Below are 114,122 nucleotides of genomic sequence, written 5' to 3'. Positions count from 1 at the left end.
CGAATGTTCTCCCTGGTAAAAAGAAGTGAATTGTATGTGGAAAACTATAAAAGAGCGGCATAGAAAACGGCTTTTTTAAAATAAATTTGGAAATGTATTAATCCTAGAATACAGGGCCAGGAAAAGAAACCAAGTTCTGAAAGAACAAAATAAATTAACGCAGGGCGTTGCCCTGTGTTAATTTATTTTACCAATCTTCTAAGCCACTAAATTACCTTCAGCGCCAAAAGCATGGTCCACTATGATTTTCCAGGTGCCGTTGGCTTGCTGCTTCATCACTTCAATACCTTTGGCGCTTATTTTTACTTCGTCGCCATCGGTAATGCTCCATTCCGATCGCCCAACGGCAATATCCCCGGTCTGCAGGCAATAAACCGTTTTAATTTCCATTTTTCCTTTAATGGATAGAATGGCCTTTATTGATTCTTCAAATTTTTCTTTGCCCGATACGGGTTTCCCCGGCTCAGGTACAATAATTCCCGTAACGTCATACATATTCATTACGGTGGCAACATCGCCGGTGTTAAAGGCTGCTGCAAGCGTTGCGTGGGCATCTTCTGCCCTTTTTGGTAAGTTCATTTTTTTTTGTCGGTTTTATTTATAAATAGAAAATTATCACAGAATTGATGAGAAGTTTTTATCGTTCATAACTGCTTTTGCCAGCGTTCCGGCATGGTCATAAACTTTACTAAACATGAACGGCCCCATGCTGATCCTTTTTACCCCCAGCGAACCAAGTTCCTCAAAATCAGGCAGACCGGGCATGCACATCACATTGATGGGAAGCTTAGTAGCATCTACCACCGCTTTAATGTCATCCCGGTTGGTAATACAAGGCACAAAAATACTGTTGGCACCGGAGCCTTCATAGCTTTTAATGCGGTTAAGGGTTTCGGCGAGCGCTGTTGGCATGCCAAGCAGAAAACCGTCGGTACGGATGTTTAAAAACAAGTGCAAATTATTCCGGCTGATATGATCTGCGACAGCAGAAAGCGTTTTCTGAAAATCCGCCACTGGTTGAAATTGGCGGGTAGCGCCTGCAATGGTATCTTCCAGGTTTATGCCGGCAACACCTGCATCATGCAGTTTATTTATATTTTCAACGATGCCGTCAATGGTACGGCTGTAGCCACCTTCCAGATCAACTGAAAAAGGGATGTTAACTACCTCAACCACCCGTTTGGCTAGCCGGAGCAGGAGGTCAAACGGCAGGTTTTCCCCATCCTCATACCCAAAAGCATTTGATAATGCCTGGCTGGATACGCCAATTGCTTTATAACCATTGGCTTCAAATACCTTTGCGCTATTTACATCCCAGATGTTCCCCAGCAAAAAGGGCGCTGAATTTTGGTGGAGCTGCGAAAATGTTTCAAATAAATTCATACAATAACTTTGTTTAGTAATTAATAAAACAAAGGTATCGCAGCAGTAAATCTTAAAATTGTATAAACCGGAACCGTTTGGCGATTTATTGAAGTAACAGTTGGTTAACAGGGGTTATGTTTTCCATGTAGGTCGAAGGTGTAAGGCCGGTAAACGATTTAAAATCCCTTATAAAATGCGACTGGTCAAAATAACCGCAATCGTACGCGATAGCAGTAAAAGGCTGATCATTTTTGGCGATCAGCTTCAGGCTGAACTGGAAACGGTTTATTTTATTGAATGATGTTGGCGAGAGGCCGGTATGCTGATAAATTAATTTGTGCAGGTAACGGGGTGTGATGCCATGCCTGGTTGCAATATTACCAAGATTACTTTCTGCCGGATTTCTTTTTATACTTGTTAAAATGTGGGCCACTTTGTCAATCCGGAAGGCTTTTTTTTCATTGCTGATCAATCTTTTCAATAAAAAGGTTTCTATCAGCTCAATTCTTTTAGCCGGGTCTTTTGTTTCCAGGAGCTGTGCATGTAAAACCTTTACCGGGCTTCCGATTATATCATAAAGGTCTGAGATCTGGTCATTAAAAATACCGATCCCGTCATTAAAAAAATAAGCTGCCGAGTGGGTGAAAAATTTAATGCCGAGCATAGTGTGCCTGCCCTTTGATCTTATGGCCAGCGGCTTCGTGATCTGCCCCCATAATTCTATTTTCGGGGTTTTGATGAATTTATTATCAACCACCGACTCCCAGGTACCCTCACCCAAATTAAAGATCACTTCCATATCGCCGCTGGGGAACACGGTATCGTCAAACTCAGTATCCGAATCAGATTCAAAGATATAATAGTGCCTCACGTATGGCTTTAAGATGTCCGACGGTGAAAAGTGCTTAAATTCCATAGTATAAAGTTATCATTAAACATTCAATTTCATACGGGCGCACTGTTATTGATACCAATTAATTGCCAAAAACCTGTTCCCGTAGCTTAAATTTAAGCTGCAAAGCTAATATTCCTCCAAACCTCAAAATTGTACAAACCGGAACAGTTGCCCCCATTCTTCAACGTACAAGTTCCTATCTGCTGGCTAAAGACTCCGCCTATGGTGACAACACCAATAAGGGCAAAAAGGGTATTGACTATTAAATTGAGACCCATGCCCCGGCGCTCAGTAGTTAACATTAAATTAACACAAAGACAACCATGTGTTAATTTACGGTTGTTAATTTTGAATACTTATCTAATATCGTTTTACCAGTTCAATAATTGTACCCTTAAAATTATCAACTATGGAAACTAACGTAAAAAATAAAAACCAAAACAGGGAAATTTCTCAGATGAAAGCAAATTCAGAAGATGAATATTGGTCAAAAAAATACGACGTTTCTACTGAGCAGCTTAAAGAAACGGGTAACACCATTGGCATTTCCGAAAAAATTTTAAAGCTTACCGCCAAAAACAAAAGCTTTAGCATTTAAGGCATTCCGAAGCTTTTATCAGGCAATCATCCCAAATTACAACCAGCCGCTTATATTTAAACAGGCAATGCATTTGCTATGCACTTTCCGGAAGGCAGGGTCTTTGTGGCGTGCCTTTCGGCTTACCCGGCTCTGCCTTTGTCCCACCTGTGTTGATTTTGTCGGCAACATACCGCGATGTTCATGATATATACGTGGTCGTCAATGCATCTTTTGCGATGTAAACAACCGGCTTCATCCGTCTTATTGGTGACAACATCAACGAGGGCGAAAATAAGTTTAGGAGCAAGCATAAGCAAGTCCCGCGAAAATCTTCTTATATATCAGTTAAATACAGGGCTTTGATAACTGGAATATTAATTATAAATTAGTCCGAACTTAACTAGCTATTACAATGAATAAAAACACATTTCAAGCTTACAATGTATTGATAACAGAAATAATGGAAAAATATCTGCAATATTTTGAAACCAGTTGTAAATCGTTATTTGAATATTTTGAAGAGCCCAGAGACTTGCCAATAAGCTTAATTTTAATTGATTATAGTTTACATTTGGATATACTTAAAGAAGTTGAGAAGCATTATGAAGTAATTAAATAATATTGCTGTGCTCCCCCTGCGGCCGTAAGCCCAATGTCATTAGTTAAAAATATTATTCCCCACCTCTTTACGCGCAGCGAAGAGAGTCGACGGGCGTAGCCTCGCCGGGTGAGTAAACTCTGCGCCATGCGTTTACGCAAATGTATTTGCGTTGATGCATTTACGTTAATATCGCCTGCAGATTTACCCACGCGATCGACTCCGCTAGCCGGCGGATGGACCTGCCCTCCCTTTGCGCTGCGCACAAGGAGGGCTAAAAATGCTTAACTTTAACTTAATGACATTGGCCGCAAATTTTCCGGCTTGTTACCCCCCATACTAAATAGCCAACTTTACAGTAGCACAACCAACAAGCTTTATTTAACCAAAATGCCCGCATTAGCGATAGGAACGGATACCGGCTTTTTTTAAGTTGGCAGTTAATAGTTTGCAGTGGGCGGTGATTTTGCAGCGGGTTACTGGTTTGCAAAATTGCGCCTAAGTCCGCCAACTGGCGGAGTATTAGTGTAAAGCGCGACCGCTTCTATCAGCGGGAATGCCACTATTATTATTAAAATTGCGGACAGTAGCTTATGCAATTTTTGTAAGCATATATGTGCTGTTACTATAAATATCCCCATTATACAGCCGGCTAAATTTATCGCACCGTAAACACTAATCCATCCTTAAACCCTGAAAAATCCGGCTTAAGCTGCCGGGATACCAGCTGTAATGAATCATGGCTGCGCATTACCGCCAAATAATGAAACATGGGTTTATAGGTGGCAGAAAGGTCGTGGGTTAGTTCGTTTGCTGCACGTAAAGGCTGGTGAAGCCCGCCTCCGCCGCCTATCACCAGGAAATATTTTCCCTGCATGTTAAAACGCTCGAAGTTATGCGAGTGCCCGGAAAGAAAAAGCACGCATTTTTTTGAATTGATAAAAACCGGCACAAAGTTCTGCCGTACTTCCATTGAAGGTTTTACAATTTTGCTGTTTGTGTAAGGCGAGTGATGACAACCAACTATGATAAACTTAATGGCCTCGTCGGCATCCAGTTTTTTAATTATGCTGCTATACCAATTGTCCTGCGCCAGGATCGCGGCGGTTGTCATTTTACTGAAATTTGAATTCAGCAGAACTACCGCCACAGAATCTATTATCTCTGTATAGCCGGCCGGATTATACATCGGGAACCTGGTTTGAAAGTTTTTGGTCCCCTTATGGGCATTAAACATCAGTTCATGGTTCCCAAGCGTGGCATAAATCGGTATGGAGTTCTGTGTGCACTGCTTAATATACCTGTCGATCATGGTCCACTTTTTAGTTTTGTAACCCAATGACACCACGTCACCAAGGATAAACAAAGCGGCAGGATGGATAACATTAACATCCTTAAAGATCATTTCGGTAGCTTTTTGGTTATGGTTTGATTTAAGAAGCAGTTTTTCAACCCACATGGGTTCCTGCGTATCGCTGGTAAATGCAATGATTGGCTTCCTTTCCTGGGCAAATGCAGATGCTATAATGAAACTAAATATAAAAGTGATGATGAACCTGCCCATACAGCAAAGAACGTTAATTTTGTTATTATCTGTATAATTGGCTATTAGTTAAAAAAGTTGGAAATTTTGAGTTGGCAGGGGAGTTCCATAGTCGATTGTCCATAGACCATTGCGTGGAATAAGTTGAAAGCCAAATCCTTGTATAATTCCCTCCCTTGGGGCGGAGGCTCTTTAACTATTCACCAATGACCAGCCCCCGCAGCTTCATCCGCTTGTTGACAATACAAACAAACGCGCGAAAACCCGCACATCCGCGTTTCTCTCCATCCGCACATCTGCATATTCGCACATCCGCACATTCACACATCAGGGAAATCGCTTTTAAAAAATAGCAGTACCAATAATCGGTAGAAAACGGCGATAACTAAACGTCTGACTTTATTAGCATGTTTGATAGGACAACTCCCCGCAGGCCTTCGACCTGCGCTATTATATGTCGCCTTGGCCTTGATGTTTTTGGTTCCACTACAATGTTAAAGGCCTGAAAGGTCGTAATACATTAGCGCAGGTCGAAGCTTTAGCCAAACCCCGCCGGATCAGCCGCTTATTTAATTAATCTCCCGCGTCACCCGGTATATCACACTAAGGATCAAAGCTACAACTGAAATATAAAACATAACCGCGCCATGCCACCTGTCCCGCTCCGAATATTCATAAACCCGTTCGCCATTAGGCAAGGTTTTTTTTGATGATTTTAAATACCAGCCAATAAAAAGTCCGATTATACTGATAAAAAATGGCATAGCCAGCGATCCTATAGCGATAAGGTAACCAAGTATAACCCATGTAAGTTGTGATGGTTCCGGCTCTTTTAACTCTTCAATTCTTTTTTCTTCTATATCTGCTATTTCCGAATCGCTTACAGCCTTTCCTCTTTCTGCAAGTAATTTCCGGGCAAGTTGTACATCAAAAGCACTCCATTTATCTGCTTTAACCACAACGTCTTTAAGTTCATCATCGGTAAAATCAAAAAGGTAATAATCCTTTTCTACTTCGCCAAAATTTTCGTTTGCCTGTTGTTTTAATAACTCATTTACCTGCTCAAAGTCCTTTGCTTTAATCTTTACCGCATAGTCCTTTGAAAGCTCATCGTTTAAAGCGAATGAAGGGTTAAAGGTTAATGAATCTTCTTCAACCAAGTAGATTACGCTATGTTCTTCCAACAACTCAGCAAGCTCATTGGCCAGCGCTATCTCATTAAATTTCTGGTAGGTTATAAATTCAGGATCCATGTAGTAAGGTTATAGTTTTTAATTCGCGCAAAATAATCAAAGTCAAGCCAAATTTAATCACCATTAACATCAAACAAAATTATCCCGATATTGGTTGTTCAACCATTCATTTAAACTCAGGAAAAATTAAAAAAATATACGGCCATGAAAAAGTTTTTACTCCTAACCGCGCTCCTTTTCTGCGGAGCTCTCGCATTCAGCCAAAGTAAGACTGTTTGCTGCAGCAATCCATCGGCTACTCAGCAATTTGCCATGCTTGCATCAAATAAAATGTTTCGCATGTCACACAAAAGTCCGTTGCCTTTGCATTTTCAAAGCAGTATTGGCAAAGCTATTACCTACAAAACTGCCGATGGTAAAACAGCTAACGCTTATGAGCTAAAGGCAAAAAGCCCAACCAATAATTACCTGCTTGTAATACACGAATGGTGGGGTCTTAACGACTGGGTTAAAAAAGAATCGGAAAAAATTTATAACGACCTGGGTAATGTAACCGTTATCGACCTCGACCTTTACGATGGCAAAGTGGCCACGAATCAGCAGGATGCCGGGAAATTTATGAAAAGCGTAACCGACGAGCGCGCAAAAGCCATTATAAACGGTGCAATTGCTTATGTTGGCCCCAAAGCTCATATTACTACTATTGGCTGGTGCTTTGGCGGTGGATGGAGCTTGCAAACAAGTTTACTTGCCGGCAAACAAGCAGCCGGCTGTGTAATGTATTATGGCATGCCCGAGCAGGATGTGAATAAGCTAAAAACACTGCATTGCGACGTGCTTGGTAATTTTGCCAACAAGGATCAATGGATAAACCCAAAGGTAGTAGCCAAATTTGAAGCTGATATGAAAACAGCCGGCAAAAAGCTAATGGTTAACAAATTCGATGCCGACCACGGCTTTGCCAACCCAAGCAATCCCGCCTATAACAGCGAAGCAACGAAAATAGCCTACGGGAAAACTATCGCCTTTTTGAAAGGGAGAATGAAGTAAGGGGAAATATCGGATTTCGGATGTTCGATTTCGCATTTAGAAGGATTTTTAGATTGAAAAATCGAACATTCAAATTATTGTTTCCGGAATCAAAACAATTCTCAAATCAAAACAAATCCGAAATCGAACATCCGAATTCCGAAATCATTCTCGTAACATTGCACAAAATATTCTGCCTTTGACTGCCCGCACTAAAAAATTACTTTCTTACCTCCTTAAACTTGGCATATTAGTTCTCGCTTTCTGGTTTATATATCATCGTATTTTAAAAAATAACGATAACATTCACAAATTTGAAGGTCTTGTAGCACACGTTACTTACAACAAAGTGGTTATCACCATGGCTTGTGTGGTGCTCCTGATGATCCTTAACTGGGTACTTGAATCATTAAAGTGGTGGCATTTAACCCGGAAATTGTCGCCCATGTCTGTATGGAAAGCTATTGAAGCCGTGTTTTGTGGTTTAACCTGGGCGGTATTTACCCCTAATCGTATCGGCGAATATGGCGGCCGCGTAATGTTTTTGCCAAACCGCAAACGCATCCACGGCGTTTTTGCAATGGCTGTTGGCGCGTTCGGGCAAAATGTTATCACCAATGTTTTAGGGGCGGCCGCTTCGGTCTGGTTCCTGTTTACGTTTATCCACCCGAAAGACTGGATAATGCTGTGCGTAGTAGTTGTGGCAGCGGTATTTATGGCAATAATGCTTACCTTTTATTTTAACATTCAATGGATGGTATTCTTACTTAACAGGGTAAAGTTCCTTCATAAATACCACCGCTTTTTTGATATTATGGGCAACTATAAAACCAATCAGCTTTTAAATATCATGTGGTTTTGCCTGGCCCGGTTTTTTGTTTTTACCTTTCAGTATTATCTTATCATCCATCTGCTGATCCCGCAGATCCCGCTTTACCAAATGTCATTGCTCATGTTTGTTTTCTTCTTTATCCAGTCGGCTATACCGTCGCTTGACCTGCTTGATATTGGTGTTCGGAGCATTACTGCCGATAAGCTTTTTAGTTATGTAACCGATCAGCATATTGCCATTGTGGTGGCGGTTTCGCTTATCTATATTATTAATCTGATTATTCCTGCTGTTTTAGGGTCTATATTTGTTTTTAAATTAAAATTCTTTGATCGTAATTCTTAGTACCGCGTCCTTTTTACTTACAGGTTTATTTCTGTGTGTAGTAGCCTTCCTGATAACAGGATGGAACGCCATAAAACGCCCCCTGATAAAGCTTGAAGGCTTTACAACAAAAGTAACCGTAATGATTGCCGCCCGAAACGAGGCTGAAAGCATCCATTTAACTATCGAGGATATTTTAGCACAGGATTATCCCAAACATCTTACCGAAATTATTATAGTTGACGATCACTCAACCGACCAAACTTCACAGATCATCAGCAGATATGCCGACAGAGGTGTGAAACTTTTGCAGTTAAATGAGGACAAGCCGTTAAACTCCTACAAGAAAAAAGCAATCGCCGAAGCTATAAAATTATCAAACGGCGAGCTGATGGTAGCCACCGATGCTGATTGCCGTATGGGCAGCAAATGGTTGTCGTCTGTTGTTGGCTATTACGAAATGGAACAGCCTTTAATGATCTCATCTCCGGTGAGCTATTTTGAAGAAAAATCATTATTTGAGCGGATGCAGGCATTGGAATTTTATTCGCTTATTGCCACGGGCGGGGCATTTATAGGTAATGGACATGCGTCAACCTGTAACGGCGCCAACCTTGCTTACCGCAAGGATATATTTTACGAGGTTGGCGGCTTTAAAGGTATTGACGACCTGGCATCGGGCGATGATGAGCTGCTGCTTCAAAAAGTAGCGCAGCGCTACCCCGGCAAAATTGGCTTTTTAAAATGGTATGATGCCGTTGTGTTTACCCATGCAAAACATAACCTGTCCAGTTTCATGCAGCAAAGGCGCCGCTGGGCATCAAAATCGGTAAAATATAAAGACAAAAAAGTGGTAGCCCTGGTGGTAGGCTTATGGCTTTTTAACGTGTCTGTATTAGCTAACCTGTGCTATGGACTTTATGATACCAATTATTTAATTGTATCCGGCTTGCAATATCTCACTGTATTTTTAGCCGAGCTGGCCCTGTTGCTGCCGGTAACTATATTTTTTAAACGTCTTAAATTAATAATGGTGCTGCCAATATCAATCCCCTTATATTTTGTATACTTTGTTTACATTGGCCTGCTGGGCAACAAAGGGAAGTATAACTGGAAAGGAAGGATGGTGAGGTAGGTTAGTTGATTGGGTTGATTAAGTTGGATTAGGTTGATTAAGTTAGGTACGGGTATTAATTATAATTTTTAAGTTAGATATTATCACAAAATATCCAATACCAGCTGCAAACTAACTTAATCAACAACTCACCTAATCAACTTAATCAACCATTCACTATCTTTAGCCCAAAAGAATATTAACTGCAATTGACTGATCTTAGCCCCTCGCAACGTACATGGAAGATATTTAAGCGCAATAAAATCGCTGTTGCTGGGCTTGCAGTAATTATTTTTACACTACTGGTAGCTATACTAGGTTATCTCATTATGCCCGATTCAACTCCCAGGGCTAATAATATGACCATACAGCTGAGCATAAAAAAACCGGGATCGGAGTTTATGATCCTTCGCCTCCGTAAAACCGAACCGGTTGATACGATAAATATATTCACTAAAATGCTTTTCGGCCAGCCATCCTTTTACCGGGAGATTCCTATCACAGGCTATCACTTTTCAAAAGGGTGGATCTATGTAAACGAATACATAGGCGCCGAAGACAAACCTGAACGAAAAGCATATAAATTGCCCCCAGCCCCCCTAAAGGGGGAGCCAAAATATTCAAAAGTTCCCCCTTTAGGGGGCTGGGGGGCTGAGGTTGTTCACAGAACCTATTGGTTCGGCACTGACATATATGGCCGCGACCTGTTAAGCCGCCTGATATTAGGCACCCGGGTTTCCCTGGCTGTAGGGCTAATGTCAGTTATAATAAGTATGCTGCTTGGTGTAACTATTGGTGCCGTGGCGGGTTATTTTGGGGGATGGATTGACGCCGCCCTAAGCTGGCTGATGAATATATTGTGGGCTCTGCCTGCATTGTTGCTGGTTATAGCCATATCATTTGCTTTAGGCAAGGGCTTATGGCAGATCTTCATAGCGGTGGGCTTATCCATGTGGGTTGAAGTAGCCCGGCTTGTGCGCGGGCAGGTATTAAGCTTAAAACAGGTTGAATATATTGAGGCGGCCCACTCATTAGGTTTTAGTAATACCCGCATTATCATTAAACATATCCTGCCAAATATAATTGGCCCGATATTGGTGCTGGCATCGTCAAACTTTGCATCGGCTATATTGCTCGAGGCGGGGCTAAGCTTCCTTGGATTTGGCGCGCAACCGCCAATGCCAACGTGGGGCAGCATGATAAAAGAACACTATGGTTACATAGTGATGGATTCGGCTTACCTGGCTATAATACCGGGTTTGGCAATTATGTTTTTGGTATATGCGTTTAATCTTGTAACTATAGGTTTAAGGGATGCTTTTGATATAAAATCACAAAGTACCCGATTTTAAAAAAAATAATCTTTATTTTAGGCAGGCTTTCTAATTAACTAATGCAGAATATTGACGACACCTCAGCTGAAGATGAATTAATACGATTATTGCTTAAAAGGCAAACCGAATTAAACGCCCTGCTTGAAGTTACACAGGCTATTAATAAGGATACTGCTACCCCAACATTGATCCAAATGCTGCAGGTTATATTAAAAAGCTACCTGCAGGTGGGCAAGCTCAGGTTCTTAATTGAAAAAGATGGCAGCTATGTTTTAATTTCAAAATATGGTGGTGATATCGAGCCTGTTAATGCCTTGCACATCGCCTGTCTTAAATTAAATAAATTCAAATTACCCACGCCGTTATCCAGTCATGACGATCTGCTGCTCTGCAGGTATGATTATTTTATACCCATTTATCATAAAAAGAAAGCCCTTGCATTTGCATTGATCGGCGATTTTAATCCGTCAAGCGAATTACTGAACAACGACCTTAACTTTATTCAAACGGTAATAAATGTTATTGTAGTTGCGCTCGAAAATAAAAAATTATTTAAAGAAAGGTTGCTCTCTGAGCGTTTTCAGCGCGAAATGGAGCTGGCTGTTGAGGTGCAAAATATGCTGATCCCAATAAAGGCGTATAAAGATACCAGCGTTGAGGTTAGCGCACGCTACATTCCACATCAAAATATTGGCGGCGATTACTTTGATTTTATCCGGCTAAATGACCATGAATTTTTATGGTGTATTGCCGATGTATCAGGCAAGGGAATTTCAGCGGCCCTGTTAATGGCAAATTTCCAGGCCAGCCTGCATGCATGGTCGGCTGTGGAGGATGATCTCGCCAATATTGTTGAACGCTTAAACAAAATTGTTATCACTAATACCAAAGGCGAAAGATTCATCACCCTTTTCCTGGCCAAATACAACGAAAAAACCCGCAAGCTATGTTATATTAATGCGGGTCATAACGCAACAGTTCTGTTCTCGCAAAATGAAGCCATTACACTTAAGCTTGGTACCACTATGATTGGCGTTTTTGACGACCTGCCCTTTCTTAACCAGGGCGAAGTAGACATTGAACCCGGCAGCTTAATAGTAAATTATACCGACGGTTTAATGGACCATGAACACAGCAACAAAAACTGGGGCGAAGAAAGCCTGACAGAATTTATAAAAAAACACGGGCACCTGTCCCCAAATGATTTTAACGAACTATTGATGAACCATATTAACCTGGTAATAAAAGGCAAGCCCATTGATGACGTAACCTTGCTGACTTTGAGGATTTTTTGAAGTTGTTGGAAGGTAGCCGCCGCCCTTGTTGGAGTTGTCTCCAACAAGATGGATGAAGTATTTGAGCACGTAAAAATATGTAGGCACTTATGCTACCGGGTTCATACCACAAGCATTCACGGTTCGTTGGTGACAACACCAACGAAGGCGAAACAGTCCAACAAAATTTCAACATTTACAACAACTACAACCACTACAACGTTTCAACTTAAATGCTTTTATCCCGATATCAATATGAATATTTAGAAGCCGGATGCGATGAAGCAGGCAGGGGATGTTTAGCAGGCCCGGTATTTGCGGCTGCTGTAATTCTACCCAACGATTTTGACCACGCCTTACTCAATGACTCCAAACAGTTAAGTGAAGACGTAAGGTATGAGTTAAGGATAGAGATAGAGCAAAAAGCAATTGCCCATGCCGTAGGAGTTGTTGATAATATTGAAATAGATGCGATAAATATTCTGAATGCCTCTTTTTTGGCAATGCACAGGGCAATAGAGAAATTGCATTTGTGTCCGCAGTTTTTGATTATTGATGGCAACCGGTTTAATAAATACCAAAACATACCCCACCAATGTATAGTTGAAGGCGATGCCAAATATTTCAGCATTGCTGCAGCATCCATATTGGCAAAAACATACCGCGATGATTATATGAAACAAATAGCTGCTGAACACCCGGAATACGACTGGCATAAAAACAAAGGCTATCCAACCATAAAACACCGCGAAACCGTTATGAAAATCGGGTATACACCTTATCATCGCCGCACATTTAAAGTAACTGATCCGCAACTGGAGCTATTTTGAATTTTTGACCCATGACTAAAGAATTTTAAAATTTCCTGATGAACTTGCAACGATCAATCATTCAAAGTAAGAAGATCGGTTATCATGCGAGTCATAGTTCAAATAAAATTGCATTTATTGTAATTTTTTTATCAAAAAATCTATCAATTATCACTACACCCCTTTCCAATCCCTCATTTTTTATATTTTTGTTAAAAAACTGGCAAACCATTGAGAATCCTTATTTTAACCCATCGTGTTCCGTTTCCGCAAAATGGCGGCTACTCAATTGTGGTATGCAATACCATACGCGGGCTGGTTAATCTTGGGCACGAAGTTTCATTGGTAGCGCTGAACGCTAAAAAAAATCATCACGAAAATAACGATGACGATAAGGACCTGCTTTCAAAAATAAATTACCGGGCTTATGATATTGATATAAATGTATCGGTGATTGATGTTGCCGTTAACTTATTCAGCACAACTTCTTTTAACATTGATAAATACTATGACCCTGAATTTGAAAAACTGCTTATCCGCGAACTGCGGATAAAAGATTACGACATCATCCAGTTTGAAGGGCTTTTAGTTTCCCTGTATTTAGCAGCAGTGCGTAAGGCCTCAAAAGCAAAACTTATTTATCGTTCGCATAATATTGAGAACCAGATCTGGCAGCGGCTTTCGGAACAAAAATCCGATCCGTTTAAAAAATCATACCTTAAGATGCATGCCAAACGAATAAAGAATTACGAGCTGCAGCAACTGAATAACTTTAATGCAATAGCTGTGTTTACTGAGCAGGATAAAAACACCCTGCTTCAATACGGCACCAAAATCCCCATCGAGGTATTACCTGTGGGTATAAACCTTAATCATTATAAACCCGATTTTAGTAAAACCGAATTTCCAAGCCTGTTCTTTTTAGGTTCGTTAGATTGGCTGCCCAACCGGGAAGGCGTTGAATGGTTCATCGAAAATTTCAATAAGGATTTAATCGATGGCGATCTGCGCGTTCGATTTTATGTAGCCGGCAATGATATCCCCGAGCGTTTTGATGATTACGATGTGATGGGTAAAATATTTATCCAGGGCGAGGTTGATGATGCGCTTGAATTTGTAAACAGCAAATCTATCATGATCGTTCCCCTCCTTTCCAGCGGCGGCATGCGGGTAAAAATTGTTGAGGGCATGGCCATGCAGAAATGTATTATTTCCACCTCGTTAGGCGCCGAAGGAATCAACTATGAAAATGGTGTAAACATCCTTATAGCCAATAATTACGATGAATTTTACGACGCCATAAAACTTTGCATTACCGACGAAAACTACTGCAAAAACATCGGCATTAATGCCCGCAAACTGATGGAAGAGCAGCACAACGTTAACCATGTTACTAAAAAGCTGGTTGATTTTTACCAAACCGTTGACACAAATTAAAAATTGGAAGGATTTACAGGATAAATCAAATCAATTAAATCATTCAATAATCATTCAAATCCTATAATAATCCCTAAATCGTGTTACTTTTGCCCCATATTAATTAGTAATGAAAAATACCGCTTTAACCGATATTCATATAAAAGAAGGTGCCAAAATGGTACCGTTTGCAGGTTACAATATGCCTGTTCAATATGTTGGCATTAATGCCGAGCACGAAACCGTTCGCAATGGGGTTGGTGTTTTTGATGTTAGCCACATGGGCGAATTTATTGTAAAAGGCGATCATGCACTGGAGCTGATCCAGCAGGTTACCAGTAATGATGTGGCTAAACTATATGACGGTAAGGTGCAATACTCCTGCCTGCCAAACATGGATGGCGGTATAGTTGATGACCTTTTGGTTTATCGCATTGATGATAAAACCTATATGCTGGTAGTTAACGCATCAAACATTGATAAAGACTGGGATTGGATCTCAAAGTTCAATACAATGGGTGCCGATATGAAAAATATTTCTGACCGTACCTCGCTGCTCGCCATCCAGGGGCCAAAAGCTGCTGCCGCACTGCAAAGCCTTACTGATATCGACCTGGCCTCGATGGAGTATTACACCTTCAAAAAAGGAGTATTTGCAGGCATTGATAATGTAGTGGTATCGGCAACAGGTTATACAGGAGCAGGTGGCTTTGAGATTTATTTTGATAACGCTAATGCCGAACACATCTGGAACGCCATTTTTGAAGCCGGAAAATCATTCGCCATAAAGCCAATTGGGTTAGGCGCCCGCGATACTTTACGCCTTGAGATGGGCTTTTGCCTTTACGGGAACGACATTGACGATACCACATCGCCTTTAGAGGCCGGACTGGGTTGGGTAACCAAATTCAATAAAGAATTTAATAATTCAGCATCATTACAACAGCAAAAGCAGGAAGGCATCAAACGCAAGCTGGTTGGTTTTGAAATGATAGACCGCGGCATTCCCCGTCATGATTATGAAATTGTTGATGCAAATGGCAACAACATTGGCCGGGTAACATCTGGCACACAATCGCCTTCACTGCAAAAAGCAATCGGCATGGGCTATGTTAAAACCGAATTTGCCAAAGAAGGCACCGAGATCTTCATCAGCATCCGCGATAATAAAATAAAGGCTAAGATTGTTAAGCCGCCGTTTAACAAATAGTCATTGGGCATTGGTCATTAGTCATTGTGGTTAATGGCCAAAATCCAGTTCACCAATGACAAATGACGAAATGACCAATGACTGAATTAAACGTTTGCCTTTCCCCCTCTCTCATCCCATTATATAATGTAGCGGATCATATTGTTGTGATCATTGATATTTTCAGGGCAACATCATCTATTTGCTACGGCATTGAAAACGGCGCTGAGGCCATAATTCCCGTATCTGAAGTTGAGGAGTGCGCTGCCTACCGTGAAATGGGACTTGATTATTTGCTCGCCGCAGAACGCGATGGTAAAGTAGTTGATGGCTTTGATTTTGGCAATTCGCCCTTTTCATACACAAAGGAAAAGGTGAATGGCAAAACGGTAGTATTAACAACAACTAATGGCACCCACGCGCTGCATTTGTCGCGCAGTGCAAAAAAAATAGTTATCGGCTCATTTTTAAACCTTACAGCGCTATCCAACTGGCTTAAAACACAGGATGAAAACATCCTGCTGGTATGTGCGGGTTGGAAAAACAACTTTAACCTGGAGGACACGCTATTTGCCGGTGCCGTAGTTGAGCAGCTTAAAGATGCCGGCTTTCAGCTTGATGATGCCGCAATTGCCGCCAATGACCTTTACCAAATAGGCAAAAACGACATCAACCAATACCTCAAAAAAACATCCCACAGCGAACGCCTTAAAAAACTTGGCATTGAAAAGGATATAGAATTTTGTTTGCAAATAGATATAACAACAGCTATCCCGGTGCTGGATGGGGAGAGATTGGTGAAATTAGTTGAATAGTGGCAGGAAGTAGTAGCAGTGAAAACCCCTCAATACTGCTACTACTTCAATTTCTCATTATCCCGGTGCCTATCCGCATCCCTTATGCTCTTCTTCGCCATATTCTTTTCCAGTGCATCAGTAAGGTCAATCCCGGTTTGGTTAGCCAGGCAGATCAGCACAAAAAGCACATCGGCCATTTCATCAGCCAGGTTAACTTCCGTATCCGATTTTTTGAACGATTGCTCGCCATATTGCCTTGACATAATGCGGGCAACTTCACCAACTTCTTCCATTAAAATAGCGGTGTTGGTCAGTTCGTTAAAGTATCGGATGCCGGTTGTTTTTATCCAATTATCTACCAGATGCTGTGCTTCCTTAATTTCCATATGATCACGAATGTCACGAATTATTGCGAATTACACGAATTGAATGAAGGCGAATTGAGTAAATATGAATTAACACAAATGAATTCTAATTTCATTAATATAGTTGCGATAAGTTTAATTCGTGAAATTCGATAAAATTCGAGCTAATACGTGTCTATTCTTTACTCTTAGTATCCATTATTATAGTTACCGGCCCATCATTTAATAAACTTATCTTCATATCAGCCCCAAAAATCCCCGCTTCAACCTTTTTGTTTATTAAGCTTTCAAGCGCGGCTTTCATTTTCTCATACAGCGGGATAGCCTTATCCGGTTTAGCCGCCCTTATAAATGACGGCCGGTTTCCCTTTTTTGTTTGGGCAAACAGCGTAAACTGCGAGATCAGCAAAATACCACCATCTACATCGGCCAGCGCTTTATTCATCAGTCCGTTTTCGTCGCCAAAAACACGCAGGTTTGTTATTTTTTGTGCCAGCCATTGCAGGTCATCATCCGTATCGGCATCTTCAATCCCCAGTAAAACTAAAAAGCCATTGCCTATGGCTCCCGTTATTTCATTATCAACCGTGCAGCTTGCCTGCGAAACACGTTGTATTACAGCTCTCATGGGGATTTAGTTGATTAAGTTAGATTTAGTGAGTGGTTGATTAAGTTAGAGCCAAACATAATCAACTTAATGTAATTCTCTCAAGCATTTATGCTGTTAATTTGAGATTTAGTTAAAACTCCTTTTCTATTTTGTTAGTTTCGCAATCTGTTTGTTAATACTATTTTCTTTACAACATGGCTTCCAGAGGATTTACAACTACTATACTACATTCCGATCGTTTAACAAAACCTGAGCACGGCGCATTGCACAAACCTATCTACACTTCGGTAACCTATGGTTATGACGATGTACAGGATTTGGTTGATATTTTCCAAAACAAAAAAAAGGGCTACGCTTATTCGCGCCAGGGCAACCCAACCGTTTCAGCGCTTGAAAACAAGGTTACCCAGATGGAGAATGGCATGGCTACTATTGCTTTTTCAACCGGGATGGCTGCAATTTCAGCTACTATACTTGCGCTTATAAAACAAGGCGATCATATATTGGCAAGTTCCTACCTGTTTGGCAATACCCGCAGTGTTTTCCAGTCGTTTATTGATATGGGCCTGGATATTACTTTTACCGATGCTACCTCGGTTGATAATGTACGCAATGAACTGAAGCCTAATACCAAAATGGTATTTGTAGAAACTATTGCCAATCCGGCCACACAAATAGCCGATCTTGAAAAAATTGGCGGACTATGCTCAGAAAAAGGTATTATTTATGTTGTGGATAACACCATGACCTCGCCTTATATATTCAAGCCTGTAAATGTAAAAGCAAGTTTGGTAATAAACTCTTTAACCAAATATATTGGCGGTCATGGTGATGCCCTTGGTGGCAGCGTTACTGATACCGGCTTATTTAAATGGAGTACCTTTGCCAATATTTTTGAAGGCTTTAAAACCCAGGTTAAACCCGAAGTTTTGGGCATTACGCAGATCCGTAAAAAGGGCTTGCGCGATGCAGGGGGCACCCTTTCGCCCGAAGCAGCCCACTCCATATCGATAGGTTCAGAAACCCTGGCCCTGCGGATGGAACGCGCCTGCACCAATGCCTTATCTTTAGCTACCTTTTTCGGGGCACATCCGCTGATAAAAAAAGTTTACTATCCCGGCCTTGCATCGCATCCGCAGCACAAGCTGGCTGGTGAGCTGTTTTATAAATTTGGCGGACTGATGAGCTTCGAGATTGATGAAAGTATTGACTGCTTTGCCTTTTTAAATAAACTAAAGCTGGTTATCAAATCAAGCAACCTGGGCGATACCCGTACATTAGCCATCCCTGTTGCCCATACCATATTTAACGAATTAGGTCCCGTTAAAAGAGCCGAAATGGGAATCTCTGACTCAATGATCAGGCTATCTGTTGGGATTGAGGATTTGGACGATTTGCTGGAGGATTTTAAGACGGCGTTAGCATAATTCAGAATCGTTTGCTATAGAGAAAAGGAAAATGTTTTGGAACAAACGAAAAAAGGAAGATGCGCTTGCAGCTATCGAAGAAGAAAAAACTTTAAAGGCAAGGGCGGCGGAAATAGAGCTCCGGAGAAAAATAGACCTGCATTACGGAAGGCATAATTTTTCTTCGAACGCAAACTATGCCGAATTCTGCTTTTATGGTTGTTTCGACGAGACATTCAACATTGAAGGCTCATATTGGCAAAGCAATTGCGATGGCACGGAATTATTCAAAATTATAGACAGCCTCAAAATTGAATACAATAAAGAGTTAATATTTAATACCTATGCCGATGAAAAAAATCAATCGGTAGAGGTTTTCCATGGCAGCCTGGACGAACAAGTCTTTGCTTTTTTCGACCTGCAAAAAATAGGCACAGACCAAAACGGGATGTTCTTTTTTGGCCTTAGTTGCCTCAAGACAGACGAACGCCGGGTACACGAAGACCTACTTGAACTTTACAGGAAGCTTGACACGACCTCAACTTTTACGTTTAAATATAGCGGCGGCGAATTATACAATAAAGTTTTCCGGAGTTATTTTTACTTTTATGAAAATGTGTACAACGAAGATAAACGGCAATTGCACCATCATAATTTGAGAACTCCGGATGGTGAAGGAATATGAAAAAAAGAATCAAACTTCTCTTCGTAATTCTTGTTGTCTCGATTCTTGCTTCTGTTTTTCCCTCCTGTCATCACCCTAAAAAAGTAAACACCTCTTTTTACTACTGGAAAACCGTTTACAAAACAAATCCAACAGAATCAGCTTAGCTCCGTCTGGTGAATCAAATAATCCGTACGATAAAGCAGTCAGAAACAACCCTTATTTTGCAGGACTAAAAAACGGTTATTCAAAAACGGCCTTTTACAGACTTGCTGTAAATGAATGCAGCTATTTAAGCGATTACCTGGCATCGGCGAAAAATAAGAAATAAGTGGTTTGGCTTAAGACTTACGAAGTTTTAAAAACTTCGTAAGTCTGGCTTTTCGATATGTTATCAGATAACTTGTTCCTGCGCTCCACATGCTACGGCTTCATACAGCCAACCAGTCGCGCGATTACCTTTATAATGAGGTGCCGAAATAAATTCTGCATGACAGCTGCTTCTAACTAATCTCTAATCTCCAACCTCTGACCACTACCTACGCCCTCGTATCATTTCCATTATAAATGCTCAAATAGCTTTCGTACCGCGATAGCTCAATTTCGCCTTCTTCCAATGCTTCTAAAACTGCGCAGCCCGGCTCATTTATGTGGCGGCAATTATTAAAACGGCATTGATTCATCCGCGAACGCATTTCGGGGAAGAAATGGCTTAGCTCCTGTTTTTCTATGTCGATAACGCCAAGCTCGCGGATGCCGGGGGTATCAATGATGAATCCGCCCTGCGGCAGTTCAAACATTTCGGCAAAGGTGGTGGTGTGCATGCCTTTGTCGCTCCAGTCAGATACCTGGTTGGTCCGCAGGTCGAGGTCGGGCAGCAAAGCATTTATCAGGCTTGATTTACCCACACCTGAATGACCGGAGAACAAGGTTACTTTATCTTTTAAGATGTCCTGCACCTGGCTGATGTTGGTACCTTCCAAAGCCGAAACTTCATAGCAGGGATAACCTATCTTTTCGTACACCGCTTTATAATCAGCTAAGATCTCTAAACCTTCATCGCTGAAAAGATCAAGCTTATTAAAAACAAGTTTTGCGGGGATGTCATAAGCTTCGGCAGTTACTAAAAAACGATCAATAAAACCTAAGGAGGTCCGGGGCGATGCCAGGGTAACCACCAGCATGGCCTGGTCGAGGTTGGCTGCAATGATCTGCCCTTGCTTTGACAGGTTGATGGATTTGCGGATGATATAATTTTTACGCTGCTGTAAATTGGTGATCACGCCGGTTTCCTGGTCGGGCTCCATTTCAAAGTCAACTATATCCCCTACTGCCAATGGGTTAGTAGTAGTGATCCCTTTGGTTCTGAACTTCCCTTTTATCCGGCAATCTATCCGTTGCCCTTCGGGTGTTTGAACCTGGTACCAGCTTCCGGTTGATTTTGTGATTAATCCCTGCATTAAAAATTAAAATTGCATTTAAGATGCCTGCTCATTTTTTTGAAGATCATGTAGCGAAGCCGTTTCAAATTCCTTTTTTAATTCTTCATCCGGGTCAAAAGATTTTAACAGCTCAACTTCGATAGCTAACTGTTTAGCATTTGGTTGTTGCTCGTTTTTATCAACTGATATAATCGTCATATGTGTTATAAAAAATCAAATGTATAGGTACTTTTTTACAAACAGTTATATTATTTTCATTTACTCTTGTTTATTAAAAAAATATCTACTTACTTTACAGACATAATATATATGACAATTAACAACACCACATCAACAACAATTACTACCACCGGCATAAAACACGGAGGAAGATAATCGTATGGTGTAAAAAACATAAAAACCAAATGAGCGCCTACCTCCGAAAAGAGGAAGGCGTTTTTTTTTAATAACCGATAATGAAAATTTTAAAATTTGGCGGTACTTCCGTAGGGTCAGTTCAAAGCATCCAAACCTTATTAAATATTGTAAAGGGTGAAATTGAAAACAAAGAAAGACCAATAATAGTGCTCTCGGCAATGAGCGGGGTAACTAACCTGCTGCTATTAATGGCAGAAGGCGCTGCAAACGGAGTTGATTTTACCGCGTCGTTAGCCGATCTGGAAAAACGCCACTTTGATGTGGTAAAAAGCCTGCTTACCATTCAAAATCAAAATCCGGCCTTTACCCGCCTTAAGATCTTCCTTAACCAGCTGGAAGATCTGTTACATGGTGTACTTACCCTTAGGGAACTCACTCCTAAAACCAGCGATCAGGTGCTTAGTTTTGGAGAACGCTGCTCAACCCTGATGATCTGTAAAATTGCCGCACAGCATTTCCCGGAAGCGCATTGTGTTGATGCCTCAGAACTGATAAAAACCGATAGCTCATTTGGGCAGGCTAAGGTTAATATGGAGCTAACAGAATTACTGATTCGCGGTTTTCAGCAGGAACACAGCGATAAAGTCCTTTTTGTAACCGGGTTTATTGCTGCCAACGAATTGGGACAAGTAACTACCCTCGGCCGTGGAGGAAGTGATTATACCGCTGCCATATTTGGCTCGGCATTAAATGCACAGGAGATCCAGATCTGGACAGATGTTAACGGGATGATGACCGCCGATCCGCGCATGGTAAAAAAGGCATTTTCACTGCCTGAGCTTACTTATACCGAAGCGATGGAGCTTTCTTATTTTGGGGCAAAGGTGATCTATCCGCCGACTATGATCCCTGCATTTTTAAAGAAGATCCCTATCGTTATAAAAAACACTTTTGAGCCTGAATTTGAAGGGACAGTGATCCGTCACGATTGCAAGCCATCGAACCTGCCTATAAAAGGGATTTCATCTATTAATAACATCAGCATCCTGAACCTGGAAGGCAGCGGAATGGTGGGAAAATCGGGCTTTAGCGGCCGGTTGTTTTCTTTGCTGGCGAGGGAACAGATCAATATCATATTGATAACCCAATCATCATCCGAGCACAGCATCACTTTCGCAGTTCAGCCGGATGACACCGAAAAAGCACGAAAACTGATAGAACAGGAATTTGAGCTGGAACTGCTTGCCAAAAAACTGGATGATGTGGTTATTGAGCAAAATCTGGCAATTATTGCCATAGTTGGCGAAAATATGAAACAAACACCCGGCGTATCGGGCAAGTTGTTCCATGCGCTGGGCCGTAATGGCGTTAATGTGAGGGCAATCGCGCAGGGATCATCAGAATATAATATCTCGGTTATCATTTCTGCCCGCGACCTTGCTAAAGCATTGAATGCCGTGCACGATGGTTTTTTTACCCAACTCACCAAAACGCTGCATGCCTTTTGTTTGGGTACCGGCAACATTGGCCAAACCCTGTTTAAACAACTGAATGCACACAGCGCTTACTTGCAGGACCATAACGGGATCCAGGTAAAAATTGCGGGCATCAGCAATACCCGAAAAATGATCTTTAATACAGACGGTATCTCATTAGATAACTGGCAGGAGGAACTGCAGGCATCGCATGAAACTGCCGACCTGCAGGAGTTTGTTGCCCGTATGAAAAGCATGAACCTCCCAAACTGTGTATTTATTGATAACACAGCCAGTCCCAAACCGGTTGAGGTTTATGAACAGGTTTTTAAATCGAATATTTCTGTTATTACCTGTAATAAAATAGGTAACTCAGCTTCATATAGCCAGTATAAAACTTTCCATGATACCGCTCAACAGCACGGGGTTGATTTTTTTTACGAAACGAATGTAGGCGCGGGCCTGCCTATCATCCGTACCCTTAAGGATCTGATGAACAGCGGCGACAGGGTTGCAAAAATTGAGGCCATTCTATCAGGCACTATTTCTTTTATATTTAATAATTTTAAGGGCGATGCCAACTTTCACGATGTGGTAAAAGAGGCCCAGGAAAAAGGTTATACTGAACCTGATCCGCGCGATGACTTAAGCGGAAAAGATTTTATGCGCAAAATGCTGATCCTTGCCCGCGATGCCGGTTATGCTCTGGAGGAGGCTGATGTACAAATTGAAAGCGTTTTACCAGCAGCTTGCTTAGCGGCTAAAACTGTTGAAGACTTTTACGCAGCGTTAAAAAGTGAAGATGCTCATTTTACCCGCCTAAAACAGCAGGCGGAAAAGGATAATAAAGTATTGCGTTATATAGGTAAGCTGGAAAATGGCCAGGCTGAGATCACCCTGCAAATGGTTGATGAAAGCCATCCATTCTCAACTTTATCGGGCAGTGATAATATTATATCCTTTACCACCGACAGGTACAAAGAACGCCCGCTGGTAGTAAAGGGGCCCGGCGCAGGGGCTGAAGTGACAGCGGCAGGCGTATTTGCTGACTTGATAAATGTAGGTGCATAAGCCAAGCCCCCCTAACCCCCTAAAGGGGAACAAAAGTTGATAAATATGGAAGATAACATACAAAAAACAAAAAGCCTCTCCGCCATTTCTCCTCCTTTAGGGGGCCGGGGGGCTTCGCTTTCGGTTTTTGCCCCCGCAACAGTTGCCAACGTGGTTTGCGGCTTTGATGTACTGGGCTTTGCCGTTAATGAACCGGGGGATGAGGTAATAATGCGGGTAACTAATAAACCGGGCATCACCATCAGCAAAATCACCGGCGATGATGGCCGTTTACCGCTTGATCCGGCTAAAAACACGGTAAGTGTGAGTGTACAGCATTATTTGAACAGCATTGGCCGTACTGATATCGGGTTGGATATTGAGCTGCACAAGAAAATGCCTATCGGCAGCGGATTGGGTTCCAGTTCGGCAAGCACGGTGGCGGGTTTGTTTGCTATCAAGACTTTATTGGGGGATGATGCCGATCCGGCGAAGCTATTGCCCTTTGCTATGAAAGGCGAGGAAATGGCTTGCGGTCATGGCCATGCGGATAACGTGGCCCCTGCCCTTTTTGGTGGATTTGTGCTGATAAGAAGCTATGAGCCCCTGGATGTTGTTCGCCTTCCCCACCCTGCCGGATTATATTGTGCCATTGTTTTCCCGGATGTTGATGTACCCACCCGCGAGGCCCGGCAGATCATCCGCAAAAACATCCAAATGAAGGACGCCGTTACTCAATGGGGTAATATTGCAGGCCTGGTAAGCGGCTTGTTTATGAACGACATCGACCTGATAGGCCGCAGCATGAAGGATATTTTAGTTGAGCCTGTGCGCTCCATGCTGATCCCCGATTTTTATAAGATGCGGGAAATGGCGATGGAACTTGGCGCAGTAAGTTTTGGTATCAGCGGCTCCGGCCCGTCAGTTTTCGCCTTTACCCGCGATGAAGACACTGCCAATCGCATCACCCAAAAACTGCAGCAGCACTTAACAGGGATTCATATTGGCAGCAACAGCTATGTATCAACTATTAATGATAAAGGGCCGAGAGTTTTGTGATGTGCGGAAGAGGCGAAAGCTAAAAGGCGACGCTGAAAGGTAAAAAACTCAGGCCCGTGCGTCATTGCGAGGAACGAAGCAACCTCTACGTAGGACAATCAACGAACCGTAATGTCGCCGGGATCTAATAGCCGCTGCTAGGTCCACATAACTAATAGGTTCATGATCTGCATAGTTCAGAGTTTGCTTCGTTCCTTATAATGACGGCACGTTTTAAATAACTAAATCAAAAAATAAATCCGAATTCGAAAATCCGAACTCCGAAATGAAATTATACAGTACCCAAAACCCCTCCACCCGCGTATCATTTAAAGAAGCGGTTTTTAACAGCATGCCGCAGGATAAGGGCCTTTACATGCCGGTGAGTATTCCGCGGCTGGATGACAAGTTTTTAAATAATATTGATCAGTATACCCTGCCCGAAATTGCTTTCCATGTAGCTAAAAATCTTATCGGTGACGATATCCCGGATGCTGATCTGAAAGCCATCATTTATGATGCCATCAGCTTTTTGGCACCGGTTGTAAAGCTGGAAGAAAACATATTTGTGCTCGAGCTGTGGCACGGCCCTTCGCTGGCGTTTAAAGATTTCGGCGCCCGCTTTATGAGCAGGGTAATGAGCTATTTTTTAGAAAAAGATGAAAAACAACTGGATGTATTGGTGGCAACATCAGGCGATACAGGCGGCGCCGTTGCATTGGGATTTTTAGGTGTGCCTAACACCCGCGTTACCATATTATACCCAAAAGGAAAAGTAAGCGACATCCAGGAATTACAGTTAACCACCAACGGCCAAAACATCCGCGCTGCGGAGGTTGATGGTACCTTTGATGATTGCCAGGCGCTGGTTAAGCAGGCCTTTACCGACACTGAGCTGAATGAAAAATTCAGGCTTACATCAGCCAATTCAATCAATATAGCAAGGCTTATCCCGCAAACCTTTTATTACTTTAATGCTTATGCCCAGTTGTTAAAGCAGGGGAACAGCAAGGTGATCTTCTCGGTGCCAAGCGGTAACTTTGGCAATATAGGCGCAGGCTTATTGGCCTGGAAAATGGGTTTGCCTGTTGAGCATTTTATAGCTGCCACCAACGCCAATGATACTATTCCCGAGTTTTTGAAAACGGGGGTCTATCAGCCAAAACCATCAGTAGCCACTTTATCAAACGCGATGGATGTCGGCGACCCAAGCAACTGGGTCCGTATAGCCGATTTGTTTAAGGATAATATAGAAGTGCTTAAAAAGCTGGTAACCGGTTATCGTTATAATGATGAGGAAACGTTAGAGGCCATAAAATTCATAAATGATAATTACAACTATGTGGCTTGTCCGCATACAGCAATAGCCTGGCAGGCTTTAAGGGATTGGCAACAGGATAATTATAAACCCGATACAGCAGGCATATTTCTTTCAACCGCCCACCCATGTAAGTTCCCGGATGTTTTCCCTAAGAGTATTGCCGCAAAAATTGACATACCTGAACAGGTGGAAGAATTGGAGAAAAAAGAAAAACATGCTACTGCATTGGGTAAAGATTTTGAAGGATTTAAAAGGTATTTGTTTGAGAATGAATAGCGAGGAGGTGTTTGTGGGACGCAAACACCGGGACCTCCCTCCGGCTGTGTCTCCACAGCCGGCCTTTAAAATGTTTATTGAATGAAAATAATAACCACCCACACCCTTTCAAATCACCAAAAACAAGCCGCATTAAAGATCTGGAATGCAGAATACCCGGTGCGCTTACTGATACCAGGCATGGATGAGTTTGATGCATTTATTAATCCCCTCATTAACCCCAAACATTACTTATTGATAAATGATGCCGATGAGATAGTCGGTTGGGCAGCTACATTCTCAATTGAAACTGCGCGGTGCTTTTTAATCATGTTATCCGGCACCTTTCATGGCAAAGGCCATGGAACGCTATTGCTAAATGAATTAAAAAAGAATGAGACCCAATTATTTGGCTGGGCTATCGACCATAATAACGATGTTAAAGCAAATGGTAATTCTTATCCATCACCCATAAACTTTTACCTAAAAAACGGTTTTGCTATAAACAATGATTTGCGTTTGGAAAACGAGCAATTATCTGCAGTGAATATTTTGTGGACTGCGGAAACCGGGCAATAGCTTTTTTATTATTTTTACCTCCATGATCAACACCATCATCTTCGACCTTGGCGCAGTTTTAATTGACTGGAACCCGCATTACATGTACCGCAGCATCTTCACTGATGAGGAAGAAATGAAAAACTTCCTGGCTACCGTTACCACTTCCGACTGGAACGAGGAACAGGATGCAGGCCGCTCGTTACATGAAGGTACCGAGATCCTGGTTAAACAATTTCCGGAACACGAGGACAAGATCCGCGCCTTTTACACCCGCTGGGACGAAATGCTGGGCGATGCTTTTCATGATACGGTTGAGATCTTTAAAGAACTGAAAGAAAGCGGGAAATACAAAATTTACGCCTTAACCAATTGGTCGGCAGAAACCTTCCCGGTTGCATTGGAACGATTTGAGTTTTTGCATTGGTTTGATGGCATTGTAGTATCAGGCGCCGAAAAAATGCGTAAGCCCGCGCCGGAGTTCTATCAAATTCTGTTAGACCGCCATGAAGTGAATGCAGCAGAAGCTTTATTTATTGATGATAACTACCGTAATATTTTAGCTGCCGAAAAACTGGGAATAAATTCAATACACTTTACATCGGCACCTGTACTAAAAGAAAAATTAATTGAACTGGGAGTGCTGTAACCAAAGGTTGGCAAACACATCAATTTAAAGTGTTTTTGAAGCCGAAAAATTAAAATGACATTTCGTTTCTGCAAAGTTGCATAAAGTATCAAGCAAGCCGCTTAATTCTTCCCCTTTCTTGGTTAAATCATATTCGGTGCGGGGAGGATTGCCGGGCAGGTAATACTTATTTATTAGCTCGTGTTGTTCTAAGATCTTTAAGCGGTCGGCAAGGATATGGTCGCTGATGTGCTCCAGGTCTTCTTTTAAAGAGGTAAAACGCGTATTGCCTTCTTCAATGCTGAACAGCACCTCAGTCATCCATCTTTTGCTTAGTAAATATAACAATTCGCTAAGCGCGCATTTTTCTTCCAAAAATGATTGGTTATAAAAATTAGTGGAACTGAGCTTTCTTTCTGACATGGCTAATTTTTTAATGAGTAACTAACTATTTGATAAGTTATTGATACAAAACACTGTTTGTTGTTACTTTGCTGCCGTTACGATAAGACATTATTACGATAATTTGTAAAGTTACCTTATTGTAATTAGTAAACAAAAAATTATTAAAAATAACATATAATGAAATATAGAAAATTAGGAAATACCGACCTGCAACTGTCTGAAGTAACCTTTGGAGCATGGGCAGCAGGCGGTTGGATGTGGGGTGGAACAGAACGAAAAGATGCAATTGATGCTATTAAAGCTTCCTACTCGCTTGGAGTTACCTCTATTGATACGGCCCCTATATACGGGCAGGGAACCAGTGAAGAAATTGTTGGGGAGGCTATTAAAGGAATTTCCCGCGATCGTGTTCAGATCCTTACCAAATACGGAATGCGCTGGGACTTGAAAAAGGGCGACTTTGCTTTCAGCAGTAAAAATAATAATGGTAGTGATATTGATATTTATAAATATGCCGGCAAAGAAAGTATTATTAAGGAATGTGAAGACAGCCTGAAAAGGCTGGGAACAGATTATATTGATCTGTACCAGATCCACTGGCCCGATTCAACAACACCCATAGCCGAAAGTATGGAAGCCGTTGCCAGGCTTATTGAACAGGGAAAAGTTAGGTATGCAGGGGTAAGCAACTATGATGCAAAACAAATGGCCGAGGCTGAGAAATATGTTGATGTAGTTTCTAACCAGGTACCCTACAGCATGGTGAAACGTTCAATTGAAGAAGAATTAATCCCGTATTGCCTGCAAAACAACAAATCAATTTTAGCTTATAGCCCTTTGGAACGCGGGCTTTTGACAGGCAAAATGAAACCGGGTTATAAATTTTCAGATGGCGATCATCGCAGCGAAATCTCATTTTTTAAAGATGAAAATTTAAAACGTACCGATGATTTCCTGGAACTTATCAAGCCCATTGCCGATGAGAAAAATCTTACGCTTGGCCAATTGGTACTGTTATGGACGCTTGCACAACCCGGAATTACCATTGCCCTTGTTGGCGCCCGGAACAGCGAACAAGCTATTGTCAATGCAAAAGCTATTGACAGCAGCTTAAGCGGCGAAGAAATAAGCCTGATTTCAGGTCACCTGGCCAAGCTGCAATTGGTCTCATAAATTCTTTTCTGAGTTTTTTATTTTTTTGATTGTTTTATAAAAGCAGGGTATTGACAATTCATTGCCGGTACCCGCTTTTATTATTTCATCGCCCCTTTACAAGGTTAATTCATTTATAGCCCCCCAATTAACCATTTAATTTATGAAACAGATACTTCCTGCTGCAACAGAAGAGTTGCATCCGGTGATCTCAGAACTGCTGAACACCAAATTTAATACTGATTACAAGATCCCCTCAGAAATCCATGCATTCAGGCACATGATGGATGAGTTTACACGGATTGCATCTTTTTCTGAAGTGGAGTCGATGTCGATACATGAATTAAAATTTATACCTGATGATTTGCCTGAATTTAAGATAAGGGTCTATAATGCAGACCGTTTGGACTTAAAGCCTGTTTTAATTTATTTTCATGGAGGAAACTGGATTGGTGGCAGCCTGGAAACAAGCGACTCCGTTTGCCGCACACTTGCCGAGGGCAGCAACTATGTTGTTATATCGGTTGATTATGCGCTTGCTCCTGAACACAATTTTCCAACACCCTTATTCCAGGCACTCGAGGTGATCGACTGGATTAAAAAACAAGGAATGTATTATGGCATTGACCATCAAAAAATAGTTATTGGCGGTGATAATGCCGGCGGGAACATAGCCGCGGGATTTATCCACATGGTAAGCCAAAAGAGAAGATTTAACCTGCTGGGTCAGCTATTAATCTGCCCGGCCTTACACTATCGTTTTGATACCCCATCCTATTGTGAATATGAAAAAGGGTATATGACCTCCCGGGAAATGATTCAAAATAGTTATAAAACTTATTTGGGGCCGTATGCTGATGCATATAGCGAGTTTGCATCGCCGCTATTAACCGGTAATGTAAGTTATATACCGCCAACCCTTATTTTTACAGCAGAATATGACCCCTTACGCGATGAAGCCGAACTTTATGCAGAGCGATTAAAAAGGCAGGGCATTGCCGTGTCATTTAACCGGTTTAAAAGCGTAACCCATAATTTTTGGCTGATGGATAGCATCCTTAACATTGCACGGCAGGCGCAAAAGGAAGCGATAGTATTTCTGAAAAAAATAAATGAAATATAAATGTATAACCTATCTGGTTTTAAGCTTGATATTTTCCGTTAACATTTCAACTTTACAACCTTCAAATATTACAACTTCTTCAACCCCAAAATTGAAAAATCACTATCCGCTTTTTCAATAATATTACCCAGCATACCAAGCCCTGTTACCTCCATTTCAACCAAATCGCCGGGCTGCAGCCATTGGGGCTGATAGTTAGGATCGTTCAATAAACCCGTTCCGTTAAGCTCCAAAAAACACCCGGTACCGACAGTTCCTGATCCTATTACATCGCCGGGCAGCACATCGCAGCCATAGGCGCAGCGTTCAATAATTTCGGCAAAGGTCCATTCCATATCTGCCATATTTCCTTTTGATACCTCAATGCCGTTTACCACGCATTTCATCTCTAAATTATAAGCATTACCGGTATGCCCGGCCTTAGGTGCAATCTTATATTGCTCCAACTCATCGGGTGTTACCAGCCAGGGGCCAATCACGGTACAAAAATCTTTGCCCTTTGCCGGACCAAGGTTCAGCAGCATTTCTTCCATTTGCAGCGTACGGGCACTCATATCGTTCATAATCATATAACCTGCAATCAAACTATCCGCATCGGCTGCCTTAACGTTGCGGGCTTTTTTATTGAGCACAACGGCAACTTCCAGCTCAAAATCAAGCTTTTGGAAATGGTCTGGCATACAGGCTATCCCGCCGATTCCCTGTATGGCGTTGTGATTTGTGAAATAAAATACAGGATACTGGTCAAATTCGGGGATCATAGCCGCCCCTCTATTACGCCTGGCTGTTTCCACATGCTGCCTGAAAGCATAAGCATCCCTGCACGATGTTGGATGCGGAACGGGTGCTATCATCTCAAAAAACAACTCTTCCTTAGCCTCCATCTTCCCTGAAATAATAGCGGCGTTAATGCGCTGTGCGCGTTCCATCAGCTCATTCCCTCCCCATAAAAACTCATTCATATTATTGGGGATCAGCTTATCGCAGGAGTTAAGGTTGTAGATATGCCCCTTAATAAAAAAACCCAAATGCTCATTGTCTTCAGTTTTGTAGGATACTAACTTCATAGGTTATTTTGGTTTGGTATTTTCAAAGCTACGTAAAGTTGTTGTAAGGTTGTAATGTTTAAAGGTTGTAATGTTAGGCCCCGCTTATCTTTCTGACTTCCGAACTTTACTGACTTTCAGACTCCCGGACTTTTACCCTCCCTATTGCATAAATCAATTTAATTGAACTAACTTTGTATATTCAATTATGAGCGTACAAAAGCATTTTCTATTTTCCCTGGGCCTCACTTCAATGAGTGATGCTTCTTCTTTCAGGGATGCTATGCTCGCTAAGATCGTATTGGCGCAGTATTAGTTTGTTGTAATGTTTTAAAGTTGAAATGTTGTAATGTTTAACTGCGTAAGGTTGAATCATTACACCAGGCTTTAAAACTATTCTGCTTTGCTATCGTTTTATTCATAATGCTGATATGCTGCAAGTTGCTAACATTTCAACTTTGCAACCTTTCAACATTACAACAAAAACCGTCAAACATTTCAACATAAATAAACCATGCCTGTTTATCATACATTAGGAGCAATTCCACCGAAGCGGCATACGCAATTCCGTAAGCCCGATGGAACATTATATGCCGAAGAACTGGTATCAACCGAGGGTTTCAGCAGCCTGTATTCGCTGGTATATCATGCTTATCCGCCTACTCTTGTAAAAGAGCTTGGCGAGCCATACTCAGTTGAGCCAAAGATAGCCCGCGAAAAGCATCTGAAACATACCAGCCTGGTAGGTTTTAAAATTGAGCCGGAGGATGATTATTTAAAAAGCCGTAAGCCGGTGCTGGTGAACAGCGATCTGCACATTTCACTGGCTGCGCCACGTAAATCAATGACGGATTATTTTTATAAGAATAGCCAGGCCGATGAAGTAGTATTTATTCATGAAGGATCCGGGACGCTAAAAACGGGCTACGGAAACATCAAATTTGTTTATGGCGATTACCTGATAATTCCACGGGGTACCATCTATCAAATGGAGTTTGATACGCCTGATAACCGTTTGTTTATTGTAGAAAGCTTTAGCCCTATCAGGATCCCTAAACGCTATACCAATGCATACGGCCAGCTTACAGAGCAGTCGCCTTATTGTGAGCGAGACATAAAAAAACCAACCGATTTAAAAACCAATGATGAAAAAGGCGATTTTAAGATCCTGATCAAAAAGCAAGGGCTCATCTATCCATACATTTACGGAACCCACCCATTTGATTTTATCGGCTGGGATGGCTTTCATTATCCATGGGCTTTCTCTATTCATGATTTTGAGCCGATAACCGGCCGCCTGCACCAACCACCGCCGGTACATCAAACGTTTGAGGGACGTAACTTTGTGATCTGCTCGTTTGTACCGCGCAAGTTCGATTATCACCCGCTTTCTATCCCGGCTCCTTACAATCACAGCAATGTGGATAGCGATGAGTTGTTATATTATGTAGATGGTGATTTTATGAGCCGTAAAAGCGTGGTTAAAGGACAAATAACCCTGCATCCGGGCGGCATCCCTCACGGCCCTCATCCCGGCACGGTAGAGAAGTCGATAGGCAAAGAATCAACCGATGAGCTGGCTGTAATGATAGACCCATTCCGCCCGCTAATGCTTACAGAAGATGCAGTAAAAATTGAAGACGAAAATTATTATAGAAGCTGGGTGAGTTGAGGTGAAAGGCTAAAGGTAAAAGCTGAAAGGCGAAAGCCCTATTAATCACTAATTCACTCAATCACCAATTCACTAATTAAAAAAATGGAAACACTAACCAAAGATAAAGAACAAATAACGGCTGATTTTTTACCGCTTAACGGTACAGATCATGTTGAATTTTATGTGGGCAATGCCAAGCAGGCTGCCTTTTATTATAAAACCGCATTCGGTTTTCAAAACCTGGCTTATGCCGGCCCGGAAACCGGAGTTCGCGACAGGGTATCGTACGTTTTACAGCAGGGTAAGATCCGCCTGGTTTTAACAACCCCGCTGCATTCAGACCATCCCATTGCCGAGCATATTAAAAAGCACGGTGACGGCGTAAAGATCCTTGCGTTATCGGTTGATGATGCTTATGATGCGTTTGAGCAAACCGTTAGCCGCGGGGCAACACCTTATCAGCAACCAAAAACTATGACCGATGAGCATGGTGAAGTACGTACCAGCGGGATAAAGTTATACGGGGAAACCGTGCACCTTTTTGTGGAGCGGAAAAACTATACCGGGGCGTTTTTGCCATGTTTTGAAAAAATGGAATCCAACTATAAACCAACCGAAACAGGATTGTTACATATTGATCATTGTGTAGGGAATGTGGGCTGGCACAAGATGAATGAGTGGGTGAATTTTTATGAAGAAATTATGGGTTTCAAAAACATTTTAACCTTTGATGATAAAATGATCTCCACAGAATACTCGGCCCTTATGAGTAAGGTAATGAGCAACGGGAACGGTTTTGTTAAGTTCCCGATAAATGAGCCTGCAGAGGGTAAAAAGAAATCGCAGATTGAAGAATATCTTGAATTTTATGAAGGCGAAGGCATACAGCACCTGGCCCTGGCTACTGATGATATTGTTAAAACAGTTACCACCCTGCAAAGTCGTGGTATTGAGTTTTTAACCGTGCCTACTACTTATTATGATGACCTGACAGATCGCGTTGGCCATATTGACGAAGACCTTGGACCATTGAAAAAACTGGGCATCCTGGTTGATCGTGATGATGAAGGATACCTGCTGCAGATCTTCACCAAACCGGTTGAAGACAGGCCTACTTTGTTCTTCGAGATCATTCAGCGCAAAGGCGCAAAATCCTTTGGCGCCGGCAACTTCAAAGCGCTTTTTGAGGCCATTGAAAGGGAGCAGGAGCTGAGAGGAAATTTGTAAGGAATTCGGAAGTCGGATTTTCGATTTCGGATTTTTTAAAATGCGGATTCCGGAATGTTGAACGCGGAATTTAATTATCAGATTTGATTAACTACTTTCAAGCCGGGCTTTGCCCCGGCTTATTTATTTTATAATGACTATCGAAGAAGTTGCCGATCTCCTTAAACAAAAATCAAACGTCAAATACCTTGCCGGCATGAAGCGTTTCGGGATTGATGACAGGTATGCTTTGGGTATCCCCCTCCCCGAATTGAGGAAGATAGCGAAGGTTATTAAAACCGATCATGCCCTGGCCCTGGCCCTGTGGAAAATTAAAATTCATGAGGCCCGGCTGCTTGCCTCAATGATAGCCGATCCAAAGCTATTTACTGAAAAACATGCCGACGAATGGGTAAAAGACTTCAACTCGTGGGATGTTTGCGACCAGGTATGCGGTAACTTGCTTGACAGAACAACATTCGCCATTAGCAAAGCTTTAGAATATTCAGCCAGCGAAGAAGAATTTATAAAGCGGGCTGGGTTCGTGCTGATGGCTGAATTCGCCGTCCACAACAAAAAAGCCCCCGACGAGGCATTTATGCCCTTTTTTCCTGTTATGGAACGCGAAGCCTGGGATAACCGCAATTTTGTAAAGAAGGCGGTTAACTGGGCACTACGGCAAACAGGCAAAAGAAACAACAATTTAAGGATCCATGCAATAGAAGCTGCTCACCGGATCTTATTGCAAAACAGCAAGCCGGCTAAGTGGATAGCCTCAAATGCCCTAAATGAACTATCAGGCAAACCAGCTATAAGTAATAATTAACTTTTACGTTTTTAGCCCCTCAAATTATTTATCGTCATAACATTTTTCATATAATTGCCAACCATTTTAGGATGGTTTTCGTAATAGACTGGCTTACAGTTTTGCTCATATCTGTTTTTTGGCATAGAATTTTCTATTACGAGCCCTGTAGCTACTGATTAAAATACAATGAGTCGGATATTAATATGAGTATTGTGGACGGGAACAACTTTTATTCTGATGATGCATCCCATCTTGCTCAAATCCTTGATCAATTAAATGCGGGGATCTGGGAGTACAACGTTAACACTAAACAGGTTAAGTGGTCTGCCGGATTTTATACCATTTTGGGTTATAAGCCCGGAGAGATCGAGTGTTCCTATAATTCTTTTCTTGAAGATCTGCTTTACCATTATGATAAACCCATTTTTTTAAAAGCTATTCACTCACGCAGCCAGGACCAGTCCAATACCGTTCAAATAAGGCTTTTAACCAAAAATTCCGGTTATCAATGGTTTGAAAGCGTCACAAAAAAATGGGAAGATAACGGGGTGCCAAAATTTACCGGTTCCCTTATAAACATCAACAAATCAAAAATACTGGGTTTACGCTCGGCACAAAACGATTTTCATTTTAACGAAACAGGTACCATTGCCAAAATAAGCGGCTTTGAAATTGATGTGCCTACCATGAGCTTATGGCTTTCAAAAGAGGCGTTCGATATTTACGAGTTAAATGATCAGCTTAAATTAAGCATTGAAGAAGCCGTTAGCTTTTTTGAACCACAATACCGGCTCCTTATAAACGAGGCTATTGAGAATGCCATAAAATTCTGCAAACCCTATGACCTTGAGTTGCTTTTCAGATCTGCCAAAAACAATGTAATATGGGTGCGGGCCAAAGGTTTGCCTATTATTGATGATTATGGCAAATGCATCACTATTAGGGGCATATTGCAGGATATTGACAGCATTAAAAAGAAAGGGCTTACGCTTCAGTCGTCTATCAATTCATTAAACGATCACAATAAGCGGCTGCAAAATTTCGCCTATATCGTGTCGCACAACCTGCGTTCGCATTCCGGCAATTTACAATTCATGGTAAATTTGCACGAGGAAAGCGAATCCGTCGAAGACAGGGCCGAAGTTTTTGCGCATATCAAATCAATAAGCAGCAGCCTTAGCACTACCGTTGAGCATCTTAACGAAATTGTTATGATCCACACGGATATTGACAAGGAACGGAAAGCGATTGAATTTGAAGATGTATTTAAAAATGTGGTTTCGGCCCTGCAAAGCAATGTGGAAGCCACCGCTGCAAAAATTGAATACGATTTTACACAATGCCCGGTAATTGAATATATCCCGGCCTATCTTGAAAGTATCTTCCAAAACCTGCTTACCAACGCCCTGAAATACCGCCATACAGACAGACAGCCGGTAATTACCTGCCGCACCATAAAAGATCACAGCCATATATACATGTTGTTTGAGGACAATGGTATCGGCATTGATATGGAACGTTTTGGCGATAAGGTGTTCGGCATGTATAAAACCTTCCACCAAAATACCGATGCAAAAGGTATTGGCCTGTTCATCACCCGCAACCAGGTAGAATCAATGGGCGGAACAATTAAGGTTGATAGTACCGTTAATGTGGGTACGAAGTTTACAATTAGGTTGGTGTGACCTTCTGTAGGGGCGTAATGCTTACGCCCTCGCCCGCGTTAATCCGCGTCCCGTTCAGCAATTCCACTAACACAAACGTTATTATTATGCAAAATACAATAGGGCGTATGCAATACGCCCCTACAGTTGTTATTCAATATAACTTTCCAGGATCTTGAAACCTGTAGTGGTTTCTAACTGCACATTACTAATTGTCTTCGGCAACAAGATACAATCGCCCATTTTTACCGGGTATTCGTCACCATTCGTTTTAACGGTAAACTCACCCTCAACACAAACATAAATCACAAACGAATCGAGGTTGCTGTAATCTTTGGTTGTGCCGGTTGTAAAATCGAGCAGGTTAGTGGTAAAATAAGGGCAGCTTACCAGCTTAACCGTTTCATTTTTTTCAGGCTGATATCTGGTTTTGTACTCAGGATAATGTTTATAATCGATAGCTGCAAGGGCTTCTTCGGTATGGAGCTCGCGTTTGTTTCCTTTATCATCAACCCGGTCAAAATCATAAATGCGATAGGTAATGTCTGATGTTTGCTGAATTTCGGCTATCAGCAATCCTTTACCAATAGTGTGTACACGGCCTGCCGGTAAAAAGAAAACATCACCTGCTTTTACATCTTCCTTATTCAAAACATCCGTTAAATGGCCGCTGTTGAATTTATCAAGATACTCCTGTTGCGTAAGCTCTTTGTTAAACCCGGCAATTAATGTCGAACCAGGATCAGCCTGTATCACATACCACATCTCGGTTTTACCGAATGAATTATGCCGTTTTTTGGCCAGTTCATCATTTGGGTGCACCTGAATGGAAAGATCCTCATTGGCATCAATAAATTTTATCAGCAAAGGGAAAATATTGCCGAAATGTGCATATACCTTTTCGCCTACCAGCTCGCCTTTAAACTTTTCAAGCAATTCAGCCAGCGACTCACCCTCAAGCGCACCATTGGCAACTACCGAAACATCCGATTTCACACCCGAGATCTCCCAGGTTTCGCCGCAGTTTGGTAATGAACCAAAATCTTTGTGCAGGTAGGTTTTTATTTTATTACCGCCCCAAATCTTGTCCTTATATATGGTTTTGAATTTTAATGGATACAATGCTGACATAATGTAGAAATTTGAGCCGCTAAGTTATCAGTTAAATATTTAATGAAAAAAAATAAACTAAAGTTATCGAGAGATAAGTTAATTTTTCGATATTCCAGACGTTTGGTATTTCGTAAGAATAGTTATCTGTATTGGCGTTGATTCAACAAGGCACTAATTTGACCAATTAATGGATTCAAATAATCTTCTATGATAGCCCAGATTATATAATAGTTTATACCAAAATAATTGTGAACTATTCTATTTCTTAAACCCCTTATTTTATGCCAATCAATTTCCTGGTTATTATTCTTTACTTCATCAGGTAAGCGATTTGCCGCTTCACCTATAATTTCGAAGTTTCTTACTACAGCATCAATGGTTTTACTATCTGCTACAAATTCATCATAGGTTAGCGCTGCTGTATAGCTTATAATCTTTTCGGCACTTTCAAGTATGTCTTCTAATAGCAGTTTGGGATGGCGCTCAGACATAAACTATTTCGGGCTCAATTACATTAAAATATTTTTGCTTAATGCCGCCTCTCGAAACAAGATCAACTTTATGATTAAGCTTTCGTTCGAGTTCATCTGCAAGGGTCACAAATTCGATTCCTATTTTGCCATTAAAATCAACAATGATATCAATATCGCTGTTGTTATTAAAATCATCCCGCACGACTGATCCAAAAAGGCCAATCGATGAAACGAAATATTTGCTTTCCATCTCTGGCTTAAAGCTTGATATTATTTCCTTTATTTCATTTAGACGAAGCATAGATCAAAAGTAGCTAAATTCTCACAAAAAAAGTCCGCATATCTCTATACGGACTTTTAATATTCACATAGGAGACGCAAAGTGTTGCGTCTCTACGCTAAACCAGGTTCTACTTACCCAGCTTCTTTTTCAAATTCTCGTCAATAGCTGCTAAAAACTCTTCGGTATATAAGTAATCTTTACCGTGCTCCACTTTTGGTTTTATGGTGATGGCCAAATCTTTGGTCATTTTACCGCTTTCAACAGTTTCAATACAAACCTCTTCAAGCGCTTTACAGAATTTTATCAGCTCATGGTTATTATCCAGTAAACCACGGAATTCTAAACCACGGGTCCATGCAAAAATTGATGCAATTGGGTTGGTTGAGGTTGGCTTACCTGCTTGGTGTTCGCGGTAGTGGCGGGTAACCGTCCCGTGTGCAGCCTCTGCTTCCATAACGGTTCCGTCCGGTGTAACCAGGGTTGAGGTCATTAAGCCTAATGAGCCAAAGCCTTGCGCAACAGTGTCGCTCTGTACGTCGCCGTCATAGTTTTTACACGCCCATACAAAGTTACCATGCCATTTCAATGCAGATGCAACCATGTCGTCAATAAGCCGGTGCTCATAAGTTAATTGGTTTGCTTCAAACTCAAGCTTAAATTCCTGCTCATAGATCTCCTGGAAAATATCTTTAAAGCGGCCATCGTATTTTTTAAGGATGGTATTTTTGGTTGACAGGTATAAAGGCCATTTTTTTAGCAACGCCTGATTAAAGCAGGCACGCGCAAATCCTTTTATTGATTCGTCAGTATTATACATGGCAAGGGCCACGCCATCACCTTTAAAATTGTAAACTTCAAATGATTGCTCTGCTCCGCCATCCTCAGGAGTAAACTTAATAGTTAACTTACCTTTACCTTTAGTTACAAAATCGGTTGCACGGTACTGATCGCCAAAAGCATGACGGCCGATACATATCGGGGCAGTCCAGTTAGGCACCAAACGCGGAACATTAGCCATAACAATAGGTTCACGGAAAACCGTACCATCCAATATATTACGGATAGTACCGTTTGGCGATTTCCACATCTGTTTCAAATTAAACTCCTTTACACGCTCTTCATCAGGCGTGATAGTTGCACATTTAATACCTACACCATATTGTTTAATGGCGTTTGCAGCATCAATGGTAACCTGGTCGTTAGTTTCATCACGATACTCAATACCAAGATCATAGTACTTAATATCCAGATCCAGGTAAGGAATTATCAGCTTATCCTTAATAAATTTCCATATTATACGGGTCATTTCATCGCCGTCCAGTTCAACAACAGGATTTTCTACTTTAATTTTCGACATTTTTGATACTATTATTTTTTTAATGGCTTCAAATATATAAAATAGTTGATTAAGTGGGTGGTTGATTAAGTGAGTAGTTAATTCTGTCCGGATAATCTAAATGTCAAAATAATGTTACAACATTCAATAACTCATTCAACCCAAGCAACCATTCAACTTAGTCTAACTTAATCAACCGTTCAACTTAGTTTAACCCAATCAACTCAATAAACTTTTATTCAACCGAAATGCCGTTTTTATAAAGTTAGATGCTATTTTTATAAAATATATAAATCAACCCTTGGTTAAACTTTTATTAAAGTGCTGCTGTTTAAATTATGATAAAACCAATACTAAAAACAACACTGCTAACACTACTTTTTTGTTATTTCGCATTTATTGCAAAAGCCCAGGTTGGGTATAACTACGCACAATATGAAATAGGCACCTCGGTTGGTTTTAACAAGGTTTATGGCGATGCAGAAACGCTGATCACCATGCCTTCTATCAATTTTAATTTCACCTATAACGCCACACCTTTTACTAATTTTGTTTTTGAAGCTCAATTAGGAAAGCTACGTGGCGGCGATTCGGTTCTTACCAAATCAGGCAGGTATTTTAATAATGATTTTGTGGCCTTTATATTTCGCGGACAGCTGCAATTTGGCGAGTTTCTGGATTATTCTAACAGTAAGTTAAATAACGCGCTTAAAAATTTATATGTATCGGCAGGTATTGGGGTTGTACGCAATAACATAACACAGATAAGCCGTTATTCGCAACAAGTGCCAGGGTTTTATACCGGTGGCGACGATAAAAGCAAAGGCCCCTTTATTCCTTTACGGATTGGTTATGAATTTAAACTTTACAATACTTATTCGCAGCCCAGCGTTAAAATAGATGTTGGTTATGGTTACAACTATATGTTAAGTGACGGCCTTGATGGTTTTGCAGCCGGTGGTAAAAAAGATGTGCTATCGCAATTTACTTTAGGTGTAAAATTTGCCATTGGTGAGGCAGCCATATCATACCGAAAACAAATTACTTATTAGGGGGTTGATTAAGTTAGATTGGGTTGATTAAGTTGAATTGAGTTTATAAATATTGAATTACTGAAAGTTGGATATAAACATCAAACATTTACAACCAATATAACCCCTGCAACTTTTATGACAACGCAAAGCTAAATACAAAACCCATGAATATAGACACCTTTGATCCTGTTTTTGATAGTGAAGGCGAAGACAGGGACCGCACATTAAAAGATGAATTAGGCGAAACTATTGACAAAGAAGACCTTAATTATAATGCTGATGAGGATAGCTTTGAATATGATGTAAAAAGCGACGATCCGGAATATCAGCACGCCGATCCATATAATACCTCGGTAAAAAACGGCGAGGATATGAATTCAAGCTATGATGAGGCAAACCCTTACGATGCCGGTGAGGAGTACATCCCCAATGAATCGTTAGAAACAGATGTGGATAAATTAGGCATGCATATTGATGATGGTGATATTGTAGAGCTTGACGCAGCTGATAAGGCGCTGGGCCATACCCCTGAAGATGATCGTACTGACCTGGACGAGGAAGGGTATCCGAAGAATGACAGGCATAGGTAAATAAATTCCATTAAAAATCAATTGCAATCTTTCGCGTCATTGAACGAAGCAAACTTTGAGCTTGCAAATCAGACAGGAGAAAACATATGGTGACCATAAAATTATTAAGCTTTTAGGTCACCATATGTTTTTAGGTTCATGATTGTCCTATGCAGAGTTGGCTTCGTTCCTCGCCATGACGGATGACTATATAATACACTCCTTCATCCGCACACCCACACATCCGTAATCCACACATCAACCCGCACTGTCAAACCAGCGTAATCTGCCCGCTCGCACATCAAAAATCTGCACATCAATTCTTATATTTGCAGCGTAGTAACTGACAACATATGCTTAAAGGATTTTTTAACGTTCCGCCACCGCAGAACGAACCTGTATTAAATTACGGTCCGCGCAGTGTGGAACGCGCAGCGCTTAAAGCTGCATTGAACGAAGCACGGGCCAAAAAAATTGATATACCCATGTATATTGGCGGCAAGGAAGTATTTACCGGCAAAAAACTGGAGATCCGTCCGCCGCACGATCATAAACACGTGCTGGCCACTTTTTCTGAAGGTGATGCAAGCCATGTAACCGCGGCCATTGATGCAGCCCTTGCTGCAAAAGCCGATTGGGAAGATCTGCCATGGGAACAACGTGCAGCCATATTTTTAAAAGCTGCCGAGTTGCTTGCCGGCCCGTACCGCTCAAAAGTAAACGCGGCTACCATGCTTGGCCAATCAAAAAATGCTTACCAGGCCGAAATTGATGCTGCCTGTGAGCTGATCGATTTTCTGCGTTTTAACGTAGAGTACATGACGGAGATCTACAAGCAACAGCCGCCAATATCAGGCAAAGGTGTTTGGAACCGGGTAGAACAGCGCCCGCTTGAAGGTTTTGTATTTGCTTTAACCCCCTTTAACTTTACTGCTATTGCAGGTAACCTGCCAACATCAGCAGCAATGATGGGTAACGTAGTGGTTTGGAAACCAGCCTACACACAAATTTATGCAGCAAATGTATTGATGCAGGTATTTATTGAAGCAGGTATGCCTGCCGGTGTTATCAACCTTATTTATGTGGATGGACCCGTTGCCGGCGACGTAATATTTAACCACCCTGATTTTGCAGGGATCCATTTTACAGGTTCAACCAAAGTGTTCCAGAATATCTGGCAAACTATTGGCACCAACATTCATAAATACAAAACATATCCGCGCATAGTGGGCGAAACAGGTGGTAAAGACTTTGTTTTGGCACATCCAAGCGCTAATGCTGATGTTGTGAGCACGGCACTTGTTCGTGGCGCATTTGAATACCAGGGACAAAAATGTTCCGCTGCCTCAAGGGCATATGTTCCCGCCTCATTATGGCCTGCTGTAAAAGCAAATATGAAGCGCGATATTACCTCGTTTAAAATAGGCCCGGTTGAAGATTTTGAAAACTTTATTAATGCCGTTATTACCGAAGCATCATTTGATAAGCTAGCAAGCTATATTGATGCTGCAAAGGCCGATGAAAATGTTGAAATAGTTGCCGGTGGCGGTTATGATAAAACCAAGGGCTGGTTTGTTGAACCTACCGTATTAAGGGTTGATGATCCATACTATGTAACCATGTGCGAAGAGCTTTTTGGCCCCGTGCTTACTATTTATGTATATGAAGATGGCAAGTTTGATGAGATCCTGGATATCGTTGACAAAACTTCCATCTATGCCTTAACAGGCTCAATTATATCACAGGACAGGTATGCTATTGCCAGGGCAACACATCATTTACGCAACGCAGCCGGAAACTTTTATATTAATGATAAACCAACCGGGGCTGTAGTTGGTCAGCAGCCATTTGGTGGTGCCAGGGGGTCAGGTACCGATGATAAAGCCGGTTCAATGATAAACCTGTTGCGCTGGGTATCTCCGCGTACCATAAAAGAAACCTTTGATCCGCCTAAGGATTACAGATACCCGTTTTTAGCGAAAGAAATCTGAGGAGAGTCCATAGTCGATAGTCCATGGTCCATGGATTATCGACTGTGCTTATAAGGGAACTGCCTATTCGTCGACATTTCCATGGACTATCGACCATGGTCTATGGACTCCCTTCCCCTACTTGAACTTAAACACATTATCCATATTGGCGTTGTCATAGGTGCTTACCTTCATATCGGTAATTATACCGGTTTTAAGGCTGTACACCCAGCCATGAACACCTAAAGGCTGTCCGTTTTTCCAGGCATTCTGCACTATTGATGTTTTGCACAGATTATATGCATTTTCAATTACATTAAGCTCAACAAGCCGGTCATAGCGCTTGTCCGTATCAGTTATAGCCTCAAGTTCTTTGGCATGTATCCGATAAACATCTTTTATATGCCTTAGCCAGTTATCAATTAGGCCATACTCGTTGTTAGACATTGCCGCAAGCACGCCACCGCAGCCATAATGGCCCGTAACCACAACATGCTTTACCTTTAGCACATTAACTGCATAATCCAGTACCGAAAGCATATTCATATCCGAATGGATCACCATGTTGGCAATATTGCGGTGCACAAATATTTGCCCCGGGGCTGTATTGGTGATCTGGTTTGCCGGAACACGACTATCAGCACAACCTATCCATAAAACCGGCGGCGACTGCCCGCTTGCAAGCTTTTCAAAATATTCAGGATCTGAATTTAAGGTATAAGCTACAAACTCTTTATTGCCATCAAGTAAACTATTATATAATTCATCTTCAGCAGGCGGGGTGTGTTCTACTTTATCGCTCATGTTTTTTAGGTAGATATAAATTATTATGGCAAAAATATAAAGATAAAGATTAATTGCTTCATAGTTGTATAGTACCAGTGTTAACGCTTTGTAATTAAATAACCACAAAATTTATTCGAAGGCATCAATATTTTTTATGCTGATCTTGAAAACAACTTTGTTAGCTTATGTAAGGCCAGCGGCGAAACATCATAATATAAGATAGTTAACAGGATGAATGGCACAAAATAAAAGATAGCGAAATCAAAAACATTGAACAGAAAGCCGCCTAACACTGCCCCGATGAGGTAGAAACCAAGAATAGCAAGCCTGATATAAATCTTATTTTTAACGGTTTCCGTTTTGGCTGCTTTAGGGTGCACCCATTCAGCAATGTCGCCGCCAAGGTCAGTAAACAGCCCGGTTAAATGGGATGATTTGATCAAACCTCCGGATACTGTTGATACAAGGCTGTTTTGCAGCCCCATTGAAAATATAATGGCGCCTATCACCACTTCACGTTCAAACAGGGTTTCCTTGTAAAAGTTATGGCCATATATCGCTACAAATAATAAAACAATGATCTCAATAATGACAGGTAAAGAATGAGCCTTATAATAACTGGTATGACTATATGAGCGCACAATAAAGCTTGAAATAAAAGCTCCGGCGAAAAACATTAGCAGCCAGATCACAAATACAATTATCTCTCTGAAATTCTGATCAACTATATGTTTTGCCAGGTTAGCCACATGCCCGGTGATGTTAGAAGTAAAAGCAAGGAAGGCTATCATTCCTGCTATATTGGTAATACCCGATACCAAAGCGGTAGACGATGCAAGCATCAGGTTTTCTTTAAATGTTCTGTCCTCTTTTGATTGTCTTAACATATGCCAAAATTTGCCTGTTAGCGCATTATGGCATAAAAATAATATAAAATATTGCACCGTAAGCAATGTTAAGAGGTTGCTTATCCTTAAAAAAAGGCAGGATCTTGCACTTCCTGAACATGATCGCCATATTCTAAAAGTTTGTATCCTGCCTTATAAAAATTAAATACTGTTAATGAGCAGCTATTATTGCTTCAGCACTATCAAGCTCATAAACATATCCCAGGTTAGCCGGTCCGCTGCTGCTTACTTTAAGATCTTTAACCAGGCCTGTCGCCAGGTCAATAACCCATCCATGCAATTGCAGATCTGTCCGTTGCATCCAGGCATTTTGAATAATGCTTGTTTTGCACAGATTATAAACCTGCTCCATCACATTCAGCTCAACCAAACGGTTAAGCTTTACCGTTTCATCTGAAATCCGGTCGAGTTCATGACTGTGCAGCCTGTATACATCCTTTATATTTCGCAACCAGTTATCAATCAATCCAAACTGTTTATTGCTTAATGCCGCAGCTACCCCGCCGCATCCATAATGGCCAGCTACTATAACATGCTTAACCTTTAATATATTTACTGCATAATCAAGCACACTCAGCATATTCATGTCTGAATGCACGCATACATTGGCAATATTCCTGTGTACAAATATTTCTCCGGGCTGGGTACCGGTAACAACATTTGCCGGTACACGGCTGTCTGAACAGCCTATCCAAAGCACTTCCGGGCTTTGCCCGGCAGATAGCTTATTAAAGTAATCAGGGTCCTCTTTAAGCTTATTGCTCACCCATTCGCTATTACCTTTAAGCAAGGATATATAATTATCCGTTTGTACCGGTTTTAGTTGTTTGGTATCAATTACCGGTTTTATATAGTTGCTATTATTATCTGCTTTATTTTCTTTAACTAACATTGTCATAAAATTTTAATTGGGGTTATACATTAATTGTTTTAAGGGGGGTACATCATACTTTTCCTTCACCTGCTGCAGTTGTACAATTATCCCTTTGGTATAAGCATTGTGTTTAAAATTTTGAATTATCTCCAGAACATCCTGGTCAATATACCTCGAATTGGAGCCATCAATAATCACGTCCGAACCTTTGGGCAGGCTGGTTAAGGTAATTTGAATGGCAGCCTTATTTAAAAAAGAAACCTCTTCGGCAAGCCGTATTCTTATGGTTTTCTTGTCTCCGTTTTTATCTATATGATAAAAATATGGGTTGCGCATATTGGTACGCAGTATATAAAACACCCCCACAAGCATCCCTATACCCACACCTATCAGCAAGTCGGTAAAAACAACGGCAACAATAGTCACCACAAAGGGTATAAACTGATCAAGTCCTTTATGCCACATGTGTTTAAATAAACTTATCCGCGCCAGCTTATAACCTGTGATCAGCAGGATAGCCGCCAAACATGATAGCGGGATATAATTAATTGCTGCGGGGATTAACAGTAATGAAATCAGCAGCAGGAAACCATGCACAATGGCGCTGATCTTGGTGCGGGCGCCGGCATTAACATTGGCTGATGAGCGCACTATAACCGCTGTCATCGGCAGGCCGCCTAATAATCCGCTTGCTACGTTGCCTATACCCTGCGCCACAAGCTCACGGTTAGTAGGCGAGATCCGTTTTATCGGATCTATCTTATCACAGGCTTCCAGGCTAAGCAGGGTTTCTAAGCTGGCTACAACTGCAATGGTAAAGGCCGTTATCCAGATCTGCTTATTACCAATAACGCTAAAATCAGGACTTTTAAACAGCGCCATAAATTCGGCTGTGCTGTTTACAACGGGGATCTGTACAAACTGTTTTTCCAGCAAGGCAAAACCGCTGTTAGCAAAAAGCATACTTAAGCCAATCCCTGCTAAAACTACCATAAGCGGTGCAGGTATCACGGCAAGCTTTTTAATCCGCGGCCAATATATCATAAGTGCAATTGATACCATTGTGATGATAACTGCACCATAATTTATTTTTGATAATGCCCCCAATACTCCTGAGAAGGTATTGTGCTCGTCTGCTTGGCTAAACCTTTCGTCACCCTCATAGTCGGCGTCATAGCCTACCGCGTGAGGAAACTGTTTTAAAATAAGAATTATACCAATTGCAGCCAGCATCCCCTCAATTACCGCCGAAGGAAAGTAGTTGGCAATAGTTCCGCCTTTTATTAAACCAAACACTATTTGTAAAACGCCGGCAATAACCAGGCTGAGTAAAAAAGCTTCATACGATCCCAGGGTGGTAATGGCCGTTAAAACAATAACTGTTAAACCGGCAGCAGGCCCGGCAACACTAAGCTGCGATCCGCTAAAAGCACCAACCACTATACCGCCAATTATGCCTGTGAGCAAACCTGCAAACAATGGCGCCCCGGACGCTAAAGCTATCCCCAAACACAGGGGCAAGGCAACTAAAAAAACAACAATACTTGAAGGAAGATCCTTTTTTAAATTTTTAGATAAAAAATATTTACGAAGGTTAAGACTGCCCATAGCAGATCCACCATGCTCATTTTGCATAAAAGAAAAATTTGATTAAAATATAAATGAATTAAACAGTCCGCTGGAGTGCGGATAAATCATTTTATGCGTTCGGAGGCGGGGTGGGCACAACAGGGTGATATACCTGTGTATAAAGAGAGCTCTCTAAATTGTGCAATACATTTGTTTCTATAACAAATGTGATGTATTCAATCGAATGGAGATAATTCTCATCGAAAACTTTTTTGTCTTTTGCAATGTCCTTTTCCGGGTCATTCTTCTCGGTTTTTGACTCATGCTCCAGTTGAGTGATCACTGCATTAACTACTTTGTTATCAAGGTTTAGAAATACGGGAGCAATGGATATAACCATCTTTGCACAAAAGATGAACATAAAAAAAGCGCCTGTCAATACTCTAAAATTCCTGATCTTCATTGGGGCAAATATAAAAAATCAAATATAAGCTGCGTGTAAAATTGTTTAAAAGTTAATTTTTTACTTTTACAATACAGCTCTCTAACGGCTTATTTACCCATTTGTTTTATAAAATCATTTTAATACTTTTCCATAAATTGCGAGCGGTGTAAGTCTGTTTTGGAAAATCAAATGCCCGTCGCCTGCAAACTTTTTAAAATCATCAGCACTTAGCTGACCGGGATATGGCGCATAATATTGTTCAATTCCTGCATTGCGCCACGTAAGCACATATGATGTTTTATGTTTAATTAAGGCAGGCAATAAAACCTGTGTCCACCAGTCGGCAGTGGGGATGTTCAGGTAACCGGTTTCGGCCAGGCACGATAGTTTATGATGTTTGGCAGCAATAATATCCAGCAAGGCCATACGCTTGTGCAGGTTCTTTTCAAATAAGGCAATATCTTTGCGGCAATAGTTATCAAAGCCGATCACATCAACATAATTATCTCCGGGATAACGTTCCATAAATTCAGCTTCCGAATCAAAATCAGCAACAGAATAAACAATCAGCAAGTTATGCAGCTTCTTTTTATTGCGCAGGTAATCAATGGTAAACTGCCATAGGGTTTTAAACTCACCTGGCGTGCTGGTATTTTTACACCACCAAAACCAGTTACCTGTAAGCTCATGAAAGGGCCTGAAAAGGACAGGGATTGCCTCACCGTTATTACCTTTCAAATCGCCAAGATATTTTGCTGCGCGATCAAGATAACCTACATATACTTCATGAGATGTACCGCCGGGAATAATATCAGCCACAGTTCGCATGGTAGTATCCCAGGCGGTTTTGCCATTAGCCGGGTTATCCATGTGCCAGCAAAATGTATTGATCCCTCCCCGCTGATAGGCTTCTTTTACCCGCTTTTTCTGCAGATCAAACGGTAGTTTATTAATGTCTTTTGTACTGTCGTGCTCAATTTTTGCCAGGTCCCAGCCATACAATCCGGGGTACGTTCCGGTCACAGCTTTTACGTCCGAGCTGTCATCTGCAAATTTCCAGTTAACACCGTAACCGGCATCGTCATGGTGACCAAAAATTACCCCCGCTCCTACCAGGCGCTGCATACTGTTAAAAAGTGCCTTAGTTTCTTTAGTAGCCCGTAGGTCACAGGGATTGTTAAGCTGCGCCTTCACGCAGGAGTTGAGTAATATTACCAGGAGCGGGATGTATTTTTTTTTCATGTAATTAATCTTTACAATATGCTAATTATTGTCTAGTTTCAGGTGCAATATTATCCATCAATTATCCGGTGCGAAACTGAAACCGGTTATTTTGAGTACCACAAAGCCCGTTATAAAAAGCATTGAAAACCCAAATAACAAAATTTTACAATTCAAGGATGTAATTTTCAAACTCATGTAACTTATTTGTACCAATAAAACTTAGGTTTGCACCTACAAAACTTTTCGGCACGTTTATTAGTAAAACGGCAATTTACATAGCTTTGGGTACGACGCTTCGCCAATAAAAAGGTAACAGAAAACATACAAGAGCCTGCGGCAATTGCTATTTAAATGCTTATAATAAGGCAATTAGTTTATAATTGATCGTACAAAAGTAATTGCAATTAAGAGGTTTGACATAATATTATTTTTACATTTCTTAATTTTAAATTAATCTATATATATTATTAATTGATGTAATTTACCCATATTTACATATTTTTATTTCTAATGGGTGTAATACTTTTATTACAATTTACCGGGTCATTTCTTGAGGTTCATAAACAGTTTAAAAAGTTTTATTCCTTATTAATTTGGGCACCCGGTTCAAACCATCAAACATCTGGTAGGATTGTTTGTAGTTTAGCAAGATAATTTGCATTTATTTTTATCACAATTAATGGATCCAGTAAGCAGCACATCACCCACTAAACATAAAAAACGTTCGAAGTTTAGCCAGAAGTTGTCTGATTTTTTTTCCAGCGTCTATAATATCCACCTGTTTATACTTCGCTTTTTTCGCGAAGCTTTTGTACCCCCTTTTGAATTTAAAGAAATAATAAGACAGTGTTTTGAAGTTGGCGTGCGCTCATTTACTTTAATAACTGTTACCGGTTTTATAGTGGGGCTTATATTTACCAAGCAATCCCGTCCGTCGCTCCTGGAGTTTGGCGCAACATCATGGCTGCCATCATTAGTATCCATAGCCATTATGCGGGCGCTTGCCCCACTGGTTACTGCTTTAATAGCATCAGGCAAGGTTGGCTCAAGCATCGGCGCCGAGCTTGGCTCTATGCGGGTAACCGAGCAAATTGATGCTATGGAGGTATCGGGCACCAAGCCTTTTAAATATTTAGTTTGTACACGGGTAATAGCAACTACCATAACTATACCCGTTTTGGCAACCTATACCGGCTTTATCGCTTTATTGGGTGGCTATTTAAATGTCGCCCAAAATGAAGGCACCAGCTATACCAGTTTTATGCAGCAGGTATTTCAGCCGCTACAGTTTCTTGATTTTACAGCTTCATTAATCAAATCCATAGTATTTGGTTTTACTATCGGCATTGTTGGCTGCTACCAGGGATATTATTCAAACAAAGGCACCGAGGGTGTAGGTAAGGCAGCTAACGGTGCGGTTGTAACTGCTATGTTTTTGGTGTTTATTGAAGAAATTATTATTGTGCAGATAACCAGTAACTTCCGTTAAAAATATGGGAAAACAAAAAGCACATATTGATTATAAAAACCCGGTTATCACCATAAGGGGTATTGCAAAGGCTTTTGAAGATTTTGCTGTGCTGCGCGGGATTGATCTTGACCTTTACCAGGGCGAGAACCTGGTTGTGCTGGGCCGTTCAGGCACCGGAAAATCTGTTTTGATAAAACTGATATCGGGTTTGCTTAAACCTGACGCGGGAACCATTGAAGTATTGGGACAGGAAGTAACCACCATTAGTGATAAAGAATTACAGGAGCTGCGGATAAGAATAGGTTTTTCTTTTCAGAGCAGTGCCTTATATGATAGTATGACCGTGCGGAAAAACCTGGAATTCCCGCTGGTGCGTAACCGCAAGGGTATTACCCGCGCTGAAATAGATAAGGCTGTTGAGGAAGTGCTTGATTCTGTTGGTTTGTTGCAAACTATAAACCAAATGCCTGCAGAACTATCAGGCGGGCAGCGTAAACGTATCGGCATCGCCCGCACGCTTATATTGAACCCGGAAATAATGCTTTATGATGAGCCTACGGCCGGCCTCGACCCCATTACCTGTATAGAGATCAACGACCTGATAAACCAGGTTCAGCAACAATATAATACGTCATCCATTATCATCACCCATGATCTTACCTGTGCCAAATCAACCGGCGACCGCATTGCGATGCTGCTTGACGGGCAGTTTCAGCGGGTAGGTACTTTTGATGAAGTGTTTGATACTAACGACGAAAGAGTAAAACCATTTTTTGATTATAATTTTATACAATAGATATTTATAGCATATTTTATGGCTGCAATAGAAAATAGAAAAGCAATAACGGTGGGGATATTTTTATCGCTCGGCCTTATTATATTTATACTTGGTGTATTTACACTGGGCGGCCAGCAAAAAAGCTTTGCCAAAAACATCCAGATAAGCGCTGTTTTTGAAGATGTTGCCGGCTTAAAAAAGGGAAATGATGTTTGGTTTTCGGGCGTGAAGGTTGGTAACATCACCAGCATTCGCTTTATTGGAACATCGCAGGTTGATGTGCAAATGAAGGTGGATCAAAGTGTTCAGCAATTTATTCATCGAAATGCAGGTGTACGCATCAGTTCCGACGGGTTTATTGGCAATAAGATCATCGTTATTGACGGCGGCAGCCCGCAGGCCCCCGAAGTGCAGGCTGGCGATGTTTTACAGGCTGAAAAGCTGACTTCAACAGACGATATGTTAAAAACCCTGCAGCAAAACAATCGAAACCTGCTTTCAATAACTACAGACTTTAAACTGTTAAGTCATAAAATATTACAGGGTAAGGGTACTGTAGGCACTTTACTGGCAGACAGTCTGATGGGTGAACAACTGCGTAAATCAATGCAAAACCTGCAGGCGGCTACCACAAGCGCCGCCCACCTGGCAACCGAGCTTGACCATTTTAGCAATAAAATGAATACCAAAGGCGGCTTTGCCGATAAAGTTCTTACCGATACCGTGGCCTTTAGCCGGATAAAAGCAGCAATAACACAACTGCAGCAAGCGGCTGCAAATGCATCAACAATAACTGACAACCTGAACAAGGCCAGCAATAAGCTAAATTCTACAGATAATGCCATGGGTGTTTTATTAAACGACCCTAAGGCCGCTGCACAGGTTCAAAGCACTTTGAATAACCTGCAGCAAAGTTCTATTAAATTAAATGATGACCTTGAAGCAGCGCAGCACAACTTTTTGCTGAAAGGATTTTTTAAAAACAGGGCGAAGGCAAAGGCGGATAGTCTTAAAAAGAAGTGATCAGAGGTTAGAGACCAGAGATTAGTTTTGGTAGCGAACTAATCTCTGGTCTTTATAATCTCTTAACACAACTGATGATCCCTTAACACAACTAATCTCTAAAACCTCCGGCCTCTGATCTCTATTTCCCAAATATATCCGCGGCTTTACGCTGCTCCGGTGTGAGTGTTTGCCAGTTTTGGTAGCAGGCATTTAGATAAGGTACTAATTCAAAGCGCTTATCCGTATATTCTTTAACATCAGGGGTGTACAGCATCAAAAAATTATCCATATCCGCACCTTTTAAAGGCACGTAATTACTCGCGTTCAAAGGGGTAAATATATTGCTGATGTGTTCGCTTATTTCGCGTTCTTTAGCTGTTTGAGCTGCTTTTCGCTTCCTGTGCTCATCTTTTGTCCAGTAATGTAAACGGATGGCTATTCCACCCACAGGTTTAAGAAATTTTGCATCGCGCTGGTAAACAACCGCCTGCCCATGAAACACAGGGTCATAATGCTGCACTGCATTTGGATTTGCTTTCGACGTACCGCTGGTATCAGTAATAGTTACCTGGTTAAGCAATGTGGTTTTAGGCTCCATGAAAATCTCCCGGGCGTGCATGTCGGTTATCAGCAATGTATCCGGCTGGTAGGCAAAGCCATTAAAAACCAGCAGGTCGCCGGGCTTGGCTGCTATGCTAAATTGCCCCCTGTCATCGCTGATTGTTTTTAGCCTGGTACTTAAATTTTCTATGCGGATTGCGTGCAGTACTACGCGGGTTTTACTCTCCAGCAACCGTCCACTGAATACCGACTGGCCGTGGGCAGTTAACATCCCAAAAAAACAAAAACAAATGATAAGTATATTTCTAATCATGCGTAAATATATCTAAACGGCATTTAATTTTTATTGGGATAACATTATTTAACATTTGGGTGATTGAGGTTTGGGAGTATTTGAAGTTTCCTTCAAAATGTCTTGCAAAGTTCTATATTTGAATATGCCTGAAACCAAACCCGCTGCTCCCGGAAAATACATCGACCCATTGGTTGATTTTGCATTTAAGAAAATTTTTGGTAGTGAGCCGAACAAAGATTTATTGATCGCTTTTTTAAACGAAGTATTCCGGGGACGCAAACATATTATTGATCTTGTGTATAATAAAAATGAGCACCACGGCGATATAAAGGATGAAGGTGCTGCGATATTCGACTTGCTTTGTACGGGAGATAATGGCGAACAATTTTTAATTGAAGTGCAGCGTGGCAGGCAAGGTAATTTTAAAGAAAGGGCTTTGTTCTATACATCGCGGCTAATCAGCGATCAGGCTCCAAGAGGGCGGCGAAGTGAGTGGGCGTATAATCTTACAGAAGTTTATCTTGTGGCTTTATTAGAAGATTTCACTTTACAAATAAGCCCGGGCAAGGAATATTTGCATGATATTTGCCTGTGCAACAGGGAAACAGGTGAAATATTTTACAATAAGCTGGGCTACATTTATTTGGAATTAAGTAAATTTGTAAAAGAGGATACTGAACTGGAAACTGATTTAGACAAATGGCTTTATATTTTAAAGAATATGAGCCGGATGGATAAGATTCCAATGTACCTGCGCAAACCCATATTTGAGAAATTGTTCAGTATTGCCGAATATACTAATTTGACAAAGGAGGAAAAAACAATGTACGATAGCAGCATGAAATATAAATGGGACAATAAAAATGTATTGGACTATGCACTGAAGGAAGGTATGGAAAAAGGTATGGAAAAGGGCATTGAAAAGGGTATGAAAAAAGGCTTAAAAAAGGGCATTGAAAAAGGAAAATTTGAGAAGGCCGTTGCTATTGCCCGGGAAATGAAAAAAGACGGTTTGCCGCTTATACAAATCTCTAAATTTACAGAGCTTTCAATTGAAGAAATCGAAAAGCTTTAATATTGTTTAAACAAAAAGACTTCCGAAATTTTAAAGTTTCGAAAGTCTGATCCGTTTAATTTGGAGCCTGCTGCAAACTACCTGTTACTCGCTAGCTGCTTTTCCATCACCACTTACTTTTTCACTACTCACCCCATTGGCATGCTGCAATTTTTTAAGCATTTCAGAGCCAATTAAAGCATCTATCATACCACTACCTCCACCATCTTTTCCGCTCACCAGTATATCAGGTACTAATTTGATACCATGCGTTGCTAAAGCTTCGGCTACACGTACAATTGCGTATTGCTCTGTACCCATGGCCTCAGTTTTTTGTTTGGTTACTTCGGCCTCTGATAAACCTATCGCCTTAATTTTAGCTGCTTCAGCCATACCATTTACTTCGGTTGCGTTAGCATCGGCCTTGGCGTTAACGGTTTTTGATTCTGCATCGGCTTTGGCAATCGTGATCCTTACCTCTGCATCTGCTTTGGCGTTGATGGTTTTGGCTTCGGCCTCACCACGTGATGCCGCAACTTTTGAAGCAGCCATCTGCGTGTTTATCTCTACCTGGCGGGTTGATTTTACTACTTCCGGCTGCATATCGGCACCTGCTTTGGCGCTTTCAAACTCTTTACGCTCAATTTGAGCATGACGCTGGATCTCATACGTTACCTTTTCCTGCTCGGCTAATTTACGGTCGGTTAAGGTTTTCATTAATGCCGGCGGAGGCACAATGTCGCCGATCAGCGTATCCACCCCTACCACATTGTAATCATCCAATACCTTGCTAATATGCAATTTTGCATCATCCTGCCTTTGGATCCGGTTTGCCAAAAACTCTATCACGTCGCTTTTTTGTGCCGAGTTACGGAAGTAGTTGGCAATAGTTGGCTCCAGCACTTGCGAAACCAGGTTCTTCATATTACCAAAACGCGCAATTACTTTTGGCGCTTCATTACGCGGAATGTGGATGATCTGCGATACATCAAGGTTAAATGTAAAACCATCGGATGAACGCACGGTAATTGTACACAGGTTTTTATCAAGCTCATGCGCTTCTGTGCGACTGTCGGCCCAGTTTAGTACAATATTGGTTGTTGGTACAACCTCCACCGCATGGGTATAAATGTTCACCGGGTGTTTACCAGGATCAAGCGGTTGATCCCATACCCCTTTTTCATTACGCTTAACAATGTTACCATGCTTAAAGCCTTCGCCGCTGGTATCTTTTCCCTCGGGCCCAACAAAGGAGTTTACCACACCTACGTAACCAATCGGGATATAGATCATATCTACCTGTTCAACAATAACAAACCATGGATTTAGGTAATAAGTACCTGCAAGTATCACGTCTTCTTGTAAACCCTTCATACCGCCGGCATTAATAAATGCCATTGGGTCCTGGTAGTTTTTGTGCCCTGCAACAGATACACCGGCAATTTCGCCTTTGTCAAGCGGCTCACCATCCAGCGTGGTAACTATACCAACTTTGTTCTCATGGACCTGGGTAATAGGAACCATAACTATCTCAAACAAAAAGGTATTGATCCGATAACTACCCGGGGTTAAAAAAGCTGCCTGCGGACCTTTTTGCCCCTTATTGTTCAGAAACGCAATTGCATCCTGGAACTTGTCGCAATCAACGGGCTTGCCCAATACACGGCCCATATCCATGGGTGAGCCATCTTTGGCTTTAACCAGGCCAAGCTTACCCTGTTCAATAATGGTAAAAGATTCCATAGTAATGGTGTATTGCCAGGGCCACATACGCCAGTATAAACCCGGTGCAAGCGCTTTTGCCTGCATGCCGGCTTCACCATTTATGGCAATAATACGACCGTCGGGCAAGCGCTTATCGCCCGAAAGGGCATACTTTTTTACCACTAAACCAATGCGGTCATCCGGCACTATGATCATACCGAAAAAAACACGCAAAACAGATTTGTACATAACAAAAATTACTACGACGGGCAGTACCCACCACAGTGAAACAAGAAATTGTTGATTCATTTTTTTTTAGATTGAAAAATTTTAAGATTAAATCCGAAGCCCTTGAGGTGCGGGCCTTTACGAAAACTTACAGCATTAATCCGTAGTACCTTGGCTGTATAGTAATATTTAGATGACAAGGGCTGCCGGTTGTTACAAAAGTGTGATAAAGTTTACCAAATATGTTTTATACTTTTAACGTTCACAAGCACCGCAAAAAATAAAATATAAACAATTGTAAACAATTAGCGAAGTGCTGTAGTTATTCTTATATCTAACATACAGAGCCATGAAAACAATAAGCAAAAAACCTGGCGAGCACAAGGCAATGTCAAAGCATGATAATGCTCATGAGCATCTTAGAACAGATTCTCCCCTTAGCGAAAAAGACGAAGTAAAACAGGCTGAGGAGAAGATGAGAAGAACGCGAAGAAAAATGTTGTAACTACCTGATGGAGACGCGAGGAGTCGCGTCTCTGCATCTCATCCCTCATTAAACACCCTTCATTAACTCCTGAAAGCAATCAATATATTGCCCGATATGTAAACCATCAACAAGGGCATGATGAACATGAACAGACATTGGCATTGATCTTTTACCATACTTCTCCGTCATTTTACCGAACGAAATGTTTGGGCTGCTGTCTTTATCAACCGCAAACATACGAGCGTGCGATAGCGATGTGAAATCTATCCAGGGTAATGACGAAAAACGGATTATGTTTTGCCTGCTTGCCGGTTCCAAATCATTCCTGCTTTGTACGCGCTCAACTTCTATTTTAGCGGCCGTAATAAATTCGGCAAATGATGGGTTGTAATCAATATAACCGAAACCAAAAGTTCCGTTAGCACGCCCTATGGTTGAAGCGGCATCTACCCTTTCGTAAATAAACGCCTCATCGCCATCAATCCGTAATTTAAACGGCTCAATAGTATTGGCGGCTGCTAATGATTTGTAAAGCATATACAGGTAAAATGAAACGCCTTTTTCTTTGGCAAACTTATAAGCCGTTGTGCAATCAATATCTACGCAAACTCCATAAACCGGATCTTCAAATTTGCTGAAAAACTCAAAATGTGCCTTACGCGCCCAGGTTGAAGTGTCGAATTTGGTTTTCATACCGGCAAAAATATATTATTTCTGCCCGGTAAAAATTACCTTATGGCAATTCCTTTACAGATTTCATTGTAGGGGCGTATCGCGTACGCCCTGTACATCACGCAACAGTAACGATTTTGTCGGCGAGGGCGTATGCAATACGCCCCTACGAATAAACGTTACATTACTCCAACTCCAGCGTAACTGCAGATTTTGCGGGCATCACTAGCACTAAATTATCGCCATCCTTTTTAGCGCCTTTAAAATTTTCAAGCTGCAGCTTGTCGGGCTTATCAAATGTATTAATATCAGTAATATTGGCTGATGTTAGAATTTGCCCTGTTACTGTTTTCCATTTAATATCCTTCAGACTTGTGCTTATGGTAATGTTTTTATGCGGATCGAGATTTGTCAGGGAGATGTGCACCTTGCCCTGCGCATCCTGCGATGCCGAAACATTTATTGCAGGGATCTTTTTATCGCCCATCACATAATCAGGAGAGGTTAATTGCATCGGTAAATATTTGGCATCCTGGTGCACCTTATACATATCAAAGATATAGTAAGTTGGGGTAAGCAGCATTCTCTCCTTATCGGTAAGAATAAGTGACTGCAAAACATTTATAGTTTGTGCCAAAGCAGCTCCCTTAACCCTGTCGCAATGGTTGTTAAAAATATTCAGGTTTGTTGATGCAATCAATGCATCGCGCAGGCTGTTTTGCTGGTATAGAAACCCAGGATTTGTACCGGGTTCAACATCTGTCCAAACACCCCATTCGTCAACCACCAATGCTACCTTTTTCTTTGGATCGTATTTATCCATAATGGCGGCATGTTTGTTAACAAGCTCTTCCATTTTCAGAGTTTTAACCATGGTTTCAAAATACTCACTCTCGTTAAAGCTGGTTGCTGACCCCTTATGTCCCCAATCGCCGGTAGGCACGGTGTAATAATGCAGAGAAATACCCCACATATCCCAGTTTGGAATGTTCTTCATAATTACCTCTGTCCAGTTATAGTCGTCAGAATTCGGACCGCTGGCTATCTTTTTCAAGGGCGCTCCCGGATAATTTTTTGCGAATGCTGCATACTTTTTATATTCATTGGCATAATACTCAGGCGTCATGTTACCACCGCAGCCCCAGCTCTCATTTCCTATTCCCCAAAAAGTAACTTTGTACGGCTCGGGATGGCCGTTTTGCTTGCGCATTTCCGCAACAGTACTTGTGCTGTTTGAGTTTGTATATTCAATCCATTTTGACATTTCCTCCACTGTACCGCTGCCAACATTTGCAGCAAAGTAAGGTTCGGTGCCAAGCAGGCTGCAAAGCTCAAGAAACTCATGCGTACCAAAGCTGTTGTCTTCGGTTGTGCCGCCCCAGTTGGTATTTACCATCTTTGGCCTTTGCTCACGCGGACCAATACCATCGCGCCAATGGTATTCATCGGCAAAACAACCGCCGGGCCAGCGCAGGCTCGGGATCTTTATTTTTTTAAGTGCATTCACCACATCAAGCCTGATGCGGTCCTGCTTTTCAACAGGCAATGATTTATCAACCCAAAAGCCACCATAAATGCCGTGTCCCAAATGTTCGGCAAACTGCCCGTAAATGTATTTGCTGATGGTTAGCTTTGAATCATTGCTGATTGCCAGGCTTGCAGTTTCCTGCTGACTGTATGCACACATTGCCACACAGATTAAACATAAGGTAAGAATTTTCTTCACGATGAGTTAATTGGTTTATAATTGTAAAAATAACACTTAAAACAAATAAACAAAATTTTATTTAATAACTTAAATTAGTTGCTGATATGATGAAGCTAAAATTCCTTACATTATTCGTTTGTGTCACCTGTTTTATCAGCTGCAAACCATCAGTAAATTCCGGTGGGCTGTACGGTAAATGGGATTATATTAAAATTGAGCACCCACAAGGCGATTCTCCCGATATACCCGCAGATGAACTAAAACGACAAGGCGCATCTATTGAATTTTCAAAGGATGGTACCTACGTGATCATGTGGGCTGGAAAACCATTATCACATGGCAAATTTGTGGCCGATGGAGATAAGATCATGATCAATGAGAATTTGCCGGATGGCACAACGCGCAGCTTTTCATTTTATATTACTAAAGCGAGTGATAAGGAACTTGTATTTGAAACAAAAACGGGAACAAATGCAAAGGTGACGGCGGTGAAGGAGTAGCGGTCAATAAGAATTATTTATTTTAGACGATGAAAAAAACATTAAGTGCAGTTGCACTCATTTTAATATTTACCGGTTGCAACGAAAAACACCCGGCAAAAGTTAACAACCAGGTAGCGACCGACAGTCTCAAAAAGCAAAAAAATATTGATTCGCAAATGGCGCAAGGTGAACGGCCCGACAGCGAACAGGATGAAGAATCATATGATGAAGTAAAAAAAGATTATTTAACCACGTACAACAAAATTCAAAATATTGATAGAACCATTGCAGATGGTAGCGACACCCTATTCTTACAATGCAAATATTATTGCTTGCACGATAGCTCATTGATTGTTCCTGCACTTTATGATTGGAGCAAAAAAGGCAAAAAAGAGTTTGTTACCCATAATTTCGCATCGCAAATCATGTTAATTAGAAATAAGGATACGTTACTCAATAAAACTTTTAAGAAAATTGATTTCAATCATATGCTTTATGAGCAATTACAGAAATACGCAATATTATTCAGCCCGGATTATATAGGCTACAATAAAACCAGGGGACAGCTGGCAATCGGCTATTCCGTTTCAATACCATTAAGCGATGTTGGAGTGCCCGCTTATATAGTAATAGACAAAGAAGGAAATTATAAAGTTTTGGACGAGTATGCAAAAATAGATGGCTATAAAAAATAAGTCACAAATAAAAGGTGATACTTAACCCCAAATTTGCACTTACTATTAAAACAATAAAATTATGCCGGAGATGAATATTTTGATTCGGGCTGCAGCACAAAGGGAAAAGCTTTTTATAGCCTTATATAAAAACGCATTTCCGTCTGTAGCACAATACATTAGCAAAATGGGCGGCTCTTTTGATGACGCGAAGGATATTTTCCAGGATGCTTTGGTGATCTATTATGAAAAGGCGGTGGCTTCTGCTATTGCAATTAACACCAATGAGAAGGCTTACCTGGTGGGCATAAGCAAGCATTTATGGCTCAGAAAATTTAAGGATAATAGTCATAATACTTCACTTGATGGCATTGATATAACCTTTAATATAGATGATGATCAGCCATCGGAGTCAAAGCTGATGCACTTTTTAGAAACAGCCGGAAAAAAGTGCATGGAACTGCTTCGCTCCTTTTATTATGACCAGTTGCCGCTTGCTGATGCTGCTAAACTATTTGGATTTTCAGGTGTGCGATCGGCAACTGTGCAGAAATATAAATGTTTGGAAAAAGCAAGAGAAACCATTAAAGAAAGATCATTGACCTATGAGGACTTCCTTAATTGAAACCGAACAGATAGAGGCACACCTGTTGCAGCTCACAAACCCCGGCGATACGCTGGTATTTGAAGCAAAGCTATTGCTCGACAATGAGCTGAGCGATAAGCTGCATTGGCAAAAAGCTGCCTATAATATAATTAAATTATATGGCCGCAATCAGCTTAAGCAGGAAATTGAGGTGGTACACCAAAGCCTTTTCAATCAGGCGCGGCATAAAAGCTTTAGTGAAAAAATAAGGCAGATCTTTTCAAAACAATAACCCAGTAAATTATGAATATCGATAAAAATGAATTCCGCAAATTTGCGGCGGGGCATTGCCATGTCAAAACCCAGCCGCTTGATAATTACATAGCCGCTGTTTCAGGCAGCAATCCGCTAATGGCCCAAACGCCTTACATTACCGAAGAACGTGAATTGCGGGTGGCCCAAATGGATGTTTTTTCGCGCCTTATGATGGACAGGATCATATTTTTAGGAAATGCTGTGGATGATAATGTGGCCAACATTATCCAGGCACAGTTACTGTTTCTTCAATCAACAGATCCTAAAAAAGATATCCAGATGTATATTAATTGCCCGGGCGGATCGGTTTATGCCGGATATGGGATTTATGATACCATGCAGTTGATCAGCCCTGATGTTGCTACTATTTGCACCGGCCTGGCGGCATCAATGGCATCTGTGTTACTATGCGCAGGTGCGAAAGGTAAACGCGCAGCCCTGAATCACTCAAGGGTAATGCTTCACCAACCACTAGGCGGTGTGCAGGGTCCGGCATCTGATATTGAAATAACCGCCCGCGAAGTGTTGAAAATAAAAAAAGAGCTATACACCATCCTTGCAAAACACAGCGGCCAGGAATACCAAAAGATCCATGATGTATCAGACCGCGACTTTTGGATGGTAGCCGCCGAGGCAAAAGAGTTTGGAATAATTGATGAGGTGCTGGGAGGCAATTAGTCGATGGTCGATAGTCCATGGACCATAGTTTAATTATATGCAACCTGGCTTTCATCTATGCTCAGGCTATGGACTATGGACCATCGACCATGGACTAAAAACTCAATGCGCACCCGCGCCAACCTGCTCTGCAGCTTCAACCGGTTGAACGATGTTTCTTCTGCCTATCATCAGTATTAATAACGCAAGCACTGCCGCAGTTGCCATTAACCCCGACATAGGTATGGTGCTGCGGCTTTTAAACATACTCACCAATATTGATACCAGGGTGCCAACTCCCATTTGTAAGGCTCCCATTAAAGCTGCAGCAGTGCCTGCATTTTTTGAGAATGGTGCAAGCGACAGCGCCGAAGTATTCGGATAGGTTATCCCAACACAGCATAATAACAAAAATATCATAACAATGCTTCCATAAATGCCAAACCAATCGCCTGCAGATCCGGTTAAAAAAATAAGGGAAATGATTACCATAGCCGGTAGGGTAACATTTACTATCTGTTCACTTTTATATCTCCTGGTCAGCATATTGTTAAGCTGGCTGGAACCAATAAAACCGATTGATAGCAGCGCGAAGATCCACCCGTAAACTTTGCTGCTCACTCCATAAACATCCATAAAAACAAATGGCGAAGCAGCCAGGTAGGCAAACAAGCCGGAAAAACCTATTGCCCCGCAAACCGCATAGGTATAAAATTGGGGATGTTTCATTACCGACCAAAAGCTGATTATGATTGGCCTTGGTTTTAATGAATGAGATGGGTCCGGTTGATAGCTTTCAGGCAAAAAGAATATTACGGCCATTAATATCAAAAATGCTATGCCTGCTAATATGATAAATATTAGCTGCCAGCCAAAAGCTGCGGTAATATAACCGCCAACGGTTGGGGCCAGCATAGGCGATACACCTAATATCAGGATCAGCAGGGCAAAAACTTTGGCGTTATCCTTTAATGGAAATATATCTCTTACCATTGCCATTGAGGCTACACCAGCAGCACAACTGCCTACTGCCTGCACAAATCGTAATACAATAAGCTGTTCTATCGAGCTTACAAAAAAACAGCCAATAGAAGCTGCGATGTAAAGTGTTAAACCTATATACAGTGGGTTTTTCCGTCCAAATCTGTCGAGCAAGGGGCCATACAATAGCTGACCAACCGAAATGCCGATAAAAAAACCTGATAAAGAAAGCGATACCTGCGCAGTAGTGGTATGCAGTGATTTTGCTATGGCCGGAAAACCCGGCAAATACATATCAATAGAAAAAGGCCCGATAGCTGTAAGCGACCCTAAGATAAGTACGAGAAAAAAATAACGTTTTTTTGTCATGTGTTGGATAGTCCATGGTCGATAGTCCATGGACCATGGTTTTTCATTTTATTAATACAGATACTATTACTATGGACTAAAACTCATTTTGTGGTTCAAAATGTTGGGTACCGGCCGGGAAAAGGCTCCATATTGTAAATCCTTTTTTACCTTCATCATCCGCCTTGTGCCATTCAAAGGTGGTGCCATAATCATCGGTTTGCAATCCAAAATTTTTGGAGTACCACTCATTTATTTTTGCCAGGTCGTATGTTTAAAGAAAATTCCGCCCAGCCCGGTAACTTTTTTCATTGGCCCCCTAACCCCCTAAAGGGGGAATTTATGGTTAAATATTATTGCTTAAAATATGGCCGCTTTATCCCCCCTTTAGGGGCCGGGAGCTCACAGTTCGCAGTTGATCATCCAGCTAACGCCATAGCTATCTGTTACCTGTCCGAACAATGCGCCCCAAAACTGTTTTTCCAGCGGCATGGTAACTTTTCCGCCTTCGCTCAACTGACCGAATATGGAACGCGCCTGCGCTTCATCAGTGAGGCCTATGCTCAGGTAGATGCCATTGCCATGATCTACAGGCTGGCCTGGCATACCGTCAGAGAACATCAGCATGTTTTCCCCAAATGCCAGGCGGGCGTGCATAATTTTATCTTGGTAATTAGCCTCAGCCGGGAGCATTTCCCCAAAGCGGCTAACATCACTAATGCTACCATTGAAAATTTTCTGATAATGGTTTAATACTTCCTCCGCATTACCTGGGAAGTTTAAATATGGAATTAGTTTCATAGCAGTTTGTTTTTACTAAAGTACGAAGATTTTTGTCTCCAAAAATTCCAAATCCGAATAATGTTATTACTTTAGACCTCTACAGGTAAGCTTGGAAAGTAATCTTTCCCGGTTATTAAAGCACCTATTAACCGATCTTAACAATGATTTTATTAACCATTCTTTTTTGTATCATCCTCCTGATCTTATTAGTAAGCTGGATTAAAGTTAACCCCTTTGTGGCATTCCTGATAGTTTCAATAACGGCAGGTTTATTATTGGGGATTCCTTTAGATAAAGTTACCAAATCGGTACAAAAAGGACTTGGCGAAACATTAGGAGCCATATCAATTATCATTTGCATTGGCGCCATGATAGGCAAGCTTGTTGCCAGCAGCGGCGCGGCCCAAAAAATTGCCGAAGTTTTGGTAAATGGCTTCGGCATTAAATATATCCAATGGGCGTTGGTAGTGGCAGGATTTATTATCGGGATCCCGCTATTTTATGAAACAGGTTTTGTGCTGATGGTGCCGCTTATTTTTTCGGTAGTTTATAAATACAAGCTGCATGCGGTTTATATAGGCTTACCGATGCTTGCGGCCTTGTCAGTAACCCATGGCTTTTTGCCCCCGCATCCTTCTCCTTCTGCCCTTGTAATAAAATTTAATGCGGACATGGGCAAAACTTTAATGTATGGACTTATTTTGGCTATTCCTGCCATTGTGCTGGCTGGCCCCTTATTTGCCCGCACGCTGAAAAAAATACAATCAAATCCTTTAAAAACTTTTATGGCCGATGAGTTACCGGCCGACCAGTTGCCTGGCGCTTTCACCAGTTTTTTCACTGCTTTATTACCGGTTATATTGATAATGAGTACCACGCTGTACCTTAATATCAACCATAGTAACAGCACTGTTCACAAACTAATAGCGTTTATTGGCGACACACCCATTGTAATGCTGACATCACTAATTGTGGCCACTTTTACATTGGGCATAAAACAAGGGAAAGGCATGAAAGAGCTTGGTGGCATTTATAGTCATGCAGTAAAAGACGTGTCAATAATTCTATTGATCGTAGGTGGTTCAGGTGCTTTCAAAGCGGTACTTACCGATAGCGGCGCCAATAACGAGATAGCAGATATTTTAAAAAGCTTCCATTTACAACCACTTATTTTGGGATGGCTTATCGCAGCTATTATCCGCATAAGCTTAGGTTCGGCCACAGTTGCAGGATTAACAGCAGCAGGAATAATTTCAACCTTAGTTTTGCACGATCCAACCATAAACCCAAATTTGATGGTACTTGCAGTAGGCGCCGGCAGCCTGGCATGCTCGCACCTTAACGATGGCGGTTTTTGGCTGTTTAAAGAGTATTTTAACCTATCCATTAAAGATACCCTTCGCTCATGGACTATGATGGAGACTATGGTTTCCATTATCGGGTTGATAGGGGTTTTGGTTTTGAACCAGATTGTGTAGAGAGAAGTACATACTTGATGGTTTATAGCTCATAGCCGAAAACGACAATTAAATAACTTGAAGTCACAAATTGTGACTTCAAGTTCATAAAAAAAATTAGCACATGCTAACAAGAGCATTCAACATTGAGTTTGACAAATTATCAGACCACTCGTTAGATTACATGCAGGGGATTTTACAGGATACAAGGATTACGACCATCCTGTCGCTTAAAATTCTTTCGCCAGAGGAGCTGGACTGGCAATATAAGGAAGGCTGGAATACTATCGGCGCCTTGTTATCACATGTCGTTGGTATCGAAACATATTTCAGGATAGAATTTGTAGAAGGCAGGAAGTTTACTGATGATGAAAATGAAAAATGGCTTCCGGCAATTGAAATGGGAATACATCTTCCAAAGTTGATTATTCAACAGCCGGTGGAAGATTACGTTGCGCAACTTACCGAATCTAGAGAACTGATGCTTAGCGAGTTAGCTAGCCTAACCCATGAAGACTTTACCCAACGGATAGATGATTATGATGATGAAACGGGCTGTAACCTGGCCTGGGTTTTATACCACATGGCCGAGGATGAGATTTATCACAGAGGGCAAATCAGTATTATCAGGAAGCTTTATAATGACAGATAAATTAAGGGGTTTTTCACCCCTCAACCAATTCCTGAGATTTACTTTCATGCCCCTTCTCTAATTCCTCAAAATATTTCTTCCTTACCACGCTCGACATTTTATGGTCGCCGGTGTGGCTCCATCCGGGTGGCATAAATATATACATCATCTTATTTTTAATGCCCGGCGCTTTTGCAACATCTTTTGCAAGTGCAACTATCTCGCCAAAATAAGCATCCAAAAAACTATGCAGTTTCATTGGCCTGGAAATGCCGTACTCAATTGGCATATTACGGTCTTCGGCTTCGTAGGTACCAAATACTTTGTCCCAAATGTTTAGCAGGTTACAAAAATTTGTATCCATGTACCTGGGATTTTTAGCATGATGCACCCGGTGATGTGACGGTGTAAGGATGATCTTGTTTAAAAACCCGAAGCGGGCATCCTGCACTAAATTTTCGCCGATGTGTATAAAAGCACCCCAGGTGCCATCAACAAACATAATTACAAATAACATGGCAGGATTAACACCCAATAAAATACAAATGGTAGTGCGTATCACATCCGCATACGGGCCTTCTAAAAAGAAATGGGCATAGGTTACAGATAAATTCATGCTTGAGGGGGCATGATGGGTTGAGTGCAGGCACCATAATATCCGTACTTTATGCGCCAAAAAGTGATAAATAAAATGCGAAAATTCCCAAACTATGTATCCATAAATAAACCAATACCAGGTAAATGTAAGATGCAAAATGGCATATTTTGCAAACAAGCCAATACATAGGCCAACCATGGCAAAGGAAATCATCCTGCCAATAAATGCGTTTAAAACATAGGTAAAGAACGATATTTTATAGTCTATTACTTTAAACCGTTTATAAAAAGCAGCCCTTATAATTTCAACCACTAGTATAAACGGAATAAGCGGCCCCAAAACTGAAGTAATGCCATGATACGTTAACAGCTCTTTGTAATTGCCTGCTTTTATAATATCAATCAAATTATTAAAGCCGAAGAAGCCGGTAATTTCACTCCATATTGCTTTTAAAAAATCCATTTTAAAGAAAATATTAAGTATTGGTTAATTGCAATATACAAACAACCCGGTATAAACAAAAGCGTTTTTTAATCAAAATCAAGATTAAACTTAGCTTTCAACTCAGCAAGCGCCGGGTTTTTGGCTGCCATGTGCTGGAATTTTTCTGATGCTGTATAAGGGCGTTTTACAACAGCTACTTCATCAATCCGCACATTAATTTCAATATCAAAGTTTTTTAACGTGGTGCGCAAATAGTTTAGCAAACTGGGCCGTTCATCCCTGAATAAATTTTCCTGCACCTTATTCTCCACTAAAACTTCGTAAACATTTGGGCCGAGCGGTTTTGGGGGATTGGATATAAAAATGGTGAGCAAATTCTTCTTTCCATCAGCTTTCATCTTCGCCGCATAATCGCTCCAGCACTTTAAAAGCTGGTCAGGCGTATAATCGTTTTTGGCATCACCCTTAATGTAGGGATCTTCCTCCTCCAGCATAGCCTCTTTAGTTTTACCTACATCTTTTAATGATGGTATTTGTACGGAGCCAGGTGTTGATTGTAAGTTAGGGATAAATATTTTTGGCTTATCCGCGGGTGCTGTTTCCTTAATAACTTCCGCTACCGGCGGCTTCTCAATTTGCTGTTCTTTAACAACTTCCTTTGGCGGTATGTTATTTGTCGGCGGCGCTTTTTGCTCAATTTCGGGCGTTATTGCTGCGGAATCAGGTTTTTTTTTTAATTGCCCCTCTGATGCGGGCATTGCACTTAATGGCGTAACTGCGAGATTAAAGACGGATTGCAGGCTACACATTTTTAACAGTGCCAGCTCAACCTGCAAACGCTGATTTTTGCTGAGCTTATAGCTCAGGTCACACTGGTTAGCAATATTCATGGCCGAAAGCAGGAAGGATACTGTTGAAGCCTGCGATTGCTGCAGGTATTTATTTTTTATTCCATCACTTACTTCCAGCAGCTTTAAAGTGGCCTGGTCTTTACTCACCAGCAGGTTTCGAAAATGTTCTGACAAGCCAGAAATAAAATGTGCCCCGTCAAAGCCGCGGGATAAGATCTCATCAAACAGTAATAATGTTTGGGCATTCTCCTCGCTCAGCAGCCTGTCGGTTATATTAAAATAGTAATCGTAATCAAGTATGTTAAGGTTGTCAATTACAGAACGGTAAGTTACATCACCGCCTGAAAAACTAACGATCTGGTCAAACATCGACAAAGCATCGCGCAAACCGCCATCTGCTTTTTGGGCTATAATATGTAAGCCGTCAGGCTCGTAGCTGATGTTTTCTTTTTGTGCAATAGATGCCAGGTGGGAAGCCATATCCTCAACCTTTATCCGGTTAAAATCAAAGATCTGGCAACGTGAAAGTATAGTTGGCAGGATCTTATGCTTCTCGGTAGTGGCCAGTATAAAAATGGCATAATGAGGCGGCTCTTCCAGCGTTTTTAAAAACGCGTTGAAAGCGGCCTGCGACAGCATGTGCACCTCATCAATAATATAGATCTTATATCTTACTGCCTGTGGCGGAATGCGCACCTGCTCAATTAAACTGCGGATATCATCAACCGAGTTATTGGAAGCGGCATCAAGCTCGTGAACATTAAAAGAGTTACCGTTTTGGAACGACAGGCACGAGTTACAAACACCACAGGCCTCGCCATTGGGCTGCAAATTTTCGCAGTTTATGGTTTTAGCGAGGATGCGGGCACAGGTAGTTTTGCCCACGCCACGCGGACCGCAGAACAAAAATGCCTGCGCCAGCTGATTATTTTTTATGGCGTTTTTTAACGTATTGGTTATATGTTGCTGACCAACAACGCTTTCAAAAGTAACCGGGCGATATTTGCGTGCCGAAACGATAAAATTATCCACAGCTACTAAGGTAGTAACAATAAATTTATGTGCTATAAGATTTACAAAGTTTTTGAAACTTCGTAAATCTGGCGGAGCCGATAATTTTTTTTAGATTTGTTTTAGATAATTAACTCATGCAGCTGTCAGACCTTGATATAAACAAGACTTACACATACGCCGACTACCTTAAGTGGACGTTTGATGAGCGCCTTGAATTAATTAAAGGCAAAATTTTTAAAATGAGCCCGACACCTGGTTCGGTACATCAACGCATATCATTTAGATTAACACTGTGGATTGGAAACTATTTGGAAGGCAAGTCTTGTGAATTATTTACCACGCCATTTGATGTAAGGTTGCCCAGGTTATCAAAGGATGATAAAGAAATTATCACTGTTGTACAGCCTGATGTATGTGTGATATGCGACCCCAAAAAGGTTGATGATAAAGGATGTATTGGTACACCAGATATTGTTATTGAGATATTATCGCCCGGAAACAATAAAAAAGAACTCCGAAATAAATTTGAGGCATATGAAGAGGCTGGAGTGCTTGAATACTGGATTATTAATCCGGTGGAAAAAATCTTTTACGATACATCCTTATTGAGGGCCGTTTTCGAGCAGCGAGGCCATTTACAATTGATGATGAATTAACTACGTCAATACTTCCGGGTTTCACTTTAAGTCTTAATGGCTTATTTGCTGACGCGAATAATTAATGATGTTCAATCTATTCCCATTTTTAATATTTCAAGCATTTGCAAAGCTTTTAAATAATGTTTGAAACCATTATTATATGTGCCATATAGATTTCAAGTTTCAAAATCTTCGTAAATCCGGCAAAGTCATCTGGCGGACAGTAAAGGACGGTCGTTTATTTTAATTCCATATTTTTGAAGGATAAACACTATTCTGTCCAGTTATTAAACCTTACTGATTTAAAATCATTTTTATCAACAGCTATTGATGACCACTATATTGCCAAAAAATCCGTCCTTCAGCAAAATCCTGCTTTTTATAATATTAACACTAAGTTCTGCATACGCCGCTAATGCCGCAGCCAAGATCACCGGCTTAAAATGCGAATACCTTATCAACCCTATAAGTATGGATTCTCCCCATCCCCGCTTAATGTGGGTTATGGATGATGCAAGGCAGGGAGCAAAACAAACCGCTTACCAATTATCTGTAAGTACTGATTCAGTTGAATTAAGCAAAGGAATTGCCAACACCTGGCAAACGGTAAAGGTTGTATCAGGTAACAGCAGGGTAAATTACAATGGCAAGGCATTACAGCCGTATACCAAATATTACTGGCGGGTTGCCGTTTGGGATAAGGATCGCAAAAGCGATATATCAGCAATAGCCAGCTTTGAAACCGGTTTAATGGATAAAAGTAATTGGAAAGGCACCTGGATCAGTGACAATAACGATGCAAACGCAAAGCCTGCACCATATTTCCGCAATTCATTTGATCTTACAAAAAAAATAAAATCGGCCAGAGCCTATATTGCTGTAGCCGGTTTATATGAGCTTTACATCAACGGCGAAAAAATTGGCAATCATCGGCTCGACCCTATGTACACCCGGTTTGACAGGCGGACACTGTATGTTACTTATGATGTCACAGCGCAGCTGCAGAGTGGAAAAAATGCCGTTGGTGTGCTGTTAGGCAACGGCTGGTACAACCACCAGAGCACAGCCGTATGGTATTTTGATAAATCTCCATGGCGCAACCGCCCGGCCTTTTGCCTGGATCTGCGGGTAACTTATGAGGACGGCACGACAGAAACCATCTCATCAAACAAAAAATGGAAAACAGCCTTAAGCCCTGTAATTTTTAATAGTATTTATACCGCTGAGCATTACGATGCCCGTTTAGAGCAACCTGGATGGAACAAACCAAACTTTATTGATACTGCCTGGAAAAGCGTCATCAACCGTCAGGCGCCTTCCCTGAATATTGTAGCACAAACCATGCAACCGATCCGTGCGGTTGAAAAGATCCCTGCACAAAGCATTAAAAAACTTGACGATAAAACTTACCTGTATGACCTTGGCCGGAATATCTCCGGTGTTAGCAGCATTACCGTAAAAGGCGAAGCAGGCACCATCATCCGCTTAAAGCATGCCGAAAAGCTGGGTAAAAACGGTTATGTAGATCAATCAAACATTGATCTTCATTACCGCCCTACTGATGATAAAGACCCTTTTCAAACCGATATATTTATTTTAAGCGGCAAAGGTGAGGAAACGTTTATGCCCCGCTTTAACTATAAAGGATTTCAGTATGTAGAGGTGAGCAGTGATAAGCCCATCAACCTTACCAAAGAAAGCCTTACTGGTTATTTTATGCATAGCGATGTTGAGCCGGCTGGCACGATCAGCTCATCAAACAATACCCTTAATAAGATCTGGCAGGCGACTAATAACTCCTACCTGTCAAACTTTTTCGGTTATCCTACTGATTGTCCCCAGCGCGAAAAGAACGGCTGGACAGGCGACGCCCACATTGCCAGTGAAACCGGCCTTTATAATTTCGACGGCATCACCATTTACGAAAAATGGATGGCTGACCATCGCGACGAGCAGCAGCCAAACGGCGTGCTGCCATCTATAATCCCATCAAACGGCTGGGGTTATGAGTGGGGTAACGGGCCGGATTGGACAAGCACTATTGCGATCATCCCATGGAACCTCTATATGTTTTATGGCGACAGCAAAACACTCGGCGATAATTATGAAGCGATTAAGCGATATGTAAACCACATTAACGACCTATATCCTACCGGCCTTACCACCTGGGGGCTTGGCGACTGGGTGCCGGTTAAAGCGGTATCGCCTGTTGAATTTACTTCGTCAGCCTATTACTTTACCGATGTAAGCATTTTGGCAAAGGCCGCCAAATTATTTGGCAGGGCTGATGACCAGAAAACTTATGAAGCCCTGGCTTTAAAGATCAAAAATGCTATCAACGCAAAATATTTAAATACTGCTACCGGGATTTATGATAAAGGTTATCAGACCGAGTTAAGTGTGCCTTTATATTGGGGTATTGTTCCGGATAGTTTAAAACATAAGGTAGCCACCAGGCTTGCTGAGCGGGTAAAACAGGATAATAATCATTTGGATGCAGGAATTTTAGGCGCCAAGGCAATACTAAGTGCATTAAGTGATAACGGTTATGCGGATGTTGCCTATTCCATTGCCTCGCAGGAAACTTTTCCATCGTGGGGCTGGTGGATAGTTAATGGCGCTACTACACTTTACGAGAATTGGGATATTACAGCTAAAAGCGATCTGTCATTAAACCACATTATGTTTGGCGAAATAGGTGCCTGGTATTTTAAAGGCATTGGCGGCATAAAGCCCGACCCTAAATCGCCCGGATTTAAAAATGTACTGTTGACTCCCAATTTTATTGAAAAGCTCGATCATTTTGAATCAGAGCATACCGGCCCTTATGGTAAAATCATATCCTCGTGGAAAAGAAAGGGCAGCACAGTAGAATATTCAGTAACCGTCCCGGCTAATTCAACCGCTACAGTGTTTTTCCCGGCTGGTAAAAAGGTGATGGCTCATTCAGGACAGGTAAATGCGGAGAATGGTTTGAAAATTACGTCCGGGGATTATGTTTATCTTATAAAATAATTTTTTGTCCACGCAGGGTCTCTCCAATACTATTAAGTTAAGGGAACGTCGGCTATAACTAACCACATGACAACGTCCAAATGCCCCACCTAAATCCTCCCGGGTAGGGAGGACTTAAAAAAGAGCGAAGCTAAAGTCTCCCCTACCGGGGGAGATTTAGAGGGGGCTACCAGGCCTTTGTGGAGAATCACATTTGTGTTATTCCTTAACTTAATAGCCTTGGAGAGACCCTGCGGAAACAACTCCGAAATCGAAAATCCGAATTCCGAAATTATTCCCCCTTCCCGCTTTATTATTTTGCCACAATGATATTACACAGGCGCGCAAATTTGTGAAAGCTATAAATTTGCTGTAGCTTGGTTTCTTGTAATGTAACTGACTTATTAATACAAACTATGAATAAATTTTTACTCACGGTAATACCTTGTGCATTGGTATTATCTGTGCATGCCCAGCAGGGCCCTCCCTTAACTGCAAAAGATTATGAGCGTGCAGAAAGCTTTTTGAGCTATGGTACCGAACCGTTTATTGACAATAACAATGTACGCCCCGAATGGTTGCCGGGCGATCGTTTTTGGTATCGCACCCTAACCGCGCAGGGCAGCGAATTTATATTGGTTGACCCTGCAAAACGTACCCGTGTTGCAGCCTTTGATCAGCAAAAACTGGCGGCAGCGCTTTCAACAGCCACCGGCAAACAATACACGGCATCAATGTTACCTTTCCAAAGTTTTACTTTTTCGGGTGATAGCAAATCGATAATTTTCGAGGCCGATGGCAAGCAATGGAGTGCCGACCTGGGCACCTACAAAGTTGCCGAAAATACTTCTGCAGTAGCAAATACAAGCGGTGGCCGTGGCGGAAGACGCGGTGGCCGTGGCAGTATTTACAACACTTCTCCAGATGGAAAAAAAGAAGCGTTTATTAAGGACTGGAACCTTTGGGTACGCGATGCGGACACCAAAAAAGAAACTCAGCTTACTACTGATGGTGTAAAAGATTACGGCTACGCAACAGATAACGCCGGCTGGAAACATAGTGATAACGCCATCCTGATCTGGTCATCTGATTCAAAAAAGATCGCCACTTTTAAACAGGACCAGCGTAGTGTGAGCGATATGTACCTGGTTACCACCAATGTGGGCAAACCTAATCTTAAAGCATGGAAATATCCGTTGCCCGGCGACAAAGATGTGGCCATGATTCAGCGAGTTATTATTGATGTTGACAATCCTAAGGTGGTAGTTACTAAAGTTGCGTCTGATCCGCACAGGGCTACGCTTAGTGATGATATTTCGAGCAGCGGAACTTTGGATGATGTTTACTTCAGCTCTGATAATTCGAAAGTTGCTTTTGTATCAACTTCCCGCGATCATAAAAATGAAAAAGTACGGATTGCCGATGCTGCAACCGGCGACGTTCGCGAAGTTTTTGAAGAAACAGTACCTACCCAATTTGAATCAGGACAGGGCGCAATTAACTGGAGGTACCTTGATAAATCCAACGAGATCATCTGGTACTCCGAGCGCGATAACTGGGGGCATCTTTATTTATATGACGCAAACACAGGCAAGCTTAAAAATCAGATCACCAAAGGAGATTTTGTAGTTACACGTTTGCTTAAAGTTGATGAAAAAAACCGGATGCTTTATTTTATTGCAGATGGCCGCCAAGCAGAGAATCCTTATTTTAGCCAATTGTGCAAAATAGGTTTTGATGGCAAACATTTTGCTACGCTTACGCCCGAAGCAGGCAACCACCAGGTTACCTTATCCCCTTCCGGCGCTTACTTTGTTGACAGCTATTCAAAACCAGATGTTCCGGCTGTTACCGTATTACGCGATATGAGTGGAAAGCTGATCACCAATTTAGAGAAGACAGATATTTCAAGGCTGGAAGCTACCGGCTGGAAACCTGTTACCACTTTCTCTGTAAAAGCGCATGACGGAAAAACCGATATCTATGGCTTAATGATCACGCCAACAAAGCTCGATCCAAATAAAAAATACCCGGTAATTGATTATATCTATCCAGGTCCACAAGGCGGCAGCGTTGGCAGCTGGTCTTTTGCTGCTTCAAGAGGTGATTGTCAGGCACTTGCCGAATTAGGCTTCATTGTGGTTGAAATTGAAGGTACCAGCAACCCATTACGTTCAAAAAGCTTTCATGATATGAACTATGGCAACATGGGCGAAAACACACTGCCCGACCAGGTAACCGGCATCCGTCAGCTTGCTGCTAAATATGCTTATATGGATACTACCCGCATTGGCATCTGGGGCCATTCAGGTGGCGGTTTCGCTACGGCAGGCGCCATGTTCCGCTACCCTGATTTCTTTAAAGTGGGGATCTCAGAATCAGGCAATCACGAAAATCTGAACTACGAGGACGACTGGGGCGAACGCTATGATGGTTTGGCAGCTAATTCAAATTATGCAGCACAGGCTAATCAAAACATAGCTAAAAATCTTAAAGGTAAGCTGATGCTTGCACATGGTTTGCTTGATGACAACGTTCCTCCGTATAATACCCTGCTGGTTATTGAGGCACTGGAAAAGGCCAATAAAGATTATGACCTGGTAGTATTCCCTAATAGTCCGCATGGTTATGGCCCTTATTCGCCATATATGATGCGCCGCCGCTGGGATTACTTTGTGAAGAATCTTTTAGGTGTGGAGCCTCCGCACGAATACGTGCTCAAAAGTAAAAGCGATCCCAGGAATGGTGGCGGAACGAGATAATATTTGATTTGTTATTTTTTAAAAAGCCTGTTCCCTTTATGGAGAGCAGGCTTTTTGTTTCAAAAAGAACGTTTTGCTGAGCTATAAAATCCTGTGGAATATGAGGGTAATAAAAGGAAAAAGGATACTACGCAGAGGTACAAGCCTGCCCTGAGTTTATCGAAGGAAGCATGCATGCAAAGGCCATTATACGATACCTGGCAAGCGGATAGGCTACTGCGCTCATCCTTAGAATGGTTACGAATTACAAAACACTAAAAACCCCAACCGTTTCACGGTCAGGGTTCACTTTATTAAATCAATCAATTATTTATTTTGTATCAAAGAACAACTTTGTTGTAACAACGTCACCGCCAATTGATGCCGAGGCCGCATCATAATTGGCTTTATTTATTTGTTGTTCTTTATTGGGATAAGTGAAACGTAAAGGAAATGCACTAATTGCAGCTGGCGGCGGAATTAAAACCGGATAATCCAACCTTCTGTTCACTGTCCATGCATCATATCCCCTATTGTAAAGGGCAAGATATTGTTGTGCTGCAATAGCCTTTAGCTGAGCAGCCTGGCCACTACCAATTGGATTAGCCGCTATAAGCGCACTAGCGCCGGCAGTTGAACCGGTCCAGTATTCAACTGATGCAGTGATACCATTTGCATAATAAACTGCTGCCGAACCTGTATATAGCCCTCTTGCAGCAGCCTCTGCTAAATAAAATTGTGTTTCTGAATAATCTAACAAATTGCCCGGGAAATCAGCATTCGCCAGGGTACCAATTGAAGGCTGCTGACCGGTTGTATTACCGGTTGTGAGTTCCGAGCCCGAAGGTAATGAAAAGCCGGAATACAGTATGGTACCCACTGCATTAGGCGCCCCTACATACTTGCCAACTTTATTTTGAGCAAAATAATAAGGCGTCCTTGGATCTCCCGGAGTTGAACTATTTTGAGAACCCAGCAAAGTCATATAAGTGTCGGTTGCCACATAATCGCGCCGGCCACCTTGTACCAGGCCAACCCATGTCTGGTTTACATATGGCGGTGAGCTTAAAAAATGATACAAGGCATTGTCACTGTTTGAAGTAAATACCCCGCCTTGAACAGCAGAAGTAATTATAGCTTTTGCAGTGGCAGGATCTGAATCTGCCAATAAGATCCCCATTTTTAGTTTGAATGTATTGGCAAATTTTTTCCACGCTGTCACATCTCCTGAATAAATCATATCTGCCGGGCCAAAACTATCTGCTGATGGATCCAAATTAGCAATATCTGCATCCAAACGTTTCAACAAATCAGCGTAAATTGTAGCCGCTTTATCATATTTTGGAAATGTAATGGTTGCACTAAATGCCTCTGAATATGGAATATCGCCGAAGGTGGTTACCAGGTAATAAAAGCAATAAACTTCACAAATATCGGTAATAGCCAACTCGTTTTTTAATTTTCCGGCATCAGTTACATCCGTTTTCATAAAGCCTTTGGCTTTTTCAAAATTGGTTAAGGGGCCCGTATAAAATTCATCCCAAATATTATCCGCAATTGAACGACCGGGGATATTATATTGAGACTCTGTTAAATACTGTACCTCAGTCCACTGCTGTTCAATCAAACGGAATATGTTATCGTTTGGACTTACTGATGTCATATTATTAGCCAACAGGTTTTGAGCTGTCGTAAATAGTGTGTAGGAAGGCACGACAGACGGGTGCTTCGGGTCTATATTTAGCTTGGTTATATCTTTGGTGCAAGCGGTTAACAGCGCCATTGCAACAAGAATTAGTATTATCTTTTTCATGTTTTTAATTTCTTAATTAAAACCTTACTTTCAAATTAAACGCAATGGTGCGCACGGTAGGATATGAACCTTCCTGTATGCCCTGCAGGTTACCTGCACTTAAGCCATCTTCAGGATCTGCATAGGGTATATTTTTATGGATTATCCACAAATTGTGACCAATAATCTGGAAAGTCACCCCTTTAACAGGTCCCAGGCTATGTAGCACGCTCGAAGGAAGATCGTAACCAATAAGCGCTTCCCTTAATTTAATAAAGCTTCCATCGTACACAAATGCTTTAAGTGGTAACAATCCTGCGCCGTTACCCCATTCGCCATATGCACTGCCATCAACTCTTACAGTGTTTGGCGCCCCGGAAGCTGTTACGCCCGGACGTATGAAACCGCCACCGGCATCAAGCGGAGCACGAACTGAATGGCCCAAATCGTTTGTGTAGGTAGTTAACTGATACAAACCGTCATCTAAACCATAGGCAAGGTCATTTGAGAATATATCACCACCATGACGGAAGTCGATCAGGAACGAAACGTGAAAATTTTTAAACAACGTAAATTCGTTATTAATACCCCCTATCCATTTTGCGTTGGTATTACCGATGTTAAGGTTTGATGACTGATTGATAACATATTCGCCATCAGGGCCAACAATTTTTTGGCCTTTATCGTTGTAAGTATAATCAGTTCCCCTGATGATGCCATATGGCTCATTAAGCGGTGCGTTAAGCGATTCGCCATTTTGGAAGTTGGCCAGCAAAAGGTCTTTTGCCTGGTTGCCGCTGCCATCTTTAAACAGTTCAATTACCTTGTTCCGGTTTTCAGACCAGTTAAGTGTGATCTTCCAGTTGAAATTCTGACTCGCAACAGGCGTACCGCTTAGACTCAGTTCCACACCCTTATTCTGTACCGTACCTGCATTTAGATAGTAATTAAAATAACCTGTAGCGGTCGAAACGTTGGTTGGGATCAACTGGTCCTTTGTTTTTGTCAGATAGTAGCTGCCGTCAAAATGTAACCTGCCATGAATAAAGTCCAACTCTAAACCTGCTTCTGTAGAGCGTGTACGCTCAGGTTTTAAATTGGGGTTATTTTTCAACGTGCTTTGTATGGTTGTGGCGTTGCCATTAAAAGGTGTATTGAAAATGTAGGTATCATTTATTCTGTAAGCAACGGCGTCTGAACCTACTTCAGCATAATTCGCCCTTAACTTACCATATGAAAGCCAGGGAAAGTAATCTTTAAGCAGTTCTGAGAAAATAAAGCCTGCTGATACAGACGGATACCAATAAGAATTATGTCCCTTAGGTAGTGTTGAAGAAACGTCTCTGCGGATAGTGCCTTCCAGGTTAAATAATTTTTTCCAGGTAAGCGTTGCATCTGCATACACACCGTCAACTTCTGATTTTTGAAGCACTTCATTAGCCGGAACGGGTGCACTTATTGTGTTTGATAAAGAATAAAAACCAGGAATAACCAAACCATTATTAGTTTCGGCCTCAATACTGCTTATGTAATCTTTCCTGATATTGGTACCCAGCAAGCCTTTTAAGTTAAAATCCGAACCAAAGTTTTTGTCAACATTAGCATACAGGTCAAAGTTGGTTTCACTATAATCATTGTTAAATCTTGAGTAATATGGTGTACCAATACTCCCTACGTCATAACGCTCCTGGTCAAAAGCAGAATAAGCATCCAATGATACCCTGCCTGTGAAGGTTAACCATGGGGTAGCTTTATAGCTGGCATTAACATTGCCCAGGTAACGGTTGCGGGTAGCTGTAGCATAGTTGTGTAAAACCACAAAATATGGGTTATTCCAATAAGCCGGAGTATAATCCCCGCTTGCCGGATCGCGCATGTTCCATGTAGTATTTAAATTAGGATGAAGGTCATAAGCTTGCTTTAATTCCTTGATGTCATTATTCAATCCCCACCATTGCCTGAAACCAGCCATCACGTTCCTGTTGTCAGAATTGGTGCCGTCATAACCTGTACCTTCACCGGTTTTATTATTTTGGTTAGTGTAATTTACGTTAGCACCAACCGATAATTTTGGCGTGATATTGTAAGTGGCGCCAAAATCAATTTTGTTTTTTATGTAGTAAGTTCCTGGCACATCGTCCCGGTCATCACTCCTGGTATATCCTAATTTAAATGATCCGTTATCACCTCCGTTAGTAATCAGGATACTGTTATTGGTAGAAAGCGAATTAATAAAAAACGAATTTGGATCATTTTTTGCCGCAACCCATGGCGTAGCTTTGCCATAATTAGCTAAGCCGGGAACAAAGGCATCCCACTGATAAATTTTTAAATTAGGATCAAAGGCACTTCCGTTCGAGGCATCATCACCTGTAGGTGCAACCTGGGCGTTAGGATCATTAAAAAGTCCGGGCGCTGAGATAAAACCAGTAGCGTATCCCTGGCCATATTGTGTCTGATACTTAGGTAATGTAGATTTGTCTGCTGAATTCCAGGTTAAGGTTGAATTTATAACTATACCTAACCCCTTTTTGGCTTTTTTAGTGGTTATTAAAATAACACCGTTACTACCACGCGATCCATAAAGTGCAGTTGAGCCGGCGCCTTTAAGCACGGTTATACTTTCAATATCATCAGGGTTAATATCCGCAGCCGGACTTCCATAATCGTAACCACCACCGCCTTCGCTCTGGGTTGCCAAAAGTCCCCCCAATCCTGCACCATGACTGGCATTGGTATTGGTGTTATCTACCGGTACTCCATCAATCACAAATAACGCCTGGTTGTTTCCATAAATAGATTTAATACCACGAATTACAACGTTTGTTGAACCGCCCAGCGTATTGTTCTGTTTAATATCCAACCCGGCTACTTTGCCCGATAATCCGGCGATGAAGTTGCTTGAACGCTGTTTGCTAACCTCCTCACCATTAACTTGCTGTGCTGCATAACTTTGCTGGTTACGCGTGCGGGTTATACCCAGCGCACCGGTAACAACTACTTCACCCAGCTGCTGGCTTGTTGCAACCAAAACTGCATTAAGTTTATTGCCGTTTACCGTTAAAGTTTGCGCAGAATAACCCAAAAAACTAAATGTGAGCTGAGCGCCATCAGCGGCGTTTAGCGAATAGCTACCATTCACGTCAGTTTGTGTACCGGTAGTTGTTCCTTTTACGCTTACCGATACCCCGGGGAGTGGCAAGCCGTCTTCCTTTGCCGTAACCTTCCCGGTTACGGGGTGAGTTTGTGCAAATAGCTGGGTAGTAGCTAAAAGAAACAAGCACAAATTCAGTAGTAGAATTTTTTTCATAAATAAAATAGATAAGTTAAATAGTTAATAATAGATAAGTTATATAGTTAATATTTACGCTTTTTAGGTAACGCAATTAATAAGGCAATAAAGTATCGCAAATTTCGTTTAACAAGAATATATTTCTAATATACTTCTGTAGTTTCTATTTTATAATTAGGGCTTTAACTACAACGAATTATTTACAACGATATTGTAAAATATTGTTAAATTTTTTCGTTTCAAATCACTGCTACCTAAATTATCGGGTAAACGATAGTGATAGTAATTAAGGCAGTTAATAGTTAATGGCCGGAAAATACGCGAGGTATTTTCCGGCTTCTTTTTTAGCAAAGCGGAGATAACAGACAATTATTTGGCTAATATTATTAGATCTTACAAAATATTAGATGTGATTACGGAAATATCTATTTAGGATTATTTATTTTTTGGCGTAATAAGAAGGGTTCACAGGAATCAATTTAACATTGTTTTTCTCCTGTTTTTTGGCGGGTTTGTAGTTGATATTGAATGGAACATTACCACAATACGTTAACATTTCACTGGTTTATAACGAAAAGAGCCCGAAAATGCTATTAATCTTGTCTAGATGATGGCTATATATGGCAAATTTTATTAATTTATATACTCCCACGCACTCATATACCCGCTAGCCTCTTCAGCATACGCAATAAAATCAGCGTAAAAAGGGAAATTGCCGAGGGTTGAACTATCGCCGATTACCACCAGCTTTTTCCTGGCCCTTGTCATGGCTACATTCATCCGGCGGATATCAGACAGAAAGCCTATATCGCCGGTGGTATTGCTGCGCACCATGCTGATATAAACCGCGTCCCGCTCCTGCCCCTGGAAGCTATCTATTGTGTTAACAGAAATTTTATCGGCATATGGCTGTAATACATCCGAACTTAACAACAGCTCTTTTAATATACGGATCTGTTCTTTATAGGGGGATATAACGGCAACAGTGGGAAAGGTATCAAAAGTATATTCCATTTCCGCCTGTGTAGCTAATTGTGTAAGATGTTTTATTAAAAACGCAGCTTCTTCCGGGTTGGTTGAGCTGGTGCCCTCCAGCTTTTCATCAAAGCCACAGCCTGCAGTATCAACAAACGTTAAGGGTAGATCTGCCGGAGCCAATAATTGATGTGCGACAGATTCGTGCGCCTTTAACCTGTTCCCATAAAATTCTTTTGATGAAAAGCCCATAATGGTTTCATTCATGCGGTATTGCTCATCCAGCAGGGTTACCGCTTCGGGATGCAGGGCAACACATTTTTCGAGCAGGGTTGTGCTTAACCCTCCCCTGGCGGCCCCGTTAGATTTTATAGTTGGTGCAAGCTGAAAATGATCGCCTGCCATAATAACTTTTTTGGCCTTTAAAATTGGGATCCAGCAGGCAGGCTCAAGGGCTTGCCCGGCCTCATCAATTACCATTGTGCCAAACTTAACATTACGCACCGTATAATGGTTGGAGCCTACCAGTGTAGCTGTAATAATCTGTGCCTTTGCCACCAAATCATCAATAATAAACTGTTCCGTTTTATCCACCTCCCTCATTATCTTATGTGCTTCATCAAACAGGGCCTTGCGCTGGTCGCGTTCGGCTTTGCCAAAACTGCGCTTGTATTTATGCGCCATGTTTTTGTATTCAGATGCTTGCTTTTTCAGTTTCTTTACATCCTTAATATAGCTGTGCCCGGCCATTTTACTGTCTAAAGTAAGTGCCATTAGCTTGTCTGATACCCTTGCCGGGTTACCTATCCGCAAAACGTTCAGGCCTTCATTGCTTAGCTTCTCGCTCAGCAGATCTACCGCCGTATTGCTGGGGGCAACTACCAGGATCTGTTCTTTATTTTGTGCGATGAGTGCCTTTATTGCCTGCACAAGCGTTGTGGTTTTTCCTGTTCCCGGCGGACCATGAACAACAGCCACATCCTGTGCAGACAAGATCTTTTGAACCGCCTGCTGCTGCGAAATATTCAACCCGCTTAAGGCGGGGTATTCCTTTTGACTTGTAAACTTTGGAACCTCCGCCCCTGTTAAAACATTGACTAAGCGCCCTTCCGGTTTTTCTTTTAGCAATGATGCCTGCTTCAGTGCATTTTGCATTTCATCATAGCTATTATTATCAAAAAGCAGTTCAACACCCAGCTTGCCCTCATGGGCCCAATCTGGCAGTTCCTCAGTAAACAAAGTTATTTTTAGGCGGTTGCCGCCCTGGTAAGATATGGTTCCCTCCAGCCTGTTCTTTTTAGGGTCGTGATTGGAAAACAATACTGCCGGCACCCCAAACCTGAACTGGTGTGATACATCCTGGTGGGTAGTGCGCTCAACCTCGACAGATAAATAATCGCCCCGGCTTGGCTCTGTGCCTCTTATAGCAATGGGGTACCAGGTTAAGCCATTTGAGCGGCGATCAGCCACGGATGATGTTTCAGTAAGTTTTAAATAGGAATTGCGGTCTTCATCACGCTCAATTTTTAACAGATCGAGCAGCTTTTTAAAATAAGGCATGTGCAAAGATGGGAATAGCTTAAATATAAAAAAACGTCATACCGATTTATTTCGGCACCTCACCAACAATGGTACACGCTGCATCCGGAAATGCATGATGAATCCATGGCATATAAAGTGCTGAAACAAGCAGCATGACGTTGCTTTGGGTTAATTTAAACCCCCAGATCCTTCATTATCGCACTAATCTTCTCATCCAGCTTCTTATCAGTATCATAGTAAGCTTCTTTACTGGCAAGCTTGCCATTAACGCTGCAATAGAATTTAATTTTGGGCTCGGTGCCTGATGGGCGTGCCGATATAATACTGCCATCTTCGGTTATAAACTGCAGCACATCACTTGTCGGCAGCTCCAGTTTTTTAGTGGTATTAGTTAGCAAGTCTATTTCCACACCTTTTTCATAATCTTTAAGCGTAGCGACTTTCGATCCCCCTAAAGTAGCCGGCGGATTGGTCCTGAACTTCTCCATCATTTCCTTTATCTCTTCGGCGCCGGTTTTTCCTTTTTTGGTTAGGGAGATCAGCTTTTCTTTATAAAAACCATACTGCACATAAGTATCAATCAGCGCCTCAAACAAGCTGCTGCCTTTGTCTTTATAGTAGGCGGTCATTTCAGCAATAAACGCGCTGGATACTACTGCATCCTTATCCCGCACCAGCTCACCTATTAAATAGCCGTAACTTTCTTCACCGCCGCCAATAAAGGTTTGCTTGCCCTCAAACTTGGTCATCAGCTCGCCAATGTATTTAAAGCCGGTTAACGTGTTATAAAAGGTAACATTTCTGGCTTTGGCAATTTGTTCGATCAGGTTGGTAGTAACAATGGTTTTAACAATGTACTCCTTGCCGGTAAGCTTGCCTTTTTCTTCCCAGGCAGTTAGCAGGTAGTTGATCAGCATGGCACCGGTTTGGTTCCCGTTCAGCAGGATAAACTCATTTTCGGTATTCTTAACTGCAATGCCTACACGGTCGGCATCCGGGTCTGTTGCCAGTACCAGGTCGGCGTCCGTTTCCTGTGCTTTTTTAAGGGCTAGTGTTAAAGCTTCCTTTTCTTCGGGATTTGGATATACTACCGTAGGAAAATTACCATCAGGCTTAGTTTGCTCATCAACAAGGATTACATTCTCAAAGCCAAATCGTTTCAATGCCTGCGGCACCAAAGTTATTCCTGTTCCGTGAATTGGCGAGTAAACAATTTTCAGGTCTTTCTGACGCTTTATAACTTCAGGAGAAACGGAAAGCTTGGTTATCTCATTAAGATATTGCTCATCAATCTCCTCTCCTATCTCCTCAATATTGGCATCAACCCGGTTAAATTTAATCTCATCAACACTGCTGATGGCTGCCACCTCATCCATTACGGCCTTATCCTCCGGCGATACAAATTGCCCGCCATCGGCGCCATAGGCTTTGTAGCCGTTATATTCTTTCGGATTATGTGATGCAGTAAGCATTACACCGCTTTTGCAGCCCAATACGCGCACCGCGAAAGAAAGCTCGGGCGTTGGGCGCAGCGCCTTAAAGAAATACACATAAATATCATTGGCCGAAAATACTTCAGCCGTAATGAGCGAAAACAGGTCGGCGTTGTTACGGCTGTCATGTGCAATAGCTACTTTAATTTTCTCGCCGGGATAGCTTTTTTTAAGGTGATTGGCCAGGCCCTGCGTGGCTGCACCAATGGTATATTTATTAATGCGGTTGCTGCCCGGACCCATAATTCCGCGTAAACCACCGGTACCAAATTCAAGGTCGCGGTAAAACGAATCAGTTAACTCCGTATATGCCTTATTATCCAATAAAGCCTGAATTTGTTGCTTAACATCAGCGTCATAATTTCCCTTCAGCCATGCGTTAGCCTTCTGAAGAATGGTGGGATCTAATTCCTGCATATCAATATTTATAATTTCGGTTAATCATTGGTTGGATACAATCCAAATATGATAATAAAAAAGTATTTTAAACAGATGTTGTTTGCAGTAAGTTGAATTAATTGTTTGGATGAGTTCTTCTGTCCCCGCAGGGTCTCTCATAGAGGACCCTGCGTTGTATCGCGTCAATGGTGTCTAATAACCCGCTGTCAAGCCGACCTTATAGTCCGTTTCAATATAATATAACAATTCGTCAATGGTGTGTAATAACCCGCCTTCCAACTATCATGTATCCCCTTCCTATATTATATAACAATCCATATATTTACGCATGATCAGAACCCGGCACGACCTAACCGAAAAAACCTGGTTTATAACCTTTACCCGTTTTGAATGGATTTCCCTGTTTGAAATAACCAATTCGTATCACCTGGTGTACAACTGGCTGAACGTTATCGACCAAAATACCAAATCAAAACCCTGGCATTTGTTATAATGTAACTATTACCGATTACAGGGAGTTTTGGGGTTGATTTTGCCACAGGGTTTATGGTTCCCTTAGGCTTCATACATCGCAGGGTCCTCTATGAGAGACCCTGCGGGGACGGAAATTATTTACAGCACCTGGGGAACGATATGCAGCAAGAACGATATGTTATCATCATGGTGCTATTTTAGAAAAAAACTACCCGCTTGGCTACAGCAATGGTCAATCATTAGTAGTTTTTCCAAAAACAGTTCCCAATAATTCGTTACCTATATTGTGGTCAGAAAGTAAAGAGTGGAAAGCCTTATTTCCAAGGCCATTGTAGCTCTTCGCTATTGTTTCCTCTCTTGTGATTTTTCGTTACTTTTATCATGAAAATAGAGACAACTCATTTAGATTTGACAACTTTTTAAAAGTTGTCAAATCTTTACCGTTCCAGTAATCAACTCCACCGCTATTTCCTCCCATCCACCGCCACTGCAATTTTCGAATCCGCAGTACCATAATACAAATACCATTTATTTTTAAATTGGGTGAGCCCTTCAACAAAGCAAACCTGGTTTACCTGCCCGGTAAGTTCATAGATTTTTTCGGGCTTCATAAACCAGGTGCCCATGCGTTTTAGAATTTTGGTGGGGTTGCTTTTATCAAATAAAACCTGCGAGGCAGCATAGGTACCCTCACTCAATGTTTTATCGCCAAAAGACGGAACATTACGACTATTGTAGATCAGCAGGATGCCTTTATCAGTAAGCATGGCAGGCGGACCCGATTCTACCAAATCACTGTCAAATTTACCTTTGCGTGTTGGCAGGGCGATTTTTAGCAAGGGCATATTCAGCGCTTGTGATCTTAATTCTACAGGCGGACGTTCGCCGGGCTGCATTTCTATAGGGGTCCAATTGATCAGGTCGTCAGACGTAGCTGTCCAAACTTGGGTATCCCCCCAATACATCCAATATTTACCATTTATTTTTGTGGCTATTACCTTGCCATCTTTATAAGTAGAAACTATTGAACCTGATTTACTCCATCTTACCGCGTACTTGCCTTTGTAAGCTTTGGCAAATACACTTCCGTATTTTTTCCAGTGCAAAAGATTGGTAGAAGAAGCTATCAGCATACGGGCGGTTTTGCCATCATACGCGGTATAGGTCATAAAATAAGTGCCTTTATCATCCTCAACAACGCGTGGATCCTCGCAGCCCCCCTTCCATTCCAATTTTTTAAAGGAGTCTTTATCTGGGTACAATACCGGGGCAGACATCCTGGTAAAATGCAGCGCATCTGTACTAACCGCCAGGCCAATCCGGGATGTGCCGGACATATCCTGTGCACGGTAAAGCATATAAATTTTACCGTTGCGGTTCACTATAGCCGGGTTAAACACATCCTTTTCCTCCCACAAAACCTTCTTTTTTAATATCGGATCAATAAAGCTGCCACTACCCGGACTCAAGATCGGGTTTAAGCTGTCAACTTTTTTAAAGGGGATGAGCGCCCAGTCCTGTGATGAATCACGCAGTGTATGTAAAGAATCACCGGGCGTATTTGTGGTATGGTTTTGTTTTGAATTACAGCTGCTTGTTAAAACAACAGCAATTATAAAAGAGAATAGCAGGTTGAGCTTCATATATGAGAGTTAAGATGTAAGAGTCAGGAGACAAGATAAAGGAATATATGCCGGGTATGTATAAATACTTTCAATTATTAACTAAAAAGGTAGCCGACTCCTCAGCTACCTTAACCAATCAACTATGTACTCAATTACTATAGTTCTCTTATCCAGATATTGCGGTAGCTCAGTGGCTCGCTTTTATCGCCGTGTGCCTGTAATTTTACCGGGGCCGGGCCATGTTTTTCATAAACCGGTTTACCTATATACCTGGTAGGGCCCAAAAGTTCAACATTGTTTTCAACTACTACACCATTGAAGAAAACTGTTGCTTTGGCAGGCGTTTTCATGCTCCCGTCTTCGTTAAAAGTTGGAGCTGTCCATATTACATCATAGGTCTGCCATTCGCCGGGAGGTTTGGCTGCGTTAGCCAGCGGGATAAACTGTTTATAAATACTGCCCGCCATGCCATTCACATAGGTTTTGTTTTTGTATGAGTCGAGCACCTGCAGCTCATAACCGGCATCACCTTTACCTATTGATGCTAAAAAGATCCCGCTATTGCCCCGTGCCTGTCCCTCTCCGGTAATATTAGCCGGAATGCGCCATTCAACGTGCAGCTGGTAATTGGTAAAGGCCTGTTTGGTTTCAATATTTCCGGCGTTTTTATTAACGGTAAGAATATTATCCTTTACGTCCCAATTGGCGGGTTTGTCCCTGTCGTTGGTAATTACCCATTTATCCAGGTTCTCACCATTAAACAAAACAATAGCGTCTGAAGGGGCATCACCAACGGTTTTACCTGGGGTTACCACTTTGGGTACCGGCTCATAGATTTCAGTATCTTCATGTTTTTGCGCCCTTGCTATTATAAAGCTGCCCGTTAACAATACGGTTAATATTAATTTGTTCATGTAATTATGTTTAAGCTTTTAGTGTAAAACCTTCCCTGTACTGGCGTTTCACAAATTGGTTAACATTGTCAAAATTGGTTACTCTCATCTGTTCATTATCCCACTGCAGTTTAATATGCCCGCCTTTAAGGTCGTGGCCGCGTACTGCCAGGTTGGCCATTAGCAGCGCCTCGGTAAGCGGGCCGGCTTTGTCAAATGATGAGCTTAGCTCAGTTTTACCGTATCCGGCAATACAGCCTTCAACCCATTGGGCGTAATGGCCATCAGCGCCGCCGGGAATGCGTTTTATAGTTTTGGGCACATTCGCTTCTTTTGTGCGGGATGTTGGCAGCAGCAAAGGGTTTGCAGAATAAGTACTGGCCATCATTTTGCCTTTGGTTCCAATAAATAAGGTACCATTTCCGTCGTCGCCAAATTGCTCGTTAGCGCCTAATTCTTCTGGTCTTTCAGGTTGGATCCCGCCATCCATCCAGTGCAGTGTAACATCACTTTTTGTTTTAGCAGTTTTAGGGAAAGTAAGCGTAATATGACTTGATGGCGGGCAGCTTTCCGGAAAATGCCCTTGCTTAAACTCGCCTACATATACTGTTCCTACACTGGCTTGTACGTCCTTTGCATATTGCAGCCCAAGTACGTTAAATGGCGCTTCAACCAGGTGGCAGCCCATGTCGCCCAGGGCCCCGGTACCGTAATCCCACCAGCCGCGCCAGTTAAACGGCACTAAATTGCCTACAAAATCTTTTTTAGGGGCAGTACCCAGCCAAAGGTCCCAATCCAGTGTTGAAGGAATAGCAGCCGGGGTTGTTGGCCATGGAATACCCTGCGGCCAAACGGGACGGTCTGTCCAGCAGTAAACAGTATGTACATCACCAATCAGGCCTGCATCATACCATTCTTTAAGCTGGCGGGTTCCATCATTGGATGCACCCTGGTTACCCATTTGTGTAACTACCTTATACTTTTTGGCGGCATCGGTTAACATTCGCACTTCGGCAATATCATGTGTTAATGGCTTTTGAACATACACATGCTTACCCAATTGCATCGCCGAAAAGGCAATAATAGCATGGTTATGGTCGGGTGTTGATACCGAAACCGCATCAATATGCTTAGCTTCTTTATCCAACAACTGGCGCCAGTCTTTATAGTATTTTGCTTTCGGAAAGCGCTTCACAGAGTCGGCCGCGCGGGCATCATCAACATCACATAAAAAGGCTATCTCGGCTTTGCCGCTTTTGTAAAAGTTTTCAAGGTCACTTTCCCCTTTGCCACCCACACCCACACCTGCAATTATTAAACGGTCACTCGGGGCAGTATAACCTTTTCCACCCAGCACAAACCGGGGGACTATCATAAAGCTTGCCGCTGCTATTGAACTGTTTTTTATAAAATCCCGCCTGGAGGGATTGGTGGGTAGATCTTCTTTTTCGGTCATAGGTATGATATATAATTTATAGGTTTATACACAGCAATATCGGTTTCGGCAAGCATTTTTCTCTATGGTTTAGATAGATGTGCTCAGTAATTTAAGTTATTATACAAATTAATGTACCTGTTAATGTAAAACCTATTTGTATACTGAAAATTTCACAAAAAAACACCTTTTTAAAATGCAATTTATTATAAATCAATTTATTGCAAAAAAAACTCATTGAAAAAATATAATTATAATTTAAGCTTTCGCAGATATTTTACTTCTTCATAACCAATTTTTCCACCACAGCATCACCTATTTTTTGTCCATAACCACTGGATACCACACATGAGTTGTGAAAATGTATGCCGCCATAAAAGCGCGACAATGCGGTTTCGGCTGCGGCCTGGTTAAATGATTTAAAACTCCGGCTTTTGATTCCAAATTCCAGCTCTGTTGTATCTGTATAAGCCACGTTATCACCAAACACACTGGTTAGCGCTTTAGCAGCCGAGGCTGATATGGTGCAATGCCCGCAGGTGTACTCCGGGAAGGGTGGCGTTTGTAAATGCGGGCGCCAGGTTGCATCAAAATATTTATCAATCACTGTTTCCGGTCTAACCGTATTGTACACGTATTTTGCTGCCCAGCATTCAATAAAAGCATCAAATAAAGCAATTCCGGTTTTCGCATAGCCGCAAACAGTTGTATTAAAATCGGCATTGGTTGTTTTTGCAGCAATACCCACTATTCCCATCCAGTGACCTGCCGGTGAAAACTTCTTCCTGATAAACATTAAATGCCCGTTTACATTTAGCTTCCCGGGGTTGTCGTCCCAAAAATCAGCAATATGGATCTGTTCCGGGGTTAGGCTGTCCACCCTGTTTTTTATGGCGATCACTTCCTGGTAATACTTACTGTTTTTATCTTTTACATTAAATTCCGGTGGGGGTACAACGCTATATTGCGAAGCATCTTTCATCACCATGGTTCTTATCTCGCTCCAGTGGGGTTCAACAGCCTCGGCATACATGGGCGGGGTTGGTACCCACCTGCCTTCTTTATCACTCAAGGCATATTTTGAAGCACTCCTGGTTTTTAAATAATTATCGCCTTTGCTCCATTTCATTATAGATTTGAACATGGCATCGGCAAACTTTTCAGAGCCTTTTAAAACGTCATCCGGCATTCCGCTGTTTATGGCTTTGGTTCGCACATCCGCCACATATTGTTTCATGCTGCCCGCCGGAAAGGTAACCGCCTCGCCAACTTTACAAAAAGCAAGTATGGCGGCATAATGGAAATCTATTTTTGCATCCTTTTCCGGCTTATCCACTGTCTCCAATCCGTTTAGCTGACCACTGAGTGATCTGTAATGTGCAGGGTCGCCGGCGGCTATTACTTCATACGCGGCAACGGTTGCATAAGCATAATTTCGTGAAGCAACCACGGGCGAAAAGTTGTTGCCCATTACCACCCGATTCAATTCGTGTACGGTATTACTGAATAAAGCAGGGTCGCTCATTACTTTTTGGTAATCAGGCTTTTTGCAGGATATAATAAGCAGGGAGATGCAGAGAAGGAAGATGTACTTCATAATAGTTTATTTTTTAAGAAGAAGAAATCAGGATAAGAAGCGAGAAATCAAGAGTCAGGAATCAAGATAAAAAAGGCGGTTTATTTCTAACTCTTGACTCTTACAATCTTGATTCTTGACTCTTGCATTCTTGACTTCTTGATTCTTGTATCTATTTTACAACATATGTTTTTTTACCAGGTCCAACACCCGTTATAGTTACAGCTTTCCAGTTGCCGGGCAGCTTGCTTTTGATTTGAACAATGCCGTTGGGCGTAATATCCAATCCGCCAAAACCCATTAATAATGATTGTACTATACCACCGGCACCCGTTGCAAAATATGGGTTTGTCCCACCTTTAGTTTCGGCAATTACCCTGAACGGCGGATTAAGATTTGGCTCGTAAGCATCTTTAAAAAAATGATACGCTTTATCACCATTGCCCAATCGCGAATAAAGCAACGCAAATACAGCCTGCGTCATAGCTGGTGTGCCTTCATTTGGGATGCGCGTTTCATAGTATTCGAGGTCTTTTTTAATTTGTGCAGCATCGGTTATTGTTTTTAAGGGGTATGCAAGCAGGTTAACATCCGCCTGTTTTATACCTTCACCCTTATAGGTTTCAAACTCGCGGGTTACCCCATCAGGGAATTTAAGTACAGGAATATTTTGTGCCACTACCTCCCAATCGGGATCAGCCTTTAGGCCTAACAGCTTTGCGGCGGCTGTTGCAAATCGCAGATTGGCGCTTGCTGCTGCATTGGTAAATGCATTATTATCTACATTCTCCGCCCATTCATCTGCTGCAACAACATCTTTTATATCGTAATGCCCGGGCCCGTTTCGCTCAACCCGGCTTGCCCAAAAATCGGCAGTGGCAGCCAGGATGGGCCAGCCCTTTTCACGAAGCCAGTCTTTATCCTGCGTTACACAATAATAATTCCATGCGGCAAGGGCAACATCGGCGGTAATATGATGTTCAAACGGACCACTTAAAGCCCATACTGGCGTTTCCTCAACTCCGCTATCGGCGCTTTCCCATGGAAACATCGCTCCTTTGTAACCGTGTGCAAAAGCATTTCTTTTGGCTTCAGTCAATCTTTCAAAGCGATATTCAACCAATGAATGTGCTATTTCCGGATGTAAGACCAGCAGTGCCGGGAACATCCAAAGGTCCGCATCCCAAAAAACATGCCCGTTATAACCTAAACCCGACAGGCCCATTGGCGATGGCGAATAGCTTGTGCCGGCGCGCGAAAATGAATAAAGGTGATAAAGCATACTGTGCACATCCTGCTGTGCCTGCGCATCGCCTTCAATTTTAATGTCGCTTTTCCATAATTCATCCCAGGCGTTATTATGGTATTGTTTCAGGCGTTCAACACCTTCAAGCTTTGCAAACATGGTAAGCCGTTCGGCTTCATTCAGCGGATCAGCATTATGTGCTGATGTAATGGATGAACCGGCCAAAGCATACTTATAGGTTTCGCCTGCCGCAAGGCTTTTGCTGAACTTCATCAGGTGCATGTTATTATCCCACATCTCATGGATCACCCTTGGCTCCTGTCCGTGAGTTTCATTAAACAAAAAAGTATTTGATGCACAGAGCTGTAATTTACCGGTCGGGCTTTTTGCAGTGGAGGTAAGCAGGCTTATAGTTACATGGGGCCTGTCAATTTCATTATAATAATTCTGTACCTCTTTTAAAGCATCAGGGGCTTCCATCACACTTGCTGCCGTAATGTTTATTTGTTTTTTGGCGATGACAGAAACATCCATTAAAACGGTAAAAGGTAATTGCCGCAACGAATAATAGGTGTATTTTATGGATGCCTCATCTCCATAATCAAATGTGGTGGTAAATGCAGCGTGCTCCATATCAAGCTCCTGCGTAAAATTGCTAATGTTGCCTGCACCAATGCGTTTACCATTAATCTCCAGGTACATGTTAAGCAGGTTAAAGCTATTGAGGAAATTGCTTACTCTGCCCCGTCCGTAAAGATCATAGGCCCCGGCCAATACCACATTTTTTACTTTAAAAGGCTCGGGTGATGAAACAATTCCTATCATGCCATTAGCCACAGTAATACCATAATAATTAGCCGGATCAATTTTATCCGCTTTGATGATCCACTCATCCTGTGCTGCTGATTGCTTGCTGTAAAATGAGCATACTGCTAATAGAACTATAAATATTTTCCTCATTAGTTGATCTGTTTAAAAAATCTAATCTCTTTGTTATTAAATGCAACGGCATATATTTTGCCGGTAGCTGTTTTGATGGTTTTGATATCCCGCACCTCGCCGCGCAGCAAAAAACCGCCCGAATTTGAAGAGATACTTTTAAGTACTTTTTGCTTGTCAATAGTTAAAATATCGCCATAATCTGCATCATAAATACCTTCATAAGGCAAAGTACCACTAAAGTTGCCGCCTGCAAGTATGCCGGTTGCATTTGGCAAAGTAAATGTACCAAAAGCAAACAACGGCGCCACCTGGGCTGATGCAGGAAAAGCTTTAAACTCAAACACCCCGTTACCCTTATTGAAAAAAATACCCGATTTAAACGACTGAACTTTTAGAAATTTATCCTTGTTTAGCGAGTCGCCAAAAATTTCATTAACTGTTTTACCTGCAAAATCATGATAATAAAGGAATTTCTTTTTTATAAGAGGCACTTGTCTTTCAATCTCACCTTTGCCCAAAAACGTATAATCCTGCTGCGCTATGCTATAGGTAAGTAAAGGATCAACGGTCCCGTTTTTATCAAGATCTGAAAGGAAGAGTTTTACCGGGTTTTCTTCAGTAGGCTTCAGCTTGGAGTTTAAGCCATAATTGCCGGCCAGGATATCAGGCTTGCCGTCTCCATCCACATCGGCCAGCACAATTTTTTGCCACCAGCCGCTTAATTTATCCATGGCTGGCTGATTGCTTCGCACCAGCTTTCCTTTTTTATTCATAAATATTTTTACCGGCATCCATTCCCCGGCAACAACCAGGTCGGGCCAGCCATCATTATCCAGGTCGGCAAACACCGCCGACCGGATCATACCTGCATGTTTTAGCTCATCGGGAATAGCAGCTTTTTGGTAATGCCCCTTTCCATCATTCATCAATAAATATGATTCCGGGATGTCGCCAAACTTACCGGCTTCGGGTGCGCCCGCTATAAACAGGTCGGGATACCCATCATGATTAACATCCCCAACAGCAACAGCAGCTTTATTGAGCCTGAGGTCGGGTATATTTGCTGATCTTGTAAAATGCCCTTTCCCATCGTTTAAATATAACCTGTCGGCTAATTCCGGGGAGCCGTTGGCAGCCTCGTTTCCGCCACTAACCACGTACAAGTCGGGTGCGCCATCGTTATTTACATCAACAAACACCGCATCAACATCCTCACTTAAGCTATCGGTAATAAAGGCGGGTTGGATTGATGGTTTAAATCCACCGCTTTTTATTTGAATAAATAATGCGCCGGGCTGACCTTTTGCACCACATACATAAAAATCTTCCAGCCCATCGTGATCCACATCGGCAACTGCCATGCGCGGCCCTTCGGACGAGAGCATATGCGGAATAAGCGGCTGCTGGTTAAAGTCGACAAAGTAATCTTCCCTGTGCTTCCAGCTTACATGCATCTCTTTAGTAACCTCTTTAAATATTGGTTTTTGCGGAGGGAAAAACGCGGGATATGAAAACTTTCCTTTGGCGTTGGTTTGGCTGACATTTAAAGCCTGGTTGGTTTTTACAGCCTTTAAAACCTGGTAAGCCTGATCAGGCCAAACAATAAGCATGCTATCAATTTTTTTGTGATTACCTAAGCCGAAATGTAACCGGGCTTCAACCGATGACTGAAAACCGCGGGTAAGCATCAGTTGCTCATATTGCATTTGGCCGCCGCAAAACACGTACGCTTTAGTGCCTATGCCAAAATGGTTATCTTGTTTTCCGGTAAAACTGAGGGTGATATAATTGCTGCTTTTTGAAGTATTTTTATAGATGCCGGCCTCATGGTTTACATTATTTACTACAAGATCCAGCTTACCATCGTTATTAAGATCGGCGTAGGCAGCCCCGTTTGCCAGGCCGGGTTCTGTAAAGCCCCAGTCAATACTTTTATCTTCAAATTTTTCAGTTTTACTGCCTTTGTAAATGTAACTATGCACGGCGCCTGATGGCATTTTATCCAGCACCAGGCTATCAGCGCCTGTACCGCTATTTAACAAACCCTGAATTTGATCATTAGATACAAAAGAGACATAATCCATATCCAGCGCCCGCCGTTTAATACCATTGGCAATAAACAGATCTTTAATTCCATCGTTGTCAAAATCGGCTATTAACGGGCTCCAGCTCCAGTCGGTTGCAGCAATCCCATTCATTAACCCTACCTCGCTGAAGGCTTCGCCGTTGCCCATGTTTTTCTGCAGGCAATTACGCGAGTACTGATTTTGAAACCCGTTTTTTACAATTTTAAACCGGTACTGATCATATGATTCATCGGCACCATAACTTTTTAGCGTTTTTTCTTCTGCGGGCAGCATATCAAGGGTTACCAAATCCAGCTGACCATCGTTATTAAAATCGGCAAGGTCATTACCCATGCTGAACCTGCTGTAATGGTTAAAATGTTTGGCTCCGGCCTCTGTAAATGTGCCATTGTGATTATTGATGTAATAGTAATCGTTTTCGTGAAAATCATTCCCCACATAAAGATCCTCCCATCCGTCATTATTAAGATCGCCAACAGCAAGGCCAAGCCCGTATCCCAATGCGCTGCTATAGATGCCCGAAGCTGCGGTTGCATCAATAAAATGCCCTTTTTGGTTCATATAAAGCTTGCTGCCAGCCAGTTTATTTGCGATATGCCGCGATGAAGTATCGCCATACATAGAAACAGAATGATCAGACTGGTTGAGCAAAAAACAATCCAGCAAGCCATCGTGATTATAGTCAAAAAAGGAAGCCTGGGTTGAGTATCCCGAAAAATCAAGCCCATACTCCGCAGCACTTTCAGTAAATGTGCCATTATGGTTATTGATATACAACATGTTATGCCCCTTAAGCCCTAACTTACCGGCTACAGCGCATACGTAAATATCAAGGTAACCGTCATTGTTTACATCGGCCATGGTTACACCGGTGCTCCAGTCGGCAGTACCGACAACACCTGCTTTTTGGGTGATGTCGTCAAACTGGTAATTTCCTTTGTTTAAGTAAAGTTTATTACCGCCTTTTTGATTGGCTGTAAAAAAAATATCGGGCAGGCCATCATTATTAATATCACCCACGGCAACACCACCGCCATTGTAATAGTACAGGTAATCTAAAATACCGGGTTTTTCATTATCGCTAATGCGGTTTACAAAATGAATGTTAGTTTGTGACGAGGGGAGCGATTGGAATAGCGGTGGTGGCAGCGGCTGGCTTTTTTTGCAGGAGGAAAATGCAACAGTTAACGCCGCGGCTATTAGCAATAAAACATAATTATTAAAACGTATCAGCATTAACTTACAGCGTTATAAATGAGGTATCACTACCTGCATATCAACTATGGCATCGTCATTATCGGGTAGCTTATTATGTTCAAATTTTTCAAGCGGCAATGTTTGGGTGTGTATCAAATGATCTGCTATATATAATTGCATTGCCCGGTACAGTTTTTTCCTATCGTTATATTTCCCTTTAAAATAGCCCACTAACTCCTTACTCCCCGGCATCCCCATATTTTCCGCGTCTCCTTTAATTGAAACTTTCCTGTTTACGGGCAACCCCATCATCACTGTAACAGAGTCGCCAACAGACGAAATATATTGCAGATGCATTGCATCAGTAACAGCCAGTTTGTTTTTTAAGGCAATTGAATAAAGTGATGTTAAGAAAGCCTGGTTGTTTTTGCAAACCATATTTTTTAAAACTGTCGTGCGTTTAATGATCAATGTTTTTTCCCGGGCAACATGCTCAGCTATCTTATAACCGTAATATAATTGCGGGTCTTCCATATAAGCCTTCAGATCATTTACAGGCGTGCCTTTGTATTTATCATCAACTAAGAATGATTTAACATAGCCAAATAAATTAGTTTTTTGAATAACGTAAACGTCGGTCTTCAGCACCGCCGAATCTGCAATCAGCGTATAGTTATACTCATTTTCACCGCGCCCCGATACTTTTTTTCTGACAATATCAAAGCCTGTCAACCCGCTTTTCTTTATTGTAAATTTTACCGCAGGGCCGGTTATTTCAAATAGTGCATTTGCACTATCATTTTTAAAAGTTATATCACGGGCGTGGTTCTTCACATCTGTTTGCCATTTGACCCAGTTTCGGGGATTATTTAAACTTTGATATACATTTGAAAAATTAGCATTTATTATTAGTACCGAACTTTTTGTTACGGGTATAATGACTATTAATATGAAAAAAAACAATATTGCAAAAAGTACCCACCGCATCATTAATAGTTTCGTTGATATTTAAAAATAAACGTGCTGCAATTTAAGTTTAAAACTTATTACAGCACGTTTAAAATTATTATAAATGAAGTTTATTTACCCGGATATCCGGCATTTTGAACTAGCTTTGGGTTAGTGATCAACTGTTGTTGTGGTATAGGGAAAATGAGCGTGTGCTTATCCGGGTCCTGTGGTTTTCCAGGCAACCTTGCTGCTGAAAAGTAAGGGAGGCCATCTGCGGTTTCAAACCTGATCAGGTCATTCCTGCGCCAGCCTTCCCAAGCCATTTCCCTGCCGCGTTCGGCAAGTAAATTTGGCAAAGTAAGTTGAGCCGAGGTCCATGCGGGTACACCTGCACGGGCCCTTATAGCATTCACCAATGACAGTGCATCACCGGGGCTGCCTGCTCTTATTTCCGCTTCAGCTTTCATTAAATAAGCATCACCTAAACGGAATATAACACCATCATTGCTGGTATTACCGTTGGTGCCAGGCTGCGGTGCATATTTAATACTCCTTGCACCGGCTAATTTAAATGAATCGGCAGGGTTGCTCAGTTCCTTAACATAAGGGCTAAAAATTACTTTTAAACCCGTCGCCTTATCCGTAAGCGGCGCGCCGGACGAACTGTTCTGCTGACCAATAGCCCACATTTGTTTCCTGCTATCGCCATCAGGGAAACTGCGGAAAAATGCAGTTGGTGCACAAAATCCGTTGTAAGGCGTGTTTGTAAGGTCGTATGTGTAAATGTTGTTGTAATTTAAAGTAAACAACTCAATACTGTTGCCGGGTATGAACGTATTATCATAAGGCACTACAAATATATTTTCTGTTGAATTTTCATTCAATACTGCGAAATTTGTCAAAAAATCACTCATTAATGAATACTTGCCTGATTTTATAACCACGTCGGCTGCATCAGCTGCTTTTTGCCATTGTGCTGTACCTGTATAAACCTGTGCATTAAGGTATAACTTTGCCAGCAGCATATAGCCTCCCCACTTATTTATGTGCCCATAAGTTGCGGCAGATTTATCAGCCAGTAAAGGCACATTTGTGGTTAACTCTGTTTCTAAAAATGCATAAACATCTTTACGCGGCGATTGAGTTATTTTGGTTGGATCAGTCTTGAAATCTGTTACCAGGGGAACATTTCCAAACATATCCATAAACTCAAAGTAGTAGTAGGCCCTTAACACCTTTATTTCTGCGATAACCTGGTCGGCGTTTGCAGGTTTATTTGAAGCCGGTAACGTAGCCAAAGTGCTCAACACCAGGTTACACTTTCCTATCCCATTACTCAAATCGCCCCAGGCGTTATTGATGTTGTCAATGTCGAACAGGAATGTATGTGTCCATAATGATTGCCATTTACCGCCATCGTACCAGTCATTCCCCCTTGTAGGAACCACCATCTCGTCAGACGATACCTCGTTATTCTGGAAAACGTTTCCGGTTGGTATAGCGGTCATCGGCGTATAGGCCTGTGCTAAAAATGCGTTTGTTTGTTGAGGAGTTTTAAAGAAACTGCTTGGCAGTACCTGGTTATAAACCTTACTATCCAGTTTAGTACAACCGGGCAAAATCATTCCTGCCGCAAGTAGTACCGGGATTATATTTGATAATTTTCTTTTCATCTTTATGATAATTAAAATCTCTTATTATTTAAATGACACATTAGCGCCTAATACAAATGCTCTTGATTTAGGATATGACTGCAAAGAACCATTCCCGTCTGTATAATGAGAGTTTGGCGCAAATTCAGGATCAAGGCCTTTGTATTTAGTGATAACAAATATGTTATTCCCTGCTAAATAAACCCTCATGTTCGAAATACCTTTAATATTCTTGAATGTATAACCTAATGATGCGTTATCCAGGCGCAGGTATGAAGCATTTTCAAGCCAAAGATCTGAAACATGAAGACCATCTTTTATACCGTTGGTAAGCGCCGCTTTTGTTATGTTATTGCTTGGCAGGCGTGTAATGGTTTCATAATCAAGTAATGTATTATTGAACACTTTTTGGCCATATACTCCTCTTAAGAAGAAGCTTAAGCTCCAGTTTTTATAGCCAAAACTATTATTGATACCGTAATTGAATTTTGGGTTCGGATCGATATAATATTTGGCTGGGTTAGGATTTTGATCCAAAGTTTTTCCGTCAAATAATTCGTTGCCATTGGCATCAACCCCTGTATAATGGCGCAGGTAAAAAACATCGAGCGGCTGGCCTGGTTTATAAAAAGTGATAGGCTCTGAGCTTAAACCTCTGCCTGCAGCAGACCCTGAAATAATCTGATCGGATGCAACCGCGAATCCCTGGTAGGTGCCTGAAAGATTTACAACGTTTGTTTTATTGAAAGTAATCTGGCCGTTTGCAGTCCATGTTATCCCTGCTCCTCTCAATATCTGGCCGGTAAGCGCAATCTCTAAACCTTTGTTTGTCATGGTGCCTATGTTAGCAAATATGGTATTAACAAAGAACGGAGGAGTAGGAACACCATACTGATAAATCATTTTGGTAGTTTTATCGTTATAGTAGTTGATATCGCCCGATAAACGGTTGTTAAATAACGAGAAATCAACACCTATATTTTTACCCTGGCGTTGTTCCCACTGCAAATCCGGATTTGCGTTTTGCGTATAGGTGTAACTTGCCGGGTATTGATTAGAAGCTGCGGAACCATCGAAATACCTGTCGCCTTTTCCATAGAGGGTAGCATTTTGGTATACATTTAATGCGCTTGAGTTACCCACAACACCATAGCCTAAGCGTAGCTTAAGGTCGTCTATCCAATCAACACTTTGCAACAGGTCTCTTTTTAAACGGTAAGCTACGTCAACGGCAGGGAAGGTACCCCATTGGTGATTAGCACCAAACTTGTCTGAACCATCACGACGAACAGATGCAGTAACATAAAACCTGTTGTCGTAATTGTAATTCACCCTGGCCAGCAACGAAATGATTTTGTAATCATCCTTACCGGAGGTGATCAAGTTTTTTGACGCGTCACCGCCATCCAGTTTATTATCCAATAATTCAGGCACAGCGTAATTTTGCCCGGAAGCTGTAAAGTATTCAGTATAAAAATCATTATACTCATAAACAGCTGTGGCCGAAATATTATGCTTGCCGAATGATTTATTAAAATCAATATGCGCGTTTGCCTCGTAGGTGTTATTATTATAGCTGTTTTGTGCAGCATTGTTTATATTTCCTTCACCCGGGAATGAATTTTGGAAATAGTGGGTTAACGTGTTGTCGTGAATTAAAACACCCGTAACCCCAACCTTTAAATATGGCAGCAAAGTGTAATTTATTGTAGTATTGGCTAAAGTTTGATAGGTGGTTGCCTTATTGTATGTTTCAAGCAGGTGCTCAATCGGGTTAGCCAGGTTAAAATCCACAAACGTGTTATATGAGCCGTCGGGGTTATAAATAGGGTACGTAGGCGGGGCGTTAAATATGTAGCTGGCAATTACATTGCCGTCAGTAAGCTGGTCACGATATACCGTTGTATTTGAAAAGTTAAGAGTAATATCAAGTTTATCGTTCAGTGCTTTTTGTTCTGCATTAAAACGCAGGCCCAGTTGTTTTTTCTGGTTATTAATAATGGTACCTTCCTGCAGCTCATAGTTAACAGAACCACGATAATTGAAGCCATTGGCACCGCCTGAAATAGCGATATTATTGCTATGTGTAACGGCTGTACGGCTGATTGCGCGCTGCCAGTCAACATTACCGCCTTTTTCATAAGTAGCAGGTGTTACACCTGGGATAGCTTCAATAGCTTTTGAATAATCGGCTGCGTTAAGCAGATCGTAATATTTAGCCTGGTTTGAGATGCCCACATAACCGGCATAATCTATAGTGGTGCGGCCTGTGCGTCCTTTTTTGGTAGTTACGATGATTACACCATTAGCACCACGCGAACCGTAGATTGATGTTGCAGACGCATCTTTTAACACGTCATACGATTCAATATCCTCCGGAGCAAGGTTTTGAAACTGTGAATTGCCTGAGGTAGCCACACCGTCAATTACAAACAGTGGTGATTGATTACCGGTAATTGAAGTTTGCCCGCGGATAGAGATCCCGGCGTCCTCGCTGTTTGGATTACCACCCTGCTGGGTAATATTTAAACCGGCAACTTTGCCCTGGATCTGGCTTAGCGGGTTGATAACAATGCCCTGGTTAAAGTCCTTTGAGCTAATGCTTTCAACAGCGCCGGTAACATCTTTTTTTCGTTGGCTGCCGTAACCTACGCCTACCACAACCACTTCACTCAGTGAAGTACTGTTGGCGACTAAAGATACGTTAACCGTTGATTTCCCGGTTATGTCAACTTCCTGCTTGTCATAGCCAATAAAGCTAAAAACAAGTGTAGTTGCCGAAGTAGGTACGGCTAAACTGAAACTTCCGTTTGCGCTGGTAGTAACCCCGGCGGTTGTTCCTTTAGCACTAACGGAAACGCCAGGCATGGCTGATCCGTCTTTTGAGTCTGTTACTTTACCTGTAATTGTTCTGTTTTGAGCCATTGCGGGCAAAACAAAAAAACACATAAGTACGAAACAGCCTGTTTTAAGTAAATTTCTAAGCTTCATAATTTAGGTTTGAATAAATAATTGGTTGGTTAAATATAACTATTAATTAAATAAAACTGTGGATTAAAGTTTTATTTTCGTGTGTTAACAATTGGTTAACAACAAATAAAAATCAAGGAGGTGCGGTTACAGTCTTGTACTTTTTTCTCATAGGTAAAGGGTTGGGTTTGATATTATTTTAATTTTTCAACATTTTTTTTGTTTGATAGAAAATCAAAAGCATCAGCGCTATATCATGCCAATAAAAACTAACACTAATACCACCTGCTGATCATAACAATCAAAAAAGCTGCTTGCCCGAAAAAATTATAATTGGTTTATAAAGTCTTAATATCACTAAAGTGAAGGATTAAATCCTCCTGCCCTTAATGACTATGTAACAAAGTAATAGCTTGGAACGTGGAAAACCTATTTTTTTACTTAAAATATAAAAAAATTTAAATTAATTTTTTTATAACAAATTTATTATCAATTAGTTAAAAAAAATAAACTTATGTATTATATAAAAAAATTTAAACGTTTTTTAACCTCCATATACAAAAATGAATGTCTTTAAAGGGTAATTAACCTTTACTTGCCAACCAATCAGGATTTACCGGGTGCTTCAAATGCTTTGGAAGACATAAGTTTCTGATCAAACTCATCAGCATGGTATATTGACTTTGCCTTGATCCTCATTTTATAAACATATATTGTTTTTACCGAATATTCTAAGATACTGGCAATAGTTTCATTATCACTTATCCCCATTCGCATTAATGCAAATATGCGAAGGTCTGTATTTAAAACTTCGTGATCTTTCGGCCAGATCTGATCTTCCTTTTTAAACAGTGAATTAAATGTGGTAATAAAGTTTGGAAATATTTTAAGGAACGTGTGATCAAATGTATAAAACAGCGTTTCCCGTTCTTTTTTTATATTTATTTCATCAATAACTAATTGAATATCTTCATACTTTTTGGTAACAAGCTTTCGGTCAATGCTCCTTTTAAGCTTTTCGAGTTTTAAGATATAGCCTGATATCACATTAAAAAAGTATCCTATATACTCTTCCTTTATCCTGGTATCCTCACCAAGTTTTTCATTGATCATTTCCAGCTGAACATTTTTCTCTTCAATTATCTTTTCTTTAGCTTTTAAACGCTTCAGCTGAATAAATATAATGAAAAAAACCAGCAGCACCAATGCCGAAACCGCAGTTATCGATAATAAATAAACAATTACCTTATTTTTTTCCTTCTCCATCAGGATCAGTTTCTGTGCTGCAACAGTGGGTAATACCGATCCTATTTTTATTTTACGCAACCGGGCTCCGTAATATTCGGCATCGTTCATGGCCTGTTGTATAAATGTATAGGCATCAACCATATTGCCATTACGGTACAACAACTCCCCTAATTTAAAAGCGGCCAGGGTTTCTTTTGTTGATGACCTTATATCACTAATGGCTCCAATAATTAAGAGTTCCATCCGCTTTTCATCATGTGCTTTATCATCATAAAAAAAGCTAAGGCTTGTAGCAACCATTGCACGCTGATGATCTGTAATGTTGAAGCTATACAGCAACCGGTTAAAATATGGCGATGGCTTTTTTATATCACCGGTTCGTATTTGTTTACGGCCGAGTTGCAATAGCAGGTCAAACGAATTTGGCTTGCAAAGCATTATTGCCGAATCCAAATACTTAACCGATTCAGCATTTTCATAAGGGGTATAATAGCTATCATTATCATAATCGGCCAGGTCAGAATAAGCCCTTGCTTTTAATGAGTAGTATTCAATTTTTGAATCGTTATTTAAAGCAGCGGCATTAATATTATTTAAACAGTCAAAAGTTTGTTTAAACATCCCTGAGGAGCATAATATGAATCCAAGCTTTATTTTACTTTCATACTCCTTTGACAGATCTTTTAAATGATGGCTTATATCAAGCAATTTATTGGTATAAACATAGGCCGAATCAAACTGGTACACTTTATACTCTTCGTACAAACTGCTGCATAAGCCATAAAGTGCTATATAATTTGTTTGGGGGGTATTAGTCAGCAAATCCTTGATCTTTTGGATCCGCACCTCCTTTTGGTCGTCATAAACCTTTTTCTTTACCAGTTCTTTTTTCAATACAACAAGCAGGCTATCTGTTTTTACAGAAGCAAGGGCTGTGTAACCAAAAAATACCAGGAATAAAAATGATAAATAAATTCTCATAGATATTTAATTAGGGCTTTAAAAGAAAGAATAATATATAAAAAACGCAATTCTTTAATTTGCTATTAGTACTCGTTAATAATACACTTTTTTATTAAATATATAGCTAATTTGAAGAATTTTCCGTCTTTGAGTTAGCTATTTTTAATTCTTCCCGGGTCATATGATCCAGGCAGACCCGGCAGTATAAAGGATTCAATAAAACATTGGATAGTAAAACCTCCACTCCAAATTCGGGCTTCCGGGAAATAATACAGTGTTGTTTGATACTAAGAAAAAATACAATTAAAAGAATACGCAACAGTCCAATCCCACACAGCCATATTTACAAACTTGCTTTAAATCTATAATTCGGATTTCCTGACTGTTTTGCCCCTTCTCAACATCGATTTCTGAAGCAGTTGATGACTAAACAAAATTATCGCATAGCCAGGCAACCTTTCCCTTTACGACAATGTATTAACTAATATGGAAGTAAAAGCGAAAATAGATTAAGTAACAATTAAATTATAAACCAATGAAAAAATTAAACATCGCTAAAGTCTTATTTATTGGACTTGCCTCACTTTCTTGCATTTATTCCTGCAAAAAAGACCATCCAATGCAACAGCAATTCAACGTCACCCAGACTAATCTTGTTGCTGATACGGCAGGTTACAACGCTGCCAAAATTGACACAAATTTGGTTAATGCCTGGGGTATTGCTGTAAACCCGACGGGTATTATCTGGATCTCATCAAATCACAAAGCAGTAAGTACAATTTATGATAAGACGGGCCAAACGCTGAGGCCACCGGTTACAATACCTTCTGTTAATGCCAATGAGCCAGGCGCACCCACCGGAATTGTATTTAACAGTTCAACAGTTTTCGGCGGAAATAAATTTATTTTTGCCGGCGAGGATGGTATAATAACAGCCTGGGCCTCTGGCAATGCAGCCGTAAAGGTTGCCGACAGATCACAGTTTAATACAGTTTACAAAGGGCTTGCCATTGCGACAGATGCGGGTGGCAGCTTTCTGTACGCTGCCAACTTCAAAGGGGGAAAAATTGACGTCTTTGATGGTAACTTTAACTACGTGACGGGCAAACCATTTTCAGACGCTTCGATCCCTGCCGGCTTCGGCCCGTTCAATATTCAAAATATCGGAGGTTTATTATATGTCACTTATGCAAAGCTGAAAGGTCCGGATAATCAGGATGACCAGGCAGGACCAGGAAATGGCTATGTTAACATTTTTAAACCGGACGGAACACTTCTTAAACATTTTGCCTCACAAGGCCCTTTAAACTCTCCCTGGGGTATTACGCACGCACCTGCAGGCTTTGCAGGAGGGCCGGAAACGATCCTGGTAGGCAACTTTGGTGACGGGAAGATTAATGTATTTGATTTGCTGGGGAATTACAGAGGTCAATTGCAGGATAACGGGCAGGCTATAGAAATTGAAGGATTATGGGCTATAGATTTTCTGAACACAAATGCCCATCCGAATGATCCCTTATATTTTACAGCCGGCCCGAAGGAGGAGTCTCATGGTCTCTTTGGATACTTAAAGAAAAAATAGTGGGATTAACAATAACGTCAGCAACCCGATTGGTTAAATATTCCAATCGGGTTGTTTTATAAAGATGGCACTAAAGTTTAAAAATTTGACCTGTATAAATTACTCATTATCATCAAAAGTATTGAAGCAACAATAACTCGTTCTACCTCTCAAAACTGGTCAGATTACAGGTCAGTTTATGGTCCCAATTACCAGTCCTGGCCGCTGCCTGGTAGGTCGATCTCAAAAATTCCAGCAAAGTGGCTTCCGGGTCTTCAGCCTGCTGCACGGCTTCGTAGTTCAATAAAAACTCACCCATTTCTGCATTGTAAAAAGCCTGTTCAGGCTCAACCGGTTGTGCGCCGTAATCCGGCTGAGGAGGATAGCAGTAAGAATAAAATGCAGGAAAAGGATAAACGTCGTTGCCTGGCCAAAAGCCTGCGCTGGATACGTCATGTGAGTAAGCCTCCTGCATAACACGCTCCGGCATATTTGGTACTTTACCTTGATATAATGGTGCCGTTCTGCCGGAAAAACGGGTCACGGCTAAATCAAAACCTCCCCAGAATAAATGCACCGGGCTGCATTTTCCGGTAAACTCAGCCCTAAACCGGGTAAATACCGAATCGATCCTGACTAAAGCTTGCCAGTAAAGATGCATTTGGTGGGCATCATAGGTTTTATGCACTTCATCTTCAGCAAAAGGAATCGCCAGTTCGAGTTCGTTGGGCCTGGCATAAATCTCTGTAGATATATTCATTTCATTAAGCAAGTTAAAAAGGTCTCTATAAAAACTTGCCACGGTCGCTGGTTGCAGGCGCAGGTGCTTTAAACCGCCATCGCTTGCGGAAACCACTAGTTGGTGATCTATAAAATCAAAATCGATCTGAAAGCTGCCACTCCCATAAGGTACCTTACCGGTGGAAAGCCCCCTGGAAGATATATAAAGTGTTACATGCCAGCCATGATTGGTCCAGGGTGTATTAACCATCCGTATTTTCCCAACAATCTGTGTCCAAAGCTGCACAGTCTGCAGCGTGTCCTTAAAATTATTGTAAATTAGTTCCGGCCAGTTGCCGGCCTGCTTTTCTTTGCTCATGACAATTATTATTTAAATACTTTTAATAGGACTTAACTCAAACACCTGGCTAACAAAACTTGTTTTAAATAAACAGCCAGGATCCTTTCTTTTTACCTGCTATATTTTCAAACAGGGTTGAAGATTACCAAGACTGGCAACACCACATAAAACGCTATAAATTATTATTCTGCCTTTTAGCCTCTTTCGGGAAGTCAGGTACCTCCCTGGCATGTTTCCTAATTGGGCCATCTTCCTGATGGCATTATTCCCGATAAATTATGGCGCAGAACACTCTTTATTAAAAATCAGTATCTAACTAAAACTTAGATCCGGATATTAGGTTAAGTTATTGAGGATGTTAAGTATATGTTTTTTCGGGGAAGTTAAAACGATCAAAAACTATGGATGCCAACAGGTCTGTATTCTATTCAGCTTCTTTAAAAAATAACTTTTATAAAGAAACAGTTCTGGGCTTATTAGCAAAGGCTGAAGTCTGCATTAACGGATTACAGCCCTGGGATATACAAGTGCACGATGAAAAATTCTACCCATGGATCTTTCGCCAGGGTTCACTGGCCTTCGGGGAATCTTATATGGCCGGCATGTGGGATTGCCCGGCTTTAGACCAGCTGATGTACCGGTTATTTAGTGCCAATCTGGATCAATATATCCCCCATAGCTTTAAATCCCTTTGGTATAAAATCAAAACTATACTTTGGAACGGCCAGTCTGTAAAAAGGGCACAACAGGATATTCGCAAACATTATGATCTGGGCAATGATCTTTTTGAAGCAATCCTGGATAAAAGAATGATGTACTCCTGTGCATATTGGCAGAATGCAGCAACTTTGGAAGAAGCACAGGACCATAAGCTGGATTTGATCTGCAGAAAATTGCAGCTTGAAAAAGGTCAAAAAATTTTGGACATAGGATGTGGATGGGGTGGATTTGCAGCGTTTGCAGCAGAGCGTTATGGAGTGGAAGTTGTTGGGATAACCTTATCTGCAGAACAGGTAAAGCTTGCCCGTGAACGATGCAAGCACCTTCCGGTTGAAATACGTTTGCAAGATTACAGGAGCCTGGATGAAAAGTTTGACGGGATCGTATCGATAGGTATGTTCGAACATGTAGGATATAAAAATTATGATTATTACATGAACGTCATTCAAAGAACCCTGAAGGAGGATGGGCTCTTCCTGTTGCATTGTATAGGGAGCAATTCATCGGTTACGGCAATTGATCCCTGGATCAACAGCCATATTTTCCCTAACGCAGTGATACCCTCTGTAACGCAAATTGGCCAGGCTGCTGAACATAAGTTAGTAATGGAGGACTGGCACAATTTTAGGGTCTTTTATGATCTGACCCTGATGGAGTGGCTCAAACGGTTTAGGAACGCATGGCCGAACCTGGAAACTAAATATGATAAGCAGTTTTACAGGATGTGGGAATATTATTTGTCGTGCAGTGCTGCATCCTTCAGGTCAAATAAAAACAATCTATGGCAGATTGTTTTTTCTAAGCCAAAAAGACATACTGCATACCAATCAGTACGATAACTCAACGGTTTTTCTTGCACGCTGACTTTAGCCACAAGTTTTTTTCTCTCTATTGCTTGCTGTAGCTAAGCAAACTAAAATTTGTAAGTAAGAAAAAAATATTAACTTCGTAAAACAAAGTACTTTGATATAATTTTACTTTTATGACTATTTCCTCCAAACTTGACGAAATCCATTTTAAGGCAACGGAAAACAGGTGGCTTCGATATTTTGCTGTTTTTAATCGCATAGCTTTGGCAGCTGGCTTTTTACCTGCGGGTTTCGTAAAAATTACTGGTGAGCGGTTCACCTCTTTATCCGTTAATCACCCAATGGGTCATTATTTAGAGGCGTTACACCTAACAGGTTATTATTACCCATTTATTGGTGTTTTGCAAGTGACAGCAGCTATTCTGTTGCTGATACCCCGCACGGCTACTCTCGGAGCAATTCTCTATTTTCCCATAATATTGAATATTTGTATGCTGTCATTTGCGGTGCGTTTTGATGGATCACTTCTTTCTTCACCCTTAATGGTATTAGCTAATTTGTATCTTTTATGCTGGGATTATGACAAATTAAAATTCATTCTTCCCTTTAATCACCCTACAATCCTTAATGACATACCAAAGCCAAAAGTCGTTAGTAATAAGTTTCCGACAATTTTCGTTGCCCGTGTAGTGGCAGTCATCATCATTTTAGTGCTGGTAATTACAAATGTATACGACATTATGCCCCGTAATACTTTATCAGAGTGTAAGGGCCAATGTAAGGTTAGCAACAATCCCAAAGCTTGTAATGATTTCTGTGATTGCATTCATAAAAAAGGGCAATCGCTTGAAAAATGCCTGGACGAATACAATATGGCTTTACAGGATACTGTGCGGATAAAGTAGACCTTTGTTGCTTGGCGAAAACAAAAACGAATGAGACGCCTTGCTCCCGTAACGAAAAATCATTTAGAAAATCTTACTTTTCCTTTTCCTTTTTACTAATATTTAACCATTTTCTATAATAAAAGTGTTTCCTTCTTGTTCTTAAATAAGCTTGGGTAAATGGTGTCAGACTTTAACTTATTTTAACTATCATTCACTTGGTGTTTTGAATTTGCTTTCTTTAATTTATAAACTTAATGTCAGCAGTATTACCCCCAAACCAGATTTGCAAACTATCGCTCATCATCCTGTTTATTTTCTTTTTACCCGCGGGTCTTTCAGCACAAAATCTTTTCATGGAAAAAGTAGAGGTGTGCAATACTTCAAACTATTGTATGGACTGCGGAGATCCAAAAGCAACTTGTGATCAGGTCATTCTCGATAATATAAGCGAAAAGAGCTCTCGTAAGTACATATTGGGAAATTTCAAAGGATCAATAACCTTCCAGGTTTTGGTCGACTCTACTGGGTTTGGCTGCGTGCTTAGCCATACAGACGTCACGAACAGCCCGCTAACAGCTGATTTGATCAGATACCTGAATGGCTTTTTGTGGAAACCGGCTAAAGTAAATGGCAAAGTCGTAACTGCATCTGTGAATGTGATTTTCCGTATTGCTAATGGCAAAATGTCAAGCGAGATCCAAAGAATGGACCTGACTGAATTAAAGCCACCTGGCGATCCCCTCATTTATAATAAAAAAACTATTTATACTAACCCATCATTAAAAACCTATGAGTTCACTGTTTGGACCAAATATAACTCTCCTCTTCCCGATAATATAAGCAGGTCATGCACGGTGGATAAATCTGATATTTTGTGGTATGCTACCGCCAGCGGGCTAACCAGGTTTGATGGGGAAAACTTCAATCCTGTTAATGAATTTAACTCGCCGTTTACCACGGAAACAGCCATAGGAGGTATAACCGCAGATAAGGACAATAACAAATGGGTGTACGTTGACAATAAGATATACAAGTGTACCGATGACAGGTGGCAAATATATGACTTCAAAAAATTTTTAACCTCAGGTGTTACCCATATCTTAAACAGCAGTAATGGCAAGCTCCTTTTTACCACTAACGATGGCCTTGTGGCTGTTAGAAACGATAAAGTGGTCCTATTGAATAAAAAGAACATACCACTGCTACCATCAAATGATATCTCCTACGCTTATGTTGATAGCCGCAAACGTTTATGGATAGGTACTTCGAAAGGCAGTATCATGATTGATAAAGACTTCTTTGTAACTACATTTAATAAATCCAATACACCATTGAAAAACATGAGCATCTCTGGTGTAGTAGAAGATGAAAAGGGTAACCTTTACTTCTCACTGGTTGATTGCAATAAAGTTCCTGACGATGACGATAAAGAGGGCATAGCAGTACTGAAAACGAAAGGTAACTGGCTTCATTATAACGATAAAAATTCCGGAATGCCCTCAAACCGTGTCAATAATATCTTATACGACAAGTTTGAACACGTTTTATGGATAGGTACTGATCAATCAGGTATTGCAAGGTTCAATTTGAAAGATGGCTGGGAAAACTATCATAATGTTAACTCTCCTGCTCCTGGTTATACAATTTATCAATTAGTGCAGGACTCAAAAGGAGTTATTTATGCAACCACAGCTAACGGCCTGTTAAGGCTTAGAAAGAAATAGAGACCCTGATCAACATTTAATTTAAATTATCTCTTGGCTTTACCCTCGTTGTTTCTTACGAGAGTCGGGGTGGCGCTGCTTATCAAAAGCTTTGCAAGCGTGCAACAATTTAAGAAGAACTTATCATTTAGGTACGTTCTTTTATAACTTGCACTTGCTCGTCCTCAGGATACTCCATATCTTGTGCCACAATCAACTAACCCTGATTAATCAATGAGAAAACTACTTTACTTACCTGCTATCCTTTTCATTACGCTTATTTCATGCTCAAAGAAGAATGAAACAAAACATCAGGCTCTAGTTACCATTAACGAAAAAGTTTACAGTACCGTAGTTATAGGTAATCAAACCTGGACTGCGGAAAACTATGATGGACCAGGCGGAACAGCAAGCACTAGAAATGATGAAGCTGCAATAGGTAAATACTATACTTTAGAAGAAATGCAGGCACTCACATTACCGGCTGGATGGCGTGTACCTAGTGAGGCAGACTGTATTACGCTATTGAAATCACAGGGCACGCTCATCTGGGAGGATGAGTACGGAGCACTTCTTGATTCGGTTTCATCAAAATATTTAAGATCTACTACGGGATGGTATCTTCCCGGGACTAACAAATCTGGCTTCAATGCATTGCCAGCAGGTAAATACCAAGCATTTGCAAATGAATTTCAAGATTACAAGTCGACCGCAAACTTTTGGACTACAACTATTGGTATTCCAGAAGACGCTCAAACCTGGTTTATCATGGATTTCTCTGGCTTTTACGATTCATACGGAACAGGAGGTGCACCAAATAGTTATGCGCGGGTTTCTTCATCTCGTTTAGTTGAGCCTTACGGCTATAGCCTACGCTTTGTAAAGGATAATTGAAGACCATAAGCTGCCACAATCCTTCCGTTCGTGACTTCTAAATGCCAACATAACATTACACCAGGCTTCGGTCGGTATTATTAAATTATAAGGCTACGCAGGTACTTTAAGGCAATAAAAAAAACGAAGTGAATACTTCGAGACTTCTGGTAATGTGATGGCTGCTATACAAATGCCGAACCATTGCTTATCTGATCAGCATTTGATAGCTAATTTAGACTTATAAATGATTTGGTTCAAAATTATCCGGTGCTGAGATGATCTATTATATCGGTTTACCGGTAGTAATAAAGTTAAATAGCCAGTCTTTGATAACTATGTTCCAACTCTGTTCTACCTTTGCATAACACTCCTTTTCGGGAGTAAGCCCTTCGTGAGTGAACTTAAGTGTTGTTTTATCAACATTGGGAGTAATCTCAAAAACCACTTTTGTGTTTGTCCATTCTGTTTTATTTTTTTCCAGCCAGTTGAGTTTACTATCGGTTACCAGCCACACAACTTTTTTGTAGGGAATAATTTCAACCAGTTTCTGTTTTGAATAATGTACGTCGCCATGACGGATGATAAATTCATCGTTTAATTTTGCACTACTGCCTTCACATTCTTTATTCCACCATTTTGAAACGTCTTTAATGCAGTTGAAAACTTCATCCGGAGATTTTACAACCTCAATTGCTACTGTGTAATTTTGACGTATCATTTTTGGCTGTTTTTTCTTACTTGGTTGGTTGTCTAAAAACGCCTTTCCCTGTAGTAAAATATGAAAATAAACTTGTTTTGATCCAATGGGTCCAACCTGGCGCACAGTCCTTGTAACACTCAACTTCCGCTGTAAGACCTTCATGCGTAAAATTCAGATCTGTTATGCCATTATTTTCAGTGAGATCAAAAATCAATTTGGTGTTAGCCCATTCCATTTTATCCGAATACCAGGGCATATTGCAATTGGTAACTAACCAAACAACTCTTTTACCGGGAATTAATTCTGCTACGGTAAAGTTGAAGAAAGAATCCCCCCCCATTTTTACTATAAACTGATCATTTTGTTTTTCGGACCTCCCGCTGAAGGTTATTCCCCACCATCCGGGTACATTGCTGATCTTGTTGATAGCCTCGCTTGCGCTAATTTTTGCCGAGATGCTGCTGTTAAAATCGTTCTTTACCATTTCATTTAATTTTTAAACAAAGATGGGCCGGTGGCAGCTTTAAGTATTGTACAAATCGGAAGTCAACTCGTATAATGTTTGGTGGCGAGTTCGTTCATACTGTTTTGAAGGTCGGTTGGGGTGGTTCCGGTGAACCTTTTAAATGCTCTGATGAAATGGGATTGATCGTGGTAATGATGGTAAATTTGTTCCTTTAGGCTTTGATAATTGGCACCGGTTGAGAATGCCTGGTAAAATTGTTTGAACCGGACTATCTCGGAAAGGTTTTTTGGCCCTGTACCCAGGTGTTCCGAAAACTTGTTATGAAGCCATCGCGAGCTATAGCCGGTTTCCTTTTCAAGCTGTGTCACGGTTAGGAGACCTTTGGAGTTCAATATGCGATTGATGCAATAATCATAGATCAGGTCAGCTGCGGTTTTTTCCAACTGTTTGATCAGAAAATTCTGTAGGAGCTGCAATTTCAGATCTAAAGCGCTTGCCTCGGCAAGTTGCGATTGAAGTTCTTCTGCTCGGCTGCCGATCAGGTCTCCCAGCTCCACTATTTGATTTTTGACCTCGGTGTACGAGAAATGAAATAAACGGTAGGCTCCGAGCGGGTTGAATTCGATGATAATCGTGCCGGTCTGCGCATCTTCCTGCGGATCAAGGATGACAGGCGAATCGATCAGGCCCGTTAAACTTAGTTTATTTTCAATTTGAATAAAGGTCTTGTCGCCGATGCGGGCTTCAATTCCGTTACGGTAGGTAAGCGTTAATTTAAAATTTGCATTTGGGACGATCAGTTTTTTTTCCTTGGTGGGAAGGCGGCCGCTGCTTTCAAATACATGTATTTTCGCGACATATGGGCTTAGTAAAGGATGTGGCGTGATAGGAATGAATCGAAAATCTGTCATTTGTTTCTCCTCGCAAAGCATCAATGCTCCTTAAAGATAAGGGTAAGAAATGGCTTTCTCCAATTTTTATTACATAACGTATTTATAGGGACTATAACTTAGTCATAAAAAAAAATAACATTTACAATCTCTCGCGTAATTGACGGGTATCATTTAATTTTAATGGAACAAAAATAACCGAACATTTCCGATAATCATTTGTTATAGAATGAGTTTACAGGCCTCATTGATAACCCTTTAATTTTTCAATTATGTCATTCGCCGGTATTTTATTCGCACTTTTTTATGCTGTTATGTTAACAGCGATCTTTAGCCTTGTTTTTAAGAATACCGGCCCCCGGGGGCGGTGAAGCGTTTGCTGTACACAACTCTACAATATAAACCATAAATAAGGAGGCA

General features: G+C 41.4%; 96 protein-coding genes. 48 read left to right on the top strand and 48 right to left on the bottom strand.

The window, feature by feature from the left end; all coding sequences use genetic code 11:
* Positions 1-198 precede the first annotated feature (198 nt).
* The 3 genes from JWQ54_RS04380 to JWQ54_RS04370 form a co-directional block, all read right to left on the bottom strand.
* Positions 199-579 carry a DUF4440 domain-containing protein gene (locus tag JWQ54_RS04380; protein ID WP_299580784.1) on the bottom strand — a complete coding sequence of 127 codons (381 nt, stop codon included), beginning with the start codon at positions 577-579 and terminating at the stop codon, positions 199-201.
* A 36-nt stretch (positions 580-615) separates the two neighbouring features.
* A complete protein-coding gene (locus tag JWQ54_RS04375; RefSeq protein ID WP_299580781.1) occupies positions 616-1,383 on the bottom strand; it encodes an isocitrate lyase/phosphoenolpyruvate mutase family protein in 768 nt (255 codons plus the stop codon).
* A gap of 85 nt (positions 1,384-1,468) precedes the next feature.
* On the bottom strand, positions 1,469-2,281 hold the full coding sequence (locus JWQ54_RS04370) for an AraC family transcriptional regulator (protein WP_299580778.1): 813 nt from the start codon (positions 2,279-2,281) through the stop codon (positions 1,469-1,471).
* 388 nt (positions 2,282-2,669) lie between these two features.
* Between JWQ54_RS04370 and JWQ54_RS04365 the strand changes: the two genes are divergently transcribed.
* Positions 2,670-2,858 carry a hypothetical protein gene (locus tag JWQ54_RS04365; protein WP_299580775.1) on the top strand — a complete coding sequence of 63 codons (189 nt, stop codon included), beginning with the start codon at positions 2,670-2,672 and terminating at the stop codon, positions 2,856-2,858.
* A gap of 394 nt (positions 2,859-3,252) precedes the next feature.
* Positions 3,253-3,459: a hypothetical protein gene (locus JWQ54_RS04360; RefSeq protein ID WP_299580772.1), complete on the top strand. Its 207-nt coding sequence runs from the start codon at positions 3,253-3,255 to the stop codon at positions 3,457-3,459.
* Positions 3,460-4,096: 637 nt separating this feature from the next.
* Here the strand turns inward: JWQ54_RS04360 and JWQ54_RS04355 are convergent.
* Together JWQ54_RS04355 and JWQ54_RS04350 are read right to left on the bottom strand one after the other, a co-directional pair.
* Positions 4,097-5,002, bottom strand: a complete 906-nt coding sequence (locus tag JWQ54_RS04355; protein ID WP_299580769.1) for a metallophosphoesterase — start codon at positions 5,000-5,002, stop codon at positions 4,097-4,099.
* A gap of 548 nt (positions 5,003-5,550) precedes the next feature.
* Positions 5,551-6,234, bottom strand: coding sequence for a hypothetical protein (locus JWQ54_RS04350; RefSeq protein ID WP_299580766.1), 684 nt, complete (start codon positions 6,232-6,234; stop codon positions 5,551-5,553).
* Between the two features lie 144 nt (positions 6,235-6,378).
* Between JWQ54_RS04350 and JWQ54_RS04345 the strand changes: the two genes are divergently transcribed.
* The 9 genes from JWQ54_RS04345 to JWQ54_RS04305 all read left to right on the top strand — a co-directional run bounded on the left by JWQ54_RS04345 (position 6,379) and on the right by JWQ54_RS04305 (position 16,307).
* A complete protein-coding gene (locus JWQ54_RS04345; protein ID WP_299580763.1) occupies positions 6,379-7,224 on the top strand; it encodes a dienelactone hydrolase family protein in 846 nt (281 codons plus the stop codon).
* 178 nt (positions 7,225-7,402) lie between these two features.
* Complete coding sequence (locus tag JWQ54_RS04340) at positions 7,403-8,377, top strand: hypothetical protein (RefSeq protein WP_299580760.1); 975 nt, start codon at positions 7,403-7,405, stop codon at positions 8,375-8,377.
* Positions 8,361-9,491 (top strand): glycosyltransferase, encoded by a 1,131-nt coding sequence (locus JWQ54_RS04335; protein WP_299580757.1) that lies wholly within the window; start codon positions 8,361-8,363, stop codon positions 9,489-9,491. Before JWQ54_RS04340 ends, JWQ54_RS04335 begins: the two co-directional genes overlap by 17 nt.
* Before the next feature lie 188 nt (positions 9,492-9,679).
* Positions 9,680-10,822: an ABC transporter permease gene (locus JWQ54_RS04330; RefSeq protein ID WP_299580754.1), complete on the top strand. Its 1,143-nt coding sequence runs from the start codon at positions 9,680-9,682 to the stop codon at positions 10,820-10,822.
* 41 nt (positions 10,823-10,863) lie between these two features.
* Positions 10,864-12,099 carry a PP2C family protein-serine/threonine phosphatase gene (locus JWQ54_RS04325; RefSeq protein WP_299580752.1) on the top strand — a complete coding sequence of 412 codons (1,236 nt, stop codon included), beginning with the start codon at positions 10,864-10,866 and terminating at the stop codon, positions 12,097-12,099.
* Positions 12,100-12,311: 212 nt separating this feature from the next.
* Positions 12,312-12,908 carry a ribonuclease HII gene (locus JWQ54_RS04320; protein WP_299580749.1) on the top strand — a complete coding sequence of 199 codons (597 nt, stop codon included), beginning with the start codon at positions 12,312-12,314 and terminating at the stop codon, positions 12,906-12,908.
* 210 nt (positions 12,909-13,118) lie between these two features.
* A complete protein-coding gene (locus JWQ54_RS04315; RefSeq protein WP_299580746.1) occupies positions 13,119-14,324 on the top strand; it encodes a glycosyltransferase family 4 protein in 1,206 nt (401 codons plus the stop codon).
* A gap of 109 nt (positions 14,325-14,433) precedes the next feature.
* Entirely contained in the window at positions 14,434-15,513 is a 1,080-nt protein-coding gene (gcvT, locus tag JWQ54_RS04310; RefSeq protein ID WP_299580743.1) for a glycine cleavage system aminomethyltransferase GcvT, read from the top strand.
* Between the two features lie 77 nt (positions 15,514-15,590).
* Complete coding sequence (locus JWQ54_RS04305) at positions 15,591-16,307, top strand: 2-phosphosulfolactate phosphatase (protein ID WP_299580740.1); 717 nt, start codon at positions 15,591-15,593, stop codon at positions 16,305-16,307.
* Positions 16,308-16,348: 41 nt separating this feature from the next.
* Here the strand turns inward: JWQ54_RS04305 and JWQ54_RS04300 are convergent, their stop codons facing one another.
* Positions 16,349-16,675 carry a nucleotide pyrophosphohydrolase gene (locus tag JWQ54_RS04300; RefSeq protein ID WP_299580737.1) on the bottom strand — a complete coding sequence of 109 codons (327 nt, stop codon included), beginning with the start codon at positions 16,673-16,675 and terminating at the stop codon, positions 16,349-16,351.
* Between the two features lie 154 nt (positions 16,676-16,829).
* Positions 16,830-17,282: a D-aminoacyl-tRNA deacylase gene (gene dtd / locus JWQ54_RS04295; protein ID WP_299580734.1), complete on the bottom strand. Its 453-nt coding sequence runs from the start codon at positions 17,280-17,282 to the stop codon at positions 16,830-16,832.
* A 176-nt stretch (positions 17,283-17,458) separates the two neighbouring features.
* Here dtd and JWQ54_RS04290 point away from each other — a divergent pair, with 176 nt between their 5' ends.
* Both JWQ54_RS04290 and JWQ54_RS04285 read left to right on the top strand, forming a co-directional pair.
* Positions 17,459-18,691, top strand: a complete 1,233-nt coding sequence (locus JWQ54_RS04290) for a cystathionine gamma-synthase family protein (protein ID WP_299580731.1) — start codon at positions 17,459-17,461, stop codon at positions 18,689-18,691.
* Positions 18,692-18,722: 31 nt separating this feature from the next.
* Complete coding sequence (locus JWQ54_RS04285) at positions 18,723-19,355, top strand: hypothetical protein (protein ID WP_299580728.1); 633 nt, start codon at positions 18,723-18,725, stop codon at positions 19,353-19,355.
* Between the two features lie 518 nt (positions 19,356-19,873).
* Here the strand turns inward: JWQ54_RS04285 and rsgA are convergent.
* Both rsgA and JWQ54_RS04275 read right to left on the bottom strand, forming a co-directional pair.
* Entirely contained in the window at positions 19,874-20,794 is a 921-nt protein-coding gene (gene rsgA, locus JWQ54_RS04280) for a ribosome small subunit-dependent GTPase A (protein ID WP_299580725.1), read from the bottom strand.
* Between the two features lie 18 nt (positions 20,795-20,812).
* Entirely contained in the window at positions 20,813-20,974 is a 162-nt protein-coding gene (locus JWQ54_RS04275; RefSeq protein WP_299580722.1) for a hypothetical protein, read from the bottom strand.
* A gap of 257 nt (positions 20,975-21,231) precedes the next feature.
* Between JWQ54_RS04275 and thrA the strand changes: the two genes are divergently transcribed.
* The 5 genes from thrA (at position 21,232) to JWQ54_RS04250 (ending at position 27,479) form a co-directional block, all read left to right on the top strand.
* The gene (thrA, locus tag JWQ54_RS04270; RefSeq protein WP_299580719.1) at positions 21,232-23,679 is read left to right on the top strand and encodes a bifunctional aspartate kinase/homoserine dehydrogenase I; all 2,448 of its coding nucleotides are present in this window, start codon (positions 21,232-21,234) and stop codon (positions 23,677-23,679) included.
* Positions 23,680-23,724: 45 nt separating this feature from the next.
* Positions 23,725-24,717, top strand: a complete 993-nt coding sequence (locus JWQ54_RS04265) for a homoserine kinase (protein ID WP_299580716.1) — start codon at positions 23,725-23,727, stop codon at positions 24,715-24,717.
* Positions 24,718-24,982: 265 nt separating this feature from the next.
* Complete coding sequence (gene thrC / locus JWQ54_RS04260; protein ID WP_299580713.1) at positions 24,983-26,293, top strand: threonine synthase; 1,311 nt, start codon at positions 24,983-24,985, stop codon at positions 26,291-26,293.
* Between the two features lie 81 nt (positions 26,294-26,374).
* Positions 26,375-26,851 (top strand): GNAT family N-acetyltransferase, encoded by a 477-nt coding sequence (locus JWQ54_RS04255; protein ID WP_299580710.1) that lies wholly within the window; start codon positions 26,375-26,377, stop codon positions 26,849-26,851.
* Positions 26,852-26,873: 22 nt separating this feature from the next.
* The gene (locus tag JWQ54_RS04250; RefSeq protein ID WP_299580707.1) at positions 26,874-27,479 is read left to right on the top strand and encodes an HAD family hydrolase; all 606 of its coding nucleotides are present in this window, start codon (positions 26,874-26,876) and stop codon (positions 27,477-27,479) included.
* A gap of 24 nt (positions 27,480-27,503) precedes the next feature.
* Here the strand turns inward: JWQ54_RS04250 and JWQ54_RS04245 are convergent, their stop codons facing one another.
* Complete coding sequence (locus tag JWQ54_RS04245; protein WP_299580704.1) at positions 27,504-27,881, bottom strand: helix-turn-helix domain-containing protein; 378 nt, start codon at positions 27,879-27,881, stop codon at positions 27,504-27,506.
* Positions 27,882-28,040: 159 nt separating this feature from the next.
* Here JWQ54_RS04245 and JWQ54_RS04240 point away from each other — a divergent pair, with 159 nt between their 5' ends.
* Together JWQ54_RS04240 and JWQ54_RS04235 are read left to right on the top strand one after the other, a co-directional pair.
* Entirely contained in the window at positions 28,041-29,036 is a 996-nt protein-coding gene (locus JWQ54_RS04240) for an aldo/keto reductase (protein ID WP_299580701.1), read from the top strand.
* A 142-nt stretch (positions 29,037-29,178) separates the two neighbouring features.
* A complete protein-coding gene (locus JWQ54_RS04235) occupies positions 29,179-30,138 on the top strand; it encodes an alpha/beta hydrolase (protein ID WP_299580698.1) in 960 nt (319 codons plus the stop codon).
* A 68-nt stretch (positions 30,139-30,206) separates the two neighbouring features.
* Here JWQ54_RS04235 and JWQ54_RS04230 read toward each other — a convergent pair whose 3' ends face one another.
* Positions 30,207-31,205, bottom strand: coding sequence for a fumarylacetoacetate hydrolase family protein (locus tag JWQ54_RS04230; protein ID WP_299580695.1), 999 nt, complete (start codon positions 31,203-31,205; stop codon positions 30,207-30,209).
* Between the two features lie 493 nt (positions 31,206-31,698).
* Here JWQ54_RS04230 and JWQ54_RS04225 point away from each other — a divergent pair, with 493 nt between their 5' ends.
* The 4 genes from JWQ54_RS04225 to JWQ54_RS04210 all read left to right on the top strand — a co-directional run bounded on the left by JWQ54_RS04225 (position 31,699) and on the right by JWQ54_RS04210 (position 36,537).
* Positions 31,699-32,856 carry a homogentisate 1,2-dioxygenase gene (locus JWQ54_RS04225; RefSeq protein ID WP_299580692.1) on the top strand — a complete coding sequence of 386 codons (1,158 nt, stop codon included), beginning with the start codon at positions 31,699-31,701 and terminating at the stop codon, positions 32,854-32,856.
* Positions 32,857-32,940: 84 nt separating this feature from the next.
* Positions 32,941-34,065 (top strand): 4-hydroxyphenylpyruvate dioxygenase, encoded by a 1,125-nt coding sequence (gene hppD, locus JWQ54_RS04220; RefSeq protein ID WP_299580689.1) that lies wholly within the window; start codon positions 32,941-32,943, stop codon positions 34,063-34,065.
* Between the two features lie 133 nt (positions 34,066-34,198).
* On the top strand, positions 34,199-34,870 hold the full coding sequence (locus tag JWQ54_RS04215) for a DNA alkylation repair protein (protein WP_299580686.1): 672 nt from the start codon (positions 34,199-34,201) through the stop codon (positions 34,868-34,870).
* 185 nt (positions 34,871-35,055) lie between these two features.
* Complete coding sequence (locus JWQ54_RS04210; protein ID WP_299580683.1) at positions 35,056-36,537, top strand: PAS domain-containing sensor histidine kinase; 1,482 nt, start codon at positions 35,056-35,058, stop codon at positions 36,535-36,537.
* Between the two features lie 129 nt (positions 36,538-36,666).
* Here the strand turns inward: JWQ54_RS04210 and JWQ54_RS04205 are convergent, their stop codons facing one another.
* The 4 genes from JWQ54_RS04205 to JWQ54_RS04190 all read right to left on the bottom strand — a co-directional run bounded on the left by JWQ54_RS04205 (position 36,667) and on the right by JWQ54_RS04190 (position 39,742).
* Positions 36,667-37,647, bottom strand: coding sequence for a type I phosphomannose isomerase catalytic subunit (locus tag JWQ54_RS04205; RefSeq protein WP_299580680.1), 981 nt, complete (start codon positions 37,645-37,647; stop codon positions 36,667-36,669).
* A gap of 122 nt (positions 37,648-37,769) precedes the next feature.
* Positions 37,770-38,120, bottom strand: a complete 351-nt coding sequence (locus JWQ54_RS04200; RefSeq protein ID WP_299580677.1) for a DUF86 domain-containing protein — start codon at positions 38,118-38,120, stop codon at positions 37,770-37,772.
* Entirely contained in the window at positions 38,113-38,403 is a 291-nt protein-coding gene (locus JWQ54_RS04195) for a nucleotidyltransferase domain-containing protein (RefSeq protein ID WP_299580675.1), read from the bottom strand. The genes JWQ54_RS04200 and JWQ54_RS04195 overlap by 8 nt, the downstream gene beginning before the upstream one ends.
* A 109-nt stretch (positions 38,404-38,512) precedes the next feature.
* Positions 38,513-39,742: an NADP-dependent isocitrate dehydrogenase gene (locus JWQ54_RS04190; protein ID WP_299580673.1), complete on the bottom strand. Its 1,230-nt coding sequence runs from the start codon at positions 39,740-39,742 to the stop codon at positions 38,513-38,515.
* Positions 39,743-40,059: 317 nt separating this feature from the next.
* On the opposite strand from JWQ54_RS04190, the gene JWQ54_RS04185 reads away from it, so the two are divergent.
* The 3 genes from JWQ54_RS04185 (at position 40,060) to pruA (ending at position 43,315) form a co-directional block, all read left to right on the top strand.
* Positions 40,060-40,773: a hypothetical protein gene (locus JWQ54_RS04185; protein ID WP_299580670.1), complete on the top strand. Its 714-nt coding sequence runs from the start codon at positions 40,060-40,062 to the stop codon at positions 40,771-40,773.
* Positions 40,774-40,919: 146 nt separating this feature from the next.
* The gene (locus JWQ54_RS04180) at positions 40,920-41,345 is read left to right on the top strand and encodes a hypothetical protein (protein WP_299580667.1); all 426 of its coding nucleotides are present in this window, start codon (positions 40,920-40,922) and stop codon (positions 41,343-41,345) included.
* A 332-nt stretch (positions 41,346-41,677) separates the two neighbouring features.
* Positions 41,678-43,315, top strand: coding sequence for an L-glutamate gamma-semialdehyde dehydrogenase (gene pruA, locus JWQ54_RS04175; RefSeq protein WP_299580664.1), 1,638 nt, complete (start codon positions 41,678-41,680; stop codon positions 43,313-43,315).
* Positions 43,316-43,432: 117 nt separating this feature from the next.
* On the opposite strand, the gene JWQ54_RS04170 is transcribed toward pruA, so the two are convergent.
* From JWQ54_RS04170 to JWQ54_RS04145, 6 genes are all read right to left on the bottom strand, one after another.
* Positions 43,433-44,098 (bottom strand): carbonic anhydrase, encoded by a 666-nt coding sequence (locus JWQ54_RS04170; protein WP_299580662.1) that lies wholly within the window; start codon positions 44,096-44,098, stop codon positions 43,433-43,435.
* Between the two features lie 134 nt (positions 44,099-44,232).
* On the bottom strand, positions 44,233-44,967 hold the full coding sequence (locus tag JWQ54_RS04165) for a YoaK family protein (RefSeq protein WP_299580659.1): 735 nt from the start codon (positions 44,965-44,967) through the stop codon (positions 44,233-44,235).
* A gap of 172 nt (positions 44,968-45,139) precedes the next feature.
* Positions 45,140-45,880 carry a carbonic anhydrase gene (locus JWQ54_RS04160; protein ID WP_299580656.1) on the bottom strand — a complete coding sequence of 247 codons (741 nt, stop codon included), beginning with the start codon at positions 45,878-45,880 and terminating at the stop codon, positions 45,140-45,142.
* A 12-nt stretch (positions 45,881-45,892) separates the two neighbouring features.
* Complete coding sequence (locus JWQ54_RS04155; protein ID WP_299580787.1) at positions 45,893-47,470, bottom strand: SulP family inorganic anion transporter; 1,578 nt, start codon at positions 47,468-47,470, stop codon at positions 45,893-45,895.
* A gap of 91 nt (positions 47,471-47,561) precedes the next feature.
* Positions 47,562-47,894 (bottom strand): hypothetical protein, encoded by a 333-nt coding sequence (locus JWQ54_RS04150; RefSeq protein ID WP_299580653.1) that lies wholly within the window; start codon positions 47,892-47,894, stop codon positions 47,562-47,564.
* Positions 47,895-48,008: 114 nt separating this feature from the next.
* On the bottom strand, positions 48,009-49,118 hold the full coding sequence (locus JWQ54_RS04145) for a glycoside hydrolase family 26 protein (RefSeq protein WP_299580650.1): 1,110 nt from the start codon (positions 49,116-49,118) through the stop codon (positions 48,009-48,011).
* A 661-nt stretch (positions 49,119-49,779) separates the two neighbouring features.
* On the opposite strand from JWQ54_RS04145, the gene JWQ54_RS04140 reads away from it, so the two are divergent.
* The 3 genes from JWQ54_RS04140 to JWQ54_RS04130 are packed head-to-tail and all read left to right on the top strand — an operon-like array spanning position 49,780 to position 52,372.
* The gene (locus JWQ54_RS04140; RefSeq protein WP_299580647.1) at positions 49,780-50,589 is read left to right on the top strand and encodes an ABC transporter permease; all 810 of its coding nucleotides are present in this window, start codon (positions 49,780-49,782) and stop codon (positions 50,587-50,589) included.
* Positions 50,590-50,593: 4 nt separating this feature from the next.
* Complete coding sequence (locus JWQ54_RS04135) at positions 50,594-51,367, top strand: ABC transporter ATP-binding protein (RefSeq protein ID WP_299580644.1); 774 nt, start codon at positions 50,594-50,596, stop codon at positions 51,365-51,367.
* 18 nt (positions 51,368-51,385) lie between these two features.
* Positions 51,386-52,372 (top strand): MlaD family protein, encoded by a 987-nt coding sequence (locus tag JWQ54_RS04130; RefSeq protein WP_299580641.1) that lies wholly within the window; start codon positions 51,386-51,388, stop codon positions 52,370-52,372.
* Between the two features lie 121 nt (positions 52,373-52,493).
* Here the strand turns inward: JWQ54_RS04130 and JWQ54_RS04125 are convergent, their stop codons facing one another.
* Positions 52,494-53,186, bottom strand: a complete 693-nt coding sequence (locus JWQ54_RS04125) for a hypothetical protein (RefSeq protein WP_299580638.1) — start codon at positions 53,184-53,186, stop codon at positions 52,494-52,496.
* Positions 53,187-53,352: 166 nt separating this feature from the next.
* Here JWQ54_RS04125 and JWQ54_RS04120 point away from each other — a divergent pair, with 166 nt between their 5' ends.
* On the top strand, positions 53,353-54,285 hold the full coding sequence (locus tag JWQ54_RS04120) for an Rpn family recombination-promoting nuclease/putative transposase (protein WP_299580635.1): 933 nt from the start codon (positions 53,353-53,355) through the stop codon (positions 54,283-54,285).
* An 84-nt stretch (positions 54,286-54,369) separates the two neighbouring features.
* Here JWQ54_RS04120 and JWQ54_RS04115 read toward each other — a convergent pair whose 3' ends face one another.
* Positions 54,370-56,277 (bottom strand): SPFH domain-containing protein, encoded by a 1,908-nt coding sequence (locus JWQ54_RS04115; protein WP_299580632.1) that lies wholly within the window; start codon positions 56,275-56,277, stop codon positions 54,370-54,372.
* A gap of 268 nt (positions 56,278-56,545) precedes the next feature.
* Between JWQ54_RS04115 and JWQ54_RS04110 the strand changes: the two genes are divergently transcribed.
* Positions 56,546-56,701, top strand: a complete 156-nt coding sequence (locus JWQ54_RS04110; RefSeq protein WP_299580629.1) for a hypothetical protein — start codon at positions 56,546-56,548, stop codon at positions 56,699-56,701.
* 48 nt (positions 56,702-56,749) lie between these two features.
* On the opposite strand, the gene JWQ54_RS04105 is transcribed toward JWQ54_RS04110, so the two are convergent.
* Entirely contained in the window at positions 56,750-57,376 is a 627-nt protein-coding gene (locus JWQ54_RS04105; RefSeq protein WP_299580626.1) for a chloramphenicol acetyltransferase, read from the bottom strand.
* 163 nt (positions 57,377-57,539) lie between these two features.
* Positions 57,540-59,042 (bottom strand): alpha-L-arabinofuranosidase C-terminal domain-containing protein, encoded by a 1,503-nt coding sequence (locus JWQ54_RS04100; RefSeq protein ID WP_299580623.1) that lies wholly within the window; start codon positions 59,040-59,042, stop codon positions 57,540-57,542.
* A 125-nt stretch (positions 59,043-59,167) separates the two neighbouring features.
* Between JWQ54_RS04100 and JWQ54_RS04095 the strand changes: the two genes are divergently transcribed.
* The 5 genes from JWQ54_RS04095 to JWQ54_RS04075 all read left to right on the top strand — a co-directional run bounded on the left by JWQ54_RS04095 (position 59,168) and on the right by JWQ54_RS04075 (position 61,798).
* The gene (locus JWQ54_RS04095; protein ID WP_299580620.1) at positions 59,168-59,563 is read left to right on the top strand and encodes a hypothetical protein; all 396 of its coding nucleotides are present in this window, start codon (positions 59,168-59,170) and stop codon (positions 59,561-59,563) included.
* 29 nt (positions 59,564-59,592) lie between these two features.
* Positions 59,593-60,240 carry a DUF4738 domain-containing protein gene (locus tag JWQ54_RS04090; RefSeq protein ID WP_299580617.1) on the top strand — a complete coding sequence of 216 codons (648 nt, stop codon included), beginning with the start codon at positions 59,593-59,595 and terminating at the stop codon, positions 60,238-60,240.
* 70 nt (positions 60,241-60,310) lie between these two features.
* Positions 60,311-60,844: a sigma-70 family RNA polymerase sigma factor gene (locus JWQ54_RS04085; protein WP_299580614.1), complete on the top strand. Its 534-nt coding sequence runs from the start codon at positions 60,311-60,313 to the stop codon at positions 60,842-60,844.
* On the top strand, positions 60,825-61,097 hold the full coding sequence (locus JWQ54_RS04080; RefSeq protein WP_299580611.1) for a hypothetical protein: 273 nt from the start codon (positions 60,825-60,827) through the stop codon (positions 61,095-61,097). Before JWQ54_RS04085 ends, JWQ54_RS04080 begins: the two co-directional genes overlap by 20 nt.
* Before the next feature lie 11 nt (positions 61,098-61,108).
* The gene (locus JWQ54_RS04075) at positions 61,109-61,798 is read left to right on the top strand and encodes an ATP-dependent Clp protease proteolytic subunit (RefSeq protein WP_299580608.1); all 690 of its coding nucleotides are present in this window, start codon (positions 61,109-61,111) and stop codon (positions 61,796-61,798) included.
* Between the two features lie 102 nt (positions 61,799-61,900).
* On the opposite strand, the gene JWQ54_RS04070 is transcribed toward JWQ54_RS04075, so the two are convergent.
* The 3 genes from JWQ54_RS04070 to JWQ54_RS04060 form a co-directional block, all read right to left on the bottom strand.
* Positions 61,901-63,127: a multidrug effflux MFS transporter gene (locus JWQ54_RS04070; RefSeq protein ID WP_299580605.1), complete on the bottom strand. Its 1,227-nt coding sequence runs from the start codon at positions 63,125-63,127 to the stop codon at positions 61,901-61,903.
* 76 nt (positions 63,128-63,203) lie between these two features.
* Positions 63,204-63,332 (bottom strand): hypothetical protein, encoded by a 129-nt coding sequence (locus JWQ54_RS04065; RefSeq protein ID WP_299580602.1) that lies wholly within the window; start codon positions 63,330-63,332, stop codon positions 63,204-63,206.
* Positions 63,333-63,508: 176 nt separating this feature from the next.
* Positions 63,509-63,907 carry a VOC family protein gene (locus JWQ54_RS04060; RefSeq protein ID WP_299580599.1) on the bottom strand — a complete coding sequence of 133 codons (399 nt, stop codon included), beginning with the start codon at positions 63,905-63,907 and terminating at the stop codon, positions 63,509-63,511.
* A 143-nt stretch (positions 63,908-64,050) separates the two neighbouring features.
* On the opposite strand from JWQ54_RS04060, the gene JWQ54_RS04055 reads away from it, so the two are divergent.
* Together JWQ54_RS04055 and JWQ54_RS04050 are read left to right on the top strand one after the other, a co-directional pair.
* Positions 64,051-65,367: a gluconate:H+ symporter gene (locus tag JWQ54_RS04055; RefSeq protein ID WP_299580596.1), complete on the top strand. Its 1,317-nt coding sequence runs from the start codon at positions 64,051-64,053 to the stop codon at positions 65,365-65,367.
* Positions 65,368-65,470: 103 nt separating this feature from the next.
* Positions 65,471-65,998 (top strand): DinB family protein, encoded by a 528-nt coding sequence (locus JWQ54_RS04050; protein ID WP_299580593.1) that lies wholly within the window; start codon positions 65,471-65,473, stop codon positions 65,996-65,998.
* A 13-nt stretch (positions 65,999-66,011) separates the two neighbouring features.
* On the opposite strand, the gene JWQ54_RS04045 is transcribed toward JWQ54_RS04050, so the two are convergent.
* Both JWQ54_RS04045 and JWQ54_RS04040 read right to left on the bottom strand, forming a co-directional pair.
* On the bottom strand, positions 66,012-67,037 hold the full coding sequence (locus JWQ54_RS04045) for a sterol desaturase family protein (protein WP_299580589.1): 1,026 nt from the start codon (positions 67,035-67,037) through the stop codon (positions 66,012-66,014).
* Positions 67,038-67,105: 68 nt separating this feature from the next.
* Positions 67,106-68,902 (bottom strand): DNA polymerase III subunit gamma/tau, encoded by a 1,797-nt coding sequence (locus JWQ54_RS04040; RefSeq protein ID WP_299580586.1) that lies wholly within the window; start codon positions 68,900-68,902, stop codon positions 67,106-67,108.
* 116 nt (positions 68,903-69,018) lie between these two features.
* Between JWQ54_RS04040 and JWQ54_RS04035 the strand changes: the two genes are divergently transcribed.
* The 3 genes from JWQ54_RS04035 (at position 69,019) to JWQ54_RS04025 (ending at position 75,278) form a co-directional block, all read left to right on the top strand.
* Positions 69,019-69,540, top strand: coding sequence for a Uma2 family endonuclease (locus JWQ54_RS04035; RefSeq protein ID WP_299580583.1), 522 nt, complete (start codon positions 69,019-69,021; stop codon positions 69,538-69,540).
* 312 nt (positions 69,541-69,852) lie between these two features.
* Positions 69,853-72,537 (top strand): alpha-L-rhamnosidase, encoded by a 2,685-nt coding sequence (locus tag JWQ54_RS04030; RefSeq protein WP_299580580.1) that lies wholly within the window; start codon positions 69,853-69,855, stop codon positions 72,535-72,537.
* A gap of 395 nt (positions 72,538-72,932) precedes the next feature.
* Entirely contained in the window at positions 72,933-75,278 is a 2,346-nt protein-coding gene (locus tag JWQ54_RS04025) for a DPP IV N-terminal domain-containing protein (RefSeq protein WP_299580577.1), read from the top strand.
* Between the two features lie 310 nt (positions 75,279-75,588).
* On the opposite strand, the gene JWQ54_RS04020 is transcribed toward JWQ54_RS04025, so the two are convergent.
* From JWQ54_RS04020 to JWQ54_RS04005, 4 genes are all read right to left on the bottom strand, one after another.
* Complete coding sequence (locus JWQ54_RS04020) at positions 75,589-77,070, bottom strand: SusD/RagB family nutrient-binding outer membrane lipoprotein (protein WP_299580575.1); 1,482 nt, start codon at positions 77,068-77,070, stop codon at positions 75,589-75,591.
* 16 nt (positions 77,071-77,086) lie between these two features.
* Positions 77,087-80,359, bottom strand: coding sequence for a SusC/RagA family TonB-linked outer membrane protein (locus JWQ54_RS04015; RefSeq protein ID WP_299580572.1), 3,273 nt, complete (start codon positions 80,357-80,359; stop codon positions 77,087-77,089).
* Between the two features lie 615 nt (positions 80,360-80,974).
* The gene (locus tag JWQ54_RS04010) at positions 80,975-82,876 is read right to left on the bottom strand and encodes an AAA domain-containing protein (protein WP_299580569.1); all 1,902 of its coding nucleotides are present in this window, start codon (positions 82,874-82,876) and stop codon (positions 80,975-80,977) included.
* Between the two features lie 155 nt (positions 82,877-83,031).
* A complete protein-coding gene (locus JWQ54_RS04005; protein WP_299580566.1) occupies positions 83,032-84,768 on the bottom strand; it encodes a phospho-sugar mutase in 1,737 nt (578 codons plus the stop codon).
* Between the two features lie 310 nt (positions 84,769-85,078).
* Between JWQ54_RS04005 and JWQ54_RS04000 the strand changes: the two genes are divergently transcribed.
* A complete protein-coding gene (locus JWQ54_RS04000; RefSeq protein WP_299580563.1) occupies positions 85,079-85,243 on the top strand; it encodes a hypothetical protein in 165 nt (54 codons plus the stop codon).
* A 445-nt stretch (positions 85,244-85,688) separates the two neighbouring features.
* Here the strand turns inward: JWQ54_RS04000 and JWQ54_RS03995 are convergent, their stop codons facing one another.
* The 10 genes from JWQ54_RS03995 to JWQ54_RS03950 form a co-directional block, all read right to left on the bottom strand.
* Complete coding sequence (locus JWQ54_RS03995) at positions 85,689-86,867, bottom strand: glycoside hydrolase family 130 protein (RefSeq protein ID WP_299580560.1); 1,179 nt, start codon at positions 86,865-86,867, stop codon at positions 85,689-85,691.
* A gap of 137 nt (positions 86,868-87,004) precedes the next feature.
* Entirely contained in the window at positions 87,005-87,763 is a 759-nt protein-coding gene (locus tag JWQ54_RS03990; RefSeq protein ID WP_299580557.1) for a DUF1080 domain-containing protein, read from the bottom strand.
* Positions 87,764-87,773: 10 nt separating this feature from the next.
* Positions 87,774-89,198, bottom strand: coding sequence for a Gfo/Idh/MocA family oxidoreductase (locus JWQ54_RS03985; RefSeq protein WP_299580554.1), 1,425 nt, complete (start codon positions 89,196-89,198; stop codon positions 87,774-87,776).
* A gap of 256 nt (positions 89,199-89,454) precedes the next feature.
* On the bottom strand, positions 89,455-90,774 hold the full coding sequence (locus JWQ54_RS03980; protein WP_299580551.1) for a vanadium-dependent haloperoxidase: 1,320 nt from the start codon (positions 90,772-90,774) through the stop codon (positions 89,455-89,457).
* A gap of 151 nt (positions 90,775-90,925) precedes the next feature.
* Entirely contained in the window at positions 90,926-92,959 is a 2,034-nt protein-coding gene (locus tag JWQ54_RS03975) for a glycoside hydrolase family 65 protein (protein WP_299580548.1), read from the bottom strand.
* Positions 92,959-96,264 (bottom strand): VCBS repeat-containing protein, encoded by a 3,306-nt coding sequence (locus JWQ54_RS03970; RefSeq protein ID WP_299580546.1) that lies wholly within the window; start codon positions 96,262-96,264, stop codon positions 92,959-92,961. The genes JWQ54_RS03975 and JWQ54_RS03970 overlap by 1 nt, the downstream gene beginning before the upstream one ends.
* A 12-nt stretch (positions 96,265-96,276) precedes the next feature.
* Complete coding sequence (locus tag JWQ54_RS03965; protein ID WP_299580543.1) at positions 96,277-97,059, bottom strand: hypothetical protein; 783 nt, start codon at positions 97,057-97,059, stop codon at positions 96,277-96,279.
* A gap of 245 nt (positions 97,060-97,304) precedes the next feature.
* On the bottom strand, positions 97,305-98,849 hold the full coding sequence (locus tag JWQ54_RS03960) for a RagB/SusD family nutrient uptake outer membrane protein (protein ID WP_299580540.1): 1,545 nt from the start codon (positions 98,847-98,849) through the stop codon (positions 97,305-97,307).
* A gap of 24 nt (positions 98,850-98,873) precedes the next feature.
* Positions 98,874-101,819, bottom strand: coding sequence for a SusC/RagA family TonB-linked outer membrane protein (locus JWQ54_RS03955; RefSeq protein ID WP_299580537.1), 2,946 nt, complete (start codon positions 101,817-101,819; stop codon positions 98,874-98,876).
* 585 nt (positions 101,820-102,404) lie between these two features.
* On the bottom strand, positions 102,405-104,027 hold the full coding sequence (locus JWQ54_RS03950; RefSeq protein WP_299580534.1) for a DUF6377 domain-containing protein: 1,623 nt from the start codon (positions 104,025-104,027) through the stop codon (positions 102,405-102,407).
* 517 nt (positions 104,028-104,544) lie between these two features.
* On the opposite strand from JWQ54_RS03950, the gene JWQ54_RS03945 reads away from it, so the two are divergent.
* On the top strand, positions 104,545-105,591 hold the full coding sequence (locus tag JWQ54_RS03945) for a TIGR03118 family protein (RefSeq protein WP_299580531.1): 1,047 nt from the start codon (positions 104,545-104,547) through the stop codon (positions 105,589-105,591).
* A 142-nt stretch (positions 105,592-105,733) separates the two neighbouring features.
* Here the strand turns inward: JWQ54_RS03945 and JWQ54_RS03940 are convergent, their stop codons facing one another.
* Positions 105,734-106,669 (bottom strand): DUF5996 family protein, encoded by a 936-nt coding sequence (locus JWQ54_RS03940; RefSeq protein ID WP_299580528.1) that lies wholly within the window; start codon positions 106,667-106,669, stop codon positions 105,734-105,736.
* A gap of 383 nt (positions 106,670-107,052) precedes the next feature.
* On the opposite strand from JWQ54_RS03940, the gene cfa reads away from it, so the two are divergent.
* From cfa to JWQ54_RS03920, 4 genes are all read left to right on the top strand, one after another.
* A complete protein-coding gene (gene cfa / locus JWQ54_RS03935) occupies positions 107,053-108,210 on the top strand; it encodes a cyclopropane fatty acyl phospholipid synthase (protein WP_299580525.1) in 1,158 nt (385 codons plus the stop codon).
* A gap of 233 nt (positions 108,211-108,443) precedes the next feature.
* A complete protein-coding gene (locus JWQ54_RS03930) occupies positions 108,444-109,085 on the top strand; it encodes a hypothetical protein (RefSeq protein ID WP_299580522.1) in 642 nt (213 codons plus the stop codon).
* 236 nt (positions 109,086-109,321) lie between these two features.
* Complete coding sequence (locus JWQ54_RS03925) at positions 109,322-110,791, top strand: two-component regulator propeller domain-containing protein (RefSeq protein ID WP_299580519.1); 1,470 nt, start codon at positions 109,322-109,324, stop codon at positions 110,789-110,791.
* Positions 110,792-111,004: 213 nt separating this feature from the next.
* Positions 111,005-111,664, top strand: coding sequence for an FISUMP domain-containing protein (locus tag JWQ54_RS03920; protein ID WP_299580516.1), 660 nt, complete (start codon positions 111,005-111,007; stop codon positions 111,662-111,664).
* A gap of 265 nt (positions 111,665-111,929) precedes the next feature.
* Here JWQ54_RS03920 and JWQ54_RS03915 read toward each other — a convergent pair whose 3' ends face one another.
* From JWQ54_RS03915 to JWQ54_RS03905, 3 genes are all read right to left on the bottom strand, one after another.
* Entirely contained in the window at positions 111,930-112,364 is a 435-nt protein-coding gene (locus JWQ54_RS03915; RefSeq protein ID WP_299580513.1) for an SRPBCC domain-containing protein, read from the bottom strand.
* A gap of 16 nt (positions 112,365-112,380) precedes the next feature.
* Entirely contained in the window at positions 112,381-112,830 is a 450-nt protein-coding gene (locus JWQ54_RS03910) for an SRPBCC domain-containing protein (RefSeq protein WP_299580510.1), read from the bottom strand.
* 62 nt (positions 112,831-112,892) lie between these two features.
* Entirely contained in the window at positions 112,893-113,723 is an 831-nt protein-coding gene (locus JWQ54_RS03905; protein ID WP_299580507.1) for an AraC family transcriptional regulator, read from the bottom strand.
* Positions 113,724-114,122 lie beyond the last annotated feature (399 nt).

It is taken from the genome of Mucilaginibacter sp. (genome assembly GCF_028288225.1).
Classification (GTDB): domain Bacteria; phylum Bacteroidota; class Bacteroidia; order Sphingobacteriales; family Sphingobacteriaceae; genus Mucilaginibacter.
Note: the sequence above shows the minus strand (reverse complement) of the source record. Positions and strands in the feature narration are given on the sequence as shown.

Coding starts and splice junctions, on each gene's coding strand:
- JWQ54_RS03905 (WP_299580507.1), bottom strand. CDS start 113,723: ATGACAGATTTTCGATTCATTCCTATCACGCCACATCCTTTACTAAGC.
- JWQ54_RS04285 (WP_299580728.1), top strand. CDS start 18,723: ATGTTTTGGAACAAACGAAAAAAGGAAGATGCGCTTGCAGCTATCGAA.
- JWQ54_RS03990 (WP_299580557.1), bottom strand. CDS start 87,763: ATGAACAAATTAATATTAACCGTATTGTTAACGGGCAGCTTTATAATA.
- JWQ54_RS03925 (WP_299580519.1), top strand. CDS start 109,322: ATGTCAGCAGTATTACCCCCAAACCAGATTTGCAAACTATCGCTCATC.
- thrA (WP_299580719.1), top strand. CDS start 21,232: ATGAAAATTTTAAAATTTGGCGGTACTTCCGTAGGGTCAGTTCAAAGC.
- JWQ54_RS04360 (WP_299580772.1), top strand. CDS start 3,253: ATGAATAAAAACACATTTCAAGCTTACAATGTATTGATAACAGAAATA.
- JWQ54_RS04045 (WP_299580589.1), bottom strand. CDS start 67,037: ATGGATTTTTTAAAAGCAATATGGAGTGAAATTACCGGCTTCTTCGGC.
- gcvT (WP_299580743.1), top strand. CDS start 14,434: ATGAAAAATACCGCTTTAACCGATATTCATATAAAAGAAGGTGCCAAA.
- JWQ54_RS03980 (WP_299580551.1), bottom strand. CDS start 90,774: ATGAAGTACATCTTCCTTCTCTGCATCTCCCTGCTTATTATATCCTGC.
- JWQ54_RS04090 (WP_299580617.1), top strand. CDS start 59,593: ATGAAAAAAACATTAAGTGCAGTTGCACTCATTTTAATATTTACCGGT.
- JWQ54_RS04205 (WP_299580680.1), bottom strand. CDS start 37,647: ATGTCAGCATTGTATCCATTAAAATTCAAAACCATATATAAGGACAAG.
- JWQ54_RS04130 (WP_299580641.1), top strand. CDS start 51,386: ATGGCTGCAATAGAAAATAGAAAAGCAATAACGGTGGGGATATTTTTA.
- JWQ54_RS04070 (WP_299580605.1), bottom strand. CDS start 63,127: ATGACAAAAAAACGTTATTTTTTTCTCGTACTTATCTTAGGGTCGCTT.
- JWQ54_RS04055 (WP_299580596.1), top strand. CDS start 64,051: ATGATTTTATTAACCATTCTTTTTTGTATCATCCTCCTGATCTTATTA.
- JWQ54_RS04305 (WP_299580740.1), top strand. CDS start 15,591: ATGACTGAATTAAACGTTTGCCTTTCCCCCTCTCTCATCCCATTATAT.
- JWQ54_RS04110 (WP_299580629.1), top strand. CDS start 56,546: ATGAAAACAATAAGCAAAAAACCTGGCGAGCACAAGGCAATGTCAAAG.
- JWQ54_RS04100 (WP_299580623.1), bottom strand. CDS start 59,042: ATGTGTGCATACAGTCAGCAGGAAACTGCAAGCCTGGCAATCAGCAAT.
- JWQ54_RS04190 (WP_299580673.1), bottom strand. CDS start 39,742: ATGTCGAAAATTAAAGTAGAAAATCCTGTTGTTGAACTGGACGGCGAT.
- JWQ54_RS03960 (WP_299580540.1), bottom strand. CDS start 98,849: ATGAAAAGAAAATTATCAAATATAATCCCGGTACTACTTGCGGCAGGA.
- cfa (WP_299580525.1), top strand. CDS start 107,053: ATGGATGCCAACAGGTCTGTATTCTATTCAGCTTCTTTAAAAAATAAC.
- JWQ54_RS04345 (WP_299580763.1), top strand. CDS start 6,379: ATGAAAAAGTTTTTACTCCTAACCGCGCTCCTTTTCTGCGGAGCTCTC.
- JWQ54_RS04255 (WP_299580710.1), top strand. CDS start 26,375: ATGAAAATAATAACCACCCACACCCTTTCAAATCACCAAAAACAAGCC.
- JWQ54_RS04035 (WP_299580583.1), top strand. CDS start 69,019: ATGCAGCTGTCAGACCTTGATATAAACAAGACTTACACATACGCCGAC.
- JWQ54_RS04215 (WP_299580686.1), top strand. CDS start 34,199: ATGACTATCGAAGAAGTTGCCGATCTCCTTAAACAAAAATCAAACGTC.
- JWQ54_RS04030 (WP_299580580.1), top strand. CDS start 69,853: ATGACCACTATATTGCCAAAAAATCCGTCCTTCAGCAAAATCCTGCTT.
- JWQ54_RS04180 (WP_299580667.1), top strand. CDS start 40,920: ATGAATATAGACACCTTTGATCCTGTTTTTGATAGTGAAGGCGAAGAC.
- JWQ54_RS04085 (WP_299580614.1), top strand. CDS start 60,311: ATGAATATTTTGATTCGGGCTGCAGCACAAAGGGAAAAGCTTTTTATA.
- JWQ54_RS04010 (WP_299580569.1), bottom strand. CDS start 82,876: ATGCCTTATTTTAAAAAGCTGCTCGATCTGTTAAAAATTGAGCGTGAT.
- JWQ54_RS04020 (WP_299580575.1), bottom strand. CDS start 77,070: ATGAAAAAGATAATACTAATTCTTGTTGCAATGGCGCTGTTAACCGCT.
- JWQ54_RS03910 (WP_299580510.1), bottom strand. CDS start 112,830: ATGGTAAAGAACGATTTTAACAGCAGCATCTCGGCAAAAATTAGCGCA.
- JWQ54_RS03940 (WP_299580528.1), bottom strand. CDS start 106,669: ATGAGCAAAGAAAAGCAGGCCGGCAACTGGCCGGAACTAATTTACAAT.
- JWQ54_RS04320 (WP_299580749.1), top strand. CDS start 12,312: ATGCTTTTATCCCGATATCAATATGAATATTTAGAAGCCGGATGCGAT.
- JWQ54_RS04060 (WP_299580599.1), bottom strand. CDS start 63,907: ATGAAACTAATTCCATATTTAAACTTCCCAGGTAATGCGGAGGAAGTA.
- JWQ54_RS04380 (WP_299580784.1), bottom strand. CDS start 579: ATGAACTTACCAAAAAGGGCAGAAGATGCCCACGCAACGCTTGCAGCA.
- JWQ54_RS04155 (WP_299580787.1), bottom strand. CDS start 47,470: ATGGGCAGTCTTAACCTTCGTAAATATTTTTTATCTAAAAATTTAAAA.
- JWQ54_RS04165 (WP_299580659.1), bottom strand. CDS start 44,967: ATGTTAAGACAATCAAAAGAGGACAGAACATTTAAAGAAAACCTGATG.
- JWQ54_RS04365 (WP_299580775.1), top strand. CDS start 2,670: ATGGAAACTAACGTAAAAAATAAAAACCAAAACAGGGAAATTTCTCAG.
- JWQ54_RS04135 (WP_299580644.1), top strand. CDS start 50,594: ATGGGAAAACAAAAAGCACATATTGATTATAAAAACCCGGTTATCACC.
- JWQ54_RS03975 (WP_299580548.1), bottom strand. CDS start 92,959: ATGAGGAAAATATTTATAGTTCTATTAGCAGTATGCTCATTTTACAGC.
- JWQ54_RS04050 (WP_299580593.1), top strand. CDS start 65,471: ATGCTAACAAGAGCATTCAACATTGAGTTTGACAAATTATCAGACCAC.
- JWQ54_RS03945 (WP_299580531.1), top strand. CDS start 104,545: ATGAAAAAATTAAACATCGCTAAAGTCTTATTTATTGGACTTGCCTCA.
- dtd (WP_299580734.1), bottom strand. CDS start 17,282: ATGAGAGCTGTAATACAACGTGTTTCGCAGGCAAGCTGCACGGTTGAT.
- JWQ54_RS04265 (WP_299580716.1), top strand. CDS start 23,725: ATGGAAGATAACATACAAAAAACAAAAAGCCTCTCCGCCATTTCTCCT.
- JWQ54_RS04075 (WP_299580608.1), top strand. CDS start 61,109: ATGAATATCGATAAAAATGAATTCCGCAAATTTGCGGCGGGGCATTGC.
- JWQ54_RS04115 (WP_299580632.1), bottom strand. CDS start 56,277: ATGAATCAACAATTTCTTGTTTCACTGTGGTGGGTACTGCCCGTCGTA.
- JWQ54_RS04235 (WP_299580698.1), top strand. CDS start 29,179: ATGAAACAGATACTTCCTGCTGCAACAGAAGAGTTGCATCCGGTGATC.
- JWQ54_RS04275 (WP_299580722.1), bottom strand. CDS start 20,974: ATGACGATTATATCAGTTGATAAAAACGAGCAACAACCAAATGCTAAA.
- JWQ54_RS04025 (WP_299580577.1), top strand. CDS start 72,933: ATGAATAAATTTTTACTCACGGTAATACCTTGTGCATTGGTATTATCT.
- JWQ54_RS04250 (WP_299580707.1), top strand. CDS start 26,874: ATGATCAACACCATCATCTTCGACCTTGGCGCAGTTTTAATTGACTGG.
- JWQ54_RS04195 (WP_299580675.1), bottom strand. CDS start 38,403: ATGCTTCGTCTAAATGAAATAAAGGAAATAATATCAAGCTTTAAGCCA.
- JWQ54_RS04015 (WP_299580572.1), bottom strand. CDS start 80,359: ATGAAAAAAATTCTACTACTGAATTTGTGCTTGTTTCTTTTAGCTACT.
- JWQ54_RS03950 (WP_299580534.1), bottom strand. CDS start 104,027: ATGAGAATTTATTTATCATTTTTATTCCTGGTATTTTTTGGTTACACA.
- JWQ54_RS04375 (WP_299580781.1), bottom strand. CDS start 1,383: ATGAATTTATTTGAAACATTTTCGCAGCTCCACCAAAATTCAGCGCCC.
- JWQ54_RS04185 (WP_299580670.1), top strand. CDS start 40,060: ATGATAAAACCAATACTAAAAACAACACTGCTAACACTACTTTTTTGT.
- JWQ54_RS03955 (WP_299580537.1), bottom strand. CDS start 101,819: ATGAAGCTTAGAAATTTACTTAAAACAGGCTGTTTCGTACTTATGTGT.
- JWQ54_RS04095 (WP_299580620.1), top strand. CDS start 59,168: ATGATGAAGCTAAAATTCCTTACATTATTCGTTTGTGTCACCTGTTTT.
- JWQ54_RS04200 (WP_299580677.1), bottom strand. CDS start 38,120: ATGTCTGAGCGCCATCCCAAACTGCTATTAGAAGACATACTTGAAAGT.
- JWQ54_RS03920 (WP_299580516.1), top strand. CDS start 111,005: ATGAGAAAACTACTTTACTTACCTGCTATCCTTTTCATTACGCTTATT.
- JWQ54_RS03995 (WP_299580560.1), bottom strand. CDS start 86,867: ATGAAGCTCAACCTGCTATTCTCTTTTATAATTGCTGTTGTTTTAACA.
- JWQ54_RS03970 (WP_299580546.1), bottom strand. CDS start 96,264: ATGCTGATACGTTTTAATAATTATGTTTTATTGCTAATAGCCGCGGCG.
- JWQ54_RS04230 (WP_299580695.1), bottom strand. CDS start 31,205: ATGAAGTTAGTATCCTACAAAACTGAAGACAATGAGCATTTGGGTTTT.
- hppD (WP_299580689.1), top strand. CDS start 32,941: ATGGAAACACTAACCAAAGATAAAGAACAAATAACGGCTGATTTTTTA.
- JWQ54_RS04000 (WP_299580563.1), top strand. CDS start 85,079: ATGATCAGAACCCGGCACGACCTAACCGAAAAAACCTGGTTTATAACC.
- JWQ54_RS04300 (WP_299580737.1), bottom strand. CDS start 16,675: ATGGAAATTAAGGAAGCACAGCATCTGGTAGATAATTGGATAAAAACA.
- JWQ54_RS04150 (WP_299580653.1), bottom strand. CDS start 47,894: ATGAAGATCAGGAATTTTAGAGTATTGACAGGCGCTTTTTTTATGTTC.
- JWQ54_RS04240 (WP_299580701.1), top strand. CDS start 28,041: ATGAAATATAGAAAATTAGGAAATACCGACCTGCAACTGTCTGAAGTA.
- JWQ54_RS04080 (WP_299580611.1), top strand. CDS start 60,825: ATGAGGACTTCCTTAATTGAAACCGAACAGATAGAGGCACACCTGTTG.
- JWQ54_RS04140 (WP_299580647.1), top strand. CDS start 49,780: ATGGATCCAGTAAGCAGCACATCACCCACTAAACATAAAAAACGTTCG.
- JWQ54_RS04120 (WP_299580635.1), top strand. CDS start 53,353: ATGCCTGAAACCAAACCCGCTGCTCCCGGAAAATACATCGACCCATTG.
- JWQ54_RS04355 (WP_299580769.1), bottom strand. CDS start 5,002: ATGGGCAGGTTCATCATCACTTTTATATTTAGTTTCATTATAGCATCT.
- JWQ54_RS04370 (WP_299580778.1), bottom strand. CDS start 2,281: ATGGAATTTAAGCACTTTTCACCGTCGGACATCTTAAAGCCATACGTG.
- rsgA (WP_299580725.1), bottom strand. CDS start 20,794: ATGCAGGGATTAATCACAAAATCAACCGGAAGCTGGTACCAGGTTCAA.
- pruA (WP_299580664.1), top strand. CDS start 41,678: ATGCTTAAAGGATTTTTTAACGTTCCGCCACCGCAGAACGAACCTGTA.
- JWQ54_RS04170 (WP_299580662.1), bottom strand. CDS start 44,098: ATGAGCGATAAAGTAGAACACACCCCGCCTGCTGAAGATGAATTATAT.
- JWQ54_RS03915 (WP_299580513.1), bottom strand. CDS start 112,364: ATGATACGTCAAAATTACACAGTAGCAATTGAGGTTGTAAAATCTCCG.
- JWQ54_RS04325 (WP_299580752.1), top strand. CDS start 10,864: ATGCAGAATATTGACGACACCTCAGCTGAAGATGAATTAATACGATTA.
- thrC (WP_299580713.1), top strand. CDS start 24,983: ATGAAATTATACAGTACCCAAAACCCCTCCACCCGCGTATCATTTAAA.
- JWQ54_RS04145 (WP_299580650.1), bottom strand. CDS start 49,118: ATGAAAAAAAAATACATCCCGCTCCTGGTAATATTACTCAACTCCTGC.
- JWQ54_RS04005 (WP_299580566.1), bottom strand. CDS start 84,768: ATGCAGGAATTAGATCCCACCATTCTTCAGAAGGCTAACGCATGGCTG.
- JWQ54_RS04290 (WP_299580731.1), top strand. CDS start 17,459: ATGGCTTCCAGAGGATTTACAACTACTATACTACATTCCGATCGTTTA.
- JWQ54_RS04225 (WP_299580692.1), top strand. CDS start 31,699: ATGCCTGTTTATCATACATTAGGAGCAATTCCACCGAAGCGGCATACG.
- JWQ54_RS04245 (WP_299580704.1), bottom strand. CDS start 27,881: ATGTCAGAAAGAAAGCTCAGTTCCACTAATTTTTATAACCAATCATTT.
- JWQ54_RS04210 (WP_299580683.1), top strand. CDS start 35,056: ATGAGTATTGTGGACGGGAACAACTTTTATTCTGATGATGCATCCCAT.
- JWQ54_RS03985 (WP_299580554.1), bottom strand. CDS start 89,198: ATGACCGAAAAAGAAGATCTACCCACCAATCCCTCCAGGCGGGATTTT.
- JWQ54_RS04125 (WP_299580638.1), bottom strand. CDS start 53,186: ATGTTAACTGCCCACGGCCAGTCGGTATTCAGTGGACGGTTGCTGGAG.
- JWQ54_RS04105 (WP_299580626.1), bottom strand. CDS start 57,376: ATGAAAACCAAATTCGACACTTCAACCTGGGCGCGTAAGGCACATTTT.
- JWQ54_RS04350 (WP_299580766.1), bottom strand. CDS start 6,234: ATGGATCCTGAATTTATAACCTACCAGAAATTTAATGAGATAGCGCTG.
- JWQ54_RS04160 (WP_299580656.1), bottom strand. CDS start 45,880: ATGTTAGTTAAAGAAAATAAAGCAGATAATAATAGCAACTATATAAAA.